Origin of the sequence: Chromobacterium sphagni (genome assembly GCF_001855555.1) — a bacterium.
Classification (GTDB): domain Bacteria; phylum Pseudomonadota; class Gammaproteobacteria; order Burkholderiales; family Chromobacteriaceae; genus Chromobacterium; species Chromobacterium sphagni.
In genome coordinates this window covers 1-111,287 of record NZ_MKCT01000072.1, presented here as the reverse complement: position 1 = coordinate 111,287, position 111,287 = coordinate 1, and the positions used below count along the sequence as shown (strand labels likewise).

114 protein-coding genes and 1 tRNA gene (1 of these 115 running past the window's edge) are annotated in these 111,287 nt (G+C 64.7%); 63 read left to right on the top strand and 52 right to left on the bottom strand.

The annotated features are described in order from the left end of the window. The 3 genes from BI344_RS20420 to BI344_RS20410 form a co-directional block, all read left to right on the top strand. Positions 1–1,593, top strand: the 3' portion of a protein-coding gene (locus BI344_RS20420) for a cation acetate symporter (RefSeq protein ID WP_071114631.1). The gene continues 87 nt to the left of window position 1, outside the view; the window shows 1,593 of its 1,680 coding nt (coding positions 88–1,680); its start codon lies beyond the left edge, outside the window; it ends in the stop codon at positions 1,591–1,593. Positions 1,594–1,664: 71 nt separating this feature from the next. Further along, positions 1,665–3,629 (top strand): acetate--CoA ligase, encoded by a 1,965-nt coding sequence (gene acs / locus BI344_RS20415; RefSeq protein WP_071114630.1) that lies wholly within the window; start codon positions 1,665–1,667, stop codon positions 3,627–3,629. A 197-nt stretch (positions 3,630–3,826) separates the two neighbouring features. Next, positions 3,827–4,804 (top strand): SphA family protein, encoded by a 978-nt coding sequence (locus BI344_RS20410; RefSeq protein ID WP_241499423.1) that lies wholly within the window; start codon positions 3,827–3,829, stop codon positions 4,802–4,804. Positions 4,805–4,838: 34 nt separating this feature from the next. Here BI344_RS20410 and BI344_RS20405 read toward each other — a convergent pair whose 3' ends face one another. The 4 genes from BI344_RS20405 to BI344_RS25545 are packed head-to-tail and all read right to left on the bottom strand — an operon-like array spanning position 4,839 to position 6,090. Further along, complete coding sequence (locus tag BI344_RS20405) at positions 4,839–5,411, bottom strand: DUF4865 family protein (protein ID WP_071114629.1); 573 nt, start codon at positions 5,409–5,411, stop codon at positions 4,839–4,841. Beyond that, positions 5,405–5,812: a tautomerase family protein gene (locus BI344_RS20400; RefSeq protein WP_071114628.1), complete on the bottom strand. Its 408-nt coding sequence runs from the start codon at positions 5,810–5,812 to the stop codon at positions 5,405–5,407. Before BI344_RS20400 ends, BI344_RS20405 begins: the two co-directional genes overlap by 7 nt. Before the next feature lie 10 nt (positions 5,813–5,822). Further along, positions 5,823–5,939, bottom strand: a complete 117-nt coding sequence (locus BI344_RS25550) for a carboxymuconolactone decarboxylase family protein (protein WP_239690841.1) — start codon at positions 5,937–5,939, stop codon at positions 5,823–5,825. Positions 5,940–5,943: 4 nt separating this feature from the next. Beyond that, positions 5,944–6,090 (bottom strand): carboxymuconolactone decarboxylase family protein, encoded by a 147-nt coding sequence (locus tag BI344_RS25545; protein ID WP_241499422.1) that lies wholly within the window; start codon positions 6,088–6,090, stop codon positions 5,944–5,946. A 106-nt stretch (positions 6,091–6,196) separates the two neighbouring features. On the opposite strand from BI344_RS25545, the gene BI344_RS20390 reads away from it, so the two are divergent. The 5 genes from BI344_RS20390 to BI344_RS20370 all read left to right on the top strand — a co-directional run bounded on the left by BI344_RS20390 (position 6,197) and on the right by BI344_RS20370 (position 11,044). After that, positions 6,197–7,081, top strand: coding sequence for a LysR substrate-binding domain-containing protein (locus BI344_RS20390; RefSeq protein ID WP_071114627.1), 885 nt, complete (start codon positions 6,197–6,199; stop codon positions 7,079–7,081). Between the two features lie 101 nt (positions 7,082–7,182). Further along, positions 7,183–7,965, top strand: a complete 783-nt coding sequence (gene rsxB / locus BI344_RS20385) for an electron transport complex subunit RsxB (protein WP_071114662.1) — start codon at positions 7,183–7,185, stop codon at positions 7,963–7,965. After that, entirely contained in the window at positions 7,962–8,594 is a 633-nt protein-coding gene (gene nth / locus BI344_RS20380; RefSeq protein ID WP_071114626.1) for an endonuclease III, read from the top strand. The genes rsxB and nth overlap by 4 nt, the downstream gene beginning before the upstream one ends. Positions 8,595–8,718: 124 nt before the next feature. Next, complete coding sequence (locus BI344_RS20375) at positions 8,719–10,179, top strand: DegQ family serine endoprotease (protein WP_071114625.1); 1,461 nt, start codon at positions 8,719–8,721, stop codon at positions 10,177–10,179. A 346-nt stretch (positions 10,180–10,525) separates the two neighbouring features. Continuing rightward, on the top strand, positions 10,526–11,044 hold the full coding sequence (locus tag BI344_RS20370; RefSeq protein WP_071114624.1) for a CcdC protein domain-containing protein: 519 nt from the start codon (positions 10,526–10,528) through the stop codon (positions 11,042–11,044). A 93-nt stretch (positions 11,045–11,137) separates the two neighbouring features. Here the strand turns inward: BI344_RS20370 and BI344_RS20365 are convergent, their stop codons facing one another. The 7 genes from BI344_RS20365 to BI344_RS20335 form a co-directional block, all read right to left on the bottom strand. Beyond that, complete coding sequence (locus BI344_RS20365) at positions 11,138–12,535, bottom strand: branched-chain amino acid transporter BcaP (RefSeq protein WP_071114623.1); 1,398 nt, start codon at positions 12,533–12,535, stop codon at positions 11,138–11,140. Positions 12,536–12,804: 269 nt separating this feature from the next. Beyond that, positions 12,805–13,254 (bottom strand): hypothetical protein, encoded by a 450-nt coding sequence (locus BI344_RS20360; protein ID WP_139167089.1) that lies wholly within the window; start codon positions 13,252–13,254, stop codon positions 12,805–12,807. An 88-nt stretch (positions 13,255–13,342) separates the two neighbouring features. Next, the gene (locus tag BI344_RS20355; protein ID WP_083370310.1) at positions 13,343–14,590 is read right to left on the bottom strand and encodes a carbohydrate porin; all 1,248 of its coding nucleotides are present in this window, start codon (positions 14,588–14,590) and stop codon (positions 13,343–13,345) included. 105 nt (positions 14,591–14,695) lie between these two features. Next, positions 14,696–16,342 carry an alpha,alpha-phosphotrehalase gene (treC, locus tag BI344_RS20350; protein ID WP_071114621.1) on the bottom strand — a complete coding sequence of 549 codons (1,647 nt, stop codon included), beginning with the start codon at positions 16,340–16,342 and terminating at the stop codon, positions 14,696–14,698. Beyond that, positions 16,335–17,786, bottom strand: a complete 1,452-nt coding sequence (treP, locus tag BI344_RS20345) for a PTS system trehalose-specific EIIBC component (RefSeq protein ID WP_071114620.1) — start codon at positions 17,784–17,786, stop codon at positions 16,335–16,337. Before treP ends, treC begins: the two co-directional genes overlap by 8 nt. Positions 17,787–18,268: 482 nt before the next feature. Next, complete coding sequence (treR, locus tag BI344_RS20340) at positions 18,269–18,982, bottom strand: trehalose operon repressor (protein WP_241499421.1); 714 nt, start codon at positions 18,980–18,982, stop codon at positions 18,269–18,271. 49 nt (positions 18,983–19,031) lie between these two features. Further along, on the bottom strand, positions 19,032–19,928 hold the full coding sequence (locus BI344_RS20335) for a LysR family transcriptional regulator (RefSeq protein WP_071114618.1): 897 nt from the start codon (positions 19,926–19,928) through the stop codon (positions 19,032–19,034). 126 nt (positions 19,929–20,054) lie between these two features. Between BI344_RS20335 and aceB the strand changes: the two genes are divergently transcribed. The 3 genes from aceB to BI344_RS20320 all read left to right on the top strand — a co-directional run bounded on the left by aceB (position 20,055) and on the right by BI344_RS20320 (position 23,196). Then, on the top strand, positions 20,055–21,650 hold the full coding sequence (gene aceB / locus BI344_RS20330; protein ID WP_071114617.1) for a malate synthase A: 1,596 nt from the start codon (positions 20,055–20,057) through the stop codon (positions 21,648–21,650). Between the two features lie 150 nt (positions 21,651–21,800). After that, positions 21,801–22,493, top strand: coding sequence for an SIMPL domain-containing protein (locus tag BI344_RS20325; protein ID WP_071114616.1), 693 nt, complete (start codon positions 21,801–21,803; stop codon positions 22,491–22,493). Positions 22,494–22,584: 91 nt separating this feature from the next. Continuing rightward, positions 22,585–23,196 (top strand): glutathione S-transferase, encoded by a 612-nt coding sequence (locus BI344_RS20320; protein WP_071114615.1) that lies wholly within the window; start codon positions 22,585–22,587, stop codon positions 23,194–23,196. A gap of 64 nt (positions 23,197–23,260) precedes the next feature. Here the strand turns inward: BI344_RS20320 and BI344_RS20315 are convergent, their stop codons facing one another. Continuing rightward, positions 23,261–23,947 carry a DUF1345 domain-containing protein gene (locus tag BI344_RS20315; RefSeq protein WP_071114614.1) on the bottom strand — a complete coding sequence of 229 codons (687 nt, stop codon included), beginning with the start codon at positions 23,945–23,947 and terminating at the stop codon, positions 23,261–23,263. A 236-nt stretch (positions 23,948–24,183) separates the two neighbouring features. On the opposite strand from BI344_RS20315, the gene BI344_RS20310 reads away from it, so the two are divergent. The 3 genes from BI344_RS20310 to BI344_RS20300 all read left to right on the top strand — a co-directional run bounded on the left by BI344_RS20310 (position 24,184) and on the right by BI344_RS20300 (position 26,266). Continuing rightward, positions 24,184–24,954: a 2OG-Fe dioxygenase family protein gene (locus BI344_RS20310; RefSeq protein WP_206600446.1), complete on the top strand. Its 771-nt coding sequence runs from the start codon at positions 24,184–24,186 to the stop codon at positions 24,952–24,954. A 94-nt stretch (positions 24,955–25,048) separates the two neighbouring features. Next, positions 25,049–25,795 (top strand): substrate-binding periplasmic protein, encoded by a 747-nt coding sequence (locus BI344_RS20305; RefSeq protein WP_241499420.1) that lies wholly within the window; start codon positions 25,049–25,051, stop codon positions 25,793–25,795. A 75-nt stretch (positions 25,796–25,870) separates the two neighbouring features. Continuing rightward, positions 25,871–26,266: a YybH family protein gene (locus tag BI344_RS20300; RefSeq protein ID WP_071114612.1), complete on the top strand. Its 396-nt coding sequence runs from the start codon at positions 25,871–25,873 to the stop codon at positions 26,264–26,266. A gap of 41 nt (positions 26,267–26,307) precedes the next feature. On the opposite strand, the gene BI344_RS20295 is transcribed toward BI344_RS20300, so the two are convergent. The 4 genes from BI344_RS20295 to BI344_RS20280 all read right to left on the bottom strand — a co-directional run bounded on the left by BI344_RS20295 (position 26,308) and on the right by BI344_RS20280 (position 29,649). Continuing rightward, on the bottom strand, positions 26,308–27,936 hold the full coding sequence (locus tag BI344_RS20295) for a glycosyltransferase family 4 protein (RefSeq protein ID WP_071114611.1): 1,629 nt from the start codon (positions 27,934–27,936) through the stop codon (positions 26,308–26,310). 107 nt (positions 27,937–28,043) lie between these two features. Next, a complete protein-coding gene (locus BI344_RS20290) occupies positions 28,044–28,325 on the bottom strand; it encodes a hypothetical protein (protein WP_071114610.1) in 282 nt (93 codons plus the stop codon). A gap of 124 nt (positions 28,326–28,449) precedes the next feature. After that, entirely contained in the window at positions 28,450–28,665 is a 216-nt protein-coding gene (locus BI344_RS20285) for an HP1242/YdcH family protein (protein ID WP_071114609.1), read from the bottom strand. Between the two features lie 93 nt (positions 28,666–28,758). Further along, complete coding sequence (locus BI344_RS20280; protein ID WP_204378011.1) at positions 28,759–29,649, bottom strand: SPFH domain-containing protein; 891 nt, start codon at positions 29,647–29,649, stop codon at positions 28,759–28,761. A 243-nt stretch (positions 29,650–29,892) separates the two neighbouring features. Here BI344_RS20280 and hflK point away from each other — a divergent pair, with 243 nt between their 5' ends. The 5 genes from hflK (at position 29,893) to BI344_RS20255 (ending at position 36,984) form a co-directional block, all read left to right on the top strand. Further along, the gene (gene hflK / locus BI344_RS20275) at positions 29,893–30,924 is read left to right on the top strand and encodes an FtsH protease activity modulator HflK (RefSeq protein WP_071114607.1); all 1,032 of its coding nucleotides are present in this window, start codon (positions 29,893–29,895) and stop codon (positions 30,922–30,924) included. After that, positions 30,924–31,802, top strand: coding sequence for a protease modulator HflC (gene hflC, locus BI344_RS20270; protein ID WP_071114606.1), 879 nt, complete (start codon positions 30,924–30,926; stop codon positions 31,800–31,802). The genes hflK and hflC overlap by 1 nt, the downstream gene beginning before the upstream one ends. Beyond that, on the top strand, positions 31,799–33,052 hold the full coding sequence (locus BI344_RS20265) for an NRAMP family divalent metal transporter (protein ID WP_071114605.1): 1,254 nt from the start codon (positions 31,799–31,801) through the stop codon (positions 33,050–33,052). The genes hflC and BI344_RS20265 overlap by 4 nt, the downstream gene beginning before the upstream one ends. A 21-nt stretch (positions 33,053–33,073) precedes the next feature. Next, complete coding sequence (locus BI344_RS20260) at positions 33,074–34,153, top strand: YjbE family putative metal transport protein (protein WP_071114604.1); 1,080 nt, start codon at positions 33,074–33,076, stop codon at positions 34,151–34,153. A gap of 446 nt (positions 34,154–34,599) precedes the next feature. Further along, a complete protein-coding gene (locus tag BI344_RS20255) occupies positions 34,600–36,984 on the top strand; it encodes a chitinase C-terminal domain-containing protein (RefSeq protein WP_071114603.1) in 2,385 nt (794 codons plus the stop codon). A gap of 3 nt (positions 36,985–36,987) precedes the next feature. Here BI344_RS20255 and BI344_RS20250 read toward each other — a convergent pair whose 3' ends face one another. Next, positions 36,988–37,209 carry a hypothetical protein gene (locus BI344_RS20250; RefSeq protein WP_071114602.1) on the bottom strand — a complete coding sequence of 74 codons (222 nt, stop codon included), beginning with the start codon at positions 37,207–37,209 and terminating at the stop codon, positions 36,988–36,990. An 88-nt stretch (positions 37,210–37,297) separates the two neighbouring features. Here BI344_RS20250 and sgrR point away from each other — a divergent pair, with 88 nt between their 5' ends. Further along, positions 37,298–39,001: an HTH-type transcriptional regulator SgrR gene (gene sgrR / locus BI344_RS20245; RefSeq protein WP_071114601.1), complete on the top strand. Its 1,704-nt coding sequence runs from the start codon at positions 37,298–37,300 to the stop codon at positions 38,999–39,001. Here sgrR and BI344_RS20240 read toward each other — a convergent pair. After that, positions 38,995–39,570 carry a hypothetical protein gene (locus tag BI344_RS20240; protein WP_071114600.1) on the bottom strand — a complete coding sequence of 192 codons (576 nt, stop codon included), beginning with the start codon at positions 39,568–39,570 and terminating at the stop codon, positions 38,995–38,997. The genes sgrR and BI344_RS20240 overlap by 7 nt on opposite strands. A gap of 33 nt (positions 39,571–39,603) precedes the next feature. Then, the gene (locus tag BI344_RS25010) at positions 39,604–39,819 is read right to left on the bottom strand and encodes a hypothetical protein (RefSeq protein ID WP_206600445.1); all 216 of its coding nucleotides are present in this window, start codon (positions 39,817–39,819) and stop codon (positions 39,604–39,606) included. On the opposite strand from BI344_RS25010, the gene BI344_RS24155 reads away from it, so the two are divergent. Further along, the gene (locus BI344_RS24155; RefSeq protein WP_139167088.1) at positions 39,818–40,024 is read left to right on the top strand and encodes a hypothetical protein; all 207 of its coding nucleotides are present in this window, start codon (positions 39,818–39,820) and stop codon (positions 40,022–40,024) included. The two genes, BI344_RS25010 and BI344_RS24155, sit on opposite strands and share 2 nt — an antisense overlap. A 52-nt stretch (positions 40,025–40,076) precedes the next feature. Here BI344_RS24155 and BI344_RS23465 read toward each other — a convergent pair whose 3' ends face one another. The 5 genes from BI344_RS23465 to BI344_RS20215 are packed head-to-tail and all read right to left on the bottom strand — an operon-like array spanning position 40,077 to position 45,220. Next, positions 40,077–40,631, bottom strand: a complete 555-nt coding sequence (locus BI344_RS23465) for a hypothetical protein (protein WP_071114599.1) — start codon at positions 40,629–40,631, stop codon at positions 40,077–40,079. Further along, positions 40,628–41,413, bottom strand: coding sequence for a methyl-accepting chemotaxis protein (locus tag BI344_RS25540; RefSeq protein ID WP_083338739.1), 786 nt, complete (start codon positions 41,411–41,413; stop codon positions 40,628–40,630). Before BI344_RS25540 ends, BI344_RS23465 begins: the two co-directional genes overlap by 4 nt. A 48-nt stretch (positions 41,414–41,461) precedes the next feature. Continuing rightward, positions 41,462–41,830 carry a response regulator gene (locus tag BI344_RS20225; RefSeq protein ID WP_071114598.1) on the bottom strand — a complete coding sequence of 123 codons (369 nt, stop codon included), beginning with the start codon at positions 41,828–41,830 and terminating at the stop codon, positions 41,462–41,464. Positions 41,831–41,861: 31 nt separating this feature from the next. Then, positions 41,862–42,839 (bottom strand): chemotaxis protein CheX, encoded by a 978-nt coding sequence (locus BI344_RS20220; RefSeq protein WP_071114597.1) that lies wholly within the window; start codon positions 42,837–42,839, stop codon positions 41,862–41,864. Positions 42,840–42,850: 11 nt separating this feature from the next. Next, positions 42,851–45,220 carry a HAMP domain-containing protein gene (locus BI344_RS20215; RefSeq protein WP_071114596.1) on the bottom strand — a complete coding sequence of 790 codons (2,370 nt, stop codon included), beginning with the start codon at positions 45,218–45,220 and terminating at the stop codon, positions 42,851–42,853. A 427-nt stretch (positions 45,221–45,647) separates the two neighbouring features. On the opposite strand from BI344_RS20215, the gene BI344_RS20210 reads away from it, so the two are divergent. Both BI344_RS20210 and BI344_RS20205 read left to right on the top strand, forming a co-directional pair. Continuing rightward, positions 45,648–45,721, top strand: a tRNA-Gly gene (locus BI344_RS20210). A 58-nt stretch (positions 45,722–45,779) separates the two neighbouring features. Next, positions 45,780–47,930 carry an AsmA family protein gene (locus tag BI344_RS20205; RefSeq protein ID WP_071114595.1) on the top strand — a complete coding sequence of 717 codons (2,151 nt, stop codon included), beginning with the start codon at positions 45,780–45,782 and terminating at the stop codon, positions 47,928–47,930. 38 nt (positions 47,931–47,968) lie between these two features. On the opposite strand, the gene BI344_RS20200 is transcribed toward BI344_RS20205, so the two are convergent. Then, on the bottom strand, positions 47,969–49,939 hold the full coding sequence (locus BI344_RS20200; protein WP_071114594.1) for a monovalent cation:proton antiporter family protein: 1,971 nt from the start codon (positions 49,937–49,939) through the stop codon (positions 47,969–47,971). A 128-nt stretch (positions 49,940–50,067) separates the two neighbouring features. Between BI344_RS20200 and BI344_RS20195 the strand changes: the two genes are divergently transcribed. The 15 genes from BI344_RS20195 (at position 50,068) to BI344_RS20125 (ending at position 64,016) form a co-directional block, all read left to right on the top strand. Then, positions 50,068–51,048, top strand: a complete 981-nt coding sequence (locus BI344_RS20195; protein WP_071114593.1) for a KpsF/GutQ family sugar-phosphate isomerase — start codon at positions 50,068–50,070, stop codon at positions 51,046–51,048. 46 nt (positions 51,049–51,094) lie between these two features. Next, positions 51,095–51,619 (top strand): KdsC family phosphatase, encoded by a 525-nt coding sequence (locus BI344_RS20190; RefSeq protein ID WP_071114592.1) that lies wholly within the window; start codon positions 51,095–51,097, stop codon positions 51,617–51,619. Beyond that, the gene (lptC, locus tag BI344_RS20185) at positions 51,616–52,185 is read left to right on the top strand and encodes an LPS export ABC transporter periplasmic protein LptC (protein ID WP_071114591.1); all 570 of its coding nucleotides are present in this window, start codon (positions 51,616–51,618) and stop codon (positions 52,183–52,185) included. The genes BI344_RS20190 and lptC overlap by 4 nt, the downstream gene beginning before the upstream one ends. After that, positions 52,175–52,732, top strand: a complete 558-nt coding sequence (gene lptA, locus BI344_RS20180) for a lipopolysaccharide transport periplasmic protein LptA (protein WP_071114590.1) — start codon at positions 52,175–52,177, stop codon at positions 52,730–52,732. The genes lptC and lptA overlap by 11 nt, the downstream gene beginning before the upstream one ends. Before the next feature lie 2 nt (positions 52,733–52,734). Beyond that, complete coding sequence (gene lptB, locus BI344_RS20175; RefSeq protein WP_083338738.1) at positions 52,735–53,463, top strand: LPS export ABC transporter ATP-binding protein; 729 nt, start codon at positions 52,735–52,737, stop codon at positions 53,461–53,463. A gap of 3 nt (positions 53,464–53,466) precedes the next feature. Then, positions 53,467–54,855: an RNA polymerase factor sigma-54 gene (locus tag BI344_RS20170; RefSeq protein WP_071114588.1), complete on the top strand. Its 1,389-nt coding sequence runs from the start codon at positions 53,467–53,469 to the stop codon at positions 54,853–54,855. A 67-nt stretch (positions 54,856–54,922) separates the two neighbouring features. Then, entirely contained in the window at positions 54,923–55,249 is a 327-nt protein-coding gene (gene hpf, locus BI344_RS20165; RefSeq protein WP_071114587.1) for a ribosome hibernation-promoting factor, HPF/YfiA family, read from the top strand. Between the two features lie 122 nt (positions 55,250–55,371). Continuing rightward, the gene (ptsN, locus tag BI344_RS20160; protein ID WP_071114586.1) at positions 55,372–55,833 is read left to right on the top strand and encodes a PTS IIA-like nitrogen regulatory protein PtsN; all 462 of its coding nucleotides are present in this window, start codon (positions 55,372–55,374) and stop codon (positions 55,831–55,833) included. Then, on the top strand, positions 55,826–56,782 hold the full coding sequence (gene hprK / locus BI344_RS20155) for an HPr(Ser) kinase/phosphatase (protein ID WP_071114585.1): 957 nt from the start codon (positions 55,826–55,828) through the stop codon (positions 56,780–56,782). Before ptsN ends, hprK begins: the two co-directional genes overlap by 8 nt. Continuing rightward, positions 56,763–57,605 carry an RNase adapter RapZ gene (gene rapZ / locus BI344_RS20150; RefSeq protein ID WP_071114584.1) on the top strand — a complete coding sequence of 281 codons (843 nt, stop codon included), beginning with the start codon at positions 56,763–56,765 and terminating at the stop codon, positions 57,603–57,605. The genes hprK and rapZ overlap by 20 nt, the downstream gene beginning before the upstream one ends. 71 nt (positions 57,606–57,676) lie before the next feature. Then, positions 57,677–58,294 (top strand): flavin prenyltransferase UbiX, encoded by a 618-nt coding sequence (locus BI344_RS20145; RefSeq protein ID WP_071114583.1) that lies wholly within the window; start codon positions 57,677–57,679, stop codon positions 58,292–58,294. Then, on the top strand, positions 58,291–59,757 hold the full coding sequence (locus BI344_RS20140) for a bifunctional ADP-dependent NAD(P)H-hydrate dehydratase/NAD(P)H-hydrate epimerase (RefSeq protein ID WP_071114582.1): 1,467 nt from the start codon (positions 58,291–58,293) through the stop codon (positions 59,755–59,757). Before BI344_RS20145 ends, BI344_RS20140 begins: the two co-directional genes overlap by 4 nt. A gap of 80 nt (positions 59,758–59,837) precedes the next feature. Next, positions 59,838–60,752, top strand: coding sequence for a DMT family transporter (locus BI344_RS20135; protein ID WP_071114581.1), 915 nt, complete (start codon positions 59,838–59,840; stop codon positions 60,750–60,752). A gap of 145 nt (positions 60,753–60,897) precedes the next feature. Beyond that, entirely contained in the window at positions 60,898–62,421 is a 1,524-nt protein-coding gene (locus BI344_RS20130; RefSeq protein ID WP_095210852.1) for a sensor histidine kinase, read from the top strand. Next, positions 62,418–64,016 carry a DUF3369 domain-containing protein gene (locus BI344_RS20125; RefSeq protein ID WP_071114579.1) on the top strand — a complete coding sequence of 533 codons (1,599 nt, stop codon included), beginning with the start codon at positions 62,418–62,420 and terminating at the stop codon, positions 64,014–64,016. Before BI344_RS20130 ends, BI344_RS20125 begins: the two co-directional genes overlap by 4 nt. A 65-nt stretch (positions 64,017–64,081) precedes the next feature. On the opposite strand, the gene trhA is transcribed toward BI344_RS20125, so the two are convergent. The 7 genes from trhA to BI344_RS20090 all read right to left on the bottom strand — a co-directional run bounded on the left by trhA (position 64,082) and on the right by BI344_RS20090 (position 68,517). After that, on the bottom strand, positions 64,082–64,699 hold the full coding sequence (trhA, locus tag BI344_RS20120; protein ID WP_071114578.1) for a PAQR family membrane homeostasis protein TrhA: 618 nt from the start codon (positions 64,697–64,699) through the stop codon (positions 64,082–64,084). Between the two features lie 170 nt (positions 64,700–64,869). After that, entirely contained in the window at positions 64,870–65,526 is a 657-nt protein-coding gene (adk, locus tag BI344_RS20115; RefSeq protein WP_071114658.1) for an adenylate kinase, read from the bottom strand. A 43-nt stretch (positions 65,527–65,569) separates the two neighbouring features. Beyond that, positions 65,570–66,331, bottom strand: coding sequence for a 3-deoxy-manno-octulosonate cytidylyltransferase (kdsB, locus tag BI344_RS20110; RefSeq protein ID WP_071114577.1), 762 nt, complete (start codon positions 66,329–66,331; stop codon positions 65,570–65,572). Next, positions 66,328–66,510, bottom strand: coding sequence for a Trm112 family protein (locus BI344_RS20105; RefSeq protein ID WP_071114576.1), 183 nt, complete (start codon positions 66,508–66,510; stop codon positions 66,328–66,330). The genes kdsB and BI344_RS20105 overlap by 4 nt, the downstream gene beginning before the upstream one ends. Beyond that, positions 66,500–67,519: a tetraacyldisaccharide 4'-kinase gene (lpxK, locus tag BI344_RS20100; RefSeq protein ID WP_071114575.1), complete on the bottom strand. Its 1,020-nt coding sequence runs from the start codon at positions 67,517–67,519 to the stop codon at positions 66,500–66,502. The genes BI344_RS20105 and lpxK overlap by 11 nt, the downstream gene beginning before the upstream one ends. 21 nt (positions 67,520–67,540) lie before the next feature. Then, a complete protein-coding gene (locus BI344_RS20095; protein WP_071114574.1) occupies positions 67,541–67,960 on the bottom strand; it encodes an ExbD/TolR family protein in 420 nt (139 codons plus the stop codon). A 2-nt stretch (positions 67,961–67,962) separates the two neighbouring features. Further along, on the bottom strand, positions 67,963–68,517 hold the full coding sequence (locus BI344_RS20090) for a MotA/TolQ/ExbB proton channel family protein (RefSeq protein WP_338032373.1): 555 nt from the start codon (positions 68,515–68,517) through the stop codon (positions 67,963–67,965). 343 nt (positions 68,518–68,860) lie between these two features. Between BI344_RS20090 and BI344_RS20085 the strand changes: the two genes are divergently transcribed. Further along, a complete protein-coding gene (locus BI344_RS20085) occupies positions 68,861–69,319 on the top strand; it encodes a DUF4442 domain-containing protein (RefSeq protein WP_071114572.1) in 459 nt (152 codons plus the stop codon). A gap of 59 nt (positions 69,320–69,378) precedes the next feature. Here BI344_RS20085 and BI344_RS20080 read toward each other — a convergent pair whose 3' ends face one another. Next, a complete protein-coding gene (locus BI344_RS20080) occupies positions 69,379–69,675 on the bottom strand; it encodes an ArsR/SmtB family transcription factor (protein WP_043574449.1) in 297 nt (98 codons plus the stop codon). A 106-nt stretch (positions 69,676–69,781) separates the two neighbouring features. On the opposite strand from BI344_RS20080, the gene gpmI reads away from it, so the two are divergent. The 9 genes from gpmI to ettA all read left to right on the top strand — a co-directional run bounded on the left by gpmI (position 69,782) and on the right by ettA (position 80,952). Then, the gene (gene gpmI / locus BI344_RS20075) at positions 69,782–71,305 is read left to right on the top strand and encodes a 2,3-bisphosphoglycerate-independent phosphoglycerate mutase (RefSeq protein WP_071114571.1); all 1,524 of its coding nucleotides are present in this window, start codon (positions 69,782–69,784) and stop codon (positions 71,303–71,305) included. A 70-nt stretch (positions 71,306–71,375) separates the two neighbouring features. After that, on the top strand, positions 71,376–72,716 hold the full coding sequence (locus BI344_RS20070; protein ID WP_071114570.1) for a murein hydrolase activator EnvC family protein: 1,341 nt from the start codon (positions 71,376–71,378) through the stop codon (positions 72,714–72,716). 43 nt (positions 72,717–72,759) lie between these two features. Continuing rightward, positions 72,760–74,175: a S41 family peptidase gene (locus tag BI344_RS20065; RefSeq protein ID WP_071114569.1), complete on the top strand. Its 1,416-nt coding sequence runs from the start codon at positions 72,760–72,762 to the stop codon at positions 74,173–74,175. A gap of 139 nt (positions 74,176–74,314) precedes the next feature. Continuing rightward, on the top strand, positions 74,315–75,622 hold the full coding sequence (gene argA / locus BI344_RS20060) for an amino-acid N-acetyltransferase (RefSeq protein WP_071114568.1): 1,308 nt from the start codon (positions 74,315–74,317) through the stop codon (positions 75,620–75,622). Between the two features lie 100 nt (positions 75,623–75,722). Further along, complete coding sequence (locus BI344_RS20055; RefSeq protein ID WP_043574441.1) at positions 75,723–75,995, top strand: oxidative damage protection protein; 273 nt, start codon at positions 75,723–75,725, stop codon at positions 75,993–75,995. 70 nt (positions 75,996–76,065) lie between these two features. Then, positions 76,066–78,141, top strand: a complete 2,076-nt coding sequence (ppk1, locus tag BI344_RS20050; protein WP_071114567.1) for a polyphosphate kinase 1 — start codon at positions 76,066–76,068, stop codon at positions 78,139–78,141. Next, a complete protein-coding gene (locus tag BI344_RS20045) occupies positions 78,141–78,620 on the top strand; it encodes a DUF456 domain-containing protein (RefSeq protein WP_071114657.1) in 480 nt (159 codons plus the stop codon). The genes ppk1 and BI344_RS20045 overlap by 1 nt, the downstream gene beginning before the upstream one ends. A 114-nt stretch (positions 78,621–78,734) precedes the next feature. Then, positions 78,735–79,160 carry a BLUF domain-containing protein gene (locus BI344_RS20040; protein ID WP_071114566.1) on the top strand — a complete coding sequence of 142 codons (426 nt, stop codon included), beginning with the start codon at positions 78,735–78,737 and terminating at the stop codon, positions 79,158–79,160. A 124-nt stretch (positions 79,161–79,284) separates the two neighbouring features. Beyond that, on the top strand, positions 79,285–80,952 hold the full coding sequence (gene ettA, locus BI344_RS20035; RefSeq protein WP_071114565.1) for an energy-dependent translational throttle protein EttA: 1,668 nt from the start codon (positions 79,285–79,287) through the stop codon (positions 80,950–80,952). A gap of 47 nt (positions 80,953–80,999) precedes the next feature. Here ettA and BI344_RS20030 read toward each other — a convergent pair whose 3' ends face one another. Beyond that, a complete protein-coding gene (locus BI344_RS20030; RefSeq protein WP_071114564.1) occupies positions 81,000–81,728 on the bottom strand; it encodes a substrate-binding periplasmic protein in 729 nt (242 codons plus the stop codon). Between the two features lie 166 nt (positions 81,729–81,894). On the opposite strand from BI344_RS20030, the gene BI344_RS20025 reads away from it, so the two are divergent. The 3 genes from BI344_RS20025 (at position 81,895) to BI344_RS20015 (ending at position 84,901) form a co-directional block, all read left to right on the top strand. Further along, the gene (locus BI344_RS20025) at positions 81,895–82,476 is read left to right on the top strand and encodes a peptidoglycan DD-metalloendopeptidase family protein (protein ID WP_241499419.1); all 582 of its coding nucleotides are present in this window, start codon (positions 81,895–81,897) and stop codon (positions 82,474–82,476) included. A 70-nt stretch (positions 82,477–82,546) separates the two neighbouring features. Continuing rightward, positions 82,547–83,761 carry a DUF1615 domain-containing protein gene (locus BI344_RS20020; protein WP_071114562.1) on the top strand — a complete coding sequence of 405 codons (1,215 nt, stop codon included), beginning with the start codon at positions 82,547–82,549 and terminating at the stop codon, positions 83,759–83,761. Between the two features lie 111 nt (positions 83,762–83,872). Then, entirely contained in the window at positions 83,873–84,901 is a 1,029-nt protein-coding gene (locus BI344_RS20015; RefSeq protein ID WP_071114561.1) for a DUF475 domain-containing protein, read from the top strand. A gap of 69 nt (positions 84,902–84,970) precedes the next feature. On the opposite strand, the gene BI344_RS20010 is transcribed toward BI344_RS20015, so the two are convergent. The 7 genes from BI344_RS20010 to coq7 form a co-directional block, all read right to left on the bottom strand. Beyond that, a complete protein-coding gene (locus BI344_RS20010; RefSeq protein ID WP_139167087.1) occupies positions 84,971–85,684 on the bottom strand; it encodes a hypothetical protein in 714 nt (237 codons plus the stop codon). 234 nt (positions 85,685–85,918) lie between these two features. Further along, positions 85,919–86,569 (bottom strand): hypothetical protein, encoded by a 651-nt coding sequence (locus tag BI344_RS20005; protein ID WP_071114559.1) that lies wholly within the window; start codon positions 86,567–86,569, stop codon positions 85,919–85,921. A gap of 305 nt (positions 86,570–86,874) precedes the next feature. Further along, on the bottom strand, positions 86,875–87,240 hold the full coding sequence (frdD, locus tag BI344_RS20000; RefSeq protein ID WP_071114558.1) for a fumarate reductase subunit FrdD: 366 nt from the start codon (positions 87,238–87,240) through the stop codon (positions 86,875–86,877). Next, entirely contained in the window at positions 87,237–87,635 is a 399-nt protein-coding gene (locus BI344_RS19995; RefSeq protein ID WP_071114557.1) for a fumarate reductase subunit C, read from the bottom strand. The genes frdD and BI344_RS19995 overlap by 4 nt, the downstream gene beginning before the upstream one ends. Further along, complete coding sequence (locus BI344_RS19990; RefSeq protein WP_071114556.1) at positions 87,632–88,378, bottom strand: succinate dehydrogenase/fumarate reductase iron-sulfur subunit; 747 nt, start codon at positions 88,376–88,378, stop codon at positions 87,632–87,634. Before BI344_RS19990 ends, BI344_RS19995 begins: the two co-directional genes overlap by 4 nt. Then, positions 88,371–90,149: a fumarate reductase (quinol) flavoprotein subunit gene (gene frdA, locus BI344_RS19985; protein ID WP_071114555.1), complete on the bottom strand. Its 1,779-nt coding sequence runs from the start codon at positions 90,147–90,149 to the stop codon at positions 88,371–88,373. The genes BI344_RS19990 and frdA overlap by 8 nt, the downstream gene beginning before the upstream one ends. A 193-nt stretch (positions 90,150–90,342) precedes the next feature. Continuing rightward, positions 90,343–90,963, bottom strand: a complete 621-nt coding sequence (coq7, locus tag BI344_RS19980; protein ID WP_071114656.1) for a 2-polyprenyl-3-methyl-6-methoxy-1,4-benzoquinone monooxygenase — start codon at positions 90,961–90,963, stop codon at positions 90,343–90,345. 128 nt (positions 90,964–91,091) lie between these two features. Here coq7 and ppa point away from each other — a divergent pair, with 128 nt between their 5' ends. Together ppa and BI344_RS19970 are read left to right on the top strand one after the other, a co-directional pair. Further along, a complete protein-coding gene (gene ppa / locus BI344_RS19975) occupies positions 91,092–91,619 on the top strand; it encodes an inorganic diphosphatase (RefSeq protein ID WP_071114554.1) in 528 nt (175 codons plus the stop codon). A 170-nt stretch (positions 91,620–91,789) separates the two neighbouring features. Then, a complete protein-coding gene (locus BI344_RS19970; RefSeq protein WP_206600444.1) occupies positions 91,790–92,509 on the top strand; it encodes a hypothetical protein in 720 nt (239 codons plus the stop codon). 58 nt (positions 92,510–92,567) lie between these two features. Here BI344_RS19970 and BI344_RS19965 read toward each other — a convergent pair whose 3' ends face one another. Next, positions 92,568–93,134 carry a phasin family protein gene (locus BI344_RS19965; protein ID WP_071114552.1) on the bottom strand — a complete coding sequence of 189 codons (567 nt, stop codon included), beginning with the start codon at positions 93,132–93,134 and terminating at the stop codon, positions 92,568–92,570. A gap of 69 nt (positions 93,135–93,203) precedes the next feature. On the opposite strand from BI344_RS19965, the gene BI344_RS24485 reads away from it, so the two are divergent. The 9 genes from BI344_RS24485 (at position 93,204) to BI344_RS19925 (ending at position 102,227) form a co-directional block, all read left to right on the top strand. Then, positions 93,204–93,566, top strand: a complete 363-nt coding sequence (locus BI344_RS24485) for a hypothetical protein (RefSeq protein ID WP_158021096.1) — start codon at positions 93,204–93,206, stop codon at positions 93,564–93,566. Further along, the gene (minC, locus tag BI344_RS19960) at positions 93,541–94,263 is read left to right on the top strand and encodes a septum site-determining protein MinC (protein ID WP_071114551.1); all 723 of its coding nucleotides are present in this window, start codon (positions 93,541–93,543) and stop codon (positions 94,261–94,263) included. Before BI344_RS24485 ends, minC begins: the two co-directional genes overlap by 26 nt. 24 nt (positions 94,264–94,287) lie before the next feature. Beyond that, a complete protein-coding gene (gene minD / locus BI344_RS19955) occupies positions 94,288–95,100 on the top strand; it encodes a septum site-determining protein MinD (RefSeq protein WP_071114550.1) in 813 nt (270 codons plus the stop codon). 3 nt (positions 95,101–95,103) lie between these two features. Then, positions 95,104–95,361 carry a cell division topological specificity factor MinE gene (gene minE, locus BI344_RS19950; protein WP_011136924.1) on the top strand — a complete coding sequence of 86 codons (258 nt, stop codon included), beginning with the start codon at positions 95,104–95,106 and terminating at the stop codon, positions 95,359–95,361. Between the two features lie 3 nt (positions 95,362–95,364). After that, the gene (locus tag BI344_RS19945) at positions 95,365–96,303 is read left to right on the top strand and encodes a LysR substrate-binding domain-containing protein (RefSeq protein ID WP_071114549.1); all 939 of its coding nucleotides are present in this window, start codon (positions 95,365–95,367) and stop codon (positions 96,301–96,303) included. A 293-nt stretch (positions 96,304–96,596) separates the two neighbouring features. Continuing rightward, complete coding sequence (locus BI344_RS19940) at positions 96,597–98,621, top strand: M3 family metallopeptidase (protein WP_071114548.1); 2,025 nt, start codon at positions 96,597–96,599, stop codon at positions 98,619–98,621. A 144-nt stretch (positions 98,622–98,765) separates the two neighbouring features. Then, the gene (locus BI344_RS19935; RefSeq protein ID WP_071114547.1) at positions 98,766–99,374 is read left to right on the top strand and encodes a hypothetical protein; all 609 of its coding nucleotides are present in this window, start codon (positions 98,766–98,768) and stop codon (positions 99,372–99,374) included. A 97-nt stretch (positions 99,375–99,471) separates the two neighbouring features. Further along, positions 99,472–101,487 (top strand): M3 family metallopeptidase, encoded by a 2,016-nt coding sequence (locus BI344_RS19930; protein ID WP_071114546.1) that lies wholly within the window; start codon positions 99,472–99,474, stop codon positions 101,485–101,487. 281 nt (positions 101,488–101,768) lie between these two features. Continuing rightward, positions 101,769–102,227, top strand: coding sequence for a MarR family winged helix-turn-helix transcriptional regulator (locus BI344_RS19925; RefSeq protein ID WP_239690838.1), 459 nt, complete (start codon positions 101,769–101,771; stop codon positions 102,225–102,227). 88 nt (positions 102,228–102,315) lie between these two features. Here BI344_RS19925 and greB read toward each other — a convergent pair whose 3' ends face one another. The 5 genes from greB to BI344_RS19900 form a co-directional block, all read right to left on the bottom strand. Next, complete coding sequence (greB, locus tag BI344_RS19920; protein ID WP_071114545.1) at positions 102,316–102,870, bottom strand: transcription elongation factor GreB; 555 nt, start codon at positions 102,868–102,870, stop codon at positions 102,316–102,318. A gap of 51 nt (positions 102,871–102,921) precedes the next feature. Next, a complete protein-coding gene (locus tag BI344_RS19915; protein ID WP_158020748.1) occupies positions 102,922–103,392 on the bottom strand; it encodes an NUDIX domain-containing protein in 471 nt (156 codons plus the stop codon). An 88-nt stretch (positions 103,393–103,480) separates the two neighbouring features. Then, positions 103,481–104,875, bottom strand: a complete 1,395-nt coding sequence (locus tag BI344_RS19910) for a pseudouridine synthase (RefSeq protein ID WP_071114544.1) — start codon at positions 104,873–104,875, stop codon at positions 103,481–103,483. Positions 104,876–104,913: 38 nt separating this feature from the next. Continuing rightward, complete coding sequence (gene scpB, locus BI344_RS19905) at positions 104,914–105,546, bottom strand: SMC-Scp complex subunit ScpB (RefSeq protein WP_071114543.1); 633 nt, start codon at positions 105,544–105,546, stop codon at positions 104,914–104,916. 78 nt (positions 105,547–105,624) lie between these two features. Beyond that, a complete protein-coding gene (locus tag BI344_RS19900) occupies positions 105,625–106,143 on the bottom strand; it encodes a GNAT family N-acetyltransferase (protein ID WP_071114542.1) in 519 nt (172 codons plus the stop codon). 117 nt (positions 106,144–106,260) lie between these two features. On the opposite strand from BI344_RS19900, the gene miaA reads away from it, so the two are divergent. Beyond that, positions 106,261–107,238, top strand: a complete 978-nt coding sequence (gene miaA / locus BI344_RS19895; protein ID WP_071114541.1) for a tRNA (adenosine(37)-N6)-dimethylallyltransferase MiaA — start codon at positions 106,261–106,263, stop codon at positions 107,236–107,238. 72 nt (positions 107,239–107,310) lie between these two features. Here miaA and BI344_RS19890 read toward each other — a convergent pair whose 3' ends face one another. From BI344_RS19890 to BI344_RS19870, 5 genes are all read right to left on the bottom strand, one after another. Next, a complete protein-coding gene (locus BI344_RS19890; RefSeq protein WP_239690837.1) occupies positions 107,311–107,901 on the bottom strand; it encodes a C39 family peptidase in 591 nt (196 codons plus the stop codon). A gap of 14 nt (positions 107,902–107,915) precedes the next feature. Further along, positions 107,916–108,623, bottom strand: a complete 708-nt coding sequence (locus BI344_RS19885) for a hypothetical protein (RefSeq protein ID WP_071114540.1) — start codon at positions 108,621–108,623, stop codon at positions 107,916–107,918. Between the two features lie 411 nt (positions 108,624–109,034). Beyond that, positions 109,035–109,382: a RidA family protein gene (locus tag BI344_RS19880; RefSeq protein ID WP_071114539.1), complete on the bottom strand. Its 348-nt coding sequence runs from the start codon at positions 109,380–109,382 to the stop codon at positions 109,035–109,037. Between the two features lie 62 nt (positions 109,383–109,444). Beyond that, positions 109,445–110,587 carry a trans-sulfuration enzyme family protein gene (locus BI344_RS19875; protein WP_071114538.1) on the bottom strand — a complete coding sequence of 381 codons (1,143 nt, stop codon included), beginning with the start codon at positions 110,585–110,587 and terminating at the stop codon, positions 109,445–109,447. A 60-nt stretch (positions 110,588–110,647) separates the two neighbouring features. Next, the coding region (locus BI344_RS19870; RefSeq protein ID WP_139167086.1) for a CBS domain-containing protein at positions 110,648–111,287 on the bottom strand (640 nt) is incomplete at its 5' end.

Genomic DNA, 111,287 nt, shown 5'->3' with positions numbered 1-111,287 from the left:
GTCAAGCAGCAGGCCACCAACTGGCACGCCATCATCATGTTCTTCCTGTTTGTCGCCTTCACGCTGGGCGTCACCTACTGGGCGGCGCGCCGCACCAAGTCGGCCAGCGACTTCTACGCCGCCGGCGGCGGCATCACCGGTTTCCAGAACGGCCTGGCCATCGCCGGCGACTACATGTCGGCGGCGTCCTTCCTGGGCATCTCCGCGCTGGTGTTCGACAAGGGCTACGATGGCCTGATCTACTCGATGGGCTTCCTGGTGGGCTGGCCCATCATCCTGTTCCTGGTGGCGGAGCGGCTGCGCAACCTGGGCAAATACACCTTCGCCGACGTGGCGTCCTACCGGCTGCAGCAGGGCCCGGTGCGCAGCTTCGCCGCGCTGTCGACGCTGGTGGTGGTGGCGATGTACCTGATCGCCCAGATGGTGGGCGCGGGCAAGCTGATTCAGCTGTTGTTCGGCATGAGCTATGGCTCGGCGGTGCTGCTGGTGGGCGTGTTGATGGTGTGCTACGTGCTGTTCGGCGGCATGCTGGCCACCACCTGGGTGCAGATCATCAAGGCCGTGCTGCTGCTGGCCGGCGCCACCTTCATGGCGCTGATGGTGCTGTCCACTGTCGGCTTCAACCCAGAATTGATGTTTGAAAAAGCCGTCGCCGCGCACAGCAAGGGCATCGCCATCATGTCGCCGGGCAAGGCCGATCCGATAGACTCCATCTCGCTGGGCCTGGCGCTGATGTTCGGCACCGCCGGCCTGCCGCACATCCTGATGCGCTTCTTCACCGTGGCCGACGCCAAGGAAGCCCGCAAATCGGTGTTCTACGCCACCGGCTTCATCGGCTACTTCTACATCCTCACCTTCATCATCGGCTTCGGCGCCATCATGCTGGTGCTGAACCAGCCGGGGATGATGGAAACCGTGATGAAGGACGGCAAGGAAGTCCACCAGTTGATAGGCGGCAGCAATATGGCGGCCATTCATCTGGCCGACGCGGTGGGTGGCAACATCTTCCTCGGCTTCATCTCCGCGGTGGCCTTCGCCACCATCCTGGCGGTGGTGTCCGGCCTGGCGCTGTCCGGCGCCAGCGCGGTGTCCCACGACCTTTACGCCAGTGTGATCAAGCACGGCAAAGCCAACGAGACCGACGAGATCCGCGTCTCCAAGATCACCACTATGGTGCTGGGCGTGGTCGCCATCGTGCTGGGCCTGGCGTTCGAGAAGCAGAACATCGCCTTCATGGTGGGCCTCGCCTTCTCCATCGCCGCCTCGGCCAACTTCCCGGTGCTGTTCCTGTCGATGTTCTGGAAGGGCCTGACCACCCGCGGCGCGGTGATCGGCGGCCTGGTGGGCCTGGTGTCCGCCATCGCGCTGATCGTGTTGGGGCCGGCGGTATGGGTGGAAGTGATGAAGCACGAACACGCCGTCTTCCCATACAAGAATCCGGCCATCTTCTCGATGACGCTGGCCTTCGTCGTCACCTGGCTGGTGTCGGTGCTGGACGGCTCGCCGGCCGCGGCGGATGAAAAAGCCAAGTTCGACGCCCAATACGTGCGGGCGATGACAGGCATCGGCGCCAGTGGCGCCAGCAAACATTAAATGCCATCATCATTGACATGCCGCGCGCCTTGCCGCGCGCGGCAATAACACTAAAGACTCTGGAGAAACGCATGTCCACGCTAGATTCCATTCTCAAGGAAACCCGCAGCTTCGCCCCGTCGGAAGACTTCCGCCACAAGGCCGCCATCAGCGGCATGGAGGCCTACAACGCCCTGTGCGAGCAGGCGGATGACCATTACCTGTCGTTCTGGGGGGAACTGGCGCGTGAACGCATCACCTGGAAAAAACCTTTCTCCCGAGTGCTGGACGACAGCGACGCCCCGTTCTTCAAGTGGTTCGACGACGGCGTGCTCAACGTTTCCTACAACTGCCTGGACCGCCATCTGGCCACCGACGCCAACAAGATCGCCATCATCTTCGAGGCCGACGACGGCGAAGTGACCCGCGTCACCTACGCCGAACTGCATCGCCGCGTCTGCCAGTTCGCCAACGGCCTGAAAAGCCTGGGGGTGAAAAAGGGCGACCGGGTGGTGGTGTACATGCCGATGGGCATTGAGGCGGTGGTGACGATGCAGGCCTGCGCCCGCATCGGCGCCATCCACTCGGTGGTGTTCGGCGGCTTCTCCGCCGGCGCGGTGCGCGACCGCATCCAGGACGCCGGCGCAACCTTGGTGGTCACCGCCAACGAAGGCATGCGCGGCGGCAAGAGCGTGGCGCTGAAGGCCACCGTGGACGAGGCGCTGGCGCTGGAAGGCGCCGAGTCGGTGAAGAACGTGGTGGTGTATCAGCGCACCAATGGCGGCGCCAACTGGGTGGACGGCCGCGACGTGTGGTGGCACAAACTGACCGAGGGCCAGAGCGAAGCCTGCGAACCGGAATGGATGAGCGCCGAGGATCCGCTGTTCATCCTTTACACCTCCGGCTCCACCGGCAAGCCCAAGGGCATCCAGCACAGCAGCGCCGGCTACCTGCTGGGCGCGATCAACAGCTTCCGCTGGGTGTTCGATTACAAGCCCAACGACGTCTACTGGTGCACCGCCGACGTAGGCTGGATCACCGGCCACAGCTATGTCTGCTACGGCCCGCTGGGCAACGGCGCCACCCAGCTGATCTTCGAGGGCGTGCCCACTTATCCGGACGCCGGCCGCTTCTGGCGCATGATAGAAAAACACAAGGTATCCATCTTCTACACCGCGCCCACCGCCATCCGCTCGCTGATCAAGCTGGGCTCCGACCTGCCCAAACAGTTCGACCTGTCCAGCTTGCGCGTGCTGGGCACCGTCGGCGAGCCGATCAACCCAGAAGCCTGGATGTGGTATTACGAAGTGGTGGGCGGCAGCCGCTGCCCGATCGTCGACACCTGGTGGCAAACCGAAACCGGCTCGGCGATGATCGCGCCGCTGCCGGGCGCGGTGCCGACCAAGCCGGGCTCCTGCACCCTGCCCTTGCCCGGCATCATCGCCGACATCGTCGACGAATCCGGCGCCCAGGTGGAGCCCGGACGCGGCGGCTTCCTGGTGATCAAGCGCCCCTTCCCCAGCCTGGTGCGCACCATCTGGAACGACCCGGACCGCTTCAAGAAAACCTACTTCCCGGACGAATTCAACGGCCGCTACTACCTGGCCGGCGATTCCGCCAACCGCGACGGGAACGGCTACTTCTGGATCATGGGCCGCATCGACGACGTGCTGAACGTATCCGGCCACCGGCTGGGCACCATGGAGATAGAATCAGCGCTGGTGTCCAACCCGCTGGTGGCCGAAGCCGCGGTGGTAGGCAAGCCGCATGACATCAAGGGCGAGGCCGTGGTGGCCTTCGTGGTGCTGAAAGGCGCGCGGCCGGAAGGCGACGCCGCCAAAATCGTGGCGGCGGAACTGAAAAACTGGGTGGCGCACGAAATCGGCAAGATCGCCCAGCCGGACGACATCCGCTTCGGCGAGAACCTGCCCAAGACCCGCTCCGGCAAGATCATGCGCCGCCTGTTGCGCTCCATCGCCAAGGGCGAGGAAATCACCCAGGACGTCTCCACGCTGGAAAACCCGCAAATCCTGGCCCAGCTGCAACGGCCGCTGTAAGTCCATCCAGTCAAGCCGGGGCCGTCAAGCGGCCCCGGCTTTTTTCATCGCGCCCCATCGCGCGGCGCGGCCCCGTCCCTACTATCCGGCATGAGATTGTGCGAAACTCGTCCGGCATAGCCCTGCAGCGCCTCGCCGGCCAAATCTGCCCATTCAGCACTGCGGAACATAAATAAACAGCGTTACCAAGAGTTTTCATGATGAAAAAAAGACTGGCCATCCCATCGCTGGCAAAACATCCGTTGCTGAACGCCTGCCTGGCCGCCTGCTTCCTCTTCGCGGCTCACGCGCATGCCGACGAAGGCGGGATGAGTTTCTGGCAACCCGGCCAAATCGGCACCTTCGCCGCGGTGCCGAACGATCCCGGCCTGTCATGGTCGTTCAGCGCCTACCATGCCGACGCCAACTCGGAGAAAACCCGCAAGAGCCTGCGCGGCCGCACCACGGACTCGCAACTGAGCACGCCGAACGACCTGCTGTTCATTTCACCCACCTACACCTTCGCCACGCCGGTCGCCGGCGCGCAAGCCGCCGTGTCGCTGACCGGGCTCTACGGCCGCGCCGAGGTCTATACCCAGACCAACACCACCAATGCGCGCGGCAAGCCCCGCAGTCAAAGCAGCGACGACTCGCGCGACGGCATCGGCGACCTTTACCCGATGGCGACGCTGAAATGGAACCGGGCAAATCACAATTACCTGGCCTATGCCACCGTGGGCATCCCGGTCGGCGCCTATGATCCGAACCGGGACGCCAATCTGGGCAGCAATCACTGGTCGTACGATGCCGGCGGCGGCTACACCTATCTGAACACCCAATCCGGCACCGAATTCTCCGCGGTGCTGGGCCTCACCCTCAACCAGAAGAACCCTGACACCGACTACCGCAACGGAGCCGACGTCCACCTCGACGTCTCGCTGTCGCAGTTCCTCAACGAAGACTTCCATATCGGCCTGGTCGGCTATGCCTACCACCAGTTGAGCAACGACGACGCCCCCGGCATCGGCAACAAGAACCTGAAATCGCAGGTGGCCGCTCTGGGGCCGCAAATGGGTTATTTCTTCCCGGTGGGCAAGAAGAAGTGGTACGTCAACCTGAAGGCCTACGACGAATTCGACGCCAAGAACCGCACCTCCGGCTGGAACGCCTGGCTGACGCTGTTCGTGCCGATGTGAACCCGGCGGGACGCGGCATCCGGCATGACCTCGCTCAGTCCCGCCCGCCCGGCGAAATGCGCCCCACCCGGTAAAGCAGGGCGCCAGATGAAGGCATAGCCGCCGGCAACCCCCTCAGCAACAGCAGCCGCGTCAGCGCCCAGCCCGCCGGATCAAACCCCGCCACCGCCGCCAGCACATCCGGCGCGGCCAGTTGCCGGCGGCGCCAGTCGGCCTGGATCGCCCGTTCGGACTCCAGCGCCAGCCCGGCGTCCAGCGGCAGGCGCTCCACCATGGCAAAGCGGGCTGCAGGCACGTCCTCTCGCCACTCCCCGCACCAGGCCAGGCCGCCCTCCACCGCCGGCCGGCCAAAGGCCTCGCACAAACCGGCGAAACCCGGCCCGGAGAGAAAGTCGCGCATGCCTTCCGCCCGCCGCCATAAATAGAAGGGCGCATAGCTATTGCTGGCGGATCGGGTTTCCTCATCGCCCTTGGCGCCATACAGATAGGCCTTGAACGCCAGCCCCGGCAGGCCGTCGGTAAGATGGCCGCGCTCAGCGATGCGCTTTTCTATGGCCGACATGGCGTAATCGGCGGGCAGCTGGATCTGGTAGCGCATGGTCAGCATGGCCGCAATTCCTGCGCGCTCAATGTCGAGGCCTGACGGCCATGGCTGAACGACCAGTTCTCCATCTCGCCGTCGGACACCACCACCAGCAGATCGGCCGGCGCCAGACCGGGCGACTCGGCCAGGATCGCCGCCATCCGCGCAAACAGCGCGGCCTTGGCTTCGCCGGTGCGCGGCCTGCCGGTCTGGATGGCCACCAGCGCGAAATCGTCCGAGCGCGGGCCGCCGCCGTAATCGCGGTCGAAGATCAATTCACCCGGCTCATGCTGATGGATGATCTGAAATCGATCGGCCTGCGGCACCGCGAAGCACTCCACCATCGCCTGGTGGACGCCGTCGGCCAGCGCGCGGAGATATTCCGGCGACTTGCCTTTCAATAGGGAAATTCGGGCATAAGGCATATTGCTCTCCTCAGTTCTGTTCCAGGGTTTGCAAGGCGGCGTCGAGCGGCGACAGCGCGGCGGCGGCCGGCCAGCCGGCGTAGAAAGCCAGATGAGTCAGCGTCTCCGCCGGTTCGTCCCGCGTCAAGCCGTTATCTAGGCCGCGGCTCAATGGCGATCTGGCTGCGCTCGCGCCGACTGAGGCCGGGCCGCAGCCAGACGTCGTCAAACAAGGCCTGCTGCGATAACTCCGCCAGCTTGGGCGTCAGCCTGGGCAGGGCTTCGGTGATGGAAAACATCGTGGGCTCCTGAAGAGTGGATCTGCCCTTGCACTGTAATCCGGCGCAACCATCCTGAAAATCAGATATATTTTCATTAATAATTCCAAAAATCAGGACGATAATCATGCGGCGCACCCTACTGGATCTGGATGTGCTGGCCAGCCTGGCCAGCGGCATGGAGCTGGGCAGCTTCGCCCGCGCGGCGGACAAGCTGGGACGCTCCAGTTCGGCCGTCAGCGCCCAGATGAAGAAGCTGGAAGAGCAAGCCGGCGTGGCCATCCTGCAAAAGAGCGGCCGCGGCTTGCAGCTGACGCCGGCCGGCGAGGTCCTGCTGTCCTACGCCCGCAGGCTGCTGGAATTGAACGACGAGGCGGTGCTGGCGGTGCGCGGCACCGCGCTGGCGGGCAGCGTGCGGTTGGGTCTGGCCGAAGACTTCGGCGAGAACCTGCTGCCGGAAACGCTGGGCCGCTTCGCTCGCGCCTACCCTGACGTGCACGTGGAGGTGAGAGTGGGCCGCAGCCTGGACCTGGGGCAGGCGCTGCAAAACGGCCAGCTGGATCTGGCCCTGCTATGGATCGATGGGACGGCATGGCCGCATCAGGACAGGCTGGGTCAGGCGCAATTGCACTGGATAGGTACAAAAGAGACGCCCGCCAGAATGGATGGACGGCCGCTGCCATTGATCCTGTTCGACGCGCCCTGCCTGGTGCGGCGACTGGTCTTCGACGCGCTGGACCAGGCCGGCCTCCCCTGGCGAATCGCGGTCAGCGGCAGCAGCCTGGCCGGCTTGTGGTCCGCAGTGCGCGGCGGCCTGGGCCTCAGCGTGCGCTCAACGCTTGGGCTGCCGCCGGATCTGCGCGCGCTGGCTCCGAACGAATGCGGCTTGCCGCCGCTGCCACGGCTGGAGCTGGCGCTGCAGCGGGCGCAGACGCCCCTGCCCGCGGCGGCGGAGCAGTTGCGCCGCATCCTGCTGGACAAGCTGGAGGCGCGGCTGCTGGCGGCCGCTTGAGGCCGCACGCATGACATTCCCGCGCCCCGCCGCAGACCGGGTGTTGAAGGGAAAGCGGCTAGCGACGATAATTAACGGTTTTTCAAATGGAATCCGCCAGCATGCCCGTGATCACCCTAGTCGAACGGATCGACGCCCTCCTGCCCCAGACCCAGTGCGGTCAGTGCGGCCACGCCGGCTGTCGTCCGTACGCCGAGGCGCTGGCGGAGGGCCGCGATCCCATCAACCGCTGCCCGCCGGGCGGCGAGGATGGCATCCGGGCGCTAGCGGAGTTGCTGCGGCAGCCGGCCATTCCGTTTGCGCCGGACGCGCCCCAGCCCAAGCCGCGCGCATTGGCCTATATCCGCGAAGACAGCTGCATAGGCTGTACGCTGTGCATCCAGGCCTGTCCGGTGGATGCCATCGTCGGCGCCGCCAAGCAGATGCACACCGTGATAGCGGCGGAATGCACCGGCTGCGAACTGTGCCTGGCGCCCTGTCCAGTGGACTGCATCGACATGGCGCCGGTGGCCGACCCGGCCGACGACAAACGCGAGCGCGTGATGGCGCGCGCCGGCCAGGCGCGCATGCGCTACCAGCGGCGCCAGACGCGCCAGGCGCGAGAGCAAGCCGACAAAGCCCGTCGCCTGGCCGAGCGCGCCGCCGTTGCCGCCCCGGCTGCCGCCACAGCTCCCGGCCACCAGCCCGCCGCCGCCCAGCCGGCGGCCGAAGCCGAGGACAAGAATGAACTGATACGCCGCGCGATGGAGCGGGCCAAGCAGCAGGCCGCCAGCGCGCCGCCCGCGCTTGCCGCCAACGACAAGATGGCGCTGATACGCGCCGCCATGGAGCGCGCCGCCGCCATGCGCGCCGAACAGGATCAAGCAGACAAGGACAAGAAGTGAACGCCGCCAAACGCAAAGAGATTTTCCAGCGCCTGCGCGACGCCAATCCGCACCCCGCCACCGAACTGGAGTACAGCTCGCCGTTCGAACTGCTGATTTCGGTGCTGCTGTCGGCCCAGGCCACCGACGTCGGCGTCAACAAGGCCACCCGCCGGCTGTATCCGGTGGCCAACACCCCCGCCGCGATGCTGGCGCTGGGCGAGGAAAGCCTGTCCGACTTCATCAAGACCATAGGCCTCTACCGCACCAAGGCGAAGAACGTGATCGCCACCTGTCATCTGCTGCTGGAAAAGCACGGCGGCGAAGTGCCGCAAACGCGCGAGGCGCTGGAGGCGCTGCCTGGGGTGGGCCGCAAAACCGCCAACGTGGTGCTCAACACCGCCTTCGGCCAGCCCACCATCGCCGTGGACACCCACATCTTCCGCGTGTCCAACCGCACCCGGATCGCGCCGGGCAAGGATGTGCGCGAGGTGGAGGACAAACTGGAAAAGTTCGTCCCGGCCGAATTCAAGGTGGATGCCCACCACTGGCTGATCCTGCTTGGCCGCTATGTTTGCAAGGCTCGCAAGCCGGAATGCCAGCGCTGCATCATCGCCGACCTCTGCGAATATCCGGCAAAACCGTTATGATAAAAGCGGAGCGGGAACCGCAGCGCCGATGACAAAGCCGGAATTGCAAAAACTCCGCCACGCCCCCATCTGATGTCAGATGGTCAGACTAAAAGGATTGCCTGTGACTACGAATCTCCGAATCATGGCCGGCGCTCTGCTCGCAGCGTCGTTACTGTCCGGCTGTGACAGGATCGAGCAATTCGTCAAAGGCAGCAGCCAGCCCGCCCCCGTCGCCATACCCGCCCAGCAGGATGGCCGCGTGGCCATGTTGCTGCCGGACTTCACCCAGTTGGTCAGCCGCGATGGCCCGGCGGTGGTCAATATCCAGACCACCCGCGAAAACGCCGCGCCGCAGCAAAGCAGCAATATGCCCTTCCCGGTGCCGGAAGACGACCCGCTGTACGACTTCTTCCGCCGCTTCATGCCCAACCAGCCGCAGCAGCAGGAGCAGACGCCGGAGGAAAGCATTTCCTACGGTTCCGGCTTCATCATCAGCAGCGACGGCTTTGTCCTGACCAACGCCCACGTGGTGGCGGACGGCGGCCAGATCCGCGTGATGCTGACCGACAAACGCGAACTGCGTGCCAAGCTGGTGGGCCTGGACAAGCGCAGCGACGTGGCCCTGCTGAAGGTGGAAGCCGCCGATCTGCCGGTGGCCAAGATAGGCAACCCCGCCGACCTGAAGGTAGGCGAGTGGGTGGCCGCCATCGGCGCGCCGTTCGGCTTCGACAACACCGTCACCGCCGGCATCGTCTCGGCCAAGGGCCGCAGCCTGCCGGACGAAACCCTGGTGCCCTTCATCCAGACCGATGTGGCGATCAACCCCGGCAACTCCGGCGGCCCGCTGTTCAATCTGCGGGGCGAAGTGGTCGGCATCAACTCGCAGATTTACAGCCGTTCCGGCGGCTTCATGGGCATCTCCTTCGCCATCCCGATCGACCTGGCGATGCAGGTGGTGGACCAGTTGAAGACCAAGGGCAAGGTCAGCCGCGGCCAGCTGGGCATCAACATCCAGGAAGTGACGCAGGAGCTGGCGCAATCGTTCGGCCTGCCGCGCCCGGCCGGCGCGCTGGTGGTGCGGGTGGATCCGAAAGGTCCGGCGGCCAAGGCCGGCCTGCAGCCCGGCGACATTATCCTCAAGCTCAACACCCAGGCGATAGACAGCTCCAAGGACCTGCCGATGCTGGTGGGCGCGCTGGGACCGGGCACCAAGATCAAGCTGCTGGTCTGGCGCAAGGGTTTTGAAAAGACGCTGGAAGCCACGCTGGTGGAACAGGCCCCGGATGCCGGCAACCCGACCAAGCCCGCCAACGACACCGTGCCGCAAGGCTACCAGTTCGGCAAGCTGGGCCTGACGCTGTCCGAGCTGACGCCGGAGCAGCGCGCCGACCTGGGCATACACGGCGGCCTGCTGATCCAGAAGGCGCAGGGTCCGGCGGCCCGCTCCGGCCTGCAGCCCGGCGACATCATCATGGGCCTCAACCAGAGCGACATCACCAGCATCAACGCCTTCGAAAAAGCGCTGTCCGGCGCCGGCGGCCATGCCGCGCTGCTGGTGAAGCGCGGCGAATCGGTGCTGTTCATCGCGCTGCGCACCGACTAAGCCGCGCCGTCCGCCCCTGGCGCAAGCAAACGCCGTCCGCGTCCCAGCGGGCGGCATTTTTGCTTTTTCCCGCCCCCTGCGCGCAGCCATATTCGCCACAGCGTCCAGTCGGATAGCAGACAACCAGTCCCGCCAATAGCACCCGCCGTCCCGGCTCCGGGTTATGGCAAGCCTGCCGCCCGTCATGACATATGGGAGTATAAACTTCCGACAACGCCCCCTGCGCAGACACGGCCGGCTTCCATCCGGCACAGCGCGCCTCATCGCGACGGGACGGCCGCCATCGCATCCGGCGCGCAGCCCAGGCTGCCGCCAAATTGAAACCACCGGACACGCTCGCCACAATATGACAACTCTCGCCATCCATCCGTCCCTGCTCCCCTCGCTGGGCATCGCCGCGCTGGTTGTCTGGCGACTGTACTCGCGCATACGCCGCATGGTGGGGCGGCAACGGCTGTCGCCCGTCCGTCCGTGGCTGACCGTGGCCGTCTTTCCCATCTTGCTCGTTTATCTGGCGCAGGCATCGCTGGGACAGCCGGAAAAATTGCTGATGCTGCTGGCAGGCGCGGTCATCGGCACGCTGTTGGGCCGCTACGGAATACGGTTGACGAAGTTCGAGGCCTCGGAGCAAGGCCGCTTTTACACGCCCAGCGCACACCTGGGCATTGCGCTGTCGCTGCTGTTCATCGGCCGCATCGTCTACCGCCTGGCCGGGCTCTACCTGTCCGGCGGCTCGCTCTCCTCGCCGCCCTCGGGCTTCATCGCCCACCCGGTCACCTTGCTGATCTTCGCCACCTTGGCCGGCTACTACGTCTCCTACGCCGTCGGCCTGCTGCGCTGGGCGCGCTCGCTGGCCAAGGCCTGAACCGCGCCGCCCCCGCGCTGCAGATGAAAAAAGGCGAAACCGCCATCGGTCTCGCCTTTTTCACATCCGCCGGCCGATGGCCGGAGAAAGAGATCACGCCGGATTATGCAGCAGCGAATTGCGCCGCGAGTAGCCGAAGTACACCACCAGACCGATCACCAGCCAGGCGGCGAAGCAGGTCCAGGTGAGCAGCGACAGCTGGGTCATCAGAAACCCGCAGCACAGGATCGCCAGCGCCGGGATGGTGGGCACCGCCGGGCAGACGAACTTGCGCGGCAGGTTCGGTTCGCGTTTCCTCAGCACGATCACCGACAGCGCGATCAGCGAGAAGGCGGCCAGCGTCCCGATGTTGACCAGCTCGGCCAGCGTGTGCAGCGGCACGAAACCGGCCAGCAGCGCGATGATGGAGCCGATCAGCCAGGTAGCCTTGTACGGCGTGCCATACTTGGGATTTACCTCGGAGAAGATCTTGGGCAGCAGGCCGTCGCGCGACATCGCCAGCAGGATGCGGGTCTGGCCATAGGTCATCACCAGGATCACCGTCATCATGCCCAGGATGGCGCCCAGGTCGACGAAGCCGGCGAACCAGTCCAGCTTGGCGACCTGCAGCGCAAGCGATACTGGATGGTCGACCCCGGCGAACTGCATATAGGGCACGATGCCGGTCATGATGGCGGCCACCACCACGTACAGGATGGAACATACCGCCAGCGACCAGATCACCCCGCGCGGGATGTCCTTGGCCGGGTTCTTCACTTCTTCCGCCGCGCAGGTGACGGCGTCGAAGCCGATGAAGCTGAAGAACACGATGGCGGCGCCGTGGAACACGCCGGAGAAGCCGAACGGCAGCGCCGGCTGCCAGTTGACCGGCTTGACGTGCCACACGCCGATGGCGATGAACAGCAGCACCACCGCCACCTTGATCAGCACCACGATATTGTTGACGCGCTTGGATTCCTTGATGCCGAAGGCCAACAGCGCGGTGATGATCATCGCGATGCAGAAGGCTGGCAGGTTGAACAGGGTATCCTTGCCCGGCACCGAGCCGGCGGCGGCGGTCAGCGCCTGCGGCAGCTTGACGCCGAAGCCGGACAACAGGCTTTGGAAGTAGCCGGACCAGCCGACCGACACCGCCGAAGAGGCCAGCAGGTATTCCAGCAGCAGGTCCCAGCCTATGATCCAGGCGATCAGCTCGCCCAGCGTGGCGTAGGCATAGGTGTAGGTGGAGCCGGAAATCGGCAGCATCGAGGCGAATTCGGCGTAGCACATGGCGGCGAAGCCGCAGGCGAAGGCGCTGATCACAAACGACAGCACCAGGCCGGGGCCGGCGATGGTCGCGCCGGTGCCGGTGAGCACGAAGATGCCGGTGCCGATGATGGCGCCGATGCCCAACATGGTAAGGTCAAACGCGGAGAGCTCTTTTCGCAGCCCGCGCGAAGTCTGAGCGGTTTCCAGCATGCCCTGGACGCTCTTCTTGCGCATCAAACTCATTGTCTACTATCCCGTATGTCGCCGATACCGGCCCGCTCGCGGCAACGCGTGGCTGCATAGGGCGGAAACGACGAGACGCCCGCTGTCCAGGCGGGCGCCTCATGCACGGATTCGGCTGTTGTGATCTGATTTGTCCCTCCGCCGCTGCCCCGTCGTTTGCAGGTCATGTCAGCGAAGGTTTCCGATAGTACAGCAGGACGCCATGGCGACAATACGGGAAATCCGCAATGGCTTACAACCTAAAAATCATTAGTCATAACCAGAACTTCTTACGGAAGTGGCATCCTGTCCAGCAAGCGGCGCGCCGCCTGCTCCAGCCGTTGCCGCCGGTTGTCGCCCTCCCCCAGCCGCTCCCGCCCCTGCCAGAACACCGCGCCATCAGCCGTCTTCACCGTCAAGGCCAGCGCCGGCCAGCTTTCCAGCCGGTACGGCGGCTGTCCCCAATAGCCGTCGTAGCGCCAGTCCATCGGCTGCGCCACCGATTGCTGATCCGTCTCCTCAGTGAAACATAGCCGCCAAGCCGGTGCCGCGCCCTCCTCCAGCCCGCGCAAGGACAAGCGCGTCGCCAGCCAGTCATGCCAACTGTCGGCGGCGTCCGCCGCCGGCAGGCACTCCAGCTTGACGCCGAACAACGTCGGCGCCGCCACGACGGGTTCAGCCCGCATCCCGCCGCTCAGCCCCAGCAGCACCGCCCCGCAAACCAATAAGTGCTTTCTCATTGCCGACTCCGGTAAACAGCCCATCCATTACAGACCAGCCACCGGCGCCAAAGTGCCGCCCCGGAGAACATCCAGCGGGCGGCGCAGCCTACCACCAGGCCTCGATCTGCACGCCGAAAGTGTTGGCGCGGGTCTTGCCGCCCACCGCGAAGGTGGTGAGATTGGCTTGGGCGGCGGCGCTGTTCCAGTCGTAGCGGCTGGCGTACAGGCGAAGCTCCGGCCGCGACCAGAAATCGGCATTCGGCGAGAAGGCCAGCGCCAGCGTGGCCTTGTTCAAGCGCTGCAGCGGCTGATTGTCGATGTCGCGGCTGGTCAGGCCCACTTCGGTCAGCAGCTTGACGTTGGCGGCCAGGCCGTAGGACAAGCGCCCGCCGAATGTCGCGTCGCGGTAGCGGGCCGCGTTGTCCGGCGCCGTGGTCTGCCAGCCCAGCACCGCCTGGCCTCCGAAGCGGCCGCGCTGCCAGTCCAGCGCCTCGGCGATGCGGTTTTGCCGCGCGCCGGCCTGCGCCGCGCCCTCGCTGTCCAGATTGTAGAACTCGCCGGACAGCGAGGCGTGGCCGCTGGACGTTTGCAGGAACAAGGAATGGTTGACGCCCTGGGCCAGAAAATCTTTCTGGTTGTGCAACAAGCCCAGCACCGCCCCAGGCTTGCCGATGGCGAAGTCGCCGCTCACCGCGGCGCCGGTCAGCGTCAGCTTGCCGCCGGGATTGGTCTCGATGCCGGTCAGCTGGAAGTTTGCGCGGCGCGCGTTGTTGGGCACGGCGTTGTTGTTGGCGTAGCTGCCCGACGAGTACACCGCCAGATTGAGCTTCGCCTTGCCGACGGCGACGCCGTCCACGCCGGCGCCGTAGTTGTCGCCGTCCTGCATCAGCCAATTGTCCAGGATATGGATGTCCTGAATGCGGTGGTAGCGCTGGCCGGCCCATAGCGTCAGGCTGGGCGCGAACTCCAGAGCGCTGATGTAGCCGTAGATCTGCGAGGCGCCGGCCTTGCCGTTGTAGATGGTGGGCATCACGTAGGCGCCCCAGCTCACGCCATTGCTTAGCGTCCATTTCCTGCCTACGCCGAACTCAATATAAGTGTCGCCCTCGTTGCCCAGGCGGAAATGCTGCAGGTCGCCGCCCAGCTGGTACTGGCCCTTGGGCTGGCCATCGGAGCTGGAATAGAAGCCGCTGCGCAGGTAGCCATCAAACTGCCATCCCATATCCTGCAAGGCCTTGGCCATCGCCGCGCTCAATGGCTCGGCGCCAGGCGCCGGCGCGTCGTCCGCCCATGCCGGCAAGGCCAATGCCAAGCGCAACGCGCAAGCCAGCCGGATCCATCGTTTCGTCCTCATCTTCGTCTCCTGGTTCTTGGTGTTGTCTTGCCTTGCCTGGGCGCGGGCAAGGCTCCGCCCTGCCGGCGCTCGGGCTGGCATGGCGGGTCGGGCTCAAGGATGGAGTCAGCGGGCCGGCGGCGCCGCGCGGTACAGCAAGGAATGCCAGGGCCGCAACTGGCCGTCACTGGACGGCGGATAGTTGGACAGCAACAGCTCAAGCCGCCAGCCGGACGGAACCGTTCCCTCCTGCAGGCGGTAGCGCACGCTGTCGTCGCCGAAGTGGCTGACCACGATCAGCATCTCGTCGCGGGCGGCGCGGGCGTACACCCACAGGCTGGGATGCTCCGGCGTCAGGCAGCGGTAGTCGCCGTCGGCGAATGCCGGGTACTGTTTGCGCAGCGCAATCAGCGCGCGGTAGTGGTGCAGCACCGAATCCCTGTCGCCGATGGCGGCGGCCACATTGACCATGCCCGCGTCCGGCGCCACGCCTATCCACGGCTCGGCCGCGCTGAAGCCGGCGTTGGCGCCGTCGTCCCACTGCATGGGCGTGCGGGCGTTGTCGCGCGAGCGCCGGCGTATCACTTCCATCGCCTCGGCGTCGGCAAAGCCGTCGGCCAGCAATTGGCGATAGGCGTTGAGGCTTTCCACGTCGCGCAATTGGCCGATGTCGGCGAAGCCGGGATTGGCCATGCCTATCTCCTCGCCCTGGTAGATGTAGGGCGTACCCTGCAAGCCGTGCAATGCGGTGGCCAGCATCTTGGCCGACTGGCGGCGGCATTCGCCGTCGTCGCCGAAGCGGGACAGCGCGCGCGGCTGGTCGTGGTTGCACCAGAACAGCGCGTTCCAGCCGCCGCCCGCGTGCATGCCCTGCTGCCAGTCGGACAGGATGCGCTTGAAGGCGATGAAGTCCAGCTCGCCCAGCCGCCACTTCCGGCCGTCAGGGTAGTCCGCTTTCAGATGGTGGAAGTTGAAGGTCATCGCCAGCTCGCGCCGGTCCGGCCGCGAGTAATCGACGCAATGCGCCAGCGAGGTGGACGACATCTCCCCCACCGTCAACAGCTCATGCCCGGCAAACACTTCGCGGTGCATTTCCTGCAGGTATTCGTGCACGCGCGGGCCGTCGGTATAGAAGTGGCGGCCGTCGCTGTCGTCCTCGGAAAAGGCCGGGTCCTTGGAAATCAGGTTGATCACGTCCAGCCGGAAGCCGGCCACGCCCTTGTCGCGCCAGAAACGCATCATTTCGAACACCGCCTGGCGCACGCGCGGGTTGTCCCAGTTGAGGTCGGCCTGGGTCTTGTCGAACAGGTGCAGATAGTACTGGCCGCTATGCGCATCGTACTCCCAGGCGCTGCCGCCGAACTTGGATTGCCAGTTGTTGGGCGCGTCGCGCCAGATGTAGAAGTCGCGGTAGGGATTGTCGCGCCCCTGCCGCGCCTGGCGGAACCATTCATGCTCGGTGGACGTGTGGTTGACCACGATGTCCAGCATCACGCCGATGCCGCGCCGCTTGGCCTCGGCCAGCAGCCGCTCGAAATCCCGCATGCTGCCGTAGGCCGGGTCGATGCTGTAGTAGTCGCTGACGTCGTAGCCGTTGTCGTGCTGCGGCGAGCGGTAGAACGGCGTCAGCCACAGATAGTCCACGCCCAGCCAGGCCAGGTAATTCAGCCGGTCCTCCACGCCCAGCAGGTCGCCGGTGGCTTGGTTGCGGTGGCTGCTGAAGCTCTTGGGGTAGATCTGGTACACCACCGCCTGCTTCATGTCCTTACGCATGACGGGCCGCCTCCTGCCCGGCGGCGGCCAGCTGGCGGCGCGCCAGCAGCCAGGTCAGGCCGAATGGGACGACCAGCGCCACCAGAGCGCCGGCCAGGAACAGCGGGATATGCTGCGGAATGATGGAAATGAAGGCCGGCAGCCCTCCCACGCCGATGGCGGACGCCTTCACCTGGCCGGCGGTGATCAGCATCGCGGCGCAGGCCGACCCGGCCAGCGCGGCGTAGAAGGGCAGCTTGTAGCGCAGATTGACGCCGAACATCGCCGGCTCGGTGATGCCGAAGAAGGCAGAGACGGCCGAGGTGGAAGCCATGCTCTTCTCGTTGGCGCTGTTGGCCAGCCAGAACATCGCCAGCGCCGCGCTGCCCTGGGCGATATTGGACAAGGCTATCATCGGCCAGATGAAGGTGCCGCCCTGGTTGGCGATCAGCTGCAGGTCCACCGCGATGAACATGTGGTGCATGCCGGTCAGCACCAGCGGCGCGTACAGCGCGCCGAACAGCAGCGCGCCCAGCCACGGCGCCAGATTGAACACATACACCAGCGCGTCGGTGACGGCGATGCCCAGGTGGCGCGCCAGCGGGCCTATCACCGCCAGCGCCAGCACGCCGCTGACCACGATGGTGGCGATGGGCACCATCAAGAGTTGCGCCGCGTTGGGCACCCGCGGCCGCAGCCATTGCTCCACCCGGCACATCACCCAGGTGGCGGCCAGGATGGGCAGGATCTGGCCCTGGTAGCCCACCTTCTCTATCTTCAAGCCGAAGATGTCGAAGTAAGGCAGCGCGGCGCCGTCCAGCCCGGCCGCCGCCTTGCCGTAGTTCCAAGCGTTGAGCAAATCCGGATGCACCAGCAGCAGCCCCAGCACGATGCCCAGGATTTCGCTGCCGCCGAAGCGCTTGGCGGCCGACCAGCCCACCAGCGCCGGCAGGAACACGAAGGAAGTGTTGGCCATCATATTGATCAGCCCCCACAGCCCGGACAGGCCCGGATAGGCGTCCAGCAGGCTCTGGTTCGCCAGGAACATGCCCTTGGCGCCCAGCAGATTGTTCACCCCCATCAGCAGGCCCGCGACGATGATGGCCGGCAGTATCGGCATGAACACGTCGGAAAACACCTTCACCAGCTGCTGCAGCCGGTTCTGCCGCTGATCGCCGCTGGCCTTGACGTCGGCGATGGTGGCGCGGGCGATGCCGGCCTGGCTCACCAGCTCGGCGTAGACGCGGTCGACGTCGCCGGAGCCGATGACGATCTGGAACACCCCGGCGTTGCTGAACTGCCCCTTCACCAGCGCCACCTGGCGCAAATCCTGCTGCCGCACCAGGCTTTCGTCCTTCAACGAGATGCGCAGCCGGGTGATGCAATGGGCGGCCTGGCGGATATTGTCCGCCCCGCCGATGTTTTCCAGTATTTGCGCGGCAATCCGCCGATAGTCGTGGCTCATCGTCTCTCCCTGTTCCTGCGCGGCGCGGGCCGGCCTTGCCGACACCATGCCGCAAACCCGCCTGCGTGCGGCGGCTGTTTTGGTGGCAACTGTCGGGAAATTAACTCGTACATACCAGTTGGTCAATACTCGTACATACGAGTTAGCCAAATATCAAGTCGACTGCCGGTATTTCGCAACAGTACAAAAAGGAGCGGCCCGGGCAGATGGCTCTGCGCCGGGCCGTTAGGCGAGTAGAAAGGGTAGACAAGGGCGCAATACTCCCACATTCGAATCGTTGGCCGTCAGCCGCCCATCCCCCTTCGGCTGTTTTGTCGGAGTTTCTCGGGCCACGGGGGCCGTCTAGGGTTGCAAGGGAACTGTCCCGCCAGTTCCCTTGCCCGTCCGGCGGGCGGAACCGCCAGCAAAATCATCGTCCGCGCGGCGGACTCAATATAGATAAAAGCCGAAAGGAGAATGCGGTCGCAAGGAAAGGCCCGCCCTCACCGCCGCGCGATATCGGTGAAGTAGAACTTGTCCAGCCTATGGCGCGACTCGGTGTATTCGAACAGCCGCCCATCGTAGAGGTGGGTCAGGTTTTTGACCACGATCACGTGGTCCATGCCGTTGAGGTCCAGGTAGCGGCGGTCGTCGTCGCTGCACGGCTGCGCCTCGATGATGCGCTGCGAATAACTGATGGTCAGCCCCAGCTGCTGCTCGATGTAGCGGTAGATCGATCCTGCCGCCACCTCGCGGCTGAGGCCGGACACCAGCGCGGCGACAAAATGGTTGACGTCCAGAATCACGTTTTCGCCGTCGATGTTGCGCACCCGCTTGATCTTGACCAGCGGTGCGCCTTCGGCCAGCCGCATGGCCTTGCTCAGCGCGGCGTCGGCCGCCACTTCCGCCAGTTCCACCACTTGCGATTCCACTTTGCGCCCCATGCGCTCGTTCATCTCCTGGAAGCTGACGATGCCGCTGAGCTGGAATTCGATATTGCCCGGCTTGAGCACGAACACGCCCTTGCCGTGTATCTTCTGCACATAGCCGCGCTCCTGCAGCATGTCCACCGCCTTGCGCACGGTGCCGCGGCTGGCCTCGTAGCTGAGCATCAGCTCGGACTCGGACGGAATCTTGTCATCCTGGACGAAGCGCTGGTTGTCGATGTCTGCGACGATGTCGGAATAGATCTGATGGTATTTGTTCATTGTTTTCATTCGCCCGGCCCCTGGCAGCCCCGTACCTTAGCAAGAGGCGGCGGCGGACTCAATCCCAATAACCCGGCGCGGCGTAGGCGGCACGCAGGTGCTCGACGAAGTGGCGCACCCGCGCCGGCAGCAGCCGCCGTTGCGGCACCACCGCGTACACCGGGTAGTCCGGCGACGAAAAGTCGTCCAGCACCGTCGCCAGCCGGCCTTCGGACAAGTCGTCCTTCACCTCCCACAAGGAGCGCCAGGCCAGACCCAGTCCCTGCAGCGCCCAGTCGTGCAGCACCGCGCCGTCGTTGCACTCCAGGCTGCCAGACACTTTCAGGTTTACTGCCTGGCCATCGCGGACAAAACTCCAGCCGCGGCTCTGGCTTTCACCCAGCGACAGGCAGTTGTGCCGGGCCAGATCCTCCAGCGCGCGCGGCACGCCGCGCGAGGCCAGATAGGCCGGGGCCGCCACCACCACGCGGCGGTTTTCCGCCAGCCGCATCGCCACCAGCGCGGAGTCGGCCAGATCGGAAATGCGGATCGCGCAATCGATGCGGTCGCGCGACAGGTCCACCAGCCGGTCGGACAGGTCCAGCGTCACCTTCACCTCTGGATGCAGGCGCTGAAAGGCGGCGACATGCGGCGCCACGTGGCGGCGGCCGAAGCCGGCCGGCGCCGATAGCCGCAGGTGGCCGCGCGCCTTGCCGCTGCCGGACGCCACCGCCGCCTCAGCCTCTGACAAATCGGCCAGGATGCGCTGGCAATCCTCATAGAAGGCTTCGCCTTCCTGGGTCAGCGTCACCCGGCGAGTGGTGCGCGCCAACAGGCGCACGCCCAGCCTCCCCTCCAGCGCGTCCAGCCGCCGCCCCACCATGGCCGGCACCACGCCCTGCTGCCTGGCGGCGGCGGACAAGCTGCCCAGCGCCACCACCGCGACAAAGGTCTCCAGCTGTTTCAGCTCGCCCATTACTTACCTTAAAGTAAAAAATGTTATGCGTTTAATGTCATTTCTTTTTACTAGGCTGGCGAATAGACTGTCAAACATTGCATTGCAGCACATGGTCATTCCATCTTTCCACTCAGGAGCACGCGCATGGCAGTCACCCTTCCGCAGGGCGTGGAAGTCCTCGCCCCCATCACCCCGGCCTACAGCGAAATCCTCACCCCGCAGGCGCTGGAATTCGTCGCCAAACTGCACCGCCGCTTCGAGCAGACCCGCCGCGGGCTGCTGGCCGGGCGCGCGGCGCGCCAGGCCGAGCTCGACGCCGGCAAGCTGCCGGACTTTCTGCCGGAAACCGCCGCCGTGCGCGCCGGCGACTGGAAAATCGCCCCGCTGCCGGCCGACCTGCTGGACCGCCGCGTCGAAATCACCGGCCCGGTGGAGCGCAAGATGATGATCAACGCGCTCAACTCCGGCGCCAAGAGCTTCATGGCCGACTTTGAGGACTCCAACTGCCCCAGCTGGGACAATCAGATCGCCGGCCAGATCAACGTCCGCGACGCCTACCGCAAAACCATTTCCTACGTCAGCCCGGAAGGCAAGCCGTACCGGCTTAACGACAGCGTCGCCACCCTGCTGCTGCGTCCGCGCGGCTGGCACCTGATGGAAAAGCACGTCAAGGTGGACGGCGAAATCGTTTCCGGCGCGCTGTTCGATTTCGGCCTGTCCTTCTTCCACAACATCGAATTCCTGCGCGAGCAGGGCAGCGCCACCTATTACTACCTGCCCAAGATGGAAAGCCATCTGGAGGCGCGGCTGTGGAACGAGGTGTTCGTGTTCGCCCAGGACCAGTTGGCCATCCCGCAAGGCAGCATCAAGGCCACCGTGCTGATCGAGACCATCCTCGCGGCTTTCGAGATGGACGAAATCCTGTACGAACTGCGCGAGCACTCCGCCGGCCTCAACGCCGGCCGCTGGGACTACATCTTCAGCTGCATCAAGAAATTCCGGCAGAACCGCGACTTCTGCCTGGCCAACCGCGCCCAGATCACCATGACGGTGCCCTTCATGCGTTCCTACGCGCTATTGCTGCTGAAGACCTGCCACCAGCGCAACGCGCCGGCGATAGGCGGCATGGCGGCGCTGATCCCGATCAAGAACGACGCCGCCGCCAATGAGAAGGCGCTGGCCGGCGTCAAGGCCGACAAGGACCGCGACGCCACCGACGGCTACGACGGCGGCTGGGTGGCCCACCCGGGCCTGGTGCCCATCGCCAACGAGGCCTTCACCAGCGTGCTGGGCAAGGAACCCAACCAGATCTGCAAGCAGCGTCCGGATGTCAGCGTCAGCGCGGCCGACCTGCTCAACTTCCAGCCGGAAACGCCGATCACCGAGGCCGGCCTGGCGATGAACATCAACGTCGGCATCCAGTACCTGGGATCGTGGATATCGGGCAACGGCTGCGTGCCTATCCACAATCTGATGGAAGACGCCGCCACCGCCGAAATCTCGCGCTCGCAGATCTGGCAATGGCTGCGCAGCCCCAAGGGCGTGCTGGACGATGGCCGCAAGGTGACGCTGGAGCTGTTCCGCGAGCTGCAGGCCCGCGAGGTGGCCAAGCTGAAGGGCGAATACGGCGCCCGCTGGAGCAAGCAGTATGAAGACGCGGCGAAGATGTTCGACCTTTTGACCACCTCCGACGACTTCGTCGAGTTCCTCACCCTGCCAGGCTACGAATACATAGACTGAGGCAGCCGCGCCACACCCTGTCCGAACGGCGCTTTATCGGCCGTTCGGCATTTCCGCTCGGCCATTTTCACACTGCCGGCGCGGAACCAGCCCTTGCCAAGCGGATCGAAGCGGAGTCTACTTCCAGCCACACTTCGCCAAGGAGCCAAAATGAAAAAATCCCGCCTGAAGCCCATGCTTTTGTGCTGCCTGCTGACCACCGCCGCGCCGCTGGCCGCCGCAGAAGGTATCCAGCTCAACTTGTCGGCCAGCGCCCAGCGCGACATCGCCAACGACCAGATCAGCGCCACCCTGTATGTGCAACAAAGCAACAGCCAGGCCGCGGTGCTGGCCGACAGGCTGAACAAGGCCACCGCCAACGGCCTGGCCCAGGGCCGCGCCTACGGCCATGTGCAGCTGTCCAGCGGCAGCTACAGCACCTGGCCCAGCTATGACAAGAACGGCAAGATCACCGGCTGGCAGGGCCGCTCCGAAATCCAGCTCAAGAGCAAGGACTTCACCCAGGCCGCAGAGCTGATCGCCAAATTGCAACAGACAATGCTGCTGGAGGGCGTGCAGTTCGGCGTCTCCGACGAGGCCCGCCGCAACGCCGAACAGGGCATGATCCCCGAAGCCATCGCCAGCCTGAAAAACCAGGCGGAAGTGGCCGCGCGCGCGCTGGGCAAGAACGCCGTCAGCATCCAGCAGCTTGACATCGGCCAGCAGAACCATGGCTTCCGGCCTCCGGTGATGATGATGAAATCCGCGATGGCATCCGGCGAGGCCAATGTCAGCCAACCTGATCTGCAGCCGGGGCAAACCCAGCTGCAACTGCAGGTCAGCGGCAAGGTCGAACTCAAGTAAGGCTTTCAGCCCCGGCCGGCTTGCGCTAAAGTAAGCTCTGGTCGGCCCTAGGGCCGACGCCTCCCTCCGACTTCTCGCCATCGCCTCGAACATGAAACTGATCGCTTCTTTGACCAGCCCTTACGCCCGCAAGGTCCGCATCGTGCTGGCTGAAAAGAAAATCGACTGCCCGCTTGAGGAGGACACGCCCTGGAGCGAGGACAGCCGCGTCCCGGAATTCAACCCCCTGGGCAAGGTGCCGGCGCTGGAACTGGACGACGGTTCCACGCTGTACGACTCGCGCGTCATCGTCGAATACCTGGACAACAGCTCGCCGGTTTCGCGGCTGCTGCCGCAGGACAATCGCCAGCTGATAGGCACCCGGCGCTGGGAAGCGCTGGCCGACGGCATCATAGACGCGATGGTCGCCATCGTGCTGGAGCGCCGCCGCCCGCCGGAAAAGCAGATGGAGGAAGTGGTGGAACGCCAGCGCGGCAAGATCGTCCGCGGCTTGCAAACCCTGTCGCAGGATCTGGGGGAGAAACCATGGTGCACCAGCAACGGCTACAGCCTGGCCGACATCGCGGTGGGCTGCTGCCTGGGCTATCTGGACTTCCGCGCGCCGGAACTGGACTGGCGCGCCAGCCATCCCAACCTGGACGCGCTGCTGCAAAGGCTGTCCACCCGCCAGTCCTTCATCGACACCGAGCCGCCCGACGCCTGAGCCGCAGGCCGACGATAGAAAACGCCACCGCTTGCCGGTGGCGTTTTGTCTTGCGCCGGCCGGCTCAGATCAATCCGGCGGCGATATTGATCATCAGCGCCAGCACGGTGGCGTTGAAGAAGAAGGACAACACGCAATGCGCGGTGCCGGTGCGGCGCTGGCGGCTATCGGTGAAGCTGACGTCGGCGGTCTGGCCGGAGGTGCCTATGATGAAGGCGAAATAGAGGAAGTCGGCGTAATCCGGCAACCGGGTGCCGGGAAACTCCAGCCCGCCCGATCCGCCGCGCGCATGCTCGGCATAAAAATTGCGCGCGTAATGCAGCGCGAACATCACATGGGTGAACGCCCACGACGACAGCAACGTCATCACCGCCAGCAGAATGTGCGCGCCGCGCAGCCAGCCATGCATGTCCTTGACCACCGCCAGCTCCATCACGATGGCCGCCAGGCTGGCGATCGCCGCCAGCACCACCAGCAGCATCACCAGCCACTGGCCCTCGTCCTCCAGCCGCGCCCAATGGCGGATCTGCTGCTGACGCGGGCCAAACATCATCCAGGCCACCAAGGCCAGATACAGCCAGGCGCCGGCGTTCCAGCCGACGATGTAGCGGGTGACGTCGTGCATCGCGACGAGATAGGGCAGGCACAACACCACCAACAGGCCGAACAGCGCCGACCACACCAGCCTGGGCCTGGCCAGCAGCATGCGGATGACGATGAAACGGCGGACGACAGGAAACCAGAGGCTCATAAGGCTGTTTCACTCCTTGTAATCTGATGGAACCATAATGCCGCTAACGCTTGCGCGTCCGGCCATCTTGCAGCATTGCGCAACTTCAGCCAAGCCATGGCGGGCTCTTCAGGTATTTATTCATGTCACAACTGTTTTGCATGGAAACATAAAATTCAATTTAAATAAAATTGTTTGTTTTTTAATGCATTTGTCGCAAAATTAGTAAACAAATGACAAGAACCGGGGAGACAAAGATGACAACAGCACTCAGCGCCACCCAGCTGCACACGCTGCAAAATCAGGACATTCAACTGGAAACTCTGTGCCAGCGCATGGCGCGCCAGGATTTCTGCCTGCTGCCGGCCCAGCTGTCGCGCAGCCTGCTGCTGCAGCACGATCCGGACGGGCTGGCCGACTGGACCGCATTCCAAGACAGCTGGAACCATCTGCAGCAGGACAAATTCATGGCCGACGGCGGCAGCTACCGCCAGCGGCTGCACGCTACCCTCAGCGCCGAACCGTCGGCGCGGCGCGCCCGGGCCGAAGCTCACCAGCCCCATTATCAAAGCCGGCAGTACAACCCGCTCAACGGCGGCGTTGCCCGCCACTTCGAGCCGATACGCAACGAGATCCTGCTGGGGGCCACCATGCAGTCGGTGCTGGGCTTGGGCTGCGCAGTGTTCGGCAAGCTGGCCCCCTATACCCACTGGCATATCGAGGCCCACCAGTTCCGCATCGAAGCCCGCAACCGCCAGCATGGCAAGCCCACCCCCGAAGGCATACACCGCGACGGCGTGCACTTCCTGCTGATGATGATGGTGCGGCGGAGCAATCTGGTGAACGGCGCCACCGAACTCTACGACCTGGAGCACCAGCCTATGGCCGAATTCACGCTCAGCGATCCGCTGGATATCGCCCTGGTCAACGACGAACGCGTGCTGCACGGCGTCACCCCGGTGGCGCAACTGGACCCCGGCCGCGAAGGTACCCGCGACGTGCTGCTTCTGAGTTTCCGCCGCCGCTGAAGCCATCTCGCCGCCGCCGCCAAAATGGTAATCTTGCTTTCCTATGCTGTCAGTCATAACAGCAAGGGCAATGGGCGGGATAGGGGGAAACACAGTGGCCAGAAATATCGCGATGCTGATAGCGGCGGCATGCTGCTGCAGCGGCGCCGCCGCCGCGGCAACAGACATTCACGCCTATACCGAGGATGTGCCGCCGCTCAACTATCTTGATGGCGGCAGCATAAAAGGATACTCGACCGAAGTGCTGCGACTGGTGGCCAAGGAAGCCGGCCTGAGCCTCGACATCGATGCCCTGCCCTGGCTGCGGGCCTACGCCAAAGTCGAGGAAACACCGGACACGCTGCTATACACCATCGTGCGCACGCCGGAGCGCGAGCAGCAATTCCTCTGGGTCGGCCCCATCGGCCCGCGCCGCATCTACCTGTACCGGCTGGCGGCGCGCGACGACATCCGCATCGCTTCGCAGAACGATCTGCAGCGCTACCACAATGGCGCGCTGGCCGGCTCGGCCGCGGCCAATCAGCTCGCCGCGCAGGGCTTGCAGTCGGGCAGCGCGCTGGATATCGGCCGCAGCGACGCCACCAACCTGAAAAAACTGCAACTGGGACGCCTGGATCTGGTGGCCATGCTGGATTGGGCGATGGCCTGGCAGCTGCGCCTGCAAAGGGAGCCGGGAAAATCGGTCACCCCCGCGCTGCTGCTGGACGGCAAGCGGGAATACTGGTTCGCGCTGAACCGGAAAACGCCGCCGGAGCGGATCAGGCGGCTGCAGGACGCACTCAACCGCATCCGCGCCGATGGCCGTCTCCAAGCCATCCGCCGCCACTACCGCAGCGACTGACGCGGCGCGGCCCCTTGCCGAAAATGTCAAACGCATTTACCGTGAATCCGGTATTGAACCCATCCAGGACCCCAGATGCACAACCATCCCATCGCCCGGCTGGTCGCCGCCGCCGACGCGGCCATCAACGCGGAAGACTTTGACCGGCTGCTGGATTTCTACGCCGACGACGCCGTGCTGGTGATCCGTCCCGGGCAGAACGCCAGCGGCAAGGCGCAGATCCGCCAGGCTTTCGTCGCCATCGCCGCCTACTTCAACCACAGCCTGCAGGTGACCCAGGACGCGCTGCACATCCTGCAAAACGGCAATACCGCGCTGGTGCTGGCCAAAACCCGCATCAGGTCGGATCAGCTGGGTGAAACCTGCCGCGACGCCACCTATGTGTTCGGCCTGGACGCCAATGGCGACTGGCACTGCACCATAGACAACTCCTACGGCCATCGGCTGCTGGACCAGCCGCAGCCGGCATGAGCGAATCCGGCGCTGCCTATCCTAGCCAGGAGGCGCCGGTATCACCCCGCCAGCCGCAACAGGCCGTATTTGAGCAGCCAGCCCAGTTGGTAGTCGATATGGTCGGCGGCCACCGGCAATTGGCCCTGCACCATGCGCCGGATCGATGCCGCCGTCTGCGGCCCGGCCAGCAGCGCCTGCACCGTGTGGCTGAGCAGCTCGCCGCTGCCCAGCAGCGCCACTTCGGCATAGGTGGCCGGCATCGGCAGCTCGGCGCGCAGGATGGCATGCGCCAACGCGGTCAACTCCAACATCAACTCATCCGCCAGATGGCGCGTCGGGTAGTCGTGGAAGATGGCCGACATGGCCGGCCTGCCCTGCGCCGCCGCCGGCGGCAATCCGGCCGCGTCGGCCTCGCGCTTGAGCTGGCGCCAGGCCGCGTCGTAGCCCTGGATCACCGCGCGCCAGGAATATTCCGCCTGCGCCACGGCCCGTCCGCGCTCGCCCATCTGCCGACGCAAAGCGGGATTGTCGGCCAGCGCTATCAACCGCCGGCCAAACGCATCCATGTCCAGCGCCACGCCTTGGGCATAGATCAGCGAGGACAGGTTGGGCTCCAGCACCTCCAGCATATCGCCCACCACTTGCGGCGGCCGGGTGGCCAGGGTGGGAATGCGGAAGCCGGTATCGCCATCGCGCACCAGGTCGCGGTAGCCGTCGAAATCGGACGCCACCACCGGCAAACCGGCAGCCATCGCCTCGATGATGGAGATGCCGAAGGTTTCCTGGAAATTGTCCACCGGCGACACGAACACCTCGGCCGCGCTCAGCAGCGCGTGCTTGTCGGCGTCGCTGACCGGCCCGAGCACGGCCACCGCGCCTTCCAACCTCAACTCCGCCACCACCTGCCTGAGATTGTCCAGATCGCTGGCCGAAGCACCGCCGGCCAGCAGCAGCCGCCAGTCGGTGCCCGGCCCCTCCAGCCGCAAGCGGGCCAGCAGATACAGCATCGGCACCAGGTCGGCCTTGGTGGCGGCCGACAGCCTGCCGACATAGAGCAGATAGAAGCCGCCATCCGCCAGGCCCAGCTGCTTGCGGCTGGCGGCGCGGTCGCGCCGGGTGAAATACTCCTCGTCCACGCCCAATGGCAGCAACCGGCAGGCTGGCCGGCTGCCGGTGCCGCCCGCCATCGCGTGATCGAGATGGCGCTCCACCACCCCCATGCCCAGCGTGGAGGTGCAGAACAGCGCGTCCCCCGGCAGCAGCGGCGCGGCGGCCAGCGCCGCCACTTTGTCGAACATGTCGCCGCCGTTCAGGCTGTGGATCGGTGCGGTCAGGGGCAGCGGATGGCTGGCATGGCGTGCGCGCAGGCGCGCCATCTTGGACAGATACCAGTACCAGTCGCCCAGGTGGAAAGCGGAAAAGTCGGTGCGCGACAGCGCGTCCGGCACATTGAAATGATGGGACAACACCACCTTGGACAGCAGCGCGTCGTCGACGCAGGCCTCCAGCCGCTGCTGCACCAGCTTCAGGTTGTCCAGCGTGGGGCAGAACAGATGGAATTCGTCGAAATCCGCATAACGCAGCAAGGCCTGCAGAAAACCGAAGTTGGCAACCAGCCGCCCCAGCTTGAGATCGGCTTCCGGGCTTTCCACAAAAGAATCGATGCTGCCGAACACCCGCTTGCCCATTGCGCCTCCTGGCTATCCATTCAGCGCCGCAGTCTGGGCCGCGCCGGCGCCGAAAGGACCGGCGCGGCGCTATTGTCCACCAGCGCGCCCGGCGCTGGCAATCACGCCTACTCGGCCTCCAGCTCCGCCATCAACTGCTCGGCGGTGGTAAAAGACGCCAGTGCCGCGCGCAGGCGGTTGAAAGCCTGGGCGGCCTTGTCCGGATGCTTGGCGAACGGCACCAAGCCATCGTAGTGCCAGCCGGCGGCGGCCAGCGCCTGCTTGCGGAAATTCATGCCCTCGTTGCCGCCGCCGCCGATATTGACCAGCGCCTGCTCGATCAGGGTGTGCGGCAACGGGGTGCGGCTGAGGGTGACAAAATGGCTGCTGTGGATTTCATCGAAATGCATGGAGGCCTTCCCCGTGGTCTGGAATTGTTTTTTAGTTTTAGTCGCAACTTTCTCAATGCGCTGACCGGAAATGCAAAACCGGAGCGCATGGCTCCGGCCGATGGAGAAAACGGCGGCAGCGGACTCAGGACGTGTGCGCTTTCAACAGGACGTACAGTTCATCCTTCAGCTTCAGTTTTTCCTTCTTCAGGTTTTCAATCTCCAGCGCCGAGGCCTGGACAATGCGCGCTTCCATGTTCTTGATCTGCTGATCCAGTTGGTTGTGCAGGTCGAACAGGCGGCCAAAATGCGGGTCTTCGGTTTTCAGGCGGGAAATCAGATCGCGGTATTCGGGAAACATGAGCAAGCTCCTGGGTGGGTAGGGATGGCCGACCGTAGCCGGCCATGAGTCATGCTAACGTCAAATCCAGCCCTGCGGCTTGATCTGACGCAGTCATTTCTGCGCCGGCGCCGGCAGGTTGAGCAGCATGCCGCCGCCGTCTCCGCCGCTGACCACGCTGGGCATCTGGCCGTTCCATTTGTCGATATAGGCGCGCTGCAGCTTCAGCCTCTCCCAGGCCAGCAGCCTGTCGTCCAAGGAAGAGGCCAGCGCGCGGTTGGCGGCCGCCTCGCCTTCGGCGATGGCCACCTTCTTCTTCGCCTCGGCGGTGGCTGCGCGCACTTCGTTCTCGGTGCGGATCGAGTCCTGGATCGCCTTGGTCTTGGCATTCACCGCATTCGCCAGTTCCGGCGGCGGCCGCAGCGCGCCAACCAGGCCGAACTGCTGGATGGAAACGCCTATCGGCATGGTGCGCCGGTTAAGCTCCGCCGCCACCCGACTGAGAAACTCCTCCTTCTTCACGCCGTTGACGTCGTCGAAGCTGTATTCCGAACCGATGGCCACCACGATGTTGCGCGCGGTGTCGCGCAGATAGCCGTGGGTCCAGTTGCTGATGTCGTCGGCGCGAAAGCGGGTGTAGAACGCCGGCACCTTGTCGGCGCTCAGCAGATAGGACACCGCCACGTCTATCGACACCGGCACTGAATCCTTGGTGTTGAAACTCAATTCCTCGTTGGAGGCCCCGCCTTCGTTGGCGGAGCGGGTCCACACCTCGCGCTGGACGAAGGTGGGATACACCACCACCACGCTCTGGATCGGATTGAAGAACACAAAGCCGGTGACCACGTTTTCCTTGCTGATGCCGCGGTCCACCAGCCGGTTGATCTTGATGCCGGTATAGCCGGGGTTGATCACGGTCCAGCTCAACACGGTCTTGTCCAGCACATTCGCCAGGATGATCAGCGCCAGCACGCCTCCAGCTACCTTCAATAAGAATCGCGTCAACGGTTGCATCCACAGACCCCTTCAGACGGGCAACGAAGCTGCCGGCGCCGTTCACCGGCCATCTGCCCGATAAGCCAGCATACGTCCGCCGCGCCACGATATGCAATAAAGGTAAAATCGGCGCGCGCTTGCCGTCCGCCAAAGCTTGCCGCAATAGGTTAAATTGGCAACGGATGTCATCCTGTCGGCATCCGCCGCGTTAAACCCAACTAATAGCATGGTTAAAATCAGGATACGCCCCGCATGCAGAGCCCTACCCCTCCTCTTCCGCCCGCTCCGGACTCGCCGCTCGCCTCCCTGAGCCGGCGCGCCGACCATACGCTGGAGCTGCTCGGCATGCGGGGCAAGGGCCTGGCGCTGCTGGGCGGGCTGATCGCCGTCGGCTGGCTCGCCTCCGGCATCTACCGGGTGGAGCCGGACGAACAGGGCGTGGTGCAGCGCTTCGGCAGTTGGAGCGACACCACCTCGGCTGGCCTGCACTATCATCTGCCGTGGCCGGTGGAGACCATCCAGCTGCCCAAGGTCACCCAGATCAAGCAGCTGAAGCTGGCCAATATCTACGAAGGCTCGCCGCCGGACGCCGCCGATCCGCGCGAAAAGCAAATGCTGACCGGCGACGAGAACATCGTCGAGGCTGACTGCGCGGTGTTCTGGCGCATCAAGGACGCCGGCCAGTTCCTGTTCCGCGCCAAGGAGCCCGAACTGGCGCTGCGCATCACCGCCGAAGGTGCGCTGCGCGAGGTAATCTCGCGCACCCCGATCCAGGCGGCGATGTCCAACCGCCGCCAACAGGTGGCCGAGGAAACCCGCGCCCTGATCCAGCAGCGGCTGGACGCGCAGCAGGCTGGCGTCCTGATCACACAGGTCCAGCTGCAGCGGGTGGACCCGCCGGCGGCGGTGATAGACGCCTTCAACGACGTGCAGCGCGCCCGCGCCGACCAGGAGCGCGCCCGCAACGAGGCGCAGGCCTACAGCAATGACATCCTGCCCAAGGCGCGCGGCGAGGCCGAACGCATCCGCCAGGAGTCGGAAGCCTACCGCAGCCAGGTGATCAACCTGGCCCAGGGCGAGGCCAAGCGCTTCGGCTCGGTCTACCAGACCTATGCCCAGGCCAAGGACGTCACCGCCTGGCGCCTGTATCTGGAAAGCATGGACGACATGCTGAAAAAGGCCAGCAAGGTGGTGATAGACGGCTCCGGCAAGAACGGCAGCGGCGTGCTGCCGCTGCTGCAGCTGCAGGACAAACCCAAGGCCGCCGGCAAGGAGAACCGCTGATGAACAGGCAATGGCGCGGAATCGGCTGGGCGGCGGGCATCGCCGGCCTGTGGCTGGCGTTGTCGGCGCAATACACGCTGAACGAGGGGCAAAAGGCGCTGGTGGTGCGGCTGGGCGCGCCGGTGGACGTCAACAGCGAACCCGGCCTCAAGTTCAAGTGGCCGCTGATAGACAGCGTGCAGTATTACGACACCCGACTGCAGATGCTGGCGCCGCCGCCGGAACAGGTGATCCTGGGCGACGAGAAGCGGCTGGAGGTGGAAACCTACACCCGCTACCGCATCGCCGACACCCTGCGCTTCTACCAGGCGCTGCGCACCGAGGAGCAGGCGCGCGCGCAGCTGACCCAGCTGGTGAGCACCTCGCTCAGGCGCGAGCTGGGCAAGGCGCCGCTCTCCGACCTGCTGTCGCCGCGCCGCCTCGCCATCGTCGCGCGCATCCAGCAGGAGGTGACCGAACGCGCCCGCCCGCTGGGCCTGGAGGTGACCGAGGTGCAGCTGCACCGCGCCGACCTACCGCTGGAAACCAGCCAGGCCATCTACGACCGGATGAAATCGGCGCGCCAGCAGGAAGCCAAGGAATTGCGCGCCCAGGGCGCGGAATGGGCGCAGCAGATCCAGGCCAAGGCCGACCGCGACCGCACCGTGATCCTGTCCGAGGCGCAGCGCCAAAGCGCCATCACCCATGGCGAGGCCGACGCCGAGGCCGGTCGCACCTTGGCCCAGGCCTTCAGCCGCGACCCCAAGTTCTACAAGTTCTACCGCTCGCTGCAGACCTACCGCCAGTCGCTCGCCGACTCCTCGCCGGTGCTGGTGCTGTCGCCGGATTCGGCGCTGCTGCATGATCTGAAGAACGGCCCAGCCGGGGCCAAGCCATGAGCGAAGCCGGCATGCTGCTGCAAGCCGCCACGCTGCGCCGACTGCGCCATCTGCTGGCAGCCATCGGCCCCGGCCTGGTGGTGATGCTGGCCGATACCGAAACTGGCAGCGTGATCGCCGCGGCGCAGAGCGGCGCGCACTGGGGCTACCGCATGCTGCCGCTGCTGCTGCTCTTGATTCCGCTACTCTACATGGCGCAGGAGCTGACGATACGGCTGGCGCTGGGCACCGGGAAAAGCTATGGCGAGTTGGTGCGCCAGCGCTGGGGACGTCGCGCCGAACTGGCTTCGGCAGCCCTGCTGCTGACCAGTTGCCTGGGGGCGCTGGCCACCCAGCTCAGCGGCCTGGCCGGCGTCGGCCAGTTGTTCGGCATCCCGGTGTGGCACACCATAGGGCTATTGTGTGCGCTGATTTTCATTATGGTCTGCACCGGCAGTTACCGTTCGGTAGAACGCATCGCCATTGGCCTGGGCGTGTTCGAGCTGGCCTTCCTGGCCGAAGCCTGGCTGGCCAGGCCCGATCCCGGCCAGATGCTGGCCCAGCTCACCCAGCTGCCGCTGGGCAACCACGACTTCCTGCTGCTCGCCGCCGCCAACATTGGCACCTGCATCATGCCGTGGACGCTGTGCTACCAGCAGTCGGCGATGCTGGACAAGGGACTGACGCTGGCCGACCTGAAACCGGCGCGGCTGGACACGCTGATCGGCGCCATCTTGTGCCAGGTGATCACCGCCGGGATCCTGATCGCCGCCGCGGCAGCCTTCGGCAACGGCGCCGGCGGCGAGAGCCTGGACACCATCCCGCAAATCGCCGGCGGCTTCACCCTCTTGTTGGGCCCCACCGGCGGCAAGCTGCTGTTCGCGCTGGCGCTGTCCGGCGGCGCGCTGGTCGCCACCATCGTGGTGTGCCTGTCCAGCGCCTGGACGCTGGGCGAGTTGGCCGGCAAGCGCGAATCGCTGGAAAAACATCCGCTGGAAGCCCCGTGGTTCTACGGCAGCTTCGCGGCGATGCTGATGGTGACCGGCGCGCTGGTGTCGTCGGGCGTCAATCTGGTCAAGCTGTCCATCGCCACCTCGGTCGCCAATGCCTTGCTGCTGCCGGTCATGCTGGCCGGACTGTACTGGCTGGCCAGCCGCGAGCTCCCCCCGCCGCTGAAGCCCGGGCGCGGCTACCGCCTGCTGCTGGCGGCGCTGTTTGTCCTGGTCGCCGGCTTCAGCCTGTATTCCGGCCTGGTCGGCAGCCTGGGCTAACGCCTCATACTGGATGAATCCATGGAACCCGACAGCCTAGCCCACGCCTTCGGCCTGACTTTCCAGGTCTCGTTTCTCGACCTGATCCTCAGCGGCGACAACGCGCTGGTGATCGCGCTGGCCTGCCGCGCGCTGCCGGACGAGCTGCGCCGCCGCGCGGTGCTGTGGGGCACCGGCTTCGCCATCGCGCTGCGCCTCCTGCTCACCGCCCTCACCGGCGTGCTGCTGATGGTGCCGATGCTCAAGCTGATAGGCGCCGCCGTCCTGCTGGTGATCGCCATACAGCTATTGCTGGGGGAAGACGGCGCGGGCGACGACGGCGCGCAGCTGGCGCAACAGGCCGGGCACAGCCGGCAGCTGTGGAACGCGGTGATGCTGGTGGTGAGCGCCGACCTGGCGCTAAGCCTGGACAATGTGGTGGCGCTGGCCGCCGCCGCCCAGGGCAGCCTGCTGTTCCTGCTTTTCGGCCTGCTGCTCAGCGTGCCCTTGCTGATGTACGGCAGCCTGTTGCTGGCCAGGCTGATGGACGGCTACCCGCTGCTGATCCCCGCCGGCGCGGCGGTGCTGGGCTGGCTCGCTGGCAGCCTGGCAGTGTCCGATCCGCTGTGGAGCGACTGGGTGGCCGCGCAGGCCCCGGCGCTGCAGATCGCGGTGCCGCTGCTCGCCGCCGTGTTCGTGATCGTCGAAAGCCGCATCATCCGCGAACAGCGCCGCTCCCTGCCCGCCATGCCGCCGCTGCAACTGCTCTCCCCGCTCACCCGCCGCCTGGCCATGCTGGGCGAGGCCGGCATCGCGGGTGCCCCCCCCTCCGCCCCTGCCGGCGCCGCCGAGCCCCTGGAGTCCGTCGCCGTCCGCCAGGCCACGCCTCAAATCAAAGCCCCGGCCACCGAACCGGAGCCCGCAGCGCTCACAGCGCCCAATCAGCCCGCGGCGCCGGACAGCGAAGAAGCCGGCGACGCCAGCCTCAGTCCGCCGCTCAAGGCGCTGGTGATGGCGGCGACCGTCATCGGCGCGCTGGCGCTGGCCTGGCTGGCCTGGCATCTGCTGAGCCAGGGCTTCCTGCCCGCGCCCAATCACCACCCGATGTCGCCGCACCACTGAGCCCCTCCCGGCGGGCTCCGCCCGCTGGAAAACCTCCTGACAGCCCCTGCCGGATGGTCTGTATCTGGTATGTAATTTACCTACTGTCGCCCACGCCATCCTGCCTCCATTTGCCGGCCCTCCCGGCAATGTGACGTAGGCGCGCTACACTTTTCCGTCCCAGCCTGGCGATTTCCCTTCCACTCCCTCGCCGCGTCCGCCGCCGGCCAAACGGGTCGATGCCGCGCAACAAAACCGCACACGCCCTTTCTAGTCCAGCCTGTCAGTCCAAGGCGACGCCTCGGGCCACTCCTTCAATTGCGATGATTTCAAGCACACCTGACAAAAAGAACAGGGGCATTTTTAATCCTAACCACTACATTCCATTTGTTAATACCACTTAAATACAAGTGGCCGCATCTTTCACCGCCGCACCATCACTACCATCACTAAAACAGGAGGACAGAGTGAGCAAAACCCTGATGCTTTTGAAGGGCGGGCTGGCAGCCGGAGCCTTGGGCGGGGCCGCGCTGCTGGCCAGCACCGGCGCCGTCACCGGCAGCCCCTTCCAGCCGCTGCAGGCCGCCTGGCTGGTCAAGACCGCCGACGCCACATGCACCGATCCGACCTGGAGCGCGGCCACCGTCTATACCGGCGGCCAGCGCGTCAGCTACCAGAACCAGACCTGGCAGGCAAAATGGTGGACCCAGGGCAATACCCCTGCGGCCGGCGACGCCAGCCCCTGGCAACTGATAGGCCAGTGCGGCGGCGGCAACCCCAATCCCCCGCCCGATCCGCCTCTGGTGCAAGTGCCCGCTCCCGCCGGCAACGCGCTGTGTCGGCCGGAAGCGTTGGCGCAGACCAGCGGCGTCGACGTGCCCTACTGCGCGGTCTACAAGCAAGGCGGCAATGAACAGCTGGCCAACGGCAGCCGCAAGCGCATCATCGGCTACTTCACCAGCTGGCGCACCGGCAAGGACGGCAGCCCGGCCTATCTGGTGAACAACATCCCGTGGGGCAAGCTCACCCACATCAACTACGCCTTCGCCCATGTGGACGGCAACAACCAGCTGTCGGTCAACGACAGCGCAGCCGGCAACCCGGCCACCGACATGACCTGGCCCGGCGTGGCCGGCGCCGAGATGGACGCCAGCCTGCCATACAAGGGCCATTTCAACCTGCTGACCCAATACAAGCGCAAATTCCCCGGCGTGAAAACGCTGATCTCGGTGGGTGGCTGGGCCGAAACCGGCGGCTACTTCGACGCCTCTGGCAAGCGCGTGGCCAGCGGCGGCTTCTACAGCATGACCGTCAACGCCGACGGCAGCGTCAATCAGGCCGGCATCAACGCCTTCTCCGACTCCGCGGTGGCTTTCCTGCGCAAGTACGGCTTTGACGGCGTGGACATCGACTTCGAATACCCGACCTCGATGAACAACGCCGGCAACCCGTTGGACTGGACCTTCTCCAACGCGCGCCTGGGCTCGCTGACCAAGGGCTATGTCGCGCTGCTGCAGACGCTGCGCGACCGGCTGGACCGCGCCGCAGCCCAGGACGGCCACTACTACCAGATCACCGCCGCGGTGCCGGCCTCCGGCTACCTGCTGCGCGGCATGGAAACCTTCCAGGGCCTGAAGTACCTGGACTTCGTCAATGTGATGTCGTATGACCTGCACGGCGCGTGGAACCGCTTCGTCGGCCCCAACGCCGCGCTGTACGACGACGGCAAGGACGCCGAACTGACCTTCTGGAACGTCTACGGCACCGCGCAGTACGGCAATATCGGCTATCTCAACACCGACTGGGCCTACCACTACTACCGCGGCGGCCTGCCGTCCTCCCGCGTCAACATGGGCGTGCCCTACTACACCCGCGGCTGGAAGAACGTCATCGGCGGCAGCAATGGCCTGTGGGGCAGCGCGGTGGGCAGTAACTGCCCGACGGGGCTCACCGAATGCGGCGACGGCGCGGTGGGGATAGACAATATCTGGCACGATCTGGACGACAACGGCAAGGAGATCCCCGGCGGCTCCAACCCGATGTGGCACGCCAAGAACCTGGAAAAAGGCATCGCCGGCAGCTATCTCGCGTCCTACGGCATCGACACCAGCCAGCAGATCAACCAGCTAACCGGCACTTACCAGCGCAATTACAACGCCACCCTGGCGGCGCCGTGGCTGTGGAACGCCGGCAAGAACGTGTTCCTGTCCACCGAGGATGAGCAGTCGATCGCGCAGAAGGCGGCCTGGATCGATTCCAACAACATCGGCGGCGTGATGTTCTGGGAGCTGGCCGGCGACTACGACTGGAACGCACAGCGCAACAACGGCCAGGGCGAGTACTACATCGGCAATACCCTGACCAACCTGCTGTACAACACCTTCAGCCAGCCGGCCAAGGTCAGCGCCCGCCGCGCCGACGCCGCGCCGGCCCCGGCGGCGGCCATCGATGTCGGCTTCAGCCTGGGTGGCTTCGCGCTGGGCGACAACAACTATCCGATCAATCCCAAGCTCACCATTACCAACCGCTCCGGCACCACCCTGCCTGGCGGCACCGAGTTCCAGTTCGACGTGCCGACCTCGGCGCCGGCCAATATCGCCGACCAGTCGGGCTTCGGGCTCAAGGTGATCAGCACCGGCCACAGCGGCAGCAATGTCGGCGGCCTGAAAGGCGACTTCAACCGGGTATCGGTGAAGCTGCCCAGCTGGCAGAGCCTGGGCGCCGGACAGAGTGTCAGCCTGGACGTGGTGTACTACCTGCCGATTTCCGGCCCCAGCCACTACACCGTCACCCTCAACGGCAAGGTGTACGCCATCCGCGACGAGGCGCCCTATCTGCCCTATCTGAAGTAAGCCTCAACCGGCCCGCCGCAGCCGCGGGCCAGCAAGTTTCTCCGCGTCCTCTCGTTGCGGCCGGGTCTCACCGGCCGCTTTTTTTTCATCCTCGCCATCAGCCGTCAATGGCCACTGCATCACGTCGCCCAGCTGAATCAGGGCGCTCCGCGGAGAGATCCCGAAGCGCGACGACTGGCGGGAAAGATAGTCTTGGTAGTAACGGGCGAAATCATCGGTTTTCATGCTGGACTCCTTGCCATGGAGCCGTTATTGTCACGCTAATAACAGGAAGAAAAAATTGCTGAAATTGATAAGATAAATTTCCTCATTTATGCCGACTCAACGACTTCTGCAACAGTACAGCCGCCTGTACCAGCACTTCGCCGGCCAGGACGCCGCCACCTCGCTGCAGCAACTGGCGGACATCCTGCACTGCACCCGCCGCCACATGCGCAGCCTGCTGGCACAAATGCAGCAGCGGGGCTGGCTGGACTGGCAATCGCGCGCCGGCCGCGGCCAGCGCTCGCTATTGCGCTTCGCCCAAAGCATGGCGCAATTGCAGCGGCAGCAAGCGGCGCAGCTGCTGGAGCTGGGGCGGGTGGAACAGGCGGCGGCGCTGCTGGGCGACGACCCGCAGCAGCTGGCCGCCATCCTGCTGGCCAGGCTGGGCCGGCGCTGGAGCCAGGACCGGCAGCTGCTGGGCGTTCCCTACTACCGCCCGATGCCCAATCTTTATCCCGGCACGCCGCTGCGACGCTCCGAGCGCCACCTGGTGAGCCAGATCTTCAACGGTCTGACGCGGATAAACGAGGAAAAAGGGGAAGTGGAAGGCGATCTGGCGCATCACTGGCAGCAGCATGGCGACGCCGAATGGCACTTCCACCTGCGCCCCGCCGTGCGCTGGCACGATGGCCGGGAGCTGACCCAGGACGACATCGCCGCCACCTTGCGCCGGCTGCGCGCGCTGCCGTTGTTCTCGCACCTGCGCGGCATCCGCCGCCTGGCGCCGCACAGCCTGGCGCTGGAGTTGAGCGAACCCGACCGCTGGCTGCCGTGGCTGCTGGCCGACAGCGCGGCGCTGATGCTGCCTGCCGACCACGCCGAACGCCCCGGCTTCGCCTCGCAGCCAGTGGGCACCGGCCCGTACCGCGTAGCGGCCAACGGCGCGCACCGGCTGTCGCTGCAGGCCTTCGACGACTACTTCGGCTACCGCGCGCTGCTGGACCAGGTGGATATCTGGATGATGCCCAAACTGGGCGACGAACTGGAACTGGGCGCGCCCGGCATCTGCGACCTGACGGTGGAAATCAACCCGCGGCCGGTCCACCCGCAGACCGAGATGTCGCTGGAAGCCGGCGTGTACTTCCTGCTGTGTGACGGCCGCGCGCCGGCAATGCGGCAACAGGACACGCGGCAATGGCTGGCCCAGGTGCTATCGCCGCTGGCCATCATGCAGCAAACCGCGCCGGCGGTGCGCCAGTACTGGGTGGCCGCCTCCGGCCTGCTGCCGCGCTGGCACCATGCCAAGCCGCTGCCGATCGCCGCCGCGGCGCCACTAACGCGGCTGCGGCTGGCGTTTTACGAACAACATCCGGAATACCAGCAGATAGCCGACGCCATCGCGCGCTGCCTGCAGCCATACCGGGTGGAGCTGGAGTGCCGGCAGCACAGCTACAGCGACTGGGAGCAGGGCTGCGGCGAGGCCGACCTGTGGCTGGGCTCGGTCAACTTCACCCGCTCCACCGACTACGCCATCCCCGCCTGGCTGCTGGGCACCCCGTTGCTGCGCCGCTGCCTGGCATCCGGCTTGCCGCTTGACGACTGGCTGCACAACTGGCGACAGGGCAAGCAGGATGCGCACGAACTGTCCGCCGCCGTGGTGCAGCAACACTGGCTGCTGCCGCTGTTCCACAACTGGCTGCGGCTGAACGGCCCCGGGCAAATGGAGGACTTCCGCCTCAACAGCCTGGGCTGGTTCGATTTCAAATCGGTCTGGCTGCGGCCCGAGGGGATGTCGGCCGCGCCAGCTCAGTGATACGGCAGCTGGTAAATCTTCAGACCGGGCAAAGCCATCGGATTGACCGACACCACCATCCCGGTGCCGTAATCGACGATCAGCGGGTGCCGGGCCGGATCGCATGGCATCGCTTCCCAGCCATCGCGGTCGCCACCGGCGATGTTCACCGAAGTCGGCCCCACGCCGTCCGGCTTCTGATCCAGATTGCTGAGCTTGAGCGCATTGGCGAGGTCGCCGGACAAAAATAGCGGCCGGATACCCTGCGGCGCATTGCGCACGCACAGGAAGGACTGGTAGTAGCGCACCTTGCGGTCATTGATCAGATAAAAATTCTTGTCGTAGATGGCCTCGTTCACCACATAGGCCACATCGCGCGGTAGCCCGCTGGCCCCGGCGGCATTGACGATGAACTTCTGCCCCGGCGATATGCAGGCTAGGCGCTGATCCAGCCAGACATCGTCCATTCCCCGCGCCTGGCATTTCAGCGCCCCCCGGTACGGCTGCACGGCCTCGGCAGCCTGGGCCGCGCCGAGCGACAAAATCGCCAGCGCCATTCCCGACAGCGCGGCCTGCGACAACCTGAGCATCTTCCGCCTTACCTGCAAATTATTTGAAACCATTTAGTCTGTTTCCTGAAACCCGTCTCCCCTCCTGGCCGCTGCGGCGCCATCGCCGCGGCGGCTTTGATCACCCGGTGTCCTCAAAATGGCAATTTTCTTGTTTTCACGCCGCCATGACCGGTCGATGCCGCCTGACGAATGCGCTAGGATAAGCCCGAGAAAACACAATGTCATCCCCAATGCATTGGTAAAAATATTAGGCATGACAATTGACATGAAATCCACCCGCCTCAGTCCTCTCGCCGGTATGCGCCGGACGAAATCGACCCGGCTGCCCATCATCCTGGGCGGCAGCGGCCGCATCGTGCATGCATGGGTCTGGGCGGACCATTACCACGCTGAGATAGACAATGGCCTTGACGAGGATTGCGCGCCGCTCGGCATCCGGTCCGGCCACTGCGGCGCCGGTCGCTCAGGATAGGGATGGAATGCCGACGGCGATTTTCCGCGCCGGCAGCCGGAGCGCTAAAGGCTCAGAACAGCTCCAACTCGCCGGCGCTCTCCTCCACAAGCATCGGCGGGCGATAGCGGAAATCCAGGCTGGCGCCGGTGGACAGATAAAGGCAGGTGGTCATCCAGAAGCGGGCCCCCTCCGCCATCTCCACCTCATAGCCGCGACGCAGCGCGGCGCCCAGCATGTCGATGTGCCGCAGACAGCCGCCGCCCAAGCCCAGCGGGGTGGACATGCCGACATGGCGGAAGGGCACGCACAAGGAGCGGTTGACCGCACCGCTGATCAGATTGGCCATCTCGCCATGGGCATCGCGCAACGCATGCCGGTCCAGCGGCGCATGGCTGCGCGTCCAACTGGCCAATTGCGCGCGCAGCGCCGGGCTGTCGTCGAAATGGAACAACATGGCGAAGCGGAAGTGGTAGGACGAGATATTCAGCAGGATCAGCTCATTGGCCGCCGGATCCGCCTTGGGCATGGCCTGGCCCAACGCATGCACCATGCAAGCCCCGCAGCTGTCGAGCAAGGCCTGGCGGCAGATCAGGTCCAGCGACTCGGCGGCGGCGGCCGAGATCATGCCGCCCCCTCGCTGTCCAGCCTTGCCAGGATCCGTTCGCTGGACGCCTTCAGGCCGAACACCGCAGTGCGTATCATGTTGCCGCAGGCCTGCAAGTCCTGGAAGGTGGCGGTGGTAACCAGGTCGTTGCGCTCCAGGTTTTTCTTGTACTCGCCGGACAACTCGGCGGCGTTGCCGGCAAGCTGCCGTACGCCGTCGGCCACCACCGAGAAGCCGCGGCCGTGCTCGCCGGCACGGGCCGCCTCGATGGAGGCGTTGAGCGCCAGCATCACCACGCTCTTGACGATGGTGGCGAAGCTTTCGTTCTGCTCCTTCAAGCGGCGGTTGTTCACCAGGATGGCCTGCATTTCCTCGTGCCAGCGCTCTATGGTTTTCACCAGGCCCAGCAATAGCTCGACATCGCCGGCCAGCACCGCCTGCTCGCTGCGCAGCGCCGCGCGCACCTGCTCGAGCGCCTGCAGCGATTCCTGGCGCGATTGCGTCAGCGCTTCGCGGCGCGCCTGCTCGGCCAGCCGCTCCGCCTCCTCCGGCATCCGCTGCAATTGCTGCTGCAGCGCCAGCAGCGCCGATTGATGGCGCGCCTCGGCCTCCTTCAGCCGCAACAGGCTGCGCGCCTCCGCCGTCTCCTGCGGTTCGCGCCGCTCCAGCAAAGCAATGCGGGCATCGCGCTCCGCCAGCTTCAGGCGGCAACGGCGGCATTCGCGCCAAAATCCGCAGCCAAACAAGCAAGACAGCGCCAGCCCAAGGCCGGCGCAGACGAAACTCACATTTACTGCATCCATCTGGATTCTTCTCTCACGCATCCGCCGCGATGGCCGCGGCTGCAAGCCTCAAGCGCTAACCAGCTTCTTGAAGGTGGGCAACACCGCCGCGCCGTTGAACGGCTTGACAATCCAGCCCTTGACGCCGGCGGCCTTGCCGCGCTCCTTCATCGCCGAGCTGTTCTCGGTGGTGAGCATGATCACGTTGACCGCGGCGTTCTTCAGCTCGTTGCGGATTTTCTCGGCCATGGTCAGGCCGTCCATATTCGGCATGTTGACGTCGCTGACCACCAGCTTGATGGCGGGATCGGCGCGCAGCTTGTCCAGCCCGTCCCTGCCGTCCACCGCGGCCACCACCGAAATGCCGTTGGCCTTGAGAAAGTCGCACACTTCTTTGCGCACTGTGCTGGAGTCGTCAACCATCAATACCTGAGCCATTTCCCATCCTCGTCCTGATTGCACTGCAAGTTCAAAAGAGTTCAAGCTCGCCGGATTCGACCAGCGACTCGACACTTGGGTTTTCCTGGAATTCGTCCGGCGCCCAGCACAGGTTAAACACGAAACGCTGCACCAGCGTGACACCCGGCGCATCCGCGCGCTCGCGGTCGCGCAACTGGTACTTGATGCACAGCTGCGGGTCGTCGGAGCCGAAGGAGATATAGCGCCGCTGGTGGTTGACGATGATGGGCACCTGGGTCAGCAGCGACGCCGACTGCTGGTTGGCGCCGCCGGCGTAGCGGTTCTTGAACGAGCCCCAGATCAGGTTGGTGGCCTCGCCCAGCGCGCTGTTGAGCTGGCGGAAATCCATGCCCTGCCCGGCTTCCGGCGCCAGCAGCCCCATCAGCGGCGCCTCTTCGGCCTGCAGCATCATGTAGCCGCGGCACCAGCTGCTCTCGATGGCGATCAGCGTGAACATCTCGCCATAGACGATGCGGTCTTTCACTGCCAGGAAAGGCGACTGCACCGCCACTTCGCAGCGCAGAAACAGCATTTCCAGCGCGCTCTTGCTCATTTCGGCGATGCCGCGCACCAGTTCATTGGGGTAGATGCGGCTGAAGATCGACGAGGCCAGCGCGGCGCGCAGCATCTGCAAATCGCTCAGCGCGTAGCCGCAGCAGAACATCAGCGCGTCGCGCTCGGACAGCCCGGCCAGACTGGATGATTGCTCGCGGCGGTAAAAGATGGGCAGCTCCGGCCTGACGGCCTGGATGCGCCGCGCCAGCTCCAGCCCCTGCAGCTTGCCGCCGTAGTGTTCGAACAACATGATGCCGCCCAGGTCGACATTGGAGCGCAGGATGGACATCACGCTGTCGGCGCCGGCGCGCTGCGGGCGGATGCAGATCAGCTCATGCTCATGGCAAAAATGCTTGAGGCTGCCGGAATAAACGGCGCTGTCGTCCAGCACCAGCACCTTGGTGCGCAGGCAGGCCTGCGTGGCGGCGTCCATTGTCCGCCCGCTCAAACCAGGCTGGCGTCGACGACGCCAAGCGGCGCAACGGCGCGCGGCTCCATCGGCACCGCGCAGCTGTCAGGCAGAATCACCACCGTCGCGAAGCGGCGGAAGTCCATGCCCCGCTCCTCATCCAGGAAGCGCAGCTCTATCCGGCCGTGCTCGCGCTTGATAAAGGACTGCACCGCGTCCATGCCCACGCCGCGGCCGGACACCTCGGTGATCTGGGCGGCGGTGGAGAAGCCGGGACGGAAGATCAACTGCGCCACTTCCTCATCGCTGAGGCCGGCGCTGTCGGTTATCCAGCCCTGGCGCTCGGCCCGCTCGCGGATGCGCCCCAGCGCCAGGCCGCGGCCGTCGTCCGTCAGGCTCAGCTCCAGCCGGCCGTCCGCCACCGTCAAGTCCAGCGCGATGCTGCCGCGCGCCGGCTTGCCCAGCGCCTGGCGCTCGTCAACCGCCTCCAGGCCGTGGTCCAGCGAGTTGCGCATCAGATGCATGAACGCGTTCTTCAGCGTGGCGGATATCTGGTTGCGCAGCACGTAGCCGTGGTCGCGGATCCGCACCTGCGGCTCGGCCTTGCCCAGTTCGCGCGCCAGCGAAGGCAAGGACTCCAGCACGCCCGACAGGATTTCGCCCACCGGCTCGGTGCCCATCCGGTTGAGCACGCCGCGCACGCTATTGTGCACGGCGATCAGCTCGTGCAGATTGCCGGTGTTGACGGTTTCTAGCCGCTGCAGGGTTTCGCGTATCTGCTCGCGGTCCACCAGCAGGTAATCGCCGCCGCCGGCCCGACCCGGACCCTTGCGGCCCAGGCTCACCTCGTTGACGCGGGCGTAATGCTCGACGCCGTCGCGCACGCTTTCCAACTCCTCCAGCAACTGGGTCTGGTCCCAGGCGATGGCCGGCTGCGGCTGGCGCAGCTGTTGGTAGCTCTGCTCGGCCAGGTGCACGATGTTGGTGAGCTGGGACAGCCCGTAGGTGCGGGCATTGCCCTTGATGGTGTGCATATTGCGGAACAGCTGGTTGATCGCCTCGGCGTCGCCACGCGGATGCTGGCGGATCAACTGCTCGTTGTCGCCGACGAAGCGGATGGAGCTGGTGATGAAGTCGTGGAACTTGTCCTGGCTCACCGCCAGGATTTCGCCGATGACCGCCAGTTCGCGCTTCTGCTCGTTGGCCTCGGCGGCCAGCGCCTTCAGTTCGGTCACATCGCGCACGCACAGCATCAGCCGCTCCACCCGGCCATGCTCGTCGGCGATGATGGACCAGTTCAAATCCAGTATCTTGACCCGGCCGTCGGCGCAGCGCTTTTCCAGCTCTCCCGCCAGCAGGTGCTGGTTGAATTCGAAATTCATGCTGTCTTCGCCCAGGCAGGAGGCGATGGCGGCCTCCAGCTGCGACAGCTGGTCCGCGCCCAAGCGGCAGTCGGCGAACAACAGCTCAATCAGATTGCGGCCGGCGATGTCGCGCGTCTCCAGGATGGTCTCCAGATGCGCCGAGTACTCCTGGTGCACCGCCAGGCCGTCGACGATGGTGAGGATGCCCTGCGGGATGTTCTGCAGCATGGCCTGAATGTCGCCCGACTTCTGCCGCAACAGCGCGCTGCTCTCCTCGATGCGCGCCACCATGCGGTTGAAGGCGACGATGGACTTGCCGACCTCATCTTCGCGCTCCACCGGCACGCGGCGCGAGAAGTCCTGCCTGTCGGCGATATCGCTCATGGTGGCCTGCATGCTGCGGATCGGGCCGACAATCTGGCGGTACAGCAGCCAGCCCAGGCCTCCCAGCAGCAGCAAGGCCGCCACGGTCACCGACGCCAGGGTGGCGGCGGCGCCGGACAGGCTGCGGTTCAGGGTGAGGATGGCGTCGTCCTTGCTGCGGTTTTTCTCCACGCGCAAGGTGGTGACGATCTGCTGCAGATTGTCGTGGTACTGCAGCACGCCGCCGGCATAGGTGGCATCGGCCAGGTCGTTCTGGCCGCTCTGCTTGAACTGGATGGCGTCGTCGATGGAACCGAGATAGCTGTCGAACACATCCTGCGCCTGGCTGACCAAGCCGCTCTGCACCGTGTTGCTGGCCATTTTCTTCTGCAGCGCCAGCTGCGCGCGCAGCGCCCTCTCGCGGGCGGCCAGTTGCTCCCTGGCTTGCGCCTGCAAGCCGGCATCGCCAGTCTGCAGCGCGCTCATCGTCGCCAGCTGCACATCCTTCAACGCCGCGATCAGATCGGCCGAGGCCAGCGCGCTCGGCACTTCGCCTTCCGTAACGGACTTCACCGCCGCGGCATTGGCGTCCGACTTCCATACCGCGTAAGCGCCAATGGCGAGGATGGACAGAAAGCTGACCGACACCAGCAAGAGAATCCGGTTGCGTATATTCATGAGCCGCCCAGCGGTGATTTTGTTAGAGTTTAAACAGTATTCTTTTTAATAATTACTGAGCATATTGTTCCAAAACCCGATGACAGGCTCATGACAGTATCAAGCCGTCAAAACCACGCCACCGCGCTGAGACTCCAGAGGCGGCGGCAGCCCCTGAGGAACGCGCTAGCCATCGATTGAAACCGCCGGGGAAACAGCCGTAGCCGCGGACTGCCGGCCAAGCGGGTCGGCACGCTGGCCCCAGGTCAAAACGGCTGGCAGACCGATTTCGCCATCGCAATCGGCATGATTCTTTTCACATCAGCCACTTAGCAGACACAAATCCGCAACCACCGCAAAAAGCGGCGTCAGCTGATGCTTTTGTTGCGCCGCAAAACCTTGCCAACCCCTGAGAAACCCGCTAAATTCGTCGGCTCTAGCGAAGCGCGCGGGTGTAGCTCAATGGTAGAGCAGAAGCTTCCCAAGCTTACGACGAGGGTTCGATTCCCTTCACCCGCTCCACAGGCTTCCCACTACCCGTCTCCAATACTTCATGCATAGCCTCTCCGAGCGATCTCCGATGAAATTGAACTCAGGCCGGCTGTGGCTAAGAATCGCGACTTACGGCACCTTGGCCGTGGTTTTGCTGCTGGTATTGATCCGCGCGTTGATCTACTGGCAATTCGACGAAGCTGCCGTGCGCAGCACCCTGACCCATGCGCTGAATGATACCGGCCGCACCATACATATCGATGGCCGCATCACTCCCGCCTTCTTCCCCTATCCCGGCATAGACATAGAAAAAGTCAGCGTCAGCGAGCCGGGCAAACCAGACGTTTTCGCCCGGGTGGAATTGCTGCGCGTATCGCTGGCCTGGATGCCGCTGTTGCTGGGCAACCGCGAAATCAAAGGCGTCGAGCTGTACGGCGCCAACGCCAGCATTTCCCGCGGCCTGGACGGCCGGCTGAACATCGCCGATTTGTTCCAGCGCCACAGCCAGGACAACTACCGCATCAAGCTGGATCAGCTGCGCATTCGCGAAGGCACGCTGCTGCTCTCCGACCAGCCCACCCATACCGACAAGCGCTTCTCCAGCATCAGCCTGGACGCCGACGACCTGCGCAGCACCGCCAGCGTCAGCGCCGGCGCCATCCTGGACGACGACAAGCGGCCGGTGCGGCTGGCGCTGAACACCCCGCTGGCGATCCAGGACGATCAGGTCAGCCTGCCGCAACTGGAAGCGGTGGCCATCAGCAACATCCAGGGGCTGGGCGAAACCAAACTCACCATCACCGGCCAGTACAAGCTCAACTTCGCCTCGCTGCAGGCTACCGGCAACGACGTCACCGTCGACTTCACCAGCGACCGCCCCAGCAGCGAAGTGAAGTTGGCGCTGCCGCAGATCAACGCCAGCCTGCACGAACTGACCATGCCCTCCGGCAGCCTGAGCGCCAAGCTGATCTATGCCCGCAGCCAGTACCAGCTGCAAGCCCAGCTGGACAACCTCAAGCTGAGCGAAGGCGGACTGTACGCCGACAAGCTGGACGGCGAGTTCAACTGGCTGGCCGGCAGCACCAAGGTCAATGTCAAACTCAACGCGCCATTCTCGCTGGCCGGCATGAACCAGTTGCTGATGCAGCCGCTGAAGCTCACCAGCACCATCGCCACGCCGGCGCTGCCGCGCGGCAAGCTGGTCACCAGCATGGAAGGCTCGCTGGACGGCGACATCGACGAGCCGCGCTTCAATCTGCGCGTGGCCGGCAAGCTCGATGGCTCCGACGTCTCCGCCACCCTCAGCCAGTACGGCCTGATCAAGCCGCGCCACGAAGCCACGCTGAACATAGGCAAGCTGGACCTGAACCGCTACCTGCCGGAAACCCAGGGCGATCCGGTGGCCATCTTCCAGAACACCAATGAGATTCCGCTGGACTGGCTGGACTTCTTCGACCTCAACGGCAAGGTGGCGATAGGCGAGCTGGCGATGGGCCGCTTCCGCATCAACCACATCAGCAGCAATGTGCGGATCAACCCACGCGCGCTGGAGCTGGACCAGATGTCAGCCGACATCTACGACGGCCGCCTGCAGGGCGACGCCACCCTGAGCCGGCGCGACGTGCCGCACCTGGCGGTGAAGCAGACGCTGCAGGGCATGAAGATCCGCCCGCTGCTGGTGGACCTGTTCAACTTCGGCCGGCTGGATGGCAAGGGCAACGGCAAGATAGACATCAGCGCCGACGGCAAGTCGTTCGCCGAGCTGCGCAACACCCTCAACGGCGACGCCGCCTTCAGCCTGAACAACGGCGCGCTCACCGGCATAGACCTGGTGGCCGCGTTGAAGAATCTGCCGGCGGAGCTGAAGGAGTGGAACAGCACCGCGCAGAACGACCAGAAGACCACCTTCTCCACGCTGTCCACCAGCTTCAAGCTGGACAAGGGCATCGCCCGCAACCAGGACCTGAAGCTGGCCTCGCAACTGGTGAACGTGAACGGCGGCGGCAAGATAGACCTGAAGCAGAGCATCGTCGACTACACGATGGATGTGCAGGCCAATCCGCAGGAGTTCGCCAAGCTGAAGGGCATGAACGTGCCGCTGAAGATCACCGGCCCGATCAACGCGCCGGTGTACGCGCTGGACTTCAATGCGATGGTGAAGGGCAAGAAGACCGAGGGAGAGAAGAAGCAAGCGCTGAAGCAACAGTTGCAGAAGCAGATCACCACCATCCTGCCCTGACCCGGCAAAGAAAAGGCCCCGCTTCCCGGGGCCTTTTGTCAATCTCCCTGCAAAATCCTCGACTCCGCCAACGCCAGCTGTTCCGGCGTTCCCAGCAGCACCAGCACATCGTCGGCGCCGATCTCGAAGCTGCCGTCGAAGTCGGTGCGGCGCACCCGCTGGCGGCGGATGGCCTTGACCTCCACGCCCAGACCCTCCAGCCTCAACGCGCCCAGCGGCTGGCCGATGGCGGCGGCGCCGCCGCACACCTGCACGCTGAGCAGGCGCGGCACCAGCGCGTCGTCCAGGCTTTCCACCTCGTCGCTGCTGCCGCGGAAAAAGCCGCGGAACAGATCGTAGCGCTCCTCGCGCACCGCGCGGATGCGGCGCAATACCCGGCTGGGCGGCACGCCCGCCTCCATCAGTGCCTGCGAGGCCAGCATCAGGCTGCCCTCCATCACCTCGGCCACCACCTCGTCGGCTCCGGCCTGGCGCAGGATATCCATCTCGCTATCGTCTATGGTGCGGACGATCACCGGCAGATCCGGCCTCACCTCGCGCACCGCGTGTAGAATGCGCAGCGCGGCGTGGGTATCGGCGAAAGTCACCACCACCACCTTGGCCCGCATCAGGCCGGCGGCGATCAGCACCTCCTTCTTGCCGGCGTCGCCGAACACCACCTGATCACCGGCCTCGCCCGCCTCGCGCACCCGCTCCGGATCCATGTCCAGCGCGAACATATTGATATTTTCAGCCTCCAGCAGGCGCGCCAGCGCCTGGCCGCTGCGGCCATAGCCGCAGATCAGCACATGCTCGCTCTTGCTCATGCCGGCCACCAGCATCTGGTGCAAATCCAGCGACTGCAGCATCCAGTCCTGCTTGACCAGGCGGCGGGTGATGCGCTCGCCGTGCATGATGAGAAAGGGCGCGATCAGCATGGAAATCAGGATCGCGGCGATGGCGGCCTGCCCGGTGCCCGGCGCCACCAGGCCCAGCGTCATCGCCAGCGCCAGCAGCACGAAACCGAATTCGCCGCCCTGCGCCAGCGCCAGCGCCGAACGCATGGCATCGTTGGCGCGGTGACCCAGCACACGGCCCACGCCGAACACCACCGCCAGTTTCAGCGGCAGCAGCAAGGCCAGCAGCAGCAGCACTTCGCCAAAGCGGCTGAACAATACCGACAGCTGCAGCCGCATGCCGACGGTGATGAAGAAGAAACCCAGCAGGATGTCGCGGAACGGCTTGATGTCCTCTTCCACCTGGAAGCGGTATTCGGTTTCCGAGATCAGCATGCCGGCGACAAAGGCGCCCAGCGCCAGGCTGAGGCCGGACAGCTCGGTCAGCCAGGCCACGCCCAGCGTCACCAGCAGCACATTGATCATGAACAACTCGCCGGAACGCTGGCGCGCCACCAGGTGAAACCAGGGCCGCACCAGCCGCTGGCCGAAGAACAGCAGCAGCGCCAGCACCAGCGCCACCTTCAGCGCCGCCTTGCCCAGGTCCAGCCACAAGGTGTCGCTATGGCCGGCGAAAGCCGGCAGCAGGATCAACAGCGGCACCACGGCGATGTCCTGGAACAAAAGCACCCCGATCGCCAGCTGGCCGTGCGGCTGGCTCAACTCCAGCCGCTCGGTCAGCAATTTGCTGACGATGGCGGTGGACGACATCGCCAGCGCGCCGCCGATGGCGAAACCTGTCAGCGGGCTGCCGGTCAGATAGCCCATGGCCAGCGCCACCAGCAGCATGGTGACCGCCACCTGGGCAAAACCGACGCCGAACACCAGCTGCCGCATCGCCTTCAGCCTGGGCAGCGAAAACTCCAGGCCGATGGTGAACATCATGAACACGATGCCGATCTCGCCCAGGAAGGCGGTTTCCTCACCTTGCGGAATCAGGCTGGCCACGCCCGGCCCCGCCAGAAAGCCCACCACCAGATAACCCAGCATCGGCGGGACTTTCAGGCTGCGACACAAGGTTACCGCCAACACGGCAGCCAACAGGACGAGAACGATGGGGGCCATGGAATGCATCGGCGGTAGAATCTCCCGGGAAAAAACGGATATCTGGTGGACGAAAAGCGGAGAAAATGCGACGACCAAGCAAAAGTTGCACCAGCTCGCGCGTCAATCGATTATAACCTTTGATATACTTTTGCCTTATGGAAAAAACACACGCCACCAGCCGCCTGGAGATGGCGCGCGAGGTTCTGCAAATCGAAGCCGCCGCGCTGGTCACCCTGGCCGAACGCCTGAACGGCGACTTCCTTGCCGCGATCGACGCCATCCTCGCCTGCAAGGGCCGCGTCATCGTCACCGGCATGGGCAAGTCCGGCCATGTGGGCCGCAAGATCGCCGCCACGCTGGCCAGCACCGGCACGCCGGCCTTCTTCGTCCACCCGGCGGAGGCCGCCCACGGCGACCTCGGCATGATCACCGGGGAGGACATCGTGATCGCGCTGTCCAACTCCGGCGAAGTGAACGAGATCACCGCGCTGCTGCCGGCGCTGAAGCTAAAGGGCATCCGCCTGATCGCGATGACCGGCCGCGCCGACTCCACGCTGGCGAAGGAAGCCGACGTGCTGCTGCACACCCATGTGGAGAAGGAGGCCTGCCCGCTGGGCCTGGCGCCCACCACCAGCACCACCGCGCAGATGGCGCTGGGCGACGCGCTGGCGGTGACGCTGATGGACGCCCGCGGCTTCGGCCAGGGCGACTTCGCGCTGTCGCATCCCGGCGGCAATCTGGGCCGGCGCCTCTTGGTGCATGTGAGCGACCTGATGCACAGCGGCGACGCCCTGCCCCGCGTGGCGCCGGGCACGCTGCTGAAGGACGCGTTGCTGGAGATGTCGCACAAGCGGCTGGGCATGGTCACTGTCTGCGACGCCGACGGCACGCTGCACGGCATCTACACCGACGGCGACCTGCGCCGCACGCTGGAGCGCTCGGCCGATGTCTACAGCCTGAAGATAGACGAAGTGATGGGCCGCGCGCCGCGCACCATACTGGCCGGCAAGTTGGCGGCCGAGGCCGGTTTCGTGATGAAGCAGAACCAGATCACCAGCCTGGTGGCGGTGGACGCCGATGGCAAGCTGAGCGGGGTGCTGCACATGCACGACCTGCTGCAGGCCGGCGTATTTTGATTTCGCCGCGCAGCCCCTCGGGGCTGGCGGCAGCAAGGACCAAGCAATGCGCATGATTTCCGAGCAGGCCCGCAAGGTGAAGCTTCTGATCATGGATGTGGACGGCGTGATGACCGACGGCCGCATCTACTACAACGCCCAGGGCGAAGAGAGCAAATCGTTCTATGTGCAGGACGGCCTGGGGCTGCGCCTGCTGCAGTCCACCGGCGTGCAGCTGGCCATCATCTCCGGCCGCGCCGACCGCTGCGTGGAACACCGCGCCCGCGCGCTGCGGATAGACCACTACTACGGCGGCGTGCACGACAAGAGCGTGGCGCTGGCCGAACTGCTGGAAAAAACCGGCCTCGGCGCCGACGAGTGCGCGTTCATCGGCGACGACCTGATCGACCTGCCCATCCTCACCCGCGTCGGCCTGGCCGTCGCCGTGCCGGAAGCGCCGCCGCAGGTGCGCCAACACTGTCATTACGTCACCGGCAACGCCGGCGGCCAAGGCGCGGTGCGCGAGCTGGCCGAGCTGATCATGCAGGCGCAGGGCACTTTTGACGCCATCGTCGCCAGGTATCTGGCATGATTCGGCTCTTGCGCTCCCACCGGCTGTTTCCGGTGCTGCTGATCGGGCTCACCGCGATGCTCACCCTGTGGCTGGACCAGATTTCGCGCTGGGACACCCGCCATCGCGAGCTGGACCCTGACAAGCCCGAATACGTGGCGGAAAACCTGGTGGCCACCCATTTCGACCTGCACGGCAAGATGGCGGACCGTCTGATCGCCTCCCGCATGTGGCAATACCCCAGCAAGCCGGACGCCTATTTCGAGAACCCCGACCTGTACCAGTACCAGCAAGGGGTGCTGCAATACCATGTCTTCGGCGAATCCGGCCGCTACAACAATAAAAACCAGCAGGCTTTCTTCGACAAGAAAGTCACCCTGATCAAACCCGCAGACAGCAAGCAGCCGGAAACCCGGCTGGAAAGCAGCGTGATGCTGGTGGATTCGGCCAAGCATGTCGCCAGCACCAAGGCGCCCGCGGTAATCCACCAGGGCAACTCGGTCGCCCACTCCATCGGCTTTGTCTACCAGCAACAGCTGGGCCTGCTCAACCTGCTGTCCACTACCAAGATCATCTATGCCAAATAAGACCCGCATCCTGCTGGCCAGCCTGCTGCTGGCTGCCTCCGCCCTGACCCACGCCGAGCAGGCCGACAGCACCAAGCCCATGGAAATCACCAGCGACAACGGTTGCACCATGGACCAGATCAAAGGCGTCTCCACTTGCGAAGGCAATGTGGTGGTGATTCAGGGCACGCTGCGCCTGAACGCCGACAAGGTGGTGGCCACCCAGGACAAACAGGGCAACCAGACGCTGCAGGCCACCGGCCGCATCGTCACCTTCCGCCAGAAAATGGACAACAACGGCGGCTGGGTGGAAGGCCAGTCCAGCAAGCTGGACTACAGCAGCGCCGCCCACACCGCCATCCTCACCGGCAACGCCCGCGTCAAGCGCAACGGCGACCTGGCGATAGGCAATGTGATCAGCTACGACACTCAGACCGAGACCTATCAGGTGCAGGGCGGCGGCGCCAACAGCGCCGGCAAGGGACGCACCACGGTCATCCTGCAACCCAAGAACACCGCCTCGCAGCCCGCGGCCGCCAAGCCCGCCGCCGGAGCCGCCAAACCATGAACATGAAGCACAGCGTCCTCACCGTCTCCCGCCTGAAAAAGCGCTTCAAGAAGCGCACCGTGGTCAAGGACGTATCCCTGCAGATCGAAAGCGGCGAAGTGGTGGGCCTGCTCGGCCCCAATGGCGCCGGCAAGACCACCAGCTTCTACATGATCGTCGGCCTGATCGGCGCCGACGACGGCGACATCACGCTGGACGACGCGTCCATCACCCGCTACCCGATCCACCAGCGCGCGCAGCTGGGCCTGGGCTACCTGCCGCAGGAGGCGTCCATCTTCCGCCGCATGACGGTTGAGGAAAACATCGCCGCCATCCTGGAAATCTCCGGCCGCAAGGGCAAGGAGCTGGAAAAGGAACTGGACCTGCTGCTGGACGACCTCAACATCGCCCACCTGCGCGACAGCAACGCGCTGTCGCTGTCCGGCGGCGAACGGCGCCGGGTGGAGATCGCCCGCGTGCTGGCCACCCGCCCGCGCTTCATCCTGCTGGACGAACCGTTTGCCGGCGTGGACCCGATCGCGGTGATAGACATCCAGAAGATCATCTCCTTCCTGAAGGAACGCGGCATCGGCGTGCTGATCACCGACCACAACGTGCGCGAGACGCTGCGCATCTGCGACCGCGCCTACATCATCAGCGACGGTTCGGTGCTGGCCTCCGGCGAGCCGGAAGAGCTGGTCAACAACGACAAGGTACGCGAGGTCTACCTCGGCGAACATTTCCACCTGTAAGCGATGAAACAGGCCCTTCAGCTCAAGGTATCGCAACAGCTGACGCTTACGCCGCAGCTGCAGCAGTCGATCAAGCTGCTGCAGCTGTCCACCCTGGACCTGCAGACCGAAGTGGAACGCTTCCTGCTGGACAATCCTCTGCTGGAGCGCGGCGACGAGCCGCGCGATGCCGAGACCGCCGAAGCCGTCAAGGACGATGCGGGCGTCGCCGATCAGGACGACGGCGCGGGCAGCGGCGAGTTGCTGGACTGGGGCGCCGGCAGCCGCCAAGGCGGCGACGACGATTACGACCCCATGCTCAATGTTCCCTGTCAGATCAGCCTGCGCGAACACCTGCTGGCGCAACTGGGCGAAATCGCCCTGGCCGGCCGCGACCAGGCCATCGTCAGGCTGCTGATCGAGGAACTGGATGACGACGGCTACCTGCCCTTGAGCCTGGACGAACTGGCCAATCACCTGCCGCTGGAGCTAGAGCTGGAAAGCGACGAATTGGCGGTTGGGCTCAAGCTGCTGCAGCAGTTCGACCCCGCCGGCGTCGGCGCGCGCTCGCTGGCGGAGTCGCTTGGGCTGCAACTGCAGCGCTTGGCCGCCGGCGAGCCCGGCCACCAGCTGGCGCAGGCCATCGCGCGCGAACACCTGGCGCTGCTGGGAAGCCGCGACTACGCCAGACTGAAGAAACTGCTGGCTTGCAACGACGCCGAACTGCGCGCCGCCCAGGCCCTGATCGCCCGTCTCAACCCCCATCCTGCCACCGGCTTCGCCCACGGCGACGTCCACTACGTGATTCCCGACATCAGCGTCAGGAAGCTGCGCGGCCGCTGGGTGGCCGAGCTCAACCGCGCCGCCATGCCCAGGCTGCGCGTCAACCGGCTGTACGAGCGCATGCTGGCCGACTCGCGCGGCCAGGCCGGCGAAATGTCCGGCCGCTTGCAGGAGGCGCGCTGGCTGGTGAAAAACATCCAGCAGCGATTTGACACCATCCTGAAAGTGGCGGAAGCTGTTGTCGAACGGCAACAATTGTTCTTTGAACACGGCGAGGTGGCGATGCGGCCGCTGATCCTGCGGGACATCGCGGAAGAGCTGGGCCTGCACGAATCCACGGTTTCCCGCTCCACCAGCCAGAAATACCTGCTCTGCCCGCGCGGCCTGTTCGAGCTCAAGTATTTCTTCGGCAGTTCGCTGGAAACCGACAGCGGGGGTGAATGCTCCGCGACGGCCATCAAGGCTCACATACGCGGCATGATTGACGGCGAGGACCGCGGCAAGCCGCTGTCGGACAGCGCCATCGCCGACGCGCTGGGCAAGCTGGGAATACAGGTTGCCAGACGCACCGTAGCCAAGTATCGTGAAGCCATGCAGATTCCGGCGGTGAATCTGCGCAAGGCGCTGTAGCAAGCCTTGGGGAATACATGCCGCCCGCCAACCCGACCGGGCGGCCAACACCAGAAGGAGCTAGGGTATGAACCTCAAAGTAACTGGTCTGCACCTGGAAGTAACCCCGTCGCTGCGTGAATACATCGAAAGCAAACTGGAGCGCATCACCCGCCACGTCGACCACGTGATCGACATCTCCGTCACCCTCTCGGTGGACAAGCTGGTTCAGAAGGCTGAAGTCAACGTCCACCTGTCGGGCAAGGATATCCACATCGAAGCCTCCGAAGCCGATCTTTACGCCGCCATCGACCTCCTGATGGACAAGCTGGACCGCCAAGTATTGAAATACAAGGAAAAGCTAACCGAACACCGGGCGCAGAGCTCGGGCGAAGTCTCCCAAGCCTCGCTGTGACCCCCTGAGGAAAGCCACGGGAACCATACGGTTCCCGTTTTTCTTTGCGCTTGCCGGTTTTCAGTACTATCAAGGCAACGTAGAATTCCAGGTTTATCCAAGAGCCGCATGCATAATCCAATATGAATCTCATCGGCAAGATCCTGACTCCGGACCATGTGTTGCTGGATCTGGACGTCTCCAGCAAGAAACGGGTGTTCGAACAGGTGGGCCTGCTGGTGGAGAACACCCGCGGCATCGCTCGCAGTGAAATCTTCGACAGCCTGTTCAGCCGTGAAAAACTGGGTTCCACCGGGCTGGGGCAAGGCGTGGCCATCCCGCATGGCCGCGCGCGCGGCCTGAAGGAAGCCACCGGCGTATTCATCCGGCTGAAGGCGCCCATTCCCTTTGACGCGCCGGACGGCAAGCCGGTGCAATGCCTGTTCGTGCTGCTGGTCCCGGAGCACGCCACCGATCTGCACCTGCAGGTGCTTTCCGAACTGGCGCAGCTGTTTTCCAGCCGCCAGATGCGCGAGCAGATGCTGAGTATCAGGATGCGCGATGAACTTTACCAGCTCCTCAGCGAGTGGACTCCCAATGCCTAGCATCACCGTCCGCAGGCTGTACCAGGAAAACCAGCAGAAACTCAATCTGACCTGGGTGGCCGGCACCGGCGGCGCCGACAACGTGATCGGCAACGACGAGCAACGTCCGACGCTGGCGCTGGTGGGCCACCTCAACTTCATCCACCCCAACCGGGTGCAGGTGCTGGGCCTGGCCGAAGTGGACTACCTGAACCGGCTGGAGCAGTCGGCGGCCAAGACCGCTCTGGACCAGCTGTTCCACAAGAGCATGTCGGTGGTGATGGTGACCAACGGCCAGCCGGTGCCGCGGCTGCTGCGCGACTACTGCCACAGCCACAACGTGCCCTTGATGTGCAGCACGCTGGAAAGCCCCTACCTGATGGACGTGCTGCGCATTTACCTCGCGCGCGCGCTAGCGGTGTCCACCGTGCTGCACGGCGTGTTCCTCGACGTGTTCGAGATCGGCGTGCTGATCATGGGCGACTCGGCGATGGGCAAGAGCGAACTGGCGCTGGAGCTGATCTCGCGCGGCCACGGCATGGTGGCCGACGACGCGGTGGAACTGTACCGCATCGGCCCGGACACGCTGGAAGGCCGTTGCCCGCCGCTGCTGCGCGACTTTCTGGAAGTGCGCGGCCTCGGCATCCTCAACATCCGCACCATCTTCGGCGAGACCGCGGTCCGCCCCAAGAAGGTGCTGAAACTGATCATTCATCTGGTGAAAGCCAACGACCAGGCGATGCAGGCGCTGGACCGGCTCAACATCCAGTCGGAAACCCAGGACATCATAGGCGTCACAGTGCGCAAGGTGGTGCTGCCGGTGGCCGCCGGCCGCAACCTGGCGGTGTTGGTGGAAGCCGCGGTGCGCAACTACATCCTGCAGCTGCGCGGCATAGACAGCACCCGCGAATTCATCGAACGCCACACCAACTTCCTACGGGACCAGGAAAATGCGCCTGATATTGATTAGCGGCCTGTCCGGCTCCGGCAAGTCGGTGGCGCTGCGCGCGCTGGAAGACTCCGGCTTCTACTGCGTGGACAATCTGCCAGCCACCATGCTGCCGGAGGCGATGTCGCTGTACGCCGATTTCGGCTACGAACAGATCGCCATCAGCGTCGACACCCGCTCCGGCCCGTCCCTGGGCGCGCTGCCGCAGGTGGTGGAGCAATTGCGCGCGCAGAACATAGACGTGCGCCTGCTGTTCCTGGAAGCCCGCACCGAGACCCTGGTCAAGCGCTTCTCCGAAACCCGCCGCCGCCACCCGCTGTCCGACGCCGGCATCACGGTGGAGGAAAGCATACGGCTGGAACAGGAAATGCTGGCCGACGTGCAGGAACTGGGCACCCGCATCGACACCAGCGAGCTGTCGGCCAACGCGCTCAGGAGCTGGATACGCGAGCTGGTGGACGCCGACAGCAGCCGGCTGACGCTGATCTTCGAATCGTTCGGCTTCAAGCACGGCCTGCCGCAGGACGCCGACTTCGTGTTCGACGTGCGCTGCCTGCCCAATCCCTACTACGACCCGCAACTGCGCCCCTTCAACGGCCGCGACCAGCCCATCATCGACTTCTTCGCGCAGCATGCGGAGATGGCGGAAATGATCGCCGACATACAAACGCTGATCGCCAAGTGGCTGCCCTGCTACAGCAAGGAAAACCGCAGCTATCTGACCGTAGCCGTGGGCTGCACCGGCGGCCAGCACCGCTCGGTCTACATCATAGAAAACCTGGCGCGCGCCTTCGCCGACAAGCAGGTGCTGGTACGCCACCGCCAGTTGTACCGCGAAACCTGATACGGACGGGCGGCGCCCTGCCCCACGCCCCGGGCGGGCCTAACGCGCACGCCCGCTGGAGAACGCTTCCGATGTCCCGCCGCAAAACCGTCACCGTCGCCCTCACCGGCGCCTCCGGCCTGCCCTACGGCCTGCGCCTGATCGAAACCCTGCTGGCCGCCGGCATCCGCACCTGGGTGCTGTACTCCCAGGCCGCCCAGGTGGTGGCCAAACAGGAAATGCAGCTCACCCTGCCCTCGCGCCCGGCCGAGATGAAAACCTGGCTGTTGCAGCGCCATCCCGCCCACGCCGAGCTGCTGGAAGTGTTCGGCCGGGAGGAATGGTTCGCTCCAGCCGCGTCCGGCTCCAATCCGCCGGACGCGATGGTGGTGTGCCCGTGCTCGATGGGCACGCTGGCCGCCATCCGCCACGGCATGAGCGACAACCTGATAGAACGCGCGGCCGACGTATGCATCAAGGAGCAGCGCAAGCTGGTGCTGGTGCCGCGCGAGACGCCGCTGTCGGTGATCCACCTGGAAAACATGCTGGAGCTGGCCCGGCTGGGCGTGGTGATCCTGCCGCCGGCACCGGGCTTCTATACTCATCCCAAGACCGTGGACGACATGGTGGACTTTGTCGTCGCGCGGATTCTGGACCAGTTGGGCGTAGAGCAGAGCCTGACTCCGCGCTGGGGAGAAACATCGCCATGAAACCCTCCCCCATTCTCAGCCTGGAAGCATTGCGCCAACTGGAGCGCACAGCCGACGCCGCCGGCCTGATGCTGATGCAGCGGGCGGCGCAGGCCTCCGCAGACTGGGTCGGCCGCCATCTCGCGCCGGGCTCGCGGCTGCTGGTTTGCGCCGGCCCCGGCAACAACGGCGGCGACGCGCTGTACGCGGCGCTGGAACTGCAGCAGCGGGAATATCTGGTGGATGTGCTGCTGCCCTGCCCGCCATCCAGCCTGGCCTGCCGCCAAGCGCTGCAGCAGGCCCAGGCGTCGGAACTGGCCATATTCGACGCGCTGCCCTCCCATTATCCGCCGCCGGCCCTGCTGATAGACGGCCTGTTCGGCATTGGCCTCAGCCGGCCGCTGGACGAAACCTGGAAACAAAGGATAAACCAGCTCAACGCACTGGACTGCCCCATCCTGGCGCTGGACTGCCCCAGCGGCCTGGACGCCTACTCCGGCCAAAGCCTGGGCGCCGCCATCCATGCCGACCACACGCTCACCTTCCTGTGCTACAAACCCGGCCTGTTCTGTAGCCAGGGAGCCGACCTCGCCGGCCAGGTGGAGCTGGCGACGCTGGATTGCCCGCCGCATTTCTTTCCTCCCGGCGAAGGCGCGCTGAACGCGCCGTGCGCCGCGGCGCTGGCCCGACCCCGCGACAGCCACAAAGGCAGCTTTGGCACCGTTGCCGTCATAGGCGGCGCGCCAGGCATGCTGGGCGCGGCGCTGCTGGCTGGGCGCAGCGCGCTGCAGGGAGGCGCCGGCAAGGTCTATCTGTGTCCTCTGGACGACAGGCTGCCGGTGGATGCGATCGCGCCGGAGTTGATGATACGGCCGCTGGACGAGATGGCCGAGCTGCCCGCCGCCGACGTGATCGCCTTCGGCCCAGGCTTGGGCCAACAGGAGCTGGCCGCCCGGCTGCTGCCGCAAATCGTCGCCCTCCCCCTGCCGCTGGTGCTGGACGCCGACGCGCTCAACATGCTGGCCGGCGACCGCGACGCTGCCGGCCGGATCGCCCAGCGGTCGTCCGTCACCGTGCTGACCCCGCATCCGGCCGAAGCCGCCCGCCTACTGCAAATCGACACCGCCGCCGTGCAGCGCGACCGCATCGCCCACGCCAGGCAACTGGCCGCGCGATACCGCTGCGTGGTGGTGCTAAAGGGCGCCGGCAGCCTGATCGTCCGCCCCGACGGCTATTATCTGCTCAACACCAGCGGTGGGCCGGAACTGGCCGCCGCCGGCCAGGGCGACGTGCTGACCGGACTGATCGCCGCCCTGCTGGCACAGGGCCTGCCGGCCTTTGACGCCACCGCGCTGGCGGTCCATCTGCACGGTCTGGCCGGCGACGACTACCAGCAGGAAAGCGGCGGCCCGATCGGCCTGACCGCCTCAGCCACCGCCATCCGCATCAGCCGGGTGCTCAACCGCCTGCTGGCCGGACGCTGAAGCCCAACGCCGCCGCTTTGCCGGCGGCGGCGGTTTATGTTTAAGATGGATCGGGCAGCCCCACCTCGCGGAGACCCGACTTGTCATCACAAAAAAAAGCCTACGCCTTCGGCCTCGGCGCCGTCCTGGCCTGGTCCACCGTCGCCAGCGCCTTCAAACTCAGCCTGCAGCACCTTAGCCCGATGCAACTGGTGCTGTACGCCAGCATCGCCTCACTGCTCTCCCTGCTGGCCATCCTGGCCTGGCAGGGCCGCCTGCCGGAGCTCCCCGCCGCGCTGCGCCGTCACTGGAAAAGCTCGCTGCTGTTCGGCGCGGTCAACCCCTTCGCCTACTATCTGGTGCTGTTCCAGGCCTATGCGCTGCTGCCGGCGCAGGAAGCCCAGGCCATCAACTACACTTGGGCGCTGACCATGACCCTGCTGGCGGTGCCGCTGCTCCGGCAGAAGCTGCACCCACTCGACGCCGCCGCCGCGCTTATCTGCTATCTCGGCGTGCTGGTGATCGGCACCCGCGGCCAATTGCTGGAACTGCACTTCTCCAGCCGGCAGGGCGTGCTGCTGGCGCTGACCTCCACCCTGCTGTGGGCCGGCTACTGGATCTTCAACACTCGCGACCGCCGCGAACCGGTGCTGGGCCTGACGCTGAACTTCGCCTTCAGCCTGCCCCTCAGCCTGGTCTGGTGCGCCTGGCACGGCCAGCTCGTAATCCCCTCCTGGCAGGGGCTGGCCGGCGCCGCCTACGTCGGCGCGCTGGAGATGGGATTCACCTTCGTGCTATGGCTGTCGGCGATGAAGCTCACCCGCAGCACCGCCAGCATCGCCAATCTGATCTTTCTGTCGCCGCTGCTGTCGCTGCTGCTGATCCACCTGATCATCGGCGAAGCCATCCTGACCTCAACCCTGCTGGGCCTGGCGCTGATTCTGGGCGGCCTGGCGGTGCAGAAGCTGCCGCTGCGGCGCGCGCTGCCGCGCCCGGTCGCGGAAGGTTCCAACTGATCCGCCCAGAGGCCGGCAGCAGCGGCGTTAACGACTCGCAAGAAACTGTATTGGATCCATCATGGCAATTCCGTCCCGCTCTGCCTACGATTCACTGAGAGGGCACGAACAAACAGGCACCATGAAAAGCATCAAGACAAGGTTAATGCTATGGCTGATGGCGTGGATCACCACCATTCTGGGCAGCACGGGGCTGTATTTCTATCTTCATGACTACAGCATAGACCAGAGCGACTTCCAGACTCAGCGCGCCGCAGTGCAATCCCGCCTGTCCTTGTCGCTGCCGCACGGCATCTGGCAGCTGGACGACGAAAATGTGCGCCTGGCGCTAGACAGCGAATTAAGCTGGCCTTCGGTGATCGCCATCAACGTCAAGGGGGAAAGCGGGCTCAACCTGGGCCGCACCCGCGACAGCGGCGGCAATCTGCGCGACATGCTGCCCAACGAACGGCCCAAGGTTGACGACATGCTCAGCATCCCCATCATCTATCAGGGAAAAGAGCATCTGGGCACCGCCACGGTCTATCTGTCGCATGACGCGCTGCGCGCCCGCGAAGACCAGCACCTGATCACCATCGTCGCCCAGATCGTGCTGCTGGACGGCATGATCTTCTTCATCATGTCGTTCAACCTGCAACGCTTCATCTTCCAGCCGCTGTCGCGCCTGCAACAGGCGCTCAACACCGCCATCCGCGCGCCCGACGCCACCGGCGCCCAGATCACCCACCTGGCGGACGACGAAATCGGCGCCATCGTCAACGGCTTCAACCGCATCGTCGCCCGCACCGCCGCCGACCTGGTCAAGCGCACCGCCGCGGAGACCGTGGCCCGGGAGGAAAAGGAAAAGGCGCAACTGGCCTACAGCCAGTTGATGGCGACGCAGGAAACGCTGGTGGAAGCGGAGAAGATGGCATCGCTGGGCAGCCTGGTGGCCGGCGTGGCCCACGAGATCAACACACCGGTGGGCATCACGCTCACCGCCGCCTCGCACCTGGGCACCGCCACCTCGCACATCACCGGCAAGCTAGACAGCGGCAACGTCAAGAAGAGCGATTTCCAGAGCTATCTGGAAACCGCGCAGGAATGCTGTGAACTGATACTGGCCAATTCGGAACGCGCCGCCAACCTGATCCACAGCTTCAAGCAGGTGGCGGTGGATCAGACCAGCGAAGCCAGGCGCAGCTTCCACCTGCACGACTACCTGAACGAAGTGATCACCAGCCTCAAGCCGCGCTTCAAGCACACGAAGGTGGGGATCGATATCCAGTGCGAAGAGGACATCCTGCTGGACAGCTATCCGGGCGCCCTGGCCCAGGTGCTGACCAACCTGGTGGTCAACGCGCTGGTTCACGGCTATGAAGGCGGCGAAATTGCTGGCAATATCGTCATCGAGGCTCATCGCAACGATGCCCAGCACGTGTCGCTGAACATCAGCGACAACGGCAAGGGCATCGCACCGGAAAACCTGGGCAGGATCTTCGAACCGTTCTTCACCACCCGGCGCGGCAGCGGCGGCAGCGGACTTGGCCTCAACATCGTCTACAACATCGTACGGCAACGGTTGGGCGGCAATATCGAGGTACACAGCGAGCAGGAGCAAGGCACCCGCTTCACGCTGGAAATGCCTTGCATCGCCCCCACCGTCCAGCACAAGGAGAATGTGGCATGAGCAGCGATACATTGCCTCCGGATGAAGACAACTGGTTGCTGGACGACAGCGAAAGCGACAATGAAGCCAGCGCTCGCCCTTCGGAACAGCGCAAGCCCTGGAAAGTGCTGATCGTCGACGATGAAAAGGACGTGCACACCGCCACCCGCATCGCGCTGCGCGGCATCAGCTACAAGGAAAGGCCGCTGGAATTGATCAGCGCCTACAGCGGCGGCGAAGCCTTTCAGCAATTGCAGCTACATCCCGACATCGCGCTGATCATGCTGGACGTGGTGATGGAAAGCGAGGATGCCGGCCTCAGGCTGGTGCACCGCATCCGCCAGGAGCTCTCCAACGGCGTGGTGCGCATCGTGCTGCGCACCGGCCAACCCGGCCAGGCGCCGGAGCAGGAAGTCATCCTCAACTACGACATCAACGACTACAAGACCAAGACCGAACTCACCACCCAGAAGCTGTTCACCACCACCATCGCCTCGCTGCGCGCCTACGAGAACATGGTGTCGCTGGAAAAGAACCGCCAGGGCCTGGCCAAGATTCTGGAGAGCGCGTCCGACCTCTACCAGTTGCACTCGCTGCGCGAGTTCGCCTCCGGCGTGCTGCGCCAGATCAGCGCTTTGCTCGACATCGGCACCGACGGCATCCTGTGCGTGCGCAATGAAAACCACAGCGGCCGGCCGGAACTGGAAATCCTGGCGGTGTCCGGCTCCTACGAATACCTGGCCGAAGCCGGCGATCTCTCCAGCGAACCCAAGCTGGCAGAAATCATCCAGCGCGTGTTCAGCGAAAAGCGCAGCATCTTCCAGCACCCTTACGACGTGTTATACATCGCCTCGCGCAACCGGCGCGAATTCGCGGTGCACTTCATGCCGCAATGGCCGCTGGAAAGCGTGGAGTGCGACTTGCTGGACGTATTCTGTCAGCGCATCTCCGCCGCCTACGACAATCTCTACCTGTACAACCAGCTGCGCAGCGCGCAGGAGGCCACGGTGGTGGCGCTGGCCGACCTGGCGGAATTCCGCGACACCGACACCGGCGACCACGTGCTCAGGGTGCAGAAGCTGACCGACGCCATCGCGCAGGAAATGCGGGACAGCAACCACTATCCGGAACTGATGACGCGCGAGTTCATGGACATGGTGGGCATGGCCAGCATTCTGCACGACATCGGCAAGGTGGCCATTCCCGACAGCATCCTGCTCAAGCCCGGCAAGCTCGATCCTGAAGAGCGCACGGTGATGGAGCAGCACGCCCCGATAGGCGCGCAGATACTGGACAAATCCGCACGCATGGTGGAAGGCACCAGTTATCTGTCGCTGGGTTCGGAAATCGCCGGCGGCCACCACGAGCACTTCGACGGCAAAGGCTATCCGCGCCAGCTCGCCGGCCAGGATATTCCGCTGTCCGCGCGCATCGTCGCGGTGGTGGACGTGTTCGACGCCCTGCTCAACAAGCGCCCGTACAAGGAGCCCTGGAGCATGGAGGAGACGATGAAATACATAGGCAGCCGCGCCGGCAGCCAGTTCGATCCACATGTAGTGGAAGCGCTGACGCGGCTGGTCAACGAGAAGCGTCTGCCGGTGCCGCAGCAAGAGTAGTCCCGAGCGCCCCATGCAAAACGGCAGCCATCCGGCTGCCGTTCTTGCTTGCGCCGCCTTGCGCGTCAGGCCACGTACCTGAGCACGCAGACATACTGGCAGATGCTGCCGCCCAACACGAACAGGTGCCAGATGCCGTGGCCGTGGCGGATCTTCTCGTCGTTGAGAAACCAGTAGATGCCCACGCTGTACAAGAGGCCGCCCAGCCCCAACCAGAACAGGCCGCCCGGCGCCAGCGCATCGATCAGCGGCTTGATCGCTATCAGCACCAGCCAACCCATCACCACGTACAGGATCATGGACAGCAGCCGGGTACGGCGCCCAAGGGTCAGCTCCTGCGCGATGCCGAACAAAGCCAGGCCCCAGCTCAGGCCGAACAGCGTCCAGCCCCAGGCCCCGCGCAGAGTCACCAGCGCAAACGGAGTGTAGCTACCGGCGATCAGCAGATAGATCGCCGAGTGGTCGCACTTCTGCAGGATGGCCTTGGCCCGTCCAGTGAGGCTGTGGTACAGCGTCGAGATCAGGTACAGCGCCACCAGCGTGCCGCCGTACAGGCTGAAGCTGACGATCTTCCATGGATCGCCCTGCATCGCGGCCTCGGCCACCAGCACCACCAGTCCGGCTACCGCCAGCAAAGTGCCGGCCAAGTGGGAATAGCCGTTGAAACGTTCCCCGTGATACATGATTTATCCTTGAGCCGGTCCGTCTTTCCGGCCTGACATCATAAAGCGGTTTGGAGCCCCCCGCGGCCTCCAGGGTTCAATTGTCCGCCTGTTGCCGCTCCGCCGCCAGCGCTTTGCGCAAGCGAAAAAGCGGGCCGCGCCCGCTTTGACCGAAATCGTGAGCGCCGGAATCAGGCGCCCAGCGCCGCCAGCACCTCGTCGCGCACGGCTTCCACCGCGCGAGTGCCGTCGATCTTCACATACTTGGGCGCCTTGGCATCGCCGGCGGCGGCCAGCTTGCCATAGAAGCCCACCAGCACGGCGGTCTGTTCGTGGTACACCGCCAGGCGCTTCTTCACGGTTTCCTCGCGGTCGTCGTCGCGCTGAACCAGGTCTTCACCGGTCGCATCGTCCTTGCCGGCCGCTTTCGGCGGATTAAAGACGATGTGATAGGTGCGGCCCGAAGACAAATGCACGCGGCGGCCGGCCATGCGCTCGACGATGGCGGCGTCCGGCACGTCGATCTCCACCACGTAGTCGATGTCCACGCCAGCGGCGATCATCGCCTCGGCCTGCGGGATGGTGCGCGGGAAACCGTCAAACAGGAAGCCGTTAGCGCAGTCGGCCTCGGCGATGCGTTGCTTGACCAGGCCGATGATGATGTCGTCGCGCACCAGGCCGCCGGCATCCATGATCGCCTTGGCCTCCAGGCCCAACGGCGTGCCGGCCTTGACCGCGGCGCGCAGCATATCGCCGGTGGAGATTTGCGGAATGCCGAATTTTTCGCGGATGTAGTTGGCCTGGGTGCCTTTGCCGGCGCCCGGAGCGCCCAACAGGATCAATCGCATGTACATGACTCCAGTTTGTTTGATTTATGAATTCTTTTAGCCCTCAGGCGCCCAACAGCCGGCGCACCCGTTCCAGGTCTTCCGGCGTGTCGACTCCGGCGGCCGGCGCCTCGCTCGCCACTGCCACCATGATGGCATAACCATGCCAGAGCACGCGCAATTGTTCCAGCGCCTCGTACTGTTCCAACGGCGCGGCCTCCAGCCTGGCATAGGCGCGCAGGAATCCGGCGCGGTAGCCATACATGCCGATGTGGCGGTACGCCGGCAGACCGGCGGGCAATACGCTGCGATCGGCGGCGTAGGCGTCGCGGGCGTAAGGGATGGGCGCGCGGCTGAAATACAGCGCGCGGCCGTGCTTGTCCAGCGCCACTTTCACCACATTGGGGTTGAAGTGGTCGGCGGCATCGTGGATCTCATGCGCCAGCGTCGCCATCGGCGCGTCGCCCGCCGTGTCCAGCAAATCGGCCAGACGGTCGATCAGCGCCGGCTCGATCAACGGTTCGTCGCCCTGCACATTCACCACGACGGCGTCGTCGGCCAGGCCGAGCTTGGCGGCCGCCTCGGCCAGGCGGTCGGTGCCGCTGGCGTGGTCTTCGCGCGTCGGCACCGCCTCCACGCCGTGCGCGGCGCAGGCGGCCAGGATGTCGGAGTGGTCGGCGGCCACGATCACGCGCCCGGCGCGGCTTTTCGCCGCCTGTTCGGCGACCCGCACCACCATCGGCTTGCCGGCGATGTCGGCCAGCGGTTTGCCCGGCAGGCGGCTGGAAGCCATCCGCGCCGGGATCACCACGATGAAGCCTGTCATTTGACTTCTTCTTCCGGCGGCAGCTCGCGCGCTTCCGCTTCCAGCATCATCGGGATGCCATCCTTGATCGGGAAGGCCAAACGGTCGCCCTTGCAGATCAGTTCGTCCTTGTTCTTGTCGAACACCAACGGTCCCTTGCACAGCGGGCACACCAGGATTTCCAGAAATTTAGCGTCCATGTTCCATCTTCAAGCGGGTGAGTATCCAGTCGCCCAGCTCAGGCGCCAAGGTGGCCTGAACCGGCAAAACCCATAGTCTAGCACGCTGCGCCGCGTCATGAAGCACGCGCGCGAGCTTGACCGCGTCCTTGCTGGTGACGATCACCGCGTCGGCGGCGGCCGGAATGTCGGCGGCGGAAAAAGCATGGTGATCGGGAAAGGACAGTTCGCTGGCCACCGCAATGCCCTGCCCTGCCAGCGTATGGAAAAACCGTTGCGGATGGCCGATGCCGGCCAGCGCCGCCACCCGCAAGCCGGCAAAGTCCGCCGCGGTCCGTGTCCGGGAAGCGTCGCCCAGACCATGGAAAGCGCCGGCGCGCAGCGTCATGTCGAAACGCGGCAGGCCAGCCGGCAGCGCCAGACTGGCGCCCGCGCCGTTGACCACCACCGCGTCCACCGTCCGCAAGCGCGACAGCGGCTCGCGCAAGGGGCCGTTGGGCAGCAGATGGCCGTTGCCGACGCCGCGCCGGCCGTCCAGCACCACGATTTCCAGATCGCGCGCCAGCCTGTAGTGCTGCAAACCGTCGTCGCTAAGAATCAGCTGGATGTCGGGATGCAGGGCCAGCAGACGGCGGCCGGCGGCGACGCGGTCGCGCCCCACCACCACCGGCGCGCCGGCAGCCGCCAGCAGCAGAGGCTCGTCCCCCACCAGCTCCGGGTCGCTGTCCGGCAGCGCCTCGGTGGGCTGGCCGGCGCTGCCGCCGTAACCGCGGCTGATCACGCCCGCCTTCACGCCGCGCGCGGCGAAGTCCGCCAGCAGCGCCAGCGTCAGCGGCGTCTTGCCGACGCCGCCGACATTGATGTTGCCGATGACCACCACCGGAACCGGCAGCGTCTCGCGCTTTTTCCAGCCTCGGCGGAACGCCTGCCGCCGGCCGGCGGCCAGCAGCGCAAAAAGCCCTTCCAGCGGCGCCAGAAGGGCTGTCAACCAGCCTCGCGGCCGGTACCAGTGTTGCTCGATCAGATTCATGCGTTCATGGGGTCCGCCCGCTCAGGGCTTGAGATTCTGGGTGGCGAAAGTCAGCTGCGATAGCCCGGCCTCGCGCGCCGCCTCCATCACCGTGATCACCGACTGATGGGTGGAGTTGGCGTCGGCATTGACCACCACCACCACGTCGCTCTTGCCCGCGGCAGCGGCCTTCAGCCTGGCCAGCAGGCCGGCCTTGTCGCCTCTTGCCAGCCGGGCGTCGTCCACCGCCATCGCGCCGTCGGCGGCGACCGCGACTCGGATCTCGATGGTTTTGTTCTTCAACTGCTCGCCCTGGGCGCTGGGCAGATTGATCTTGAGCTCGGAGAAGCGGGAATAGGTGGTGGTGACCATCAGGAAGATCAGGATCACCAACAGCACGTCTATCAGCGGGATGAAGTTGATCTCCGGCTCTTCCCGGCCGCGGCCGCGACGAAAGTTCATGCTCAGTTCCCGTTCCGGCGCTCGCCGTGCACCACTTCCACCAGCTTGATAGCCTGCGCCTCCATCTCCACCAGCAAGCCGTCCACGCGGGAACGGAAGAAGCGATAGAACATCATGCTGGGGATCGCTACGATCAGGCCAAAGGCGGTGTTGTACAAGGCGACGGAGATGCCGTGCGCCAGTTGCTGCGGATTAGCGCCGCTGCCGTTCTGCGAACCGAAGATCTCAATCATGCCGATCACGGTGCCCAAAAGGCCCAGCAGCGGGGACATGGCGGCGATGGTGCCCAGCGTGGTCAGCAGACGCTCCAACTGGTAAGCCACCTGGCGGCCCTCATCCTCAATCGACTCCTTCATCACCTCGCGGCTGCCGCTGACATTGCGCAGCCCGGCGGCGAACAGGCGTCCCAACGGAGAGTGCTGCTGCAAGCGCCGCATCAGCTCATCGCGCAAATCCACCCGGCGGTATTCCTGCAAGGTCTGCGCCAACAGGCCTTCGGGCACCACGACGCCGCGGCGCAGGCTGAACAGGCGCTCTAGGATGATCGCCAAAGACACGACTGAAGCCGCGAGAATAGTCCAGATCGGCCAGCCGGCCGCTTCAACGATAGCCCACACAGGAAGCTGTCTCCGTAGTCGATACAAACGTCAGACTTTATTACCTCAATCGCGGTGAGGCAACCTCTGGCCGGCAAAAATTAGCGCCGGCTGCCGCTTTTTTGGGCAAGAACCAGCGAAAGCCGCTGCCACCGGCGAATGCCTCAACTTATCCACAAGGTTATTCCGCGATTCTTGTGGATAAATTTTCAGGTTCCCAGGCGGACTCCTGCAAGCCGGCATTGACATCGATCAAGCCTTTGTCGACGATAGCATCATCCAAACAATCGTTTGAATCGCTATCATGAACCTGCCCATCTGGCTGATCAAGCTGCTGCTCAACCTGTGGCCGCCCTTCCTCGGCGCCGGGATCCGCGTCCACCGCCTGTCGCCTGACTTCCGCCAGGCCGAAGTCAGGCTGAAACTGGGATTCGGCAACCGCAACTACGTCGGCACCCACTTCGGCGGCAGCCTGTACGCGATGACCGACCCATTCTACATGCTGATGCTGCTGCGCCAGCTGGGCAGCGACTACTATGTCTGGGACAAGGAAGGCCGCATCGAATACGTTAAACCCGGCCGCGGCCTGGTGCGCGCGCATTTCAACCTGAGCGACGCAATGCTGCGCGACATCCGCGCGCAGACCGCCGGGGGCGACAAGTATCTGCCTGAAATGAAGGTGGAGATACGCGATAGCGGCGACGAGCTGGTGGCCACCGTGCACAAGACGCTGTACATCAAGCGCAAGCCGGAACGCCGCTGAGCAAAGCCCATGTAGAAAAAGCCGCGAAACGCGGCTTTTTCTACATGGATTCTGGGCACTTACTCCCCGAAGCCGCAGAAGACTTCGCGCATCATCCGCAAGACTTCCAGCGTGCGGATGTCTCCCACCCGGTAGTAGACGCGGTTGGCATCCTTGCGCGTGCGCAAAACCCCCTTGTCCCGCATAATGGCGAGATGCTGGGAAATATTGCTCTGGGAGGTGCCAACCTGCTCGACAATGTCTTGCACGCTCACTTCCCGGTCTTCCAGCACCGATATGATCTTCAGACGCAGCGGGTGCGACATGGCCTTCATCGCCCGGGATGTCTGTTCGATCTGGTCGTCGTTGAACAGCAAAGCTTTTCTCCTAATGTAGCGTCATTTTATTGATTTGACTGCGGGACTATAGTATCGGCAAAATCCGATACCATCAAGGTTTTCTAATATTCTGAATGCGAATGCCATGAAATCAATCACACCGGTGTTGCTATTAATCCTCGACGGCTTCGGCCACCGCATGGAAGGCGACGACAACGCCATCCTGCACGCCGACATGCCCAACTGGAACCGACTGCGCCAGCGCTACGCCTACGGCACCATCAACGCCTCGGAAAACTTTGTCGGACTGCCTTCCGGCCAGTTCGGCAACTCCGAAGTGGGGCACCTCAACATCGGCGCCGGCCGCATCGTGCAGCAGGACATCAGCCGCATCGATTGCGACATCGAGGACGGGCGTTTCGCAAACAATGACACACTGCAACAAGCCATGAGCAAAGCTCAATGCTCGGCTCTGCACGTGCTCGGCCTGTTATCCGACGGGGGTGTGCACAGCCATGAAAACCACATCCACGCGCTGATCCGCGCCGCCCAGGCCGCCGGCGTGCCCAACATCCACGTCCACGCCTTTCTCGACGGCCGCGACACGCCGCCGCGCAGCGCCGAAACCTACCTCAAGCGCCTGGACGCGGTACTGGCCGAATGCCCGAACGCGCGGCTGGTATCCGTGACCGGCCGCTACTGGGCGATGGACCGCGACAAGCGCTGGGAACGGGTGGAGCCGGCCTACCGGCTGCTGGTGGAAGGCGAAGGCCTGTTCCACGCCGAAACCGGGCTGGAAGCGCTCAAGGCCGCCTACGCCCGCGACGAGAACGACGAATTCGTCAAGGCCACCGGCATCGGCGCGCCGGTGAAGATCCAAGACGGCGACGCGGTGCTGTTCATGAACTTCCGCGCCGACCGCGCCCGCCAATTGACCACCGCGCTGACCGACCCGGCCTTCGACGGTTTCCAGGCGCGCCAGCCCGGCTTCGGCTATTTCGCCACCCTCACCAGCTACGGCGAGGCCTACAGCGCGCTGCCGACCGCCTACGCGCCGCAGAAGATCCACAACGGCATGGGCGAATACCTGTCCGCGCAGGGCCTGAAGCAGCTGCGCATCGCCGAAACCGAGAAATATCCGCACGTCACCTACTTCTTCAACGGCGGCGAAGAACAGGTCTACCCGGGCGAAGACCGCATCCTGGTGCCCTCGCCCAAGGTGGCCACCTACGACCTGCAGCCGGAAATGAGCGCCGGCGAAGTCACCGACCAGATCGTCGCGGCGATCCAGTCCGGCCAGTACCAGGCCATTTTCTGCAACTACGCCAACGGCGACATGGTGGGCCACAGCGGCATCTTCGACGCCGCGGTGAAGGCGGTGGAGGCGCTGGACGGCTGCATAGAGCGCTGCGTCGAAGCCATGCTGGCGGCCGGGGGCGAAGTGCTGATCACCGCCGACCACGGCAACTGCGAGCAGATGTACGACGGCGAGCACCACCAGCCGCACACCCAGCACACCACCAACAAGGTGCCCTTCCTGTATATCGGCCGCCCGGCGAAGATCCGCGACGGCGGTTCGCTGCGCGACATCTCGCCGTCCTTGCTGGCGATGATGGGCGTGGAACAACCGGTCGAGATGACCGGTCAATCGCTGATCGACTTCCAATAATCGCCCCGACAGGCGGCGGCCATGCCTGGCATGGCCGCCGCCGCTTCCCCAAGCGAAAGAAAACCAGGGAATGAAACGCTACCTCCTGATAGCCCTGCTGGCCGGAACCGCTCAAGCAGCCGACACCAGCTCCTCGTCCTCAGCCCTGTCCGCCGCGCCGCACCAGCAGGATCTGAAAAACGTGCGCAAGGAGATCGACAGCCTGAAAAAGGACCTGGCGCAGAAACAATCGGTGCAGAAGGAAGCGCAATCCGCCATTAAAGAATCGGAACAGGCGATCAGCCAGACCAGGCAGACGCTGGCCACGCTGGAGCAGCAGCAGAACCGCTCGGCGCAGCAGCTGGCCGACCTGAACGCGCAGATCGAGAAAAGCCGCCGCAGCCTGACCGAAGTACGCCAACGCGTCGGCCAGATGCTGGTTCGCCAATACAAGAACGGCCAGCACGACGCGATGAAGCTGATGTTCAACGACAGCGACCCCAATCAAAGTTCGCGCGACCTCGCCTACTACCAGCATATCGCCCGCGCCGACCAGCAGCTGGCGCAGCAACTGGTCGCGCAGCAAAAGCAACTGCAAGCGCTGTCGGCCCAGCTGGAGCAGGAGCTGGCGCGGCTGAACAACCTGTCCAGCCGCAAGGCCCAGGAAAAAACCGAGCTGGAGCAAGACAAAAGCCAGCAGCAGCAGCAATTGAGCAAGGTATCCGGCGAAATCAAGCAAGGACAGAGCAAGCTCACCCAGCTGCAGGAGGACGAAAAGCATCTGTCCAACCTGATCGCCCAGATCAACCGCGAAATCCAGCGCCGCCGCGCGGAAGCCGCGCGCAAAGCGGCCGAGGCGCGCAAGGCCAAGCTGGCAGCCGCCCGCGAGGCCGCGCGCAAGGAAAACGAGCGCCGCCGCAAACTGGCGGAAAACGCCAAGAAACAGGGCAAGCCAGTGCCGGAAGAAGCGAAGAAACCGGTGGTGGTGAAGGCGGAGAAGGAAGAAAAGGTCGACGACGTGGCCGACGACAGCGCCGCCGGCCGCGCCTTCGCCAGCCTGCAAGGCAAGATGAAAATGCCGGTGGCCGGCCAGATCGCCGGCGCCTTCGGCAAGATGCGCCGCGAAGGCACCGCCTGGAAAGGCGTTTTTATTCGCACCGCCAGCGGCCAGCCAGTACACAGCGTGGCCGATGGCACGGTAGTATATGCGGATGAGCTGCGCGGCTTCGGCAAGGCGGTGATCATCGACCACGGCGGCAACTACATGACGGTGTACACCGGCCTGTCGGCCATCGCCAAATCGTCGGGCGGCAGCGTAAAGGCCGGTGAAACACTCGGCAACACAGGAACACTGGACAATGGGGATGCCGGACTGTACTTTGAAATCCGGCACCTCGGACGCCCCCTCAACCCGCAGGCCTGGACACGCTAAGGTGCCGGGTACGGAGAATTTGCACAGCATGAGCAGCCAAAGAATGAAGAAAATCGCCTGGTTGGTGGCAGGAGCCATGGCCGGTGGCGTACTGACCCTGAGCATGCAGGCGCTGGCCGACAAGGAGGCCTCGCCGCTGCCGCTGGGTGAACTGCGCACCTTCGCCGAGGTGTTCAGCCTGATCAAGCAAAGCTATGTCGAGCCGGTGACGGACAAGAAGCTGATCGACGAAGCCATCAAGGGCATGCTCACCGGTCTGGACCCGCACTCCGACTACATGGACCCCGAAGAATTCAAGGAGCTGCGCGAAGGCACCCAGGGCGAATTCGGCGGGCTGGGCATCGAGATCGGCGCAGAGGACGGCCTGGTCAAGGTGGTGTCCCCGATCGAGGACACCCCGGCGCAGAAGGCGGGCATCAAGAGCGGCGACCTGATCATCAAGATCGACGACACGCCGGTGCGCGGCCTGTCGCTGAACGACGCGGTGAAGAAGATGCGCGGCAAGCCGGGCAGCAAGGTCACGCTGACCATCGCCCGCAAGAATGAAGCCAAGCCGCTGGTGTTCACGCTGGCGCGCGCCGTCATCAAGACCAAGAGCGTCAAGTACAAGATGCTGGAACCGGACTACGGCTATGTCCGCATCGCCCAGTTCCAGGAGCACACCGCGGAAGACCTGGCCGCCGGCCTGCAGAAACTGTACAAGGACAACAAGCAGCCGCTGAAGGGCCTGGTGCTGGACCTGCGCGACGACCCGGGCGGCTTGCTCAACGGCGCCGTCGGCGTGGCCGCTGCCTTCCTGCCCAAGGACAAGCTGGTGGTCTACACCGAGGGCCGCACGCCGGACGCCAAGATGCGCCTGACCGCCACGCTGCAGAACTACGCCGGCGCCGGCGGCAGCGATCCGCTGGCCAAGCTGCCGGCCGATGCCCGCAACGTGCCGATGGTGGTGCTGGTCAACGGCGGCTCCGCCTCGGCGTCGGAAATCGTCGCCGGCGCTTTGCAAGACCAGAAGCGCGCGGTGCTGGTGGGCACCCAGACCTTCGGCAAGGGCTCGGTGCAATCCATCCTGCCGCTGGGCAGCCAAGGCGGCATCAAGCTGACCACCGCCCGCTACTTCACGCCTAGCGGCCGCTCGATCCAGGCCAAGGGCATCGTGCCGGACGTGGTGGTGGAAGACGCCACCCTCACCGCCGCCGACCAGGCGCTGCGCGTGCGCGAGGCCGATCTGGAAAACCACCTGGCCAATCCCAACGGCGACGACAAGCCGGCCAAGGCCGCCAAACCGGCGCCCAAGCTGGTTCCGCCTCCGTCCCCGCAGGAAAAGGGCAAGGACGCGCCGGCCCCGGACGACGGCAGCCAGTTTGGCCCGCGCGACCCCAGCCCGAAGAACGACTACCAGCTGTCGCAGGCTCTCAATGTGCTGAAAGTGCAGCAAATCCTGCAAAAACGCGCCAACTGAGCGTCGGCTTCACATACACGATGCCGCCAGGCCCCGCCTGGCGGCATTTTTGCATGCCGCGCCAGCCGCGCGCCCGCGGCAGGCCCAATCCTGATATTCTTATTGGTTATTCCCTATCGAGTGGCCGGAGTCTGCCCTTATGCTCACCCGCGAGTTCGTTCTCACCTTCCGCGAAGCCGCGCCCTACATCAACACCTACCGCGGCAAGACCTTCGTGCTGGCCCTGGGCGGCGAAAGCCTGCTGGACGGCGACTTCTCCAGCATGGCGCAGGACATCAACCTGCTGGTCAGCCTCGGGGTGCGCATCGTGCTGGTACACGGCATCCGCCCGCAGATCGAGGCGTTGCTCAAGCGCCACGGCATCGCCCGCCTGTTCCACCGCGACCGCCGCGTCACCGACGCCGCCACCATGGACATCGTCAAGCAGGCGGCGGGCGCTACCCGCCACGACGTGGAAGCCCGGCTGTCGATGGGCATGCCTCATTCGCCGATGTACGGCGCCCACCTGCGGGTGGCCGGCGGCAATTTCGTCACCGCCCAGCCGCTGGGCGTGCTGGACGGCGTCGACATGCAATACACCGGCCAAGTGCGGCGGGTGGACGCCGCCGCCATCCGCCAGCGGCTGGACCAGGGCGAACTGGTGCTGCTGACTCCGGTAGGCTACTCGCTGACCGGCGAAAGCTTCAACCTGACCATGGAAGAGCTGGCCACCCACGCCGCCATCGCGCTGAAGGCGGAAAAACTGATCTTCGTGGTGGAAGGCCGCGGCGCGGTGGAGCAGGACGGCCAACTGATCAGTTCGCTCACCGCCTTGCAGGCGGAGCAATTGCTGGAAGCCGGCAGCCTGCCGGAAGACGTGGCGGCCTACCTGCCATACACCATACGCGCCACCCGCGAAGGCATCCCCCGCGCCCACCTGATCAGCCGCCACGAAGACGGCGCGCTGCTGCTGGAGCACTTCACCCGCGGCGGCAACGGCACCATGATCGCGCGCGATCCCTTGGTGCGGGTACGCAACGCCAGCATCGACGACGTCGGCGACATCCTGGCGCTGATCCGCCCGCTGGAAGAGCAAGGCGTGCTGGTGCGGCGCAGCCGCGAGCGGCTGGAAGTGGAGATAGGCGAATACGCGGTGCTGGAGCATGACGGCAAGATCTATGGCTGCGTGGCGATGCACCCCTTCCCCGAAGCCGACACCGCCGAACTGGCCTGTCTGGCGGTATCGCCGGCCAAACGCGACGGCGGCTTCGGCGAGATGCTGCTGCGCCACGTCGAATACCAGGCGCGCACTCAGGGACTGCAGTCGCTGTTCGTGCTTACCACCCAGACCTCGCACTGGTTTGTCGAGCGCGGCTTCGCCGAGGCCGACAAGAACTCGCTGCCGCTGTCGCGACAGCAGTTCTACAATTACCAGCGCCGCTCCAAGGTATTTGTAAAGAAGCTGTAACCGGCGGCGGCCATGATGCCGCCACGGTTGGAAGGACGCGGGCTATGTGACAGAATAGCCCGTTAACGCCAATTCAGAATTCAAGAGCAAGGATAGAGCCATGAGCAGAACCGTCAATTGCGTCAAGCTGGGCCGCGAAGCCGAAGGCCTCGACTTTCCGCCGCTGCCGGGCGAACTGGGCAAGCGCGTGTACGAAAGCGTCTCCAAGGAAGCCTGGCAGGGCTGGCTGCGCTACCAGACCATGCTGATCAACGAAAACCGCCTCAGCCTGGCAGACGCCCGCGCCCGCCAGTACCTGGCCGCGCAGCTGGACGCGTACTTCTTCGGCCAGGGCGCCGACGCGCCGGCCGGCTACACCCCGCCGCAGAACTAAACGACTTGCCAAGCCCTCCAAGCGAGGGCTTTATTGTTTCCAATCACCGTAATATTGGCTCGCACATCGTATGTCACAACCGCAAGACTTGCTGCTGAACCGCGAACTGGGACTGATAGAATTCAACCGCCGGGTGCTAGCCCAGGCGGAAGACCCGGACCTGCCGCTCTTGGAGCGCCTGAAGTTCCTCTGCATCGTCTCCTCCAATCTGGACGAATTCTTCGAGGTGCGCGTCGCCTGGCTGCAAGACGCCGCCCACGCCACGCCTGAGCGCGTACTGGCGGACGGCTGCACGCCGGAGCAGGCGCTGGCCAAGGTGGCGCGCGCCAGCCACCAGCTGGTGCGCGACCAGTACGCGGTGATGAGCGAGGTGCTGTTTCCGGCGCTGCGCGAGCAAGGCATCGTGTTCCTGCGCCGCGGCGAATGGACCCAGCAGCAGAAGGACTGGGTGGAGGCCTTCTTCTTCCGCGAACTGATGCCCATCCTGACGCCCATCGGCCTGGACCCGTCCCATCCCTTCCCCAAGGTGCTGAACAAGTCGCTGAACTTCACCGTGGAGCTGGAGGGCCGCGACGCCTTCGGCCGCGCCTCCGGCACCGCCATCGTGCAGGCGCCGCGCATCCTGCCGCGGGTGATCAAATTGCCAGCCGACGTCTGCGACGGCCGCCCGCACTGCTTCGTGTTCCTGTCCTCCATCCTGCACTCCCACGTGCACGAGCTATTCCCCGGCATGACGGTGAAGGGCTGCTACCAGTTCCGCGTCACCCGCGACAGCGAACTGTCGGTGGACGACGACGACTTCAAGAACCTGCGCACCGCGCTGCAGGGCGAGTTGCGCCAGCGCCAGTTCGGCGACGCGGTGCGGCTGGAAATCGCCGACACCTGCCCGCAGCACATGGAATCCTTCCTGCTCACCCAGTTCAATCTGCAGCCGCGCGACGTCTACCGCGTCAACGGCCCGGTGAACCTGGTGCGGCTGATGCAGGTGCCCGATCTGGTGGACCGCGCCGACCTGAAATTCGCGCCGTTCAGCCCCAGCCTGCCGCCGCCGCTGCAAAAAAGGGCCCACTTGTTCGAGGCCATCCGCAAAGGCGACATCCTGCTGCACCACCCTTACCAGAGCTTCCAGCCGGTGATCGACTTCCTCACCGAGGCCGCCACCGACCCGCACGTGGTGGCGATCAAGATGACGGTGTACCGCACCGGCACCGACTCGGTGCTGATGGAATCGCTGATCGCCGCCGCCCGCGCCGGCAAGCAGGTGACGGTGGTGGTGGAACTGATGGCCCGCTTCGACGAGGAAGCCAACATCAGCTGGGCCAGCCGGCTGGAAGACGCCGGCGCCCACGTGATTTACGGCGTGATCGGCTACAAGGTGCACGCCAAGATGCTGATGGTGGTGCGGCGCGAGGAACACGGACTGCACCGCTACGTGCACCTGGGCACCGGCAACTACCACCCGCGCACCGCGCGGATGTACACCGACTTCGGCCTGCTGACCTGCAACGAGGAGATCGCCAGCGACGTCAACGACATCTTCGTCCAGCTCACTGGCCTGGGCCGCGCCAGCAGTCTCAAGCAGCTGTTCCAGAGCCCGTTCACGCTGCACAGCATGATCATGCAGTCGATCGAGCGCGAAACCGAGCATGCCCAGGCCGGCAAGCCGGCGCAGATCATCGCCAAGATGAACTCGCTGTTGGAGCCGCAGGTGATCCACGCGCTGTATCGCGCCAGCCAGGCCGGGGTGAAGGTCCAGCTGATCGTGCGCGGCGTCTGCGCGCTGCGCCCGGGCGTGCCGGGGCTGTCCGACAACATCAGCGTGCGCTCCATCGTCGGCCGCTTCCTCGAACACCCGCGCGTGTTCTACTTCTACAACGACCACAAGGAAGACCTGCTGATGTCCAGCGCCGACTGGATGAGCCGCAATTTCTTCCGCCGCATCGAAACCTGCGTGCCCATCATCGATGGCAAGCTCAAGCGCCGCATCATCAAGGAGGCGCTGCGGATGTATCTGGAAGACAACGTCAACAGCTGGGACATGCAGTCGGACGGCAGCTACAAACGCCGCAGCAGCCGCGGCAAACCGCACTGCGCGCAACGCCAGCTGCTGGAGTCGTACACCGCCCAGCCGCCGGAAGACAAATGATGATCATGCTGGGCTACCTGCTGGCCGTCGCTCTGATGCTGGCCGGCCTGGCCGGCACCGTGCTGCCGGCCATTCCCGGCCTGCCGCTGCTGTTCGGCGGCATGCTGCTGGCGTCCTGGCTGGACAATTTCCAGCATCTGGGCCCGATCAGCCTGACCATACTCGCAGTGCTGGCGGCTCTGGGCCTGCTGATAGACTTCGTCGCCGGCCTGATGGGCGCCAAGGCCAGCGGCGCCAGCCGCCAGGCGCTGTGGGGCGCCTTCGTCGGCAGCTTGGTCGGCATGTTCTTCGGCGTGGCCGGCGTGATTCTGGGGCCGCTGCTCGGCGCGGTGATAGGCGAGTTCATCGCCCGCAAGGACGCCTTCCAGGCGGGCAAGGTCGGCATCGGCACCTTCATCGGCTTCATCGTCGGCGCGGTGGCCAAGGTGGCCTGCGCCTTCGCCATGCTGGCCACCGCGGCGCTGGCGCTGGCGCTGTAAACCCTGCGCCCTGGCCATGCGGATGGCTGTCCTGGCCGGACAGCCACTTCGCCCCATGATTTTGCTATGCTGCCGCAATCAACAGGGATACCCCTTGCCACGAGGAAACCCATCATGGCCCTGCAGCATCTGATTTATGTCAGCACCGCCCGCAAAGAACTAAGCAACGCCGAACTGGAGACGCTGCTCGAATCCTGCGTGCGCTACAACCTGCAAAACGACATCAGCGGCGTCCTGCTGTATGGTCCCGGCTGCTTCATCCAGGTGCTGGAAGGAGAAGCCGCCGCCGTCGGCGAAACCTACCAGCGCATTCTGGACGACCCGCGCCACCACAATCTGATAGAAATCATCCGCGAGGATATCGAGCAGCGCAGCTTCGCCAACTGGCGCATGGGCTTCACCCGGCTGGATGCCGCCGCCATCCGCAACCACCCGGGCTTCACCGACATCTACGGCCCCGACTTCCAGCCCAAACGCCTGGCCGGCCAGCCGGCGCTGGCGATGAACATGCTGCTGACCTTCCGCGAAAACTGCCGCTGACCAAAGCATCGATCGCCGCTCCCGCTACCGCATGGCAGTCGGGGCTGCAGCACCACTCTCGTCCCGGGCGCGGATTTCGTTATAATCGGCGCCTAGTCCCACTCCAACCAATGTGAACGCACCCATGGCCCAATACGTGATGTCGATGCTCCGCGTGAGCAAGATCGTCCCCCCGAAACGTCAGATCATCAAGGACATCTCCTTGTCCTTCTTCCCCGGCGCCAAGATCGGCCTGCTGGGTCTGAACGGCGCCGGCAAATCCACCGTGCTGCGCATCATGGCCAATGTGGACAAGGAATACGACGGCGAGGTGCAACACCTGGCCGGCGTCAAGATCGGCTACCTGGAGCAGGAGCCGAAGCTGGACAACGACAAGACCGTGCGCGAGGAAGTGGAAAGCGGCATGGGCGACGTGATGGGCGCGCAAAAGCGCCTGGAGGAAGTCTACGCCGCCTACGCCGAACCGGATGCCGACTTCGACGCGCTAGCCGAAGAGCAGGCCAAGCTGGAGGCCATCATCTCCGCCGGCGCCGGCGACAATGTGGCGCTGCAGCTGGAACTGGCCGCCGACGCGCTGCGCCTACCGCCGTGGGACGCCAAGATCGGCCCGCTGTCCGGCGGCGAGAAGCGCCGCGTGGCGCTGTGCAAGCTGTTGCTGTCCAAGCCCGACATGCTGCTGCTGGACGAGCCCACCAACCACCTGGATGCCGAATCCGTCGAATGGCTGGAACAGTTCCTGGTGCGTTTCCCAGGCACCGTGGTGGCCGTCACCCACGACCGCTACTTCCTCGACAACGCCGCCGAATGGATTCTGGAGCTGGACCGCGGCGAAGGCATCCCGTGGAAGGGCAACTACTCGTCCTGGCTGGAACAGAAAGAAGCGCGCCTGGAGCTGGAAAGCAAGCAGGAAGGCGCCCGCATGAAGGCGATGAAGCAAGAGCTGGAATGGGTGCGCCAGAACCCCAAGGGCCGCCAGGCCAAGTCCAAGGCGCGTATCGCCCGCTTCGAGGAGCTGTCCAGCTATGAAACCCAGAAGCGCAACGAGACCCAGGAAATCTTCATCCCGGTGGCCGAGCGCCTAGGCAGCGAAGTGATCGAGTTCGACGGCGTGTCCAAGGGCTTCGGCGACCGCCTGTTGATCGACAACCTGAGTTTCAAGGCGCCGGCCGGCGCCATCGTCGGCATCATCGGCCCCAACGGCGCCGGCAAGTCGACGCTGTTCAAGATGATAGCCGGCAAAGAGCAGCCGGATTCCGGCGCGGTGAAAATCGGCCAGACCGTGCAGATGGCCTTCGTCGAACAGAGCCGCGAAGGCCTGGACGGCGACAAGACCGTGTTCGAGGACGTGGCCGCCGGTGCCGACATCCTGACCGTCGGCAAGTTCGAGATGTCCAGCCGCGCCTACCTGGGACGCTTCAACTTCAAGGGCGCCGATCAGCAGAAGAAGGTGGGCATGCTGTCCGGCGGCGAGCGCGGCCGCCTGCACCTGGCCAAGACCCTGCTGAAGGGCGGCAACGTGCTGCTGCTGGACGAACCGTCCAACGACCTCGACGTCGAAACCCTGCGCGCGCTGGAAGACGCGCTGCTGGAATACGCCGGCACCGTGTTCGTGATTTCCCACGACCGCTGGTTCCTCGACCGCATCGCCACCCACATTCTGGCGGCGGAAGGGGAATCGCAGTGGACCTTCTTCGACGGCAACTATCAGGAATACGAAGCCGACAAGAAGAAGCGCCTGGGTGAGGAAGGCGCCAAGCCCAAGCGCATCCGCTACAAGCCGATCACGCGCTAAGCCCTACCCAGCCTAGCCCCCGCCCGCGGGGGCTTTTTGCTGGACGCTCAATCCAGGTACTTGGCCATCAGCCTGGCGACCGCGCCCTCGTCGCGCAGTTGCTTGAGCGCGGTTCCCAGCCTTTGCGCGACCTCGTCCGGCATGCGCTTGCCGCAGGCCAGATAAATGCCGGTATCCTGCAAGCGCATCGCCTCGCGGATCGGCACCGCGCTGGTCCCTTGCTTCTTCACCAGATAGCGCGCCACCGCGCTGTGCACCGCCCAGACATTCGCCACGCCCAGGCTCAGCTCGCGATAGGCGTCCTCGGTGGTGGCGAGTTCGGAAAATGTCACCTGGTGCAACCTTAGCCACTCAGCCATCGACGATCCCAGCAGGGCCACCACCCGCAGCCCCTTGAGATCGGCCAGCGAATGCAGCTGCAGCGTGCTGCCGGCGGAAACGAACAGAGAGTGGCTGCTGTCGTCAATCAACCCCACCCAGCGGTACTGCCCATCGCGCCTGGGCGAACGGGTCAGCGGCATCAGGCAGCCGTCCTCCTCGCTCATCACCTGCAGCTGCGCCCGCTTCCACGGCAGATCGACAAACTGTCCGCGCAGACCCGCATGCGACAAAGCCTGCTGCACCAGTTCCACCGCGATGCCGCGCTGCGGGCTTTGCGGACTGTCGCGGATCACAAAGGGAGGATAGTCCAGCGTGTACAGATTGATCACAGGCGGCGCGGCCCACACCCATCCGGAGCCCAAGCAGGCCACCCCCAGCCAAACCCATTTCATCATTGCCTCTCCCATCCGCTTTTGTCCGCCGCAGGCTTGCCGGCGGAAAGACAGTGATAGAATCCCAGCCATGTCTTTGCGAACCTTTATTCTTTGTAGCAGCTTATGGCTGGCGGCCTGCGCCACACCGCGTCCGGCTGAGCTTCCTGCGCCGGCAGGATATTACCGGGTGCAGTCCGGCGATACCCTGTACCGCATCGCCCGCAAGTACAAACAGACCGTAGGCAGCCTGGCGCGCTGGAACCAACTGTCCGACAGTTCCAGCATCCAGACCGGCCAGTTGCTGCGCATCCAGCCGCCTTCTGCCGGCAAGACCGCCGGCAAGGCCAACCGCCCGCCGCCGCCCAAAGCGGTGGAAAAACCGGCGCCGCCGCCGGCGAAGCTGGACATCAAGCTGCAATGGCCGGTTGCCGGCGCCTTGCTCGCCAGCTTCGACGGCAACCGCAACAAGGGCGTCGACATCGCCGGCAGCGCTGGCGACGAGATTCATGCCGCCGCCGCCGGCAAGGTGGTATACGCCGGCAAGGGCATACGCGCCTACGGCAACCTGCTGATCATCAAGCACAACGAGGACACGCTGACCGCCTACGCCCACAACCAACAGCTGCTGGTGAACGAGGGCGACCAGGTCGGGGCCGGCCAGGCCATCGCCACCATGGGCGACTCCGGCGCCAACCGGGTGAAACTGCATTTCGAGCTGCGGCTGCGCGGCCAGGCGGTGGACCCCGTCCCCTACCTGCCGCCGCGCTGATCGCGCCTTGCCAGCCTCGCCGGCTTGCCCTACCCTCGCCGGTGACGCCTTTGCCCAACCCCATACCATAATGAAACGCACCTCGCTCTTGCTGATCACCGCGCTGCTGGCGGCCTGCGCCAGCTCGCGGCCTCTCCCCGCGCCGGAGGCGGAGGCAATCATGCCGCCGTCCGCCGCTCCGGTCCCAGCCGACGAACCGTCCCCGGCTCCCGCCAGCGCAGCTCCGGCGCTGGCCTTAATCGCCCCGACAGCCATCGTGCCCAAACCGCCGCTGGTTTCGCCTGACTTCATCGCCCGCTCCGTCCCCAGCGGGACGCGCGACCGCCAGGGCTGGATCGCCGACATCGACAACGCCTTCCGCCATCTGCGGATTCCGGCCACGGTCGACAACGCCTGCGCGCTGGCAGCGGTGATAGAGCAAGAATCCAGCTGGCAGGCCGACCCGGCCGTGCCGGGCCTCTCCCAGATCGTCTGGGGCAAGATTGAAGAAAAGGCGCACCGCTACCTGGTGCCGCTGACCGTGGTAAAGGGCGCCTTGTTGAAGACATCGCCCAATGGCCAGAGCTACAAGGCGCGCATCGACGCGCTGCGCACCGAGCGCGAAATGAACCTGCTGTTCGAGGACATGTCGCGCGAAGCCGGCAAGATGGGCTTGCCCGACATGAAGAATCCGATCCGTACCGGCGGGCCGATGCAGGTCAGCGTGGAATTCGCCGAAGCCCACGCCCGGATCTGGCCCTATCCCTATCCGCACCGCGACAGCATCCGCCATCAGGTATTCAGCCGCAAAGGCGGCGTCTACTTCGGCGCCGCCATCCTGCTGCAATACCCCGCCCCCTATCAGGACATGCGGTACCGCTTCGCCGACTTCAACGCCGGCCGCTACAGCAGCCGCAACGCCGCCTTCCAGGCCGCGCTCTCGCGGATCGGCGGCCGCAAGCTGGCGTTCGACGGCGATCTGCTCAACTATCAGGGCGGCCAGCCTTCCGGCAGCCAGCAGGCCGCGCTGGCCATCGCCGGCCGGCTGGATCTAAGCGCCAACGCGGTGCTGAGCGACCTGAAACAGGAGAAGAGCGCCGCCTTCGGCCAAAGCGAACTGTACCGCCGGGTGTTTGCGCTGGCGGAAAAGCAGGCGGGCCGGGCCTTGCCGCGCGCGGCGATGCCGCAGATCGACCTGAAGAGCCCCAAGATCAGCCGCAAGCTGACCACCGAGTGGTTCGCCAAACGGGTGGACAGCCGTTATCGCCGCTGCCTGGCGCAATGGCCCTCCGCCTCCGCTTCATGATGCCAAACGACTGATTCAGCCTTATAATTCCGCTCGCAACGGCCGGCCTCCCCGGCCGTTCGCTCATTCAAAAAACAGCGGAATAACCGCAACATAATCAGGTATTTGCACATGCGCTCCACTTTTTCCTATTTTCGCGGCTCGCTGCTGTTCAGCCTGGCCGTGCTCGCCGCCGTCGGCTGGTACGGCTACCGGCTTGGCGGCGCCGAGCACGCGCTGGCCTTCCTGATCACCGCGCTGGTGCTGGCGGTGCTGGAGACCAGCGTCTCCTTCGACAACGCGGTGGTCAACGCCAGCGTGCTCAAGGCGATGAGCCCGCGCTGGCGGCGAATCTTCATGACCGTGGGCATCGCGGTGGCGGTGTTCGGCATGCGGATACTGTTTCCGCTGCTGATCGTCGTCGCCGCCGGCGGCGTCTCGCTGGGCGAGGCCTTCATCGTCGCCACCGAGCAGCCGCAGCGCTACCAGGAAATCATGCATCACAGCCATCTGATGATCATGGGCTTCGGCGCCACCTTCCTGCTGATGGTGGTGATCGAGTATTTCATCACCCATGAGAAGGACGAGCACTGGATTCCGGGCATCGAGCCGCTACTCGCGCGCTTGGGCAGCGTGGAGAACGCGCAGTCGCTGGTCACCGTTCTGGTGGTGGCCGCGATTGCCGCGCTGCTTCCCGCCGCGCAGCGGATGGCATTCATCAGCAGCTGCTTCTGGGGCTATGTGGTGTTCATGGCGCTGCACATGTTCAAGCAGCTGTTCGGCGGCATGGACATCAAAACCGCGGCGGCCAGGAACGGCCTGATCGGCTTCGTCTACCTTGAAGTGCTGGATGCCAGCTTCTCGATGGACGGCGTGATCGCCGCCTTCGCCATCACCAACGACTTCTGGCTGATCGCCGCCGGCCTGGGCATAGGCGCGATGTTCGTGCGCTCGCTGACCCTCTACCTGGTGGAGCGCGACGTGATGGGCCAGTTCAAGTATCTGGAGGCGTCGGCGTTCTGGGCGATTGCCGCGCTGGTAGCCATCATGTTCGCCGCCGTGCTGCATGTCGAGCTGGGAGAGGTGGCTACCGGCCTGATCAGCGTCGCCATCATCGCGCTGGGCGTCCTCACCAGCCTGCCGTCGCGCGGCAAACGCTGAGCGCCGGCGCAAAAGGCAAGACCGGGGAAACCCGGCCTTGCCTTTTCCCCTGCGGCCAATGGCCTGGCTTCAGGCCGAGGTGCTCAACAGCGCGCCCACGCCGGCGCTGCTGCCGAGTTGATTCTGCTGCAGATTATTGGTCAGGTTTTGCAGAAACGACTGCAGCGACGATTGCGACGACTGGCCGCTGCCGCTAATACCCAAAGCCTGCTGCAGGTTCTGAAAGGCGGAGCCCAGCGTTGAAGTCGCGCTGTTCTGGGTGCCATTGGCGATGTCCTGCAGCAACTGCTGCAGATTGTTCTGCAGATTGCCATAGCCGGCACCGCTCCCCCCCCCGGCGCCGGCATCCTGATCCTGGCCTCCTGAGTCGACATCGCCATCACCATCTTGACCACTGCCTCCGGAAACGCCCGAGGCGGAGGATGCTCCCTCCTGCTGCAGCGCCTGAAACAGCGAGTGGATGAACGCATGCACCGCCTGTTGCTGATTGCCTCCCGCCGCACCCACCACGCCAGTGGAGTTGGAGGTGTCGGAGCTTCCATCCGTGGACCCCGTCGATGAGCCGCCGGAAGCCGACTGCAACAGTCCGGACTGCTGCAAGGCCTGCAGCACGCTCTGCGTCAGTTCGCCGCCACCACCATGGTGGTGATGCCCGCCACCGCCGCTGCCCTGGACCGCTCCGCCTCCGGAAGACTGTCCCTGATCGGAAGAGAAGCTTTCCTGAATATCCACCTGCGTGTACTGCAAAGAGATTGAGCTGTTACCCAGAGACCCGACTGACATGATGCTCTCCTTAAAGAACTGATCGACCCGCCTCAGCCTGCGCTGATATCGGTATATCGGCATGCAGCGGCGGCGACAAAGGGACAAGCTGTAAATTTATGTTAATTAAGGGAAAAATCTCAACCAAGCCATCCAAAAAGCCACAATCCAACCCTTTCGAAGGCTGCCGGCTTCAGTATAGGCCGTCCTGGCGGACGCGCTGCGCCATCCACAGCCGCACCGCACTTGGTCCCCTCAAGCGCTGGTACTGAGCAGCGAGCCGACGCCGCCGGACGACAGCGTCTGGCTGTTCTGCAGCGCGATCAGGTTTTGCAAGAAGGTATGCAGCGACGCCTGCTGCGACGCGCCGGTTCCCGAGCCGCTGCCCAGTGACTGCTGCAAATCCTTGAAAGCCGAGCTCAGACTGGCGGTGGCGTTGTTCTGGGTGCCGTTGCTCACATCCTGCAGCAGCTTCTGCAGATTGCTCTGGAAGTCGCCGTAACCGCCGGCGGCCGGCCCCTGGCCGGAACCGGAGGTGCTGCTGGACAAGCCCTCGGCCTGCACCGCCTGGTACACCGCATGCACAAAGGTATGCAAGGCCTGCTGCAGATTGCTGCCGGTGCTGCCGGACAGCGCGCCGATGGCGATGTTTTGCGGGCTGGCGTCGCCGTTGCCGACGCCGGTGTTGCCGTTATCGGCGGCGACGGAAAGATTCAGGCCCGACTGCTGCAGGGCCAGCACCACCTCCTGGCCGAAGCCACCGTCGGGCCCGTTGTCCTGCTTGCGCTGCGCCCCCCCCGGGCCTTGCGTCCCGTCGCTGCCGACAGGCGCCAGCACGCCGGGAGCCGTGATAGGGGTGTATTGCTGGGAAATGGAATAGCTGCCAGTCACCGACCCAAGCGACATCGCACTTCTCCTTGCACAGGTTGCGGAACCCGTTACTGGTTGCAGCCGACGATGCGATTCCCCTTCCGGCGAAAACCGCACACCATGTCAAACGGCAAAACAATGGCAAAGACCAGCACAAATGCAAAATGGTGCGCCATGCATGGAAACGGCATGACAGACTATCCACTATAGGCAGGAAAATTTTCAGCGCGGCTGGAAAACAGCGCATATCGGCGATTAAAGACTGCCAGCAACACTGTTTCGACTGGCTGTTAAGTGGAAACCACAGATGGAGGCCGGCCTCGCCGGCCCCCTCCGCCGGCCTAACGGCCGATACCCAGCAGCAGCGCGGCTGACAGCAGCGTGGCCAGCATGGCCAGACCGTAGGTCAGCGCCTTGGCAAGCGCGCCGCCGCGGATGCCAAGGTCGTGCAGGCTATGGTAGACGCGGTGCGCCGCGTGCCACAGCAAGAGGCTGATCAGCAGCCAGAGCGCGCCCTTGCCCATCAGGCTCTGCGCCAGCGCCCGCATGGCGGCGAAGCCCAAAACCCGCTGCGGCAGCAAGCCCAGCGGAAGCGCCAGGCCGGTGATGAACACCAGCGCCGGCCCGAGCAGCGCCGCCAGCATACCGCCGGCGCCGAACAGTACCCAGAAGATGGGCGCATGTGATCGTTTCAGTTGGCGCTTCATGCCGAAATCCCCCACACCAGCGCAAACAACGCAGCACTGGCCAGCGCCACGGCGGCAAAACCGCCGCCGGTGATCGCCGCCGCCGAAACGCGCTTGCCGCCCAGCCGCAGCGGCGGCAGCGTGCGCGGCATAATCTTGAACCAGGTGTAGCTATGGTAGCCGATCATCGCCAACAGGATCAGATGTAGCCAGGTGGACAGCGGACTATGCAGCGCCGCCAGGAAGCCGTTCCACGCCGCCTGGCCCCGGCTCAGCCGCCACAGGCCGAACAGCAGCAAGAAGGCATAGGCGGCGACGAACAACGCCGTCCCCTCATGCGCCATATATTCGATAAAGTAGGGATTTTTCTTCCACCAGCCGGCCATAGTCCGGACGTAAGGACGACGCTTGTTCATTTGCAGGCTCCCTTGGGTCTGGCAAAACGCAGGAAGTAGTCCTTGGCCACCTGGGTCTTGTTGAGATTCACCGCATTGGCCGGGTCCACCGCCTTGGGGCAGACTTCCGAGCAATAGCCGACGGCGGTGCAGTTGAACACCCCCTCTTGCGCCGCCAGCAACTCCATCCGCGATGCCGAGCCGCCATCGCGGCTGTCCATATTGTATCGATGCAGCAAGGCGATCGCGCCCGGCCCCAGGAACTGGGAATCGATGCCGTACTGCGGACAGGCGGCATAGCACAGCAGGCAGTTGATGCAGTCGCTGAACTGCGAGTACCGCTCCATCTGCGCCGGCGTCTGCAGGTGCTCGCCCTCAGCCAAGGACTTGTCGTGCCTGGGGATGATGTAGGGCTGGATGCTGTCCAGCTTGGCCATGAAGTCGTCCAGCACCACCACCAGATCGCGCTCGATCGGGAAGTAGTGGAGCGCTTCGATGCGCGCCTTGCCGGGGTAGTCGCGCAGAAAGGTCTTGCAGGCCAGCCTGGGCGCGCCGTCCACCATCATGCCGCAGCTGCCGCAGATCGCCTGGCGGCAGGACCAACGGAAGGCCAGCGTGCCGTCCAGGTAGTCGCGGATGTATTGCAGACCCTGCAGCACCGACATATCGTCGATATACGGCACCGCAAAACTCTGCAGCCACGGCTGCTGATCCTGCTCCGGTCGGTAACGCATGATTTCAATGATGAAAGTGGCTTCAGCCATGCTGCGTCTCCCGCTCCGCCGCCAGCCCCGCAGCGCCATAGGCGCGCACCGCAGGCTGGGACTTGGTGATCTTCACCGCGCCGTATTCGATGCGCGGCGCGGCGTCCGCCTGGTAAATGGCGTGGCTGTGCTTGAGGAAGTTGACGTCGTCGCGCGCCTCGTAACCATCCAGACGCTGGTGCGCGCCGCGCGACTCCCTGCGCTGCAGCGCGGAATGCGCCATCGCCTCGGCCACATCCAGTTGGTAGCCCAGCTCGATGGCCAGCAGCCAGTCGCTGTTCCACACGCTGGACTTGTCCTCGACGTTCACGTAATTGAAGCGTTGCTTCAGCTCCGCCAGCTTGTCGCAGGTGGCCTGCATGCTGGCTTCCCGCCGATAAATGCCGCAGCCCTCTTCCATGGTCTGCGCCATTTCACGGCGGATGTCGGCGATGCGCTCCGAGCCCTGCCTTGCCCGCAACGCGTGCAGCCTGGCCTCAGCGGCTTCGGCTTGCTGCTGCAGCGCTTCGCGGCTGGCCGGCCTTTGCCCGCGGGCGAAGCGCGCGGCCTCGATGCCGGCCACTTTGCCGAATACCGACAGCTCGGCCAAAGAGTTCGACCCCAGCCGGTTGGCGCCGTGTATGCCCACGCTGGAACACTCGCCGGCGGCAAACAGGCCGGGCATAGTCGACGCGCAGCAGCCATCCACCAGAATGCCGCCCATGGTGTAGTGCACCGCCGGCCGTACCGGGATGGGCGCTTGCGCCGGGTCGATGCCCAGAAACTCCTCGGCCAGCTCGCAGATTTGCGGCAGCCGCTCGCGCAGCCTGGCTCGCCCCAAATGGCGCAGGTCCAGATACACCACCGAGCCAAGCGGCCCTTCAACCGTGCGGCCCTTCTGCTGCTCGTACCAGAAAGCCTGGCTCAGCCGGTCGCGCGGACCCAGCTCCATGAACTTGTTGCGTGGCTGGTCCCCGGCAGGCCCCAGGCCATAGTCCTGCAGGTAGCGGTAGCCATCCTTGTTGACCAGCAGACCGCCCTCGCCGCGGCAGGCTTCGGTAAACAGCAAGCCGGTGCGCGGCATGCAGGTGGGGTGGTACTGGACGAACTCCATATCGCGCAGCGGCACGCCATGGCGGTAGGCCAGCGCCATGCCGTCGCCGGTGACGATTCCGCCGTTGGTGTTCTCGCGGAACACCCGCCCGGCGCCGCCGGTAGCCATCACCACCGCGCCGGCCTCGATCAGCACGCTGTCGCCGCTGGCGATCTCGATCGCCAGCACGCCGCGCGCCTGGCCATCCTCCACGATCAGATCGGCGCAGAAATACTCGTCAAAGCGCTGGATATTCGAAAACGGGATGGACGTCTGAAACAAGGTGTGCAGCATATGGAAGCCGGTCTTGTCGGCGGCGAACCAGGTCCGCTCTATCTTCATGCCGCCGAAGGCGCGCACATTGACGCTGCCGTCTTCCTTGCGGCTCCACGGACAGCCCCAGTGTTCCAGTTGCACCATCTCCTCCGGGCACTGCGCGACGAAGTATTCCACCACGTCCTGCTCGCACAGCCAGTCGCCGCCGGAGACGGTGTCGTGGAAATGGGCGTCGAAACTGTCATGGCTCTGCTTGACTGCCGCCGCCCCGCCCTCCGCCGCTACGGTGTGGCTGCGCATCGGATACACCTTGGAGATCAGCGCGATCCTCAACCCTGGATCGGACTGCGCGGCGGCGATGGCGGCGCGCAAGCCCGCCCCGCCGGCGCCGACTATCACTACGTCTGCTTGGTATGCGTTCACATATCCTCCTGCTGGCAATCAGAAATATCTGACCGCACGGTAGGACATGGCGCCGAACCGGCGGTAGACCTTGATCAAGCAGGCGGCAAACAGCGCATCGCCGCGCCGGCAAACCATGATCGCGGTCAAACCGCAGGCAAAAGAAAACCCGCGCCGGCGGAGCGCGGGTCGGGAACATGCGGGCACCGCGGACTCAGATGCGGTAGCTGCTGCCGGTCATCAGCCGGGCAGATAACTTCATCGCCGCCTTCATCGGCGCCGGCAGAACGGCCGCCCCCAGTTGCTGCGCCATTTCGGCATGTTGCAACTCGTCGTCGCGCATGCGCTCGACGATGGCGCGGCTTCGAGCGTCGTCTGCCGGCAGGCTTCTCAGATGGCTATCCAGATGGGCGCCTACCTGCTGCTCGGTTTCCTGCAGGAAGCCCAGATTCCACTTGTCGCCCAGCACGCCGGCCGCCACTCCCAGCGCCAGCGAGCCGGTATACCACAACGGGTTGAGCAAGCTGGGACGGCCGCCCAGCTCGCGGATGCGGCGCTCGGTCCAGGCCAGGTGCTCCACTTCCTCCTGCGCCGCCTGACGCAGCGCCTGGCGTGCCGAAGCATCGCGGGCGGTCAGCGCCTGGCCCTGGTACAAGGCCTGCGCGCACACTTCGCCGCAATGGTTGACCCGCATCAGCCCCAGCGCGTGCTTCCTGTCCGCCGCGCTCAGATCGGCCTCGGCAATGTCCTGGTCCGGATGCGCGCGCGCGCTCTGCGCCGGCGCGCACAGCGTGCGCAACCCCTTGTCCAGCTCCACGATCAACTTGTCCAGCATCGGCACCATCCCTCGCGCGTCCATCCTATCGAAGCCGCGATTATACCTTCGCGGCACATCCTCGGCAGCTGCTGATATAATCGCCCGGTCACTCAATAATGTTCAACAACACTCAAGGATTCCGCTCCATGAATCTCGCTAGCATCGGCCCGGGCAAAGACATGCCGGGCGACTTCAACGTCGTCATCGAAATCTCCGCCAACGCCGCTCCGATCAAATACGAATTCGACAAGGAATGGAACACGCTGGTAGTGGACCGCTTCATGGGCACCTCCATGATGTACCCGGCCAACTACGGCTTCGTGCCGCAAACCCTGTCCGAAGACGGCGACCCGGTTGACGTGCTGGTGGTGACTCCGTTCCCGCTGCCGCCGGGCGTGGTGGTGCGTTGCCGCGCGCTGGGCATGATTCGTATGGAAGATGAATCCGGCGTTGATGCCAAGCTCATCGCCGTACCGGTGGAAAAACTGTGCCCGATGTACAAGGCGATTCAGAAACTGGAAGACCTGCCAGAACTGCTGCGTCTGCAAATGGTGCACTTCTTCGAGCACTACAAGGATCTGGAAAAGGGCAAATGGGTCAAGATCCAAGGCTGGGGCACGCAGGAAGACGCCAAGACCGAACTGGTGGAAGGCATTGCCCGCTTCGGCAAATAAGCGGCAGCCCAAACGGCAAACCGGCCCAATGGCCGGTTTTTTTGCGCCCAGCGAATGCTGCATTGCACAATATCAGCATTCCACGGGATAATGGTTTGCCGTACCCCGCCGCATCTGCCACGCTTCTAACAGGAACCATGCCGCGCCTCGCGGCCCGCACCGGCATCAACATGGCTGTTTCGTACCGCATCAGGGGACACGCTCCCCATCTCCCCTGGTTCTTGCGCCGGCTAGAGGCGCGAGGGCTGACGCCTGCGTCCGAGAGCGACCTTCCTGCGCGCCTGCCGTCAGACTGGACAGGCATCGCGCTGGCGGACTGCTGGCTGGATCTGGCCCGGGACGGCGATCAGCCGCTGGCCCAAAGGCAGGCGCGATGCCAGGCGGAAGGGCTGGCGTTCATCGAACTGTCCGGAGACTGGCAAACGCTTGCCGCGGAACACGGCTTCATGCTGCTGGCGGGCTGCGCCGCCCCGCCGGCGGGAGACGCGCAGCTGCTGTTGGATGCGCTGGCGCCGCAGGCCGGCTGCTGGCTGCACTGCGGCCCGGCGCATAGCGCGCGCTTCTGCCAGCGGGTGTTTGCCGCCCTGCTCCATGCCGGCCACGCCGCGCTGCCACTGCCGGATGGCCAGCCGCGCGCGCTGCAGTGGGAGCAAATGCTGGCCAGTCAATGGCAGCTGGCGGACAGGCTGCGCCAGCTGGCCCAAGCCTATCTGCTGAAACATCTGGGCCAGACCCCGCCTTATCCTGCGCCGCTGCCGCCGGCAGCCCAGCACTTTGCCGCCAACCTGGCCCGCTCCATCATGCTCACCTTGCCCGACCAGCAGAACTGGCCGGCCCTGCTGGAGCAGCTTGGGGCCATTCTCGCCGCCCATCCGCCGCCGCAAAAATGAAAACCCGCCGGTGGCGCGCCACCGGCGGGTTTCCTCACTCGAGCCAGAGTGGTATCGCTCAGGCGGCGTTGCTGGCGGTTTTCTTGCGACCAACTGCGGCGCTGGCGGCCTTGGCCGAGTTGGTGGCGGCTTCGACGCCAGCCTCGGCGATTTCGGCGCCGACCTTCTTGGCGGTCTTGGACACGCTTTCAAAAGCGACGGTCGAGGTGTTCAGCAAGGTCTTCAACGCGGCGACGGCGATGTCGGAACCGGCCGGAGCGTTCTTGGACAAGCGATCCAGACTGGTTTGCAGCGCCTTGCTGTTTTCGGCGATCTGCTCTTCGACAAAGCTGGATAGCTCGTTCTGGGTGGCCAAGGCGGCGTCGTAAACGTGGCGGGCGGCGGAAAATGCCTGATCCAGCGCCGGCTGCGCCAGACCGCTTTGCAGGTCGGTCAGCGACTTGGCGTCCTTGACTTCGCTCAGCGCCTTGAAGGCTTCGGCGTTGTCGGACAGCAGTTTGCGCGACAGATCCAGCTGCAGGCTGGCAAAGCGTTCGGCGCCGGCCAGCACGATGGAGGACAGGCGGACAGCCTTGTCGAACTGTGACTGACCGAGGGCGGAGAGTTCCTGGGTGGTGGTAAACATGTAATCAGCTCCTAAAATGTCGGGTAGACAACGACTCAGTGATACAGCAACAAAACTGTTGTTCCGCGCATGCTGCAACGCAACAACCACACTGTAACGCAGCGAGAACACTTCGGTCAAGGAAATGCTGCGCCGCACAATAAACTAAGCGGCTATTTTACATCAGGTTTTATCAGGGAAAAATTCCATTATCATTACACAAGCCACCCCAGCCGCCACCCGACCATCGGGACAGTCACTTCTGCAGCGCAACAGATTCTGTTGCTTGGGCGACGCACTCCGGCTCCCCCGCCTACCGCTCCCGCGCCAATCCGCGCCCGCCGCCGACTCATCGCCATTGAAAGCATGCCGGCAAGCCAGTACACTCGCGCCATAGAAGAAATCTATCTACATATAAAAGCTACCCATGAGCCCAGTGGCAAACGCCTTTGATATCAAATCCGCCAACCTGGACCTGTTGGCGATCCTGCTGCGCACCGACAACCTGGACGAACTGAGCCAGGCGCTGGACGCGCGCTTCGGCAACAGCAACGACGCGCCGGCGGAAGCCTTCGTGCTCGACGTGGAAGCCCTGCCCAAACCGGCCGAACTGGATCTGGGCCGGCTGCTGCCGCTGCTGAGCCGCCGCGGCATCCGCGCCGTGGCGCTGCGCCATCCGGACAATTCGCTGGCGGCGATGGCCAGCCGCTTCGGCCTGGCTTTCGCCAGCAGCGCCGCTCTGCCCCGCTCGGCGCAAGCGCCGCAGGAACCCCAGGCCAAGTCCGCCGTCGAAACCCCTGCGGCGGCGGTTCCCGCCGGCGCGATGATCATCGACCGGCCGGTGCGCGCCGGCCAGCAGATCTACGCCAAGGGCTGCGATCTGATCGTGCTGGCGGTAGTGAGCGCCGGCGCCGAAGTCATCGCCGACGGCAACATCCACGTCTATGCGCCTCTGCGCGGGCGGGCGCTGGCGGGCGCGCGCGGCAATGCGGCCGCCCGCATCTTCACCCGCAGCATGGAGGCCGAACTGGTTTCCATCGCCGGGGTGTACCGCACCATAGAGCAGGCGCTGCCGGACAGCATTTTGGGCAAACCCACCCAGATCTATCTTGAGAACGAGCGCCTGGTGATGACCGCGCTCGGCGAGTAACACATTTTTCCAAAGGAAAGCCCCGTGGCAAAAATCATCGTTGTGACATCCGGCAAGGGTGGCGTAGGCAAAACCACCACCAGCGCAAGCTTCGCTTCCGGCCTGGCACTGCGCGGGCACAAGACTGCCGTGATCGACTTCGACGTCGGCCTGCGCAACCTCGACCTGATCATGGGCTGCGAACGCCGCGTGGTGTACGACCTGATCAACGTCGTCAATGGCGAGGCCAACCTGAACCAGGCGCTGATCAAGGACAAGAACTGCGACAACCTCTACATCATTCCGGCCTCGCAAACCCGCGACAAGGAAGCGCTGACGCTGGACGGCGTGGAGCAGGTGCTGAAGGAACTGGCCGACAGCGGCTTCGAATACATCGTCTGCGACTCCCCGGCCGGCATCGAGAAGGGCGCGCTGATGGCGCTATACTTCGCCGACGAGGCATTGATCGTCACCAACCCGGAAGTGTCGTCGGTGCGCGACTCCGACCGCATTCTGGGCATCCTGTCGTCCAAGTCCAAGCGCGCTGAGGAAGGCCGCGAGGCGGTGAAAGAACATCTGCTGATCACCCGCTACGCGCCGGGCCGCGTTGACAAGGGCGAGATGCTGTCGGTGGACGACGTCAAGGAAATCCTGCGGGTGCCCCTTCTGGGCGTGATTCCCGAATCGCAAAGCGTGCTGCAAGCCTCCAACTCGGGTACTCCGGCCATCCACCTGAAAGGTTCCGATGTCGCCGAGGCCTATTCCGACGTAGTGGCACGTTTCCTGGGCGAGCAACGCCCGATGCGCTTCCTGGACGCACCCAAGGTGGGCATCCTCAAGCGCCTGTTTGGAGGTTAAGTCATGTCATTGATCGATATGATTTTTGGCAAGCGCCAGAAATCCGCAGCCATCGCCAGGGAACGCCTGCAGATCATCCTGGCCCACGAACGCAACGGCCGCCACGCCCCCGACTATCTGCCGGCGCTGCAGCGCGAACTGATGGAAGTGATCTCCAAGTACGTGTCCGTCAACCTGGAAGACATCAAGGTGCAGGTTGAGCGCCAGGACGACTACGAAGTCCTGGAAGTCAACATCGTGCTGCCGGAACACCAACGCTAAACCATGACGCTGACCGAACTGCGCTATATCGTGGCGGTGGCGCGCGAGCGCCACTTCGGCCGCGCCGCCCAGAGTTGCTTCGTCAGCCAGCCGACGCTGTCGATCGCCATCAAGAAGCTGGAAGACGAGCTGGGCATCACGCTGTTTGAACGCGGCGGCCAGGAAGTGGCGGTCACCGAAATCGGCGAACGCATCATCGAGCAGTCGCAACGGGTGCTGGAAGAGGCCGAAGCGGTCAAGCGGCTGGCCGGCGAACACCAGAACGAACTGGCCGGGCCACTGAAGCTGGGGGTGATCTTCACCATCAGCCCCTATCTGCTGCCCAAGCTGATTCCGGCGTTGCGCATCCTGGCGCCCGACATGCCGCTGATCCTGGAGGAGAACTACACCTCGCGGCTGGCGGAAATGCTCAAGCGCGGCGAGGTCGACGCCATCATCGTCGCCGATCCTTTCGAGGAAACCGGCATCGAGGCCTGGCCCTTGTACGACGAGCCCTTCGTCGTCGCCACGCCCAAGGGCCACCCCTGGGAAAAGCAGCCGCAGGTCAATGCCTGCCAGCTGGCGGAGGAAAGCGTGCTGCTGCTCACCCAGGGCAACTGCTTCCGTGACCAGGTGCTGCAGGCCTGCAGCGAGCTGTCCGGCCGCCAGCACTTCGGCAACAGCCTGGCCAACACCTTGCAGGGCAGTTCGCTCAACACCATACGCCATATGGTGGCCAGCGGCATGGGCGTCACCGTGATGCCGGCCACTTCGGTCGGCCCCGGCGACGAGGCGCTGCTGTCGGTGGTGCCGTTCAGCCAGCCGACGCCGCAGCGGCGGGTGCTGCTGGTGACCCGCAAGCAGTTCTTCCGCAAGAAGGCGATCGACACCCTGCAACAGGCGGTGTTCCGTTCCGGCCTGCCGGGCGTCGTCATGCTGGAAGACGAGCCCAAGCTGCAATAAAAGGCCCGCCAGCCGCGACAGACCGTCCCGCACCAGCTCCGCTGCTGCGGGATTTTTTCAACCCGGCACATGGCAAGGAAATGAAATGAACCCACTGAGCAGCGTGAAGCAGAAAGCCTTCGTCCCCGCCCGCGACTTCAAGCTGTCGGATCCATCCGGCGTGCTGTGGCTCATCGGACAGAACATCTGATCCAGGCGCCATCCTGACTAGATTTTTTTGTTTGTCCGCATCGCAAGCAATGCTAAAGTCATGGGCTGTATCACCGTCACCACCCACGACAAAGACAAGCGCCATGAACGCCAATCCCTTGCTGCACGACTGGTCCACCCCGCACCAGCTGCCTCCGTTCGACCTGATCCGCGCCGAGCACTTCGAGCCGGCTTTTGAAGTCCTGTTCGCCGGACACCTGGCCGAAATCGACGCGCTGGCCGCCTTGGCCGGCGCGCCCAGCTTCGCCAACACCGCGGCGGCATTCGACCGCTGCGGCGAGCGGCTGGAACGCGCCAGGCTGCTGCTGGACAATCTGACCAGCTCGCACACCTCGCCGGAACTGCAGGAGGTGGAGCGCAACATGGCGCCGCGCCTGGCGGAACACGATAGCGCCATCTACATGCACGAGGGCTTCTTCGCCCGGCTGGACGCCGTGCATCAGCAGCGCGGCCAGCTGGACCTCAGCGAAGAGCAAAGCCGGCTGCTGGACCTGATCCATCGCACCTTCGTGCGCGCCGGCGCCAAGCTGCAAGGCGAAGCGCGCCAGCGTTACGCCCAAGTGGTATCGCGACTGGCGGAGCTGACCACCGCCTTCAGCCAGAACACGCTGGCCGACGAAGCCGAATACGCGCTGCAACTGGCTGAGGACGATCTTGCCGGCCTGCCGCCCTTCCTGCTCGATGCCGCCTGCGGTGCCGCCAAGGCGCGCCAACTGGCGGGCTACGCCATCACGCTGTCGCGCTCGTCCATCGTGCCCTTCCTCACCTACTCCGCCCGCCGCGATCTGCGCGAACAGGCCTGGCACGCCTGGACCAGCCGCGGCGAACATGCCGAACGCGACAACCGCCCATTGGCGAAACAGATACTGGCGCTGCGCGTGGAGCAGGCCCAGTTGCTGGGCTACGCCAACTTCGCCGACTACGCCATCGCCAACCGCATGGCCGGTACGCCGCAAGCGGTCCACGATCTGCTGTCCCAGGTGTGGGAACCGGCCAAAGCGCGTTTCCAGTCGGAAAAAACCATGCTGCGGGAAGAGGCGGTCCGCCTGGGCGAGCCGGCCGACCTCCAACCCTGGGACTGGTTCTACCTGGCGGAGAAAGTGCGCATCGCCCGCTATGCGCTGAATGACGCCGAGATCAAACCCTACTTCAGCCTAGACAATATGACCGCCGCGATGTTCGACGTCGCCGGCCGCCTGTTCGGCCTGAGCTTCCAGGAAAAGCATGACGCCAAGCTCTACCATCCGGACGCCCGGTTGTGGGAAGTCAGCCGGAACGGCGAATTGATCGGCCTGTTCATCGGCGACAACTACGCGCGGCCGAGCAAGCGCAGCGGCGCCTGGATGAGCGTTTACCGTCCGCAGTCCGACAACGGCGGCAAAGTACTGCCCATCATCAGCAACAACAACAACTTCGCCAAGGCGAGCCAGGGCGCCACCCTGCTCAGCGCCGACGACGTGCGCACGCTGTTCCACGAATTCGGCCACGGCCTGCACGGCCTGCTGTCCAACGTCCACTACCGGCTGCTGTCCGGCCCCAACAGCCCATGGGACTACGTCGAGCTACCATCGCAGTTGATGGAAAACTGGGCGCTGGTGCCTGAAGTCCTGGAAAAGCATGCCCGCCACGCCGAAACCGGCGCGCCTATCGCGGCCGAGCTGGTCGCCAAAATCAAGGCGGCCCGCCACTTCAACCAGGGTTTCGAAACCGTGCGCTACGCCGCGTCCACGCTGATAGACCTGGCGCTGCACCAGCGGGCCGACCAGGATGGCATAGACATCGCCGCCTTCGAAGCCGCCGAGCGCGAACGGCTGGGCATCCCGATGGAAGCCGGCATGAACCATCGCCCGCCGCATTTCGGCCACATCTTCTCCGACGACGCCTACGCCGCCGGCTACTACGTCTACATGTGGGCGGAAGTGTTGGAGGCGGAAGCGTTCGCCGCCTTTGAAGAGGCGGACGATCCGTTCGATCCGGAATTGGCGGAAAAGCTGCACCGCTACATCTACGGCGCCGGCGACGCCCGCGAGCAGCGCGCCGCCTTCCGCGCCTTCCGCGGCCGCGATCCCCAAGCCGCGGCGATGCTGAAGAAACGCGGCCTGGTGTAAGACCGCTGCCAGCCGGGCGGATCTTCCCCCGCCCGCTTGCTTTTCCCACGCGCGGCAATCAACCGCGCCCGAATGGTCCATACCTGCCGCGCCCCGGAACGGATAAAATTGCCATTCCATTAAACTAATCGTGACCCTGCAAGCATGACAATAAAAATCGGCGATGCCATCAAGTGGCTACTCCCGACCATTGCCCTCGTCGCCATCGGCGCGCTATTCTGGAAATCGCAGCACCCCACGCACCAGGCCGCGCCTCAAGACCATGTCGCAGCCAAACAGGCTGCCCCGGTCCGCTACGAAACCTATGAAAACGGCCGTTTTCCCTTCTCCCTGCCCTTTCCCAAGGGTTTGTTGATCGCGGGCGAAGGATCCGATAACGGCGACGGCATGACCTTCACTTCGCCGGATGGACAAACCGTCATGACCGCATCCGGCATCAACAACGTCACCGAAGACACGCTACAAAGCGAATTCCACGACGACTTGAAGCAATCATCCGAATCCGGCCAGCCCCGCAAAATCGCCTTCAAAACCATCAAGAAAGACTGGTTCGTGATTTCTGGCACCGAGGGCGACAAGATTTTCTACCAAAAGACCTATCTGGTGGACGACCAGTTCATGACCTTCGGCATCCGTTACCCAACCAGCCAGCGCGCGCAATGGGACCCGATCGTCGCCCACATCAGCAAGCAATTCAAGGTGACGCCCGGCGACATCCAGTACCAGCCCTGGAACGCCAGCCAGTCCCAGTAATTGCGATGTTTTCCGCCGCCCATGCCTTGACGAAGCGATAGGCCGCCGGCGGCGGCCCCCTCCGCGCAACCATCACTCTCACCACAGAGCAACCATCATGAGCAATCCGCTGCTGCAAAACTGGGACACCCCGCACCAACTGCCGCCGTTCGATGCCATCCGCGCCGAACACTTCGCTCCGTCTTTGCGGCAGTTGATGGCCGAACATCGCGCCGCCGTCGCCGCCATCGCCAATCAAGCGGAGCCCGCCAGCTTTGCCAACACCGTGGAGGCGCTGGACGCCGCCGCGCTGCCGCTCAAGCGCGTATCGCTGGTATTCCACAATCTGCGCAGCTCGCACTCCGACGCCGAACTGCAAGCCGCCGAGCGCGAACTGGCGCCGCAGCTGGCCGCCCACCACGGCGCCATCTATCTGGATGAGAAACTGTTCGCCCGGCTGGACGCGGTGCTGCGGCAAGCGCCGCAGCTGGAATTGAACGAAGAGCAGCGCCGGCTGCTGCAGCGGCTGCACCGCGACTTCGTGATGGCCGGCTCCTGTCTTCAGGGCGAGGCGCGCCGCGAGTTCGCCGACGCCAGCGCGGAACTGGCCCGACTGTCCGCGCAATTCGGCCAGAACGTGCTGGCCGACGAGTCCGAATTCGTACTGCGTTTGCACAACGAGGACGATCTCGCCGGTCTGCCGGCCTCCCTGCGCGCCGCCGCGGCGCAAACCGCGCGCGAGCGCGGCCTGGACGGCCACGCGGTTACGCTGGCGCGTTCGTCCGTCACCACCTTCCTCGCCCACTCCAGCCGCGCCGACCTGCGCGAATCCGCCTGGCGCGCCTGGGTGGGACGCGGCGAACAGGCGCAGCGCGACAATCGCCCGCTGATCACCCGCATCATGGCTTTGCGCCAGCAACAAGCCCGGCTGCTGGGCTACGCCAACTACGCTGATTACGCGCTGACCGACCGCATGGCCGGCACGCCCGAAGCCGTCCACCGCCTGCTGGAACAAGCGTGGGAGCCGGCCAAGGCCCTGCTGGCGCGGGAAAAACTGCAATTGCAGGCGGTGGCGCGCAAGCTGGGACTGAACGAAGACATCCAGCCCTGGGACTGGCGCCATCTGGCGGAGAAGGTGCGGCTGGAGCATTACGCGCTGGACGACGCCGAAGTGAAGCCCTATTTCAGCCTGGAAAACATGCAGGCTGCGATGTTCGACGTCGCCGGCCGGCTGTTCGGCCTCAGCTTCGTCGCCCGCGACGACCTGCCGCGCTACCACCCCGACGTGAAGGGCTGGGAGGTGTACCGGCATGGCGAGCTGGTCGGCGTTTTCCTCAGCGACAACTTCGCCCGCCCCGGCAAGTCGGGCGGCGCCTGGGCCAGCGTCTACCGCGCCCAGGGCCGCAATGGCGGCGTCTCGCTGCCCATCGCCGTCAACAACACCAACTTCGCCAAGGCCAGCCCGACGCTGCTTAGCTTCGACGACGTGCGCACCCTGTTCCACGAGTTCGGCCACGGCCTGCACCACCTGCTGTCCAATGTGCGCTACCAGCGCCTGTCCGGCACCCAGGTGCTGCGCGATTTCGTCGAGCTGCCGTCGCAGCTGCTGGAGAACTGGGCGCTGGTGCCCGAGGTGCTGGCGCGACATGCGCGCCACATCGAAAGCGGCGAGGCGATCCCGGCGGCGCTGGTGGCCAAGATCCTGGCGGCGCAGAATTTCCAGCAAGGCTACGCCACCGTGCGCTACACCATCTCCGCGCTGCTGGACCTGGCGCTGCATCAGGCCGGCGAAGGCGTGGACGACGTCGCCGCCTTCGAAGACGGAATCTGCCGCCGCTACGGCCTGCCGCCGGAAGCCGGGCTGGCCCACCGCCTGCCGCACTTCAATCACTTGTTCAACGGCGGCTACGCGGCGGGTTATTACGTCTACATGTGGGCCGAGGTGCTGGAGGCCGAGGCGTTCGCGGTCTTCGAGGCCAAGGGCGACGCCTTTGACGCTGGATTGGCCGACGGCCTGCATCGCCACATCTTCAGCGTCGGCAACGCGCGCGATCCTCAACTGACCTTTCAGGCCTTCTGCGGCCACGCCCCCAGCGCGGGTCCGATGCTGCAAAAACGCGGCCTGGCCAGATAGGCCGCGCCCCGGCCGCAACACTGCGCCCCCGCCGGCCGGCGGGGGCATGAGAATGTCATTGAAATATTCCCCTACTGCCAGGATACTGGACTGAGCACGGCGCCACCATGCCGACAAGATCAAGACCAACGATCCACCGCGTGGATTGAGCATGAACAACTTGCCGACAAGAAGCAAACGGATACCGATGAATATCCGCCATTCTCCGTAGCCAGACAAATCCGCGCGCCGGCAGAATTACGCTTATGCTAGGCAGAGCAGATCAACCAACAGGGAACATCATGAGCACGACCGCAGTGATGAAGGAGGCCGAAACCAGCCTGGACACCAGGGCCGCGGTGGAAATTTTTTTCTACGCCTACAAGGCGCTGACCAACAAGCCGGACGAGATGCTGGCCAAGCGCGGCCTGGCGCGGGTCCATCATCGCATCCTGTTCTTCGTCGCCCGCTATCCCAAGCTGTCGGTCAAGGACTTGCTGGCCTTTCTCGGCGTGACCAAGCAGGCGATCAACATCCCGCTGCGCCAGCTGCTGGAAATGGAGCTGATATGCAGCCAGGCCGCCCCGCACGACAAGCGCGTCAAGCAGCTCAGCCTGAGCGAGGAAGGCCTGCAGCTGGAGGAAAGCCTGCACCGCGAGCAACAGCGCCTGTTGCAGACCGCCTTCGGCGACTGCGGCGACAAGGCCACCCGCGACTGGTTTCTGATCAACGGCAAGCTGTCCGAGCACATTCTGCCCTGAACGGCGGATGCCGATGCAAAGCAAACGGCCCGGTCGATGACGACAGGGCCGTTTCTCTTGCCATCCGCGCCACCGGCGCGCCAGACGCTCACTCCACCTTGCGGTAGCTCACCTCCAGCACTTCGATGTCCTCGTCGCCATCCGGACCGCGGAACAGCACGCTGTCGCCCTCGCGCGCTTTCAGCAAGGCGCGCGCGATCGGCGAGATCCAGCTGATATGGCCGCGCGGCAGATCGATCTCGTCGACGCCGACGATCGCCAACCGCTGTTCATTGCCGTCGCCGCGCCGGATCAGCACCGTGGCGGAGAAGAAGATCTGGTCGGTCGCCTCGCGGGTTTCCGGGTCCACCACCTCGGCGATCTCCAGCCGCTTGGTCAGGAAGCGGATGCGGCGGTCTATCTCCCGCAGCCGGCGCTTGCCGTACAGGTAATCGCCGTTTTCAGAGCGGTCGCCGTTGCTGGCCGCCCAGTTGACCACCTGCACCATCTCCGGTCGCTCGCGGTTGACCAGATGGTACAGCTCGTCCTTCAGGCGCTGCCAGCCGCGGGGCGTGATGTAGTTCTTGCTCGATGCCGGCAGCCGCTGCTCGGATGGCAGCTCGTCTTCCGCCTGGTCTTCTTCCTTGGTGAACGCCTTGCTCATGATTCTTCCCGTCCTGCTGATTGACTGTCGCCGCGCCCGGCGCCCGCTTCATTATGCCTGAGGCGTGGAGCCGTCGCCGCCTTCCAGCAACGCCAGGCAATACGGCAGCAGCGACTTGGGCCGCAGCTTGACCCTCCTCAGCGCGTCGGCATCCAGCCAGGCCAGTTCGTAATGATTGTCCGGCGACAGCTTCGCCAACTCCGGCCCGCCCAGGCGCAGCATGCCGCGGTGCTCCCGCGCCACAAACACATGCTCGGTGCGGTTATGGCTTTCCAGCACGCACAGCTTGTCGCCCAGCCAGACATTTAGCCCAGTCTCCTCGCGCGTTTCGCGCACGCAGGCTATCGCCGGGGTTTCGTTCTTCTTGATGTTGCCGCCGGGCAGCACGTAATAATCCTTGCCCTGCTTGATCCTGTGCATCAGCAGCAGCCGTCCGCCCTCGATGATGACGATGGCGGCGCGCAGCCTGCGCGGCTCCAGCGGCAACGGCAGGCCGGTTTCGTTCTGATCGAATTCTTCCACGCGTCTCCACCCAAAAACAAAACGGGCAACCGCCAACCGGCGATCACCCATGCTTCAGCGGACAAGCCATCCTCGAGGACGGCCGGCCTTACTCCGGACGCGGCGTCCGCGGCTTGCGCGCCGAGGCCTTGCGCTGGGTCGGAGCCTTCTTGCCGCCGGTAACGGTCAGATTGGACCATTTCATCACCGCGGCCACTTCGGCCGGATTCAGCTCGTAGAACTGGCCGCGCTTCAGCCGCGGCGGCAGGCCGATATTGCCGAAACGCACGCGCATCAGCCGGCTGACGGTCAGACCGAAATGCTCGAACATGCGGCGCACTTCGCGATTGCGGCCTTCCTTGATCACCACGTTGTACCACTGGTTGGCCGACTCTTCCTGGCCGCCGGTCTGGAAAATGCGGTCGAAGCGCGCCGGGCCGTCTTCCAGCTCCACGCCCTTGACCATCTCCTTCGAGATTTCCGGGGTCAATTCGCCCATCACCCGCACCGAGTACTCGCGCTCCACTTCGAAGCTGGGGTGCATCATGCGGTTGGCCAGCTCGCCGCTGGTGGTGATCAACAGCAGGCCGGAGGTGTTGACGTCCAGGCGGCCGATGGCCACCCAGCGGCTGGACTTGGCTTGCGGCAGGCGGTCGAATACCGTGACGCGGCCTTCCGGATCGTCGCGGGTGACGATCTCGCCCTCTTCCTTGTGGTACATGATCACGCGCGGCAGGCGGTCAGGCCATTTCAGCTTGATCGCATCGCCCTTGACCATCACGCGGTCGTGCGGGCCGACCTTGTCGCCCAGGCTGGCCTTCTTGCCGTTGACGGTAACCAGGCCGGCCTCGATCCATTCTTCCATTTCGCGACGCGAACCGACGCCGGACGAGGACAGCGCCTTCTGCAAGCGAATCGGCTCGATCTCGTTCAGATCGACGCGCACTTCCTTCAGCTTCTGCGACTTGCTCTTGATGTCCTGGCTAGGGCTGCGCAGACGCAGCTTCTTGGCCTTCTGCACCGGCTGCGGACGACCGCGGCCCTCGCCTTCCGGCCTGGGGCCGCGCGCCTTGGGGGCATTGCCGTCGACAGGCGTGGCGGCGTTCTTGTTGCCGAAACGGCGTTCGTGGTCAAACGCCACATTGCCATTGACATCGCCATTGCTGTCGCGGGTGTACACCGGCTTGGTGCGGGCGGCGGCCAGCGCCTGCTGCTCCTGTTCGCGGCGGCTCAGCTTGAACAGCGGCACGCCGTTCTGCGACGGCACCACCGGATTACCATTAGCATCGCGCTGCTGGCGGGGCGGGCCGTTGCGGCGGTTCTGCTGCTGACCGCTGCCGGCCTGCTGCGGGAAGCGGGGCTGGGAGCCGGCGCCGGGCTTGCCCTGGCGCTGCTGGCCCTGAGCCTGGCTGCGGCCGGCGTTCTGACGCGGTTGTGCGGTTTCACCACCTTTGGCACGAGCAGCCGGCTGGCGCGCGTGGGTACGTTGTCCTTTTGTAGACATGTGTTTGCTCTTTCCGTGGGAGCAACTGGCAGAAAAACTTATTCTGCGACAGGCTCTAAATTGTCCGCCTCATCGTCGAGGGGGAGATCGTCTGCGCCCGCATCGGGGCGGTCGTCTTGCAATTGGGTGTCCGGCATCACCAGGCTGCCCAGTTCCGCCAATGGCGGCAGGTCGTTGAGCGAGACAAAGCTCAGATCGTCCAAAAACTTGCGCGTAGTGGCGTACAGGCCGGGACGGCCCGGTACATCCTTGTGACCGATGACTTCGATCCAGCCCCGCTCCAGCAGGGCCTGCATCACGTTGGTGGAGACAGATACGCCGCGTATCGCCTCGATGTCGCCACGGGTCACAGGTTGTTTGTAGGCGATGATAGCCAGGGTTTCCATTACCGCCCGCGAATAACGCGGCGGCTTTTCCGGATTGAGCCGGTTGAGATAAGGCGTGAACTCGGCCCGTGCGCGAAAGCGCCAGCCGGAAGCCAGCTTGACCAGCTCTATCCCGCGTCCGCGCCAATCACCCTGGATATCGTCCAGAATATCATTGATCAGCGCCGCCTTGACGTCCTCGGTGAACAGCTTTTTCAACTGGAAAACCGACAAGGGTTCCTGGGCCGTCAACAAGGCTGTTTCCAGCACGATCTTCAGATATTTTAAATCGGTAATGGTGGACATTAAACCGGGATGCCGGAGAATTACGGGGGCTTAGCGCGGGAAGCCTCCGATTCTACACGTTTTTCGCCGCGCGGGAAACTAATCCAGCATTCCGGCCAGCGAAGTCAGACTGAAACGCCTGAGCACCCTGCCATCCTTCTGCGGCATGTCCTCCAGCCGCTGGCCGCCGCAGGACTCTATGGTGCGAATGGACGCCGAGCTGGCGGCGTCGCACACCACCACCCAGGTACCGCAAGCCGGACAAAGGCCCAATGCCTGCACATATTGCAGCAGCACCCGGCCATAGCCATTGCCGCGCCACGGCGGCAACACTTCAAAGCCGATATGGCCGATTTCGTCCTGTATCACATCCGTCTCGCCCTGCCGCAAACGGGCCGCGCCGGCGATCTCGCCTTCGCCGGTCACCAGGAACCAGGTCTGATACGGCACCCACCCTTCCGGCAGCGACTCGCGCTCCGCGTGCCGCAGCAACTGCCGCAGCCATTCCCCGGCATCGCCGTCCAGCTCCCGATAGTATTCCAGTCCCTCTGCGCGGCAGGCCTGGAAATAACGGCGATATGCTGGCAGATGACTCTCGCTGGCGGCTTCGATTTTCATTGGATGCTCTCCGGATGGATACTCCCATCGTAAACAGCTGGGCGGCGAGGTCAAGCCTTTTGCGCATGCCCGCGCCGGCTATGCGACAATCGCCCCCTGATTGCAGCGAGTATTTCCATGAGCGACACCCCACAAGCCATCCTGTTGATGGGCCCCACCGCCTCCGGCAAGACCGGCCTGGCACTGGAGATGGCCCGCCACTTCCCGCTGGAGATCGTCAGCGTCGACTCGGCGCTGGTCTACCGCGGCATGGACATCGGCAGCGCCAAACCCAGCGCCGCCGAGATGGCGGCCTGCCCGCACCATCTGATAGACATCATCAGCCCGCTGCAGAGCTATTCGGCGGCCCAGTTCCACGCCGACGCCAATCGCCTGATAGCCGAAATCACCACCCGCGGCAACATCCCGCTGCTGGTGGGCGGCACCATGCTGTACTACAAGGCGCTGCTGGAAGGCCTGTCGGATCTGCCGCAAGCCGATCCCGCGTTGCGGGCGGAGTTGGACGCAGACGCCGCTAGGCTTGGCTGGCCGGCGCTGCATGCCCGTCTGGCCCGACTGGACCCGACCACCGCCGCGCGACTCAACCCCAACGACGCCCAGCGCATCCACCGCGCGCTGGAAGTGTGCCTGCTGAGCGGACGGCCGATGTCCGAGCTGCTCGCTCAGGGCAAGGAGGCCGGCGCCAGCTTCCGCCGCTTGTCGCTGGCATTGGTGCCGCAAGAACGCGGCTGGCTGCACCAGCGCATCGGCCAACGCTTCGAAATCATGCTGGAGCAGGGCTTCCTGGATGAGGTCAGCCATTTGCGCGCCGCCTACCCCGAGTTGACGCTGGACCTGCCATCGATGCGCTGCGTCGGCTACCGCCAGGCCTGGGAGCATCAGGACGGCCTGTACGACCGCCAGGAATTCATCGAACGCGGCACCGCAGCCACCCGTCAGCTGGCCAAACGCCAGCTGACCTGGACCCGCAGCCTGGACGTGATTCCGGTGAATGCCCAGCAAGACGGACTAGCCGGGCAACTGGTGCGGGCGGTGGAAGACTTCCTGACAGGCAAGCCGCCAGCCGAAGCGCTGCGCTTCGCCGGCAAATTCTGACAATACCGGCGGCGTTAAAGTAAAACGACAGGCTTGCGGCCTGCCGTTTTACTTTATTCAGTTCCCGATGCTTCAAGGGCTGACATTCATCCGCAGGGTGTCGGTCCAGTCATGGTCGCTGGCCGACACCACGCTGCTGTAGCTGGCATAGGTCATGCCCTCGCCCGGCCACGGATTCATCATATAGATGTAATTGCCGCCGCTGCCCGTCTGATAGCCGCGTCCGACGATGAAATGCCCGCCGCCGCTGGTCCAGCCATAGCGCATCACGAATGGCCGGTTGGCCTGGATGTCCTGCACCACATGCGCCCAGGTCAGGTAGTCGTTGACGGAGAAGTTCGACACCCCCCAATGGGTGAGAATGTCCTGCAGGCTGCCGCCGCCGCCATACATATTGTTGGGGCTGTTGGCGTCGCTGTTCCAGTTGAAGTTGCTGTTGCCGCAGGCGTAGTTGATGCCGAATGCCCAATTGGCGATCGCGCATTGGCTGGGCGTCTGTTTATACAGGCCCAGCACCCCCTTGCTGGAGCCCGCCCAGCACCATTGGCTATGCTCCTGCACCGTCAGCGGCACATTCAGCACTTTGCTGTCCGCCAGCGCCACAGCGCTGCCCGCCAGCAGCGCCGCCGCCAGCGCGATCTTGCCGATTGCCTTGTTCATCATGGCTTTCTCCCGGTTCAGCGGACATTGGAAAGGTTGCTGCGCACCGTGGCGCGCAGGGATTCGATGAAATCGGCGCTATCCAGCAGACCATTGGCGCCTGCGCCGGCGGCCTGGCGCTGCAGCGGTTGATAAGCCGGATTCAGCGCGGCGAAGCGGGGCTTGCCGCCGCCGGCCGGCGTCACTTCCAGGAAGTCGGCCTGCGCCTGGTACACCCTGACAAAGCGGGTATTGCTGCGCGCGGCGTTACCGTACGCGGCCTGCAGCGATTCCAGACTCTTGGCCAATCCGGCCGCGCCATAAGCCACCGCCTCCCAACGTCCGGCCACCCGCTCAACGGTCACCAAGCCAAGCGGCCGCTGCTGCAGGTAGATGACAAAACGCCAGCTGCCGGTAGGCGCCATCAACTGGCTGATGTCGCCGCCGGTCAGCAGCTTTTGCGGATCGACGCTGTATAGCGGAAAACCGGGACCAACGCGCGCAGCGGCCAGATCGCCCGCTCTCGCCACGTCCAGCGGGAAGCCTTCCGGCAGCCGGCCGCCGAAGTCCTGCAGAGTCTGCCGCGCGAATTGTGCCAGCCCCCGGCTGGCGGCAGCGGCGGCATCGCGCTCTTGGGCGGCGACTTGTTGCGCCGCCGCGGATGGAACGGCTTGGGCCGCCGCCGGGCCTCCAGCCAGCGTGGCCAGACTAAGCAACACTGCGATGATTACGGAATTTGACTGCATGTTTCGACTCTCCTGGGTTGAGATGCGGTTGCAGTGCATGACGGCATGCCGCCGGATTATGTCCAGAGCATGCATTGCTAGTCATAGCGGCGGCTATTCAGCAAAGCAACAATGCCAACCAGGTCTATCCATTTAATTTTTATCTTTAAAATCAATCAATTAAATATATTCTCCTGCATAAATCAAAGCCAAAAATCAAACCGTTTCTGCCCTGAAGACCAGTGCCCGCTTGTCCGCGCCGCGCCGTCCCGCCTATGGTTGAAGATCAGCCCCAATGCCAGGCAGCGTCGGCAACCACCCAAGGAGGCCTCCAGCTCGACGACAGCATAAAGACCGGCAATACCGTCTGCCGCCGCCATGAAAAAAGCCCGCTGCCTTGCGGCAACGGGCCTTTGCGGACCAACAGGCGAATCAGCGCGCGGCCACCAGCTTGATCTCCACCTTCCAGGCCGGATTGGCCAGCTTGGCCTCCACTGTGGCGCGGGCGGGCACATGGCCGGCCGGCACCCAGGCGTCCCAAGCGGCGTTCATCGCATCGTAATCCGCCAGGCTGGACAGGAAGATGGTAACGTCGACTATCTTGCTCTTGTCCGAATCCAGTTCCTTCAGCAGCGCGTCGATCTGCCCCAGCACGTTTTCCGTCTGGCCGCGGGCATCGGCGTCGGTGTTTTCAGGCACCTGGCCGGCGAGGAAGATCAGGCCATTGCTGACCACGGCTTCGGCCAGACGGGCGCCCTGCTTGTGACGGTAAATGCTCATATCGTTCTCCTGTCGAGGTTGGGCATGATGGACGATTCTAACGGCAAAGCGCCGCGCCTGTCCTACCAGGCCTGCGCCAGGTCGGCGATCAGCGCCGCCTCGCCCTCCACTCCCACCGACAGGCGGATCAGGTTGTCATGGATGCCCAATGCGGCGCGGCGCTCGGCCGGAATCGACGCATGGGTCATCGCCGACGGCAGGCACACCAGGCTCTCCACCCCTCCCAGGCTTTCGGCCAGCGTGAACAGTTTGAGCTTGGCCAGGAAAGCGCGGGTATTGGCCGCATCGCCTTTCAGGTAGAACGACACCACCCCGCCGAAGCCTTGCATTTGCCGGCGCGCCAGTTGGTGCTGCGGATGGCTCTCCAGTCCCGGATACAGCACTTTCTCCACGTGGGGTTGCCGCTCCAGCCAGTGCGCGATCGCCAGGCCGTTGCGGTTGTGCTGGTCGATGCGCAACGCCAGCGTGCGCAAGCCGCGCAGCACCAGGAAGCTGGCGAAGGCGTCCAGCACCGCGCCCACCGCGTTGTGCAGGAAGGCAAGCTGCTCGGCCAGGTCCGGCCGGTTCTGGCTGGCCACCGCCACCCCGGCCACCACATCGGAGTGGCCGTTCAGATACTTGGTGGCGGAGTGCACCACGATGTCGAAGCCGAAATCCAGCGGCCGCTGGTTGACCGGCGAGGCGAAGGTGTTGTCGGCCACGCTGATCAGGCGATGCTGGCGGGCGATATCGGCCACCAGCCGCAAATCCACCAATTGGTTGAGCGGATTGGACGGCGTCTCCACCCAGACCATCCGGGTATTGGGGCGGATGGCGGCCTGCAGCGCCGCGCTGTCGTCGGATGCGACATAAGTCACTTCCAGATTGGCGCTGATTTTGCGCACCTTCTCGAACAGCCGGTAAGTGCCGCCGTACAGGTCGTTGACCGCGATCAGGTGGCTGCCGGCCGGCAGCAGCTCCAGCACGGTGGAGATGGCCGCCAGTCCGGAGCCGAAGGCGTAGCCGCGCGCGCCGCCCTCCAGCTCGGCCACCGCCCGCTCCAGCGCTTCGCGCGTCGGATTTTGCGAACGCGAGTATTCGTAGCCTGTATGCTCGCCCGGCGCGTGCTGGCGGTAGGTGGAGGTGGCGTAGATCGGCGGCATCACCGCGCCGAACGCATCTTCATGGGCGCCAGCGGTCACGGCAAGGGTGTGGAAATCGGTCATGTTCAGTCCTATCGAATCAAAGGGTGCGGCCCGGCAGCCGGATACGCCGGGCCCGGGAAGTTAGGCGGCGCGCGGCTGGCGGCGCCAGAAGGCCAATAGATCAGCCTGGGTGATCAGGCCCAGGTAGCGGCCCTGGTCAACCAGCAACGCGATGTGGCCATCATTGAACACTTGCAGCAGATCCTGCAGCGAGGCTTGCGGCGTCAGCGTCCGCACCTGGCTGCTCATCGCGCTTTCCACGTTCTGCCGAAAGTTTTCCGGCTCGCCGTGCACCGACAGCAGCAAGTCCCACTCGTCCAGAATACCAACCACCTTGTCGTCCTTCAGCACCGGCAGCTGCGACACGTCATGCAGCCGCATCCGCTGATAGGCAACCGATAGCGCTTCGTCGGGATGGCAAGACACCGTGCTGCCGTCCTGATGGCGGCGCACGATCAGGTCGGTCAGGCCGCCGACCTGGGGCAGGCGCAGCATCCCCTGGTCCACCAGCCAGTCGCGGTTGTACATCTTGGACAGATACTTGTTGCCGCTGTCACACACCAGCGTCACCACCCGCTTGGGCTCGGTCTGGGCGCGGCAGTAGCGCAATGCGGCGGCCAACAGCGCGCCGGACGAGGACCCGGCCAGGATGCCTTCGCGCCGCAACAGCTCCTGCGCGGTATCGAAGCTTTCCTGGTCGCTGATGCGGTAGGCCCGCTTC

Excerpts from the sequence above, each read along its gene's own strand:
- acs (WP_071114630.1), top strand. The coding sequence starts at position 1,665 with ATGTCCACGCTAGATTCCATTCTCAAGGAAACCCGCAGCTTCGCCCCG.
- BI344_RS20410 (WP_241499423.1), top strand. The coding sequence starts at position 3,827 with ATGATGAAAAAAAGACTGGCCATCCCATCGCTGGCAAAACATCCGTTG.
- BI344_RS20405 (WP_071114629.1), bottom strand. The coding sequence starts at position 5,411 with ATGCTGACCATGCGCTACCAGATCCAGCTGCCCGCCGATTACGCCATG.
- BI344_RS20400 (WP_071114628.1), bottom strand. The coding sequence starts at position 5,812 with ATGCCTTATGCCCGAATTTCCCTATTGAAAGGCAAGTCGCCGGAATAT.
- BI344_RS25545 (WP_241499422.1), bottom strand. The coding sequence starts at position 6,090 with ATGTTTTCCATCACCGAAGCCCTGCCCAGGCTGACGCCCAAGCTGGCG.
- BI344_RS20390 (WP_071114627.1), top strand. The coding sequence starts at position 6,197 with ATGCGGCGCACCCTACTGGATCTGGATGTGCTGGCCAGCCTGGCCAGC.
- rsxB (WP_071114662.1), top strand. The coding sequence starts at position 7,183 with ATGCCCGTGATCACCCTAGTCGAACGGATCGACGCCCTCCTGCCCCAG.
- BI344_RS20375 (WP_071114625.1), top strand. The coding sequence starts at position 8,719 with ATGGCCGGCGCTCTGCTCGCAGCGTCGTTACTGTCCGGCTGTGACAGG.
- BI344_RS20370 (WP_071114624.1), top strand. The coding sequence starts at position 10,526 with ATGACAACTCTCGCCATCCATCCGTCCCTGCTCCCCTCGCTGGGCATC.
- BI344_RS20365 (WP_071114623.1), bottom strand. The coding sequence starts at position 12,535 with ATGAGTTTGATGCGCAAGAAGAGCGTCCAGGGCATGCTGGAAACCGCT.
- BI344_RS20360 (WP_139167089.1), bottom strand. The coding sequence starts at position 13,254 with ATGAGAAAGCACTTATTGGTTTGCGGGGCGGTGCTGCTGGGGCTGAGC.
- BI344_RS20355 (WP_083370310.1), bottom strand. The coding sequence starts at position 14,590 with ATGAGGACGAAACGATGGATCCGGCTGGCTTGCGCGTTGCGCTTGGCA.
- treC (WP_071114621.1), bottom strand. The coding sequence starts at position 16,342 with ATGCGTAAGGACATGAAGCAGGCGGTGGTGTACCAGATCTACCCCAAG.
- treP (WP_071114620.1), bottom strand. The coding sequence starts at position 17,786 with ATGAGCCACGACTATCGGCGGATTGCCGCGCAAATACTGGAAAACATC.
- treR (WP_241499421.1), bottom strand. The coding sequence starts at position 18,982 with ATGAAAACAATGAACAAATACCATCAGATCTATTCCGACATCGTCGCA.
- BI344_RS20335 (WP_071114618.1), bottom strand. The coding sequence starts at position 19,928 with ATGGGCGAGCTGAAACAGCTGGAGACCTTTGTCGCGGTGGTGGCGCTG.
- aceB (WP_071114617.1), top strand. The coding sequence starts at position 20,055 with ATGGCAGTCACCCTTCCGCAGGGCGTGGAAGTCCTCGCCCCCATCACC.
- BI344_RS20325 (WP_071114616.1), top strand. The coding sequence starts at position 21,801 with ATGAAAAAATCCCGCCTGAAGCCCATGCTTTTGTGCTGCCTGCTGACC.
- BI344_RS20320 (WP_071114615.1), top strand. The coding sequence starts at position 22,585 with ATGAAACTGATCGCTTCTTTGACCAGCCCTTACGCCCGCAAGGTCCGC.
- BI344_RS20315 (WP_071114614.1), bottom strand. The coding sequence starts at position 23,947 with ATGAGCCTCTGGTTTCCTGTCGTCCGCCGTTTCATCGTCATCCGCATG.
- BI344_RS20310 (WP_206600446.1), top strand. The coding sequence starts at position 24,184 with ATGACAACAGCACTCAGCGCCACCCAGCTGCACACGCTGCAAAATCAG.
- BI344_RS20300 (WP_071114612.1), top strand. The coding sequence starts at position 25,871 with ATGCACAACCATCCCATCGCCCGGCTGGTCGCCGCCGCCGACGCGGCC.
- BI344_RS20295 (WP_071114611.1), bottom strand. The coding sequence starts at position 27,936 with ATGGGCAAGCGGGTGTTCGGCAGCATCGATTCTTTTGTGGAAAGCCCG.
- BI344_RS20290 (WP_071114610.1), bottom strand. The coding sequence starts at position 28,325 with ATGCATTTCGATGAAATCCACAGCAGCCATTTTGTCACCCTCAGCCGC.
- BI344_RS20285 (WP_071114609.1), bottom strand. The coding sequence starts at position 28,665 with ATGTTTCCCGAATACCGCGATCTGATTTCCCGCCTGAAAACCGAAGAC.
- hflK (WP_071114607.1), top strand. The coding sequence starts at position 29,893 with ATGCAGAGCCCTACCCCTCCTCTTCCGCCCGCTCCGGACTCGCCGCTC.
- hflC (WP_071114606.1), top strand. The coding sequence starts at position 30,924 with ATGAACAGGCAATGGCGCGGAATCGGCTGGGCGGCGGGCATCGCCGGC.
- BI344_RS20265 (WP_071114605.1), top strand. The coding sequence starts at position 31,799 with ATGAGCGAAGCCGGCATGCTGCTGCAAGCCGCCACGCTGCGCCGACTG.
- BI344_RS20260 (WP_071114604.1), top strand. The coding sequence starts at position 33,074 with ATGGAACCCGACAGCCTAGCCCACGCCTTCGGCCTGACTTTCCAGGTC.
- BI344_RS20250 (WP_071114602.1), bottom strand. The coding sequence starts at position 37,209 with ATGAAAACCGATGATTTCGCCCGTTACTACCAAGACTATCTTTCCCGC.
- sgrR (WP_071114601.1), top strand. The coding sequence starts at position 37,298 with ATGCCGACTCAACGACTTCTGCAACAGTACAGCCGCCTGTACCAGCAC.
- BI344_RS20240 (WP_071114600.1), bottom strand. The coding sequence starts at position 39,570 with ATGCTCAGGTTGTCGCAGGCCGCGCTGTCGGGAATGGCGCTGGCGATT.
- BI344_RS24155 (WP_139167088.1), top strand. The coding sequence starts at position 39,818 with ATGAAATCCACCCGCCTCAGTCCTCTCGCCGGTATGCGCCGGACGAAA.
- BI344_RS25010 (WP_206600445.1), bottom strand. The coding sequence starts at position 39,819 with ATGTCAATTGTCATGCCTAATATTTTTACCAATGCATTGGGGATGACA.
- BI344_RS23465 (WP_071114599.1), bottom strand. The coding sequence starts at position 40,631 with ATGATCTCGGCCGCCGCCGCCGAGTCGCTGGACCTGATCTGCCGCCAG.
- BI344_RS25540 (WP_083338739.1), bottom strand. The coding sequence starts at position 41,413 with ATGGATGCAGTAAATGTGAGTTTCGTCTGCGCCGGCCTTGGGCTGGCG.
- BI344_RS20225 (WP_071114598.1), bottom strand. The coding sequence starts at position 41,830 with ATGGCTCAGGTATTGATGGTTGACGACTCCAGCACAGTGCGCAAAGAA.
- BI344_RS20220 (WP_071114597.1), bottom strand. The coding sequence starts at position 42,839 with ATGGACGCCGCCACGCAGGCCTGCCTGCGCACCAAGGTGCTGGTGCTG.
- BI344_RS20215 (WP_071114596.1), bottom strand. The coding sequence starts at position 45,220 with ATGAATATACGCAACCGGATTCTCTTGCTGGTGTCGGTCAGCTTTCTG.
- BI344_RS20205 (WP_071114595.1), top strand. The coding sequence starts at position 45,780 with ATGAAATTGAACTCAGGCCGGCTGTGGCTAAGAATCGCGACTTACGGC.
- BI344_RS20200 (WP_071114594.1), bottom strand. The coding sequence starts at position 49,939 with ATGCATTCCATGGCCCCCATCGTTCTCGTCCTGTTGGCTGCCGTGTTG.
- BI344_RS20195 (WP_071114593.1), top strand. The coding sequence starts at position 50,068 with ATGGAAAAAACACACGCCACCAGCCGCCTGGAGATGGCGCGCGAGGTT.
- BI344_RS20190 (WP_071114592.1), top strand. The coding sequence starts at position 51,095 with ATGCGCATGATTTCCGAGCAGGCCCGCAAGGTGAAGCTTCTGATCATG.
- lptC (WP_071114591.1), top strand. The coding sequence starts at position 51,616 with ATGATTCGGCTCTTGCGCTCCCACCGGCTGTTTCCGGTGCTGCTGATC.
- lptA (WP_071114590.1), top strand. The coding sequence starts at position 52,175 with ATGCCAAATAAGACCCGCATCCTGCTGGCCAGCCTGCTGCTGGCTGCC.
- lptB (WP_083338738.1), top strand. The coding sequence starts at position 52,735 with ATGAAGCACAGCGTCCTCACCGTCTCCCGCCTGAAAAAGCGCTTCAAG.
- BI344_RS20170 (WP_071114588.1), top strand. The coding sequence starts at position 53,467 with ATGAAACAGGCCCTTCAGCTCAAGGTATCGCAACAGCTGACGCTTACG.
- hpf (WP_071114587.1), top strand. The coding sequence starts at position 54,923 with ATGAACCTCAAAGTAACTGGTCTGCACCTGGAAGTAACCCCGTCGCTG.
- ptsN (WP_071114586.1), top strand. The coding sequence starts at position 55,372 with ATGAATCTCATCGGCAAGATCCTGACTCCGGACCATGTGTTGCTGGAT.
- hprK (WP_071114585.1), top strand. The coding sequence starts at position 55,826 with ATGCCTAGCATCACCGTCCGCAGGCTGTACCAGGAAAACCAGCAGAAA.
- rapZ (WP_071114584.1), top strand. The coding sequence starts at position 56,763 with ATGCGCCTGATATTGATTAGCGGCCTGTCCGGCTCCGGCAAGTCGGTG.
- BI344_RS20145 (WP_071114583.1), top strand. The coding sequence starts at position 57,677 with ATGTCCCGCCGCAAAACCGTCACCGTCGCCCTCACCGGCGCCTCCGGC.
- BI344_RS20140 (WP_071114582.1), top strand. The coding sequence starts at position 58,291 with ATGAAACCCTCCCCCATTCTCAGCCTGGAAGCATTGCGCCAACTGGAG.
- BI344_RS20130 (WP_095210852.1), top strand. The coding sequence starts at position 60,898 with ATGCTATGGCTGATGGCGTGGATCACCACCATTCTGGGCAGCACGGGG.
- BI344_RS20125 (WP_071114579.1), top strand. The coding sequence starts at position 62,418 with ATGAGCAGCGATACATTGCCTCCGGATGAAGACAACTGGTTGCTGGAC.
- trhA (WP_071114578.1), bottom strand. The coding sequence starts at position 64,699 with ATGTATCACGGGGAACGTTTCAACGGCTATTCCCACTTGGCCGGCACT.
- adk (WP_071114658.1), bottom strand. The coding sequence starts at position 65,526 with ATGCGATTGATCCTGTTGGGCGCTCCGGGCGCCGGCAAAGGCACCCAG.
- kdsB (WP_071114577.1), bottom strand. The coding sequence starts at position 66,331 with ATGACAGGCTTCATCGTGGTGATCCCGGCGCGGATGGCTTCCAGCCGC.
- BI344_RS20105 (WP_071114576.1), bottom strand. The coding sequence starts at position 66,510 with ATGGACGCTAAATTTCTGGAAATCCTGGTGTGCCCGCTGTGCAAGGGA.
- lpxK (WP_071114575.1), bottom strand. The coding sequence starts at position 67,519 with ATGAATCTGATCGAGCAACACTGGTACCGGCCGCGAGGCTGGTTGACA.
- BI344_RS20095 (WP_071114574.1), bottom strand. The coding sequence starts at position 67,960 with ATGAACTTTCGTCGCGGCCGCGGCCGGGAAGAGCCGGAGATCAACTTC.
- BI344_RS20085 (WP_071114572.1), top strand. The coding sequence starts at position 68,861 with ATGAACCTGCCCATCTGGCTGATCAAGCTGCTGCTCAACCTGTGGCCG.
- gpmI (WP_071114571.1), top strand. The coding sequence starts at position 69,782 with ATGAAATCAATCACACCGGTGTTGCTATTAATCCTCGACGGCTTCGGC.
- BI344_RS20070 (WP_071114570.1), top strand. The coding sequence starts at position 71,376 with ATGAAACGCTACCTCCTGATAGCCCTGCTGGCCGGAACCGCTCAAGCA.
- BI344_RS20065 (WP_071114569.1), top strand. The coding sequence starts at position 72,760 with ATGAAGAAAATCGCCTGGTTGGTGGCAGGAGCCATGGCCGGTGGCGTA.
- argA (WP_071114568.1), top strand. The coding sequence starts at position 74,315 with ATGCTCACCCGCGAGTTCGTTCTCACCTTCCGCGAAGCCGCGCCCTAC.
- BI344_RS20055 (WP_043574441.1), top strand. The coding sequence starts at position 75,723 with ATGAGCAGAACCGTCAATTGCGTCAAGCTGGGCCGCGAAGCCGAAGGC.
- ppk1 (WP_071114567.1), top strand. The coding sequence starts at position 76,066 with ATGTCACAACCGCAAGACTTGCTGCTGAACCGCGAACTGGGACTGATA.
- BI344_RS20045 (WP_071114657.1), top strand. The coding sequence starts at position 78,141 with ATGATCATGCTGGGCTACCTGCTGGCCGTCGCTCTGATGCTGGCCGGC.
- BI344_RS20040 (WP_071114566.1), top strand. The coding sequence starts at position 78,735 with ATGGCCCTGCAGCATCTGATTTATGTCAGCACCGCCCGCAAAGAACTA.
- ettA (WP_071114565.1), top strand. The coding sequence starts at position 79,285 with ATGGCCCAATACGTGATGTCGATGCTCCGCGTGAGCAAGATCGTCCCC.
- BI344_RS20030 (WP_071114564.1), bottom strand. The coding sequence starts at position 81,728 with ATGATGAAATGGGTTTGGCTGGGGGTGGCCTGCTTGGGCTCCGGATGG.
- BI344_RS20020 (WP_071114562.1), top strand. The coding sequence starts at position 82,547 with ATGAAACGCACCTCGCTCTTGCTGATCACCGCGCTGCTGGCGGCCTGC.
- BI344_RS20015 (WP_071114561.1), top strand. The coding sequence starts at position 83,873 with ATGCGCTCCACTTTTTCCTATTTTCGCGGCTCGCTGCTGTTCAGCCTG.
- BI344_RS20010 (WP_139167087.1), bottom strand. The coding sequence starts at position 85,684 with ATGTCAGTCGGGTCTCTGGGTAACAGCTCAATCTCTTTGCAGTACACG.
- BI344_RS20005 (WP_071114559.1), bottom strand. The coding sequence starts at position 86,569 with ATGTCGCTTGGGTCGGTGACTGGCAGCTATTCCATTTCCCAGCAATAC.
- frdD (WP_071114558.1), bottom strand. The coding sequence starts at position 87,240 with ATGAAGCGCCAACTGAAACGATCACATGCGCCCATCTTCTGGGTACTG.
- BI344_RS19995 (WP_071114557.1), bottom strand. The coding sequence starts at position 87,635 with ATGAACAAGCGTCGTCCTTACGTCCGGACTATGGCCGGCTGGTGGAAG.
- BI344_RS19990 (WP_071114556.1), bottom strand. The coding sequence starts at position 88,378 with ATGGCTGAAGCCACTTTCATCATTGAAATCATGCGTTACCGACCGGAG.
- coq7 (WP_071114656.1), bottom strand. The coding sequence starts at position 90,963 with ATGCTGGACAAGTTGATCGTGGAGCTGGACAAGGGGTTGCGCACGCTG.
- ppa (WP_071114554.1), top strand. The coding sequence starts at position 91,092 with ATGAATCTCGCTAGCATCGGCCCGGGCAAAGACATGCCGGGCGACTTC.
- BI344_RS19970 (WP_206600444.1), top strand. The coding sequence starts at position 91,790 with ATGGCTGTTTCGTACCGCATCAGGGGACACGCTCCCCATCTCCCCTGG.
- BI344_RS19965 (WP_071114552.1), bottom strand. The coding sequence starts at position 93,134 with ATGTTTACCACCACCCAGGAACTCTCCGCCCTCGGTCAGTCACAGTTC.
- BI344_RS24485 (WP_158021096.1), top strand. The coding sequence starts at position 93,204 with ATGCTGCAACGCAACAACCACACTGTAACGCAGCGAGAACACTTCGGT.
- minC (WP_071114551.1), top strand. The coding sequence starts at position 93,541 with ATGAGCCCAGTGGCAAACGCCTTTGATATCAAATCCGCCAACCTGGAC.
- minE (WP_011136924.1), top strand. The coding sequence starts at position 95,104 with ATGTCATTGATCGATATGATTTTTGGCAAGCGCCAGAAATCCGCAGCC.
- BI344_RS19945 (WP_071114549.1), top strand. The coding sequence starts at position 95,365 with ATGACGCTGACCGAACTGCGCTATATCGTGGCGGTGGCGCGCGAGCGC.
- BI344_RS19940 (WP_071114548.1), top strand. The coding sequence starts at position 96,597 with ATGAACGCCAATCCCTTGCTGCACGACTGGTCCACCCCGCACCAGCTG.
- BI344_RS19935 (WP_071114547.1), top strand. The coding sequence starts at position 98,766 with ATGACAATAAAAATCGGCGATGCCATCAAGTGGCTACTCCCGACCATT.
- BI344_RS19930 (WP_071114546.1), top strand. The coding sequence starts at position 99,472 with ATGAGCAATCCGCTGCTGCAAAACTGGGACACCCCGCACCAACTGCCG.
- BI344_RS19925 (WP_239690838.1), top strand. The coding sequence starts at position 101,769 with ATGAGCACGACCGCAGTGATGAAGGAGGCCGAAACCAGCCTGGACACC.
- greB (WP_071114545.1), bottom strand. The coding sequence starts at position 102,870 with ATGAGCAAGGCGTTCACCAAGGAAGAAGACCAGGCGGAAGACGAGCTG.
- BI344_RS19910 (WP_071114544.1), bottom strand. The coding sequence starts at position 104,875 with ATGTCTACAAAAGGACAACGTACCCACGCGCGCCAGCCGGCTGCTCGT.
- scpB (WP_071114543.1), bottom strand. The coding sequence starts at position 105,546 with ATGTCCACCATTACCGATTTAAAATATCTGAAGATCGTGCTGGAAACA.
- BI344_RS19900 (WP_071114542.1), bottom strand. The coding sequence starts at position 106,143 with ATGAAAATCGAAGCCGCCAGCGAGAGTCATCTGCCAGCATATCGCCGT.
- miaA (WP_071114541.1), top strand. The coding sequence starts at position 106,261 with ATGAGCGACACCCCACAAGCCATCCTGTTGATGGGCCCCACCGCCTCC.
- BI344_RS19890 (WP_239690837.1), bottom strand. The coding sequence starts at position 107,901 with ATGATGAACAAGGCAATCGGCAAGATCGCGCTGGCGGCGGCGCTGCTG.
- BI344_RS19885 (WP_071114540.1), bottom strand. The coding sequence starts at position 108,623 with ATGCAGTCAAATTCCGTAATCATCGCAGTGTTGCTTAGTCTGGCCACG.
- BI344_RS19880 (WP_071114539.1), bottom strand. The coding sequence starts at position 109,382 with ATGAGCATTTACCGTCACAAGCAGGGCGCCCGTCTGGCCGAAGCCGTG.
- BI344_RS19875 (WP_071114538.1), bottom strand. The coding sequence starts at position 110,587 with ATGACCGATTTCCACACCCTTGCCGTGACCGCTGGCGCCCATGAAGAT.